Annotated in this window: 102 protein-coding genes, 3 tRNA genes and 6 pseudogenes (2 of these 111 cut by a window edge); 52 read left to right on the plus strand and 59 right to left on the minus strand. The window is 66.7% G+C overall.

Annotated features, from left to right (window positions below):
- Positions 1 to 764, plus strand: partial view of a 2-hydroxy-3-oxopropionate reductase gene (locus FPJ27_RS28730; protein ID WP_204423561.1) — the 3' portion only. The gene continues 130 nt to the left of window position 1, outside the view; only the last 764 of its 894 coding nucleotides appear in the window; the start codon falls outside the window, past its left edge; the stop codon is at positions 762 to 764.
- 459 nt (positions 765 to 1,223) lie between these two features.
- Positions 1,224 to 1,694: a peptidoglycan-binding protein LysM gene (gene lysM / locus FPJ27_RS28735; protein WP_047900890.1), complete on the plus strand. Its 471-nt coding sequence runs from the start codon at positions 1,224 to 1,226 to the stop codon at positions 1,692 to 1,694.
- A 96-nt stretch (positions 1,695 to 1,790) separates the two neighbouring features.
- Here the strand turns inward: lysM and FPJ27_RS28740 are convergent, their stop codons facing one another.
- Positions 1,791 to 2,813, minus strand: a complete 1,023-nt coding sequence (locus FPJ27_RS28740) for an asparaginase (protein WP_204423563.1) — start codon at positions 2,811 to 2,813, stop codon at positions 1,791 to 1,793.
- 272 nt (positions 2,814 to 3,085) lie between these two features.
- Between FPJ27_RS28740 and FPJ27_RS28745 the strand changes: the two genes are divergently transcribed.
- The 3 genes from FPJ27_RS28745 to FPJ27_RS28755 all read left to right on the plus strand — a co-directional run bounded on the left by FPJ27_RS28745 (position 3,086) and on the right by FPJ27_RS28755 (position 4,961).
- Positions 3,086 to 3,376, plus strand: coding sequence for a PsiF family protein (locus tag FPJ27_RS28745; RefSeq protein ID WP_034181226.1), 291 nt, complete (start codon positions 3,086 to 3,088; stop codon positions 3,374 to 3,376).
- Positions 3,377 to 3,676: 300 nt separating this feature from the next.
- Positions 3,677 to 4,126: a hypothetical protein gene (locus tag FPJ27_RS28750; protein ID WP_072437185.1), complete on the plus strand. Its 450-nt coding sequence runs from the start codon at positions 3,677 to 3,679 to the stop codon at positions 4,124 to 4,126.
- A gap of 247 nt (positions 4,127 to 4,373) precedes the next feature.
- Positions 4,374 to 4,961: a YSC84-related protein gene (locus tag FPJ27_RS28755; protein WP_072437184.1), complete on the plus strand. Its 588-nt coding sequence runs from the start codon at positions 4,374 to 4,376 to the stop codon at positions 4,959 to 4,961.
- Between the two features lie 96 nt (positions 4,962 to 5,057).
- On the opposite strand, the gene FPJ27_RS28760 is transcribed toward FPJ27_RS28755, so the two are convergent.
- The 9 genes from FPJ27_RS28760 to mltG all read right to left on the minus strand — a co-directional run bounded on the left by FPJ27_RS28760 (position 5,058) and on the right by mltG (position 13,729).
- Positions 5,058 to 6,122 (minus strand): glycosyltransferase family 4 protein, encoded by a 1,065-nt coding sequence (locus tag FPJ27_RS28760; RefSeq protein ID WP_072437182.1) that lies wholly within the window; start codon positions 6,120 to 6,122, stop codon positions 5,058 to 5,060.
- 269 nt (positions 6,123 to 6,391) lie between these two features.
- Positions 6,392 to 7,570, minus strand: coding sequence for an AAA family ATPase (locus tag FPJ27_RS28765; protein WP_204423564.1), 1,179 nt, complete (start codon positions 7,568 to 7,570; stop codon positions 6,392 to 6,394).
- Between the two features lie 33 nt (positions 7,571 to 7,603).
- A complete protein-coding gene (locus tag FPJ27_RS28770) occupies positions 7,604 to 8,776 on the minus strand; it encodes a mechanosensitive ion channel domain-containing protein (protein ID WP_204423565.1) in 1,173 nt (390 codons plus the stop codon).
- Between the two features lie 106 nt (positions 8,777 to 8,882).
- Entirely contained in the window at positions 8,883 to 9,239 is a 357-nt protein-coding gene (locus FPJ27_RS28775; protein WP_011885036.1) for a Rap1a/Tai family immunity protein, read from the minus strand.
- Positions 9,240 to 9,369: 130 nt separating this feature from the next.
- Positions 9,370 to 10,077 carry an ankyrin repeat domain-containing protein gene (locus FPJ27_RS28780; RefSeq protein WP_072437179.1) on the minus strand — a complete coding sequence of 236 codons (708 nt, stop codon included), beginning with the start codon at positions 10,075 to 10,077 and terminating at the stop codon, positions 9,370 to 9,372.
- A 43-nt stretch (positions 10,078 to 10,120) separates the two neighbouring features.
- The gene (locus tag FPJ27_RS28785) at positions 10,121 to 10,900 is read right to left on the minus strand and encodes a TatD family hydrolase (RefSeq protein ID WP_072437178.1); all 780 of its coding nucleotides are present in this window, start codon (positions 10,898 to 10,900) and stop codon (positions 10,121 to 10,123) included.
- Positions 10,901 to 11,041: 141 nt separating this feature from the next.
- A complete protein-coding gene (locus tag FPJ27_RS28790) occupies positions 11,042 to 12,070 on the minus strand; it encodes a DNA polymerase III subunit delta' (protein WP_204423566.1) in 1,029 nt (342 codons plus the stop codon).
- A 19-nt stretch (positions 12,071 to 12,089) separates the two neighbouring features.
- Positions 12,090 to 12,710 carry a dTMP kinase gene (tmk, locus tag FPJ27_RS28795; protein ID WP_072437176.1) on the minus strand — a complete coding sequence of 207 codons (621 nt, stop codon included), beginning with the start codon at positions 12,708 to 12,710 and terminating at the stop codon, positions 12,090 to 12,092.
- Positions 12,710 to 13,729 (minus strand): endolytic transglycosylase MltG, encoded by a 1,020-nt coding sequence (gene mltG / locus FPJ27_RS28800; protein WP_072437175.1) that lies wholly within the window; start codon positions 13,727 to 13,729, stop codon positions 12,710 to 12,712. Before mltG ends, tmk begins: the two co-directional genes overlap by 1 nt.
- Positions 13,730 to 13,806: 77 nt before the next feature.
- On the opposite strand from mltG, the gene FPJ27_RS28805 reads away from it, so the two are divergent.
- Together FPJ27_RS28805 and FPJ27_RS28810 are read left to right on the plus strand one after the other, a co-directional pair.
- A complete protein-coding gene (locus tag FPJ27_RS28805; RefSeq protein ID WP_204423567.1) occupies positions 13,807 to 14,841 on the plus strand; it encodes a folate-binding protein YgfZ in 1,035 nt (344 codons plus the stop codon).
- Positions 14,842 to 14,917: 76 nt separating this feature from the next.
- Positions 14,918 to 15,763, plus strand: coding sequence for an NRDE family protein (locus FPJ27_RS28810; RefSeq protein ID WP_072437173.1), 846 nt, complete (start codon positions 14,918 to 14,920; stop codon positions 15,761 to 15,763).
- Between the two features lie 16 nt (positions 15,764 to 15,779).
- On the opposite strand, the gene FPJ27_RS28815 is transcribed toward FPJ27_RS28810, so the two are convergent.
- From FPJ27_RS28815 to FPJ27_RS28830, 4 genes are all read right to left on the minus strand, one after another.
- Positions 15,780 to 16,220 carry a GNAT family N-acetyltransferase gene (locus FPJ27_RS28815; protein ID WP_072437172.1) on the minus strand — a complete coding sequence of 147 codons (441 nt, stop codon included), beginning with the start codon at positions 16,218 to 16,220 and terminating at the stop codon, positions 15,780 to 15,782.
- A gap of 43 nt (positions 16,221 to 16,263) precedes the next feature.
- A complete protein-coding gene (locus FPJ27_RS28820) occupies positions 16,264 to 17,223 on the minus strand; it encodes an alpha/beta hydrolase (protein WP_204423568.1) in 960 nt (319 codons plus the stop codon).
- A 199-nt stretch (positions 17,224 to 17,422) separates the two neighbouring features.
- A complete protein-coding gene (locus FPJ27_RS28825) occupies positions 17,423 to 17,902 on the minus strand; it encodes a PaaI family thioesterase (protein WP_072437170.1) in 480 nt (159 codons plus the stop codon).
- Positions 17,899 to 18,213: a Dabb family protein gene (locus FPJ27_RS28830; protein ID WP_072437169.1), complete on the minus strand. Its 315-nt coding sequence runs from the start codon at positions 18,211 to 18,213 to the stop codon at positions 17,899 to 17,901. Before FPJ27_RS28830 ends, FPJ27_RS28825 begins: the two co-directional genes overlap by 4 nt.
- A gap of 180 nt (positions 18,214 to 18,393) precedes the next feature.
- Between FPJ27_RS28830 and FPJ27_RS36650 the strand changes: the two genes are divergently transcribed.
- Both FPJ27_RS36650 and FPJ27_RS28840 read left to right on the plus strand, forming a co-directional pair.
- The gene (locus FPJ27_RS36650; RefSeq protein WP_239483329.1) at positions 18,394 to 18,738 is read left to right on the plus strand and encodes an Arm DNA-binding domain-containing protein; all 345 of its coding nucleotides are present in this window, start codon (positions 18,394 to 18,396) and stop codon (positions 18,736 to 18,738) included.
- 369 nt (positions 18,739 to 19,107) lie between these two features.
- Positions 19,108 to 19,563: an avidin/streptavidin family protein gene (locus FPJ27_RS28840; RefSeq protein ID WP_204423571.1), complete on the plus strand. Its 456-nt coding sequence runs from the start codon at positions 19,108 to 19,110 to the stop codon at positions 19,561 to 19,563.
- Between the two features lie 207 nt (positions 19,564 to 19,770).
- Here the strand turns inward: FPJ27_RS28840 and FPJ27_RS36655 are convergent.
- Positions 19,771 to 19,971: pseudogene (locus FPJ27_RS36655) on the minus strand (hypothetical protein); the annotation flags it as partial.
- A pseudogene (locus tag FPJ27_RS28845) lies at positions 19,935 to 20,177 on the minus strand (hypothetical protein); the annotation flags it as partial. The pseudogenes FPJ27_RS36655 and FPJ27_RS28845, both read right to left, overlap by 37 nt.
- A gap of 155 nt (positions 20,178 to 20,332) precedes the next feature.
- Here FPJ27_RS28845 and FPJ27_RS28850 point away from each other — a divergent pair.
- The 3 genes from FPJ27_RS28850 to FPJ27_RS28860 all read left to right on the plus strand — a co-directional run bounded on the left by FPJ27_RS28850 (position 20,333) and on the right by FPJ27_RS28860 (position 23,476).
- Entirely contained in the window at positions 20,333 to 20,863 is a 531-nt protein-coding gene (locus FPJ27_RS28850) for a hypothetical protein (RefSeq protein ID WP_204423575.1), read from the plus strand.
- A 310-nt stretch (positions 20,864 to 21,173) separates the two neighbouring features.
- On the plus strand, positions 21,174 to 23,318 hold the full coding sequence (locus FPJ27_RS28855; RefSeq protein ID WP_204423578.1) for a hypothetical protein: 2,145 nt from the start codon (positions 21,174 to 21,176) through the stop codon (positions 23,316 to 23,318).
- 20 nt (positions 23,319 to 23,338) lie between these two features.
- On the plus strand, positions 23,339 to 23,476 hold the full coding sequence (locus tag FPJ27_RS28860) for a hypothetical protein (RefSeq protein WP_239483330.1): 138 nt from the start codon (positions 23,339 to 23,341) through the stop codon (positions 23,474 to 23,476).
- A 49-nt stretch (positions 23,477 to 23,525) separates the two neighbouring features.
- On the opposite strand, the gene FPJ27_RS28865 is transcribed toward FPJ27_RS28860, so the two are convergent.
- The 5 genes from FPJ27_RS28865 to FPJ27_RS28885 all read right to left on the minus strand — a co-directional run bounded on the left by FPJ27_RS28865 (position 23,526) and on the right by FPJ27_RS28885 (position 31,041).
- Positions 23,526 to 24,926, minus strand: a complete 1,401-nt coding sequence (locus FPJ27_RS28865) for a sensor domain-containing diguanylate cyclase (RefSeq protein WP_204423580.1) — start codon at positions 24,924 to 24,926, stop codon at positions 23,526 to 23,528.
- 265 nt (positions 24,927 to 25,191) lie between these two features.
- On the minus strand, positions 25,192 to 26,370 hold the full coding sequence (locus FPJ27_RS28870) for an acetyl-CoA C-acyltransferase (protein WP_204423582.1): 1,179 nt from the start codon (positions 26,368 to 26,370) through the stop codon (positions 25,192 to 25,194).
- A gap of 51 nt (positions 26,371 to 26,421) precedes the next feature.
- Complete coding sequence (gene pncA, locus FPJ27_RS28875) at positions 26,422 to 27,054, minus strand: bifunctional nicotinamidase/pyrazinamidase (RefSeq protein ID WP_204423584.1); 633 nt, start codon at positions 27,052 to 27,054, stop codon at positions 26,422 to 26,424.
- 44 nt (positions 27,055 to 27,098) lie between these two features.
- Complete coding sequence (locus FPJ27_RS28880; protein WP_204423586.1) at positions 27,099 to 29,183, minus strand: 3-hydroxyacyl-CoA dehydrogenase NAD-binding domain-containing protein; 2,085 nt, start codon at positions 29,181 to 29,183, stop codon at positions 27,099 to 27,101.
- Between the two features lie 220 nt (positions 29,184 to 29,403).
- Entirely contained in the window at positions 29,404 to 31,041 is a 1,638-nt protein-coding gene (locus FPJ27_RS28885) for a 3-(methylthio)propionyl-CoA ligase (protein WP_204423589.1), read from the minus strand.
- A gap of 155 nt (positions 31,042 to 31,196) precedes the next feature.
- Between FPJ27_RS28885 and FPJ27_RS28890 the strand changes: the two genes are divergently transcribed.
- The 5 genes from FPJ27_RS28890 (at position 31,197) to FPJ27_RS28910 (ending at position 35,043) form a co-directional block, all read left to right on the plus strand.
- The gene (locus FPJ27_RS28890) at positions 31,197 to 32,765 is read left to right on the plus strand and encodes a YdiU family protein (RefSeq protein WP_204423591.1); all 1,569 of its coding nucleotides are present in this window, start codon (positions 31,197 to 31,199) and stop codon (positions 32,763 to 32,765) included.
- Positions 32,766 to 32,811: 46 nt separating this feature from the next.
- Positions 32,812 to 33,243 carry a peptide-methionine (R)-S-oxide reductase MsrB gene (gene msrB / locus FPJ27_RS28895; RefSeq protein WP_072437159.1) on the plus strand — a complete coding sequence of 144 codons (432 nt, stop codon included), beginning with the start codon at positions 32,812 to 32,814 and terminating at the stop codon, positions 33,241 to 33,243.
- A gap of 158 nt (positions 33,244 to 33,401) precedes the next feature.
- Positions 33,402 to 33,932, plus strand: coding sequence for a septation protein A (locus tag FPJ27_RS28900; RefSeq protein ID WP_034181202.1), 531 nt, complete (start codon positions 33,402 to 33,404; stop codon positions 33,930 to 33,932).
- A 1-nt stretch (position 33,933) separates the two neighbouring features.
- Positions 33,934 to 34,242: a BolA family protein gene (locus tag FPJ27_RS28905; RefSeq protein WP_047900921.1), complete on the plus strand. Its 309-nt coding sequence runs from the start codon at positions 33,934 to 33,936 to the stop codon at positions 34,240 to 34,242.
- Positions 34,243 to 34,260: 18 nt separating this feature from the next.
- Entirely contained in the window at positions 34,261 to 35,043 is a 783-nt protein-coding gene (locus FPJ27_RS28910; protein WP_175960995.1) for a peptidylprolyl isomerase, read from the plus strand.
- 171 nt (positions 35,044 to 35,214) lie between these two features.
- Here the strand turns inward: FPJ27_RS28910 and FPJ27_RS28915 are convergent, their stop codons facing one another.
- Complete coding sequence (locus FPJ27_RS28915; protein WP_204423593.1) at positions 35,215 to 35,760, minus strand: N-acetyltransferase; 546 nt, start codon at positions 35,758 to 35,760, stop codon at positions 35,215 to 35,217.
- A gap of 5 nt (positions 35,761 to 35,765) precedes the next feature.
- Positions 35,766 to 39,830: a phosphoribosylformylglycinamidine synthase gene (gene purL / locus FPJ27_RS28920; RefSeq protein WP_204423595.1), complete on the minus strand. Its 4,065-nt coding sequence runs from the start codon at positions 39,828 to 39,830 to the stop codon at positions 35,766 to 35,768.
- 327 nt (positions 39,831 to 40,157) lie between these two features.
- Between purL and FPJ27_RS28925 the strand changes: the two genes are divergently transcribed.
- The 3 genes from FPJ27_RS28925 (at position 40,158) to pgi (ending at position 44,791) form a co-directional block, all read left to right on the plus strand.
- Complete coding sequence (locus tag FPJ27_RS28925; protein ID WP_204423596.1) at positions 40,158 to 41,459, plus strand: FAD-dependent oxidoreductase; 1,302 nt, start codon at positions 40,158 to 40,160, stop codon at positions 41,457 to 41,459.
- Between the two features lie 53 nt (positions 41,460 to 41,512).
- Entirely contained in the window at positions 41,513 to 43,057 is a 1,545-nt protein-coding gene (locus tag FPJ27_RS28930; protein ID WP_204423597.1) for an NAD(P)H-hydrate dehydratase, read from the plus strand.
- 111 nt (positions 43,058 to 43,168) lie between these two features.
- Positions 43,169 to 44,791 carry a glucose-6-phosphate isomerase gene (gene pgi / locus FPJ27_RS28935; RefSeq protein ID WP_204423598.1) on the plus strand — a complete coding sequence of 541 codons (1,623 nt, stop codon included), beginning with the start codon at positions 43,169 to 43,171 and terminating at the stop codon, positions 44,789 to 44,791.
- Positions 44,792 to 44,851: 60 nt separating this feature from the next.
- Here the strand turns inward: pgi and FPJ27_RS28940 are convergent, their stop codons facing one another.
- The gene (locus FPJ27_RS28940) at positions 44,852 to 45,565 is read right to left on the minus strand and encodes an ABC transporter ATP-binding protein (protein ID WP_072437152.1); all 714 of its coding nucleotides are present in this window, start codon (positions 45,563 to 45,565) and stop codon (positions 44,852 to 44,854) included.
- On the opposite strand from FPJ27_RS28940, the gene FPJ27_RS28945 reads away from it, so the two are divergent.
- Positions 45,564 to 46,238, plus strand: coding sequence for an arylesterase (locus tag FPJ27_RS28945; RefSeq protein ID WP_204423599.1), 675 nt, complete (start codon positions 45,564 to 45,566; stop codon positions 46,236 to 46,238). The genes FPJ27_RS28940 and FPJ27_RS28945 overlap by 2 nt on opposite strands.
- 75 nt (positions 46,239 to 46,313) lie before the next feature.
- Here the strand turns inward: FPJ27_RS28945 and FPJ27_RS28950 are convergent, their stop codons facing one another.
- The 7 genes from FPJ27_RS28950 to tig form a co-directional block, all read right to left on the minus strand.
- A complete protein-coding gene (locus tag FPJ27_RS28950) occupies positions 46,314 to 48,248 on the minus strand; it encodes a SurA N-terminal domain-containing protein (protein WP_204423601.1) in 1,935 nt (644 codons plus the stop codon).
- 170 nt (positions 48,249 to 48,418) lie between these two features.
- Positions 48,419 to 48,495: transfer RNA gene (locus tag FPJ27_RS28955), tRNA-Asp, on the minus strand.
- Positions 48,496 to 48,518: 23 nt separating this feature from the next.
- Positions 48,519 to 48,594, minus strand: a tRNA-Val gene (locus FPJ27_RS28960).
- Positions 48,595 to 48,801: 207 nt separating this feature from the next.
- Positions 48,802 to 51,225 (minus strand): endopeptidase La, encoded by a 2,424-nt coding sequence (lon, locus tag FPJ27_RS28965; protein WP_072437149.1) that lies wholly within the window; start codon positions 51,223 to 51,225, stop codon positions 48,802 to 48,804.
- A gap of 197 nt (positions 51,226 to 51,422) precedes the next feature.
- Positions 51,423 to 52,694, minus strand: coding sequence for an ATP-dependent Clp protease ATP-binding subunit ClpX (clpX, locus tag FPJ27_RS28970; protein ID WP_006489345.1), 1,272 nt, complete (start codon positions 52,692 to 52,694; stop codon positions 51,423 to 51,425).
- Positions 52,695 to 52,860: 166 nt separating this feature from the next.
- Entirely contained in the window at positions 52,861 to 53,514 is a 654-nt protein-coding gene (clpP, locus tag FPJ27_RS28975) for an ATP-dependent Clp endopeptidase proteolytic subunit ClpP (RefSeq protein WP_010092137.1), read from the minus strand.
- Positions 53,515 to 53,654: 140 nt separating this feature from the next.
- Positions 53,655 to 55,001 (minus strand): trigger factor, encoded by a 1,347-nt coding sequence (gene tig, locus FPJ27_RS28980; protein ID WP_204423602.1) that lies wholly within the window; start codon positions 54,999 to 55,001, stop codon positions 53,655 to 53,657.
- Positions 55,002 to 55,392: 391 nt separating this feature from the next.
- On the opposite strand from tig, the gene FPJ27_RS28985 reads away from it, so the two are divergent.
- Complete coding sequence (locus tag FPJ27_RS28985) at positions 55,393 to 56,538, plus strand: glycerate kinase (RefSeq protein WP_204423603.1); 1,146 nt, start codon at positions 55,393 to 55,395, stop codon at positions 56,536 to 56,538.
- Positions 56,539 to 56,600: 62 nt separating this feature from the next.
- The gene (locus tag FPJ27_RS28990) at positions 56,601 to 57,050 is read left to right on the plus strand and encodes a MarR family transcriptional regulator (RefSeq protein ID WP_072437146.1); all 450 of its coding nucleotides are present in this window, start codon (positions 56,601 to 56,603) and stop codon (positions 57,048 to 57,050) included.
- Between the two features lie 193 nt (positions 57,051 to 57,243).
- Here FPJ27_RS28990 and FPJ27_RS28995 read toward each other — a convergent pair whose 3' ends face one another.
- A complete protein-coding gene (locus FPJ27_RS28995) occupies positions 57,244 to 58,242 on the minus strand; it encodes a 2-dehydropantoate 2-reductase (protein ID WP_204423605.1) in 999 nt (332 codons plus the stop codon).
- Positions 58,243 to 58,342: 100 nt separating this feature from the next.
- Positions 58,343 to 58,507: pseudogene (locus tag FPJ27_RS29000) on the minus strand (LuxR C-terminal-related transcriptional regulator); the annotation flags it as partial.
- Between the two features lies 1 nt (position 58,508).
- Between FPJ27_RS29000 and FPJ27_RS29005 the strand changes: the two are divergent.
- Both FPJ27_RS29005 and FPJ27_RS29010 read left to right on the plus strand, forming a co-directional pair.
- Positions 58,509 to 59,045 (plus strand): annotated as a pseudogene (locus tag FPJ27_RS29005) (class II histone deacetylase); the annotation flags it as partial.
- 118 nt (positions 59,046 to 59,163) lie between these two features.
- Positions 59,164 to 59,394, plus strand: a complete 231-nt coding sequence (locus tag FPJ27_RS29010; protein ID WP_072437144.1) for a hypothetical protein — start codon at positions 59,164 to 59,166, stop codon at positions 59,392 to 59,394.
- 87 nt (positions 59,395 to 59,481) lie between these two features.
- Here FPJ27_RS29010 and FPJ27_RS29015 read toward each other — a convergent pair.
- Positions 59,482 to 59,568: transfer RNA gene (locus FPJ27_RS29015), tRNA-Leu, on the minus strand.
- 248 nt (positions 59,569 to 59,816) lie between these two features.
- Here FPJ27_RS29015 and hpnD point away from each other — a divergent pair.
- Positions 59,817 to 60,650, plus strand: coding sequence for a presqualene diphosphate synthase HpnD (gene hpnD / locus FPJ27_RS29020; RefSeq protein ID WP_204423606.1), 834 nt, complete (start codon positions 59,817 to 59,819; stop codon positions 60,648 to 60,650).
- Between the two features lie 10 nt (positions 60,651 to 60,660).
- Here hpnD and FPJ27_RS29025 read toward each other — a convergent pair whose 3' ends face one another.
- From FPJ27_RS29025 to FPJ27_RS29035, 3 genes are all read right to left on the minus strand, one after another.
- On the minus strand, positions 60,661 to 61,881 hold the full coding sequence (locus FPJ27_RS29025; RefSeq protein ID WP_204423607.1) for a DUF1501 domain-containing protein: 1,221 nt from the start codon (positions 61,879 to 61,881) through the stop codon (positions 60,661 to 60,663).
- 67 nt (positions 61,882 to 61,948) lie between these two features.
- Complete coding sequence (locus FPJ27_RS29030) at positions 61,949 to 63,448, minus strand: DUF1800 domain-containing protein (protein ID WP_204423608.1); 1,500 nt, start codon at positions 63,446 to 63,448, stop codon at positions 61,949 to 61,951.
- A 133-nt stretch (positions 63,449 to 63,581) separates the two neighbouring features.
- Complete coding sequence (locus tag FPJ27_RS29035; protein WP_072437142.1) at positions 63,582 to 63,860, minus strand: hypothetical protein; 279 nt, start codon at positions 63,858 to 63,860, stop codon at positions 63,582 to 63,584.
- 267 nt (positions 63,861 to 64,127) lie between these two features.
- Between FPJ27_RS29035 and ompR the strand changes: the two genes are divergently transcribed.
- The 4 genes from ompR to FPJ27_RS29055 all read left to right on the plus strand — a co-directional run bounded on the left by ompR (position 64,128) and on the right by FPJ27_RS29055 (position 67,590).
- Entirely contained in the window at positions 64,128 to 64,853 is a 726-nt protein-coding gene (ompR, locus tag FPJ27_RS29040; RefSeq protein ID WP_004199523.1) for a two-component system response regulator OmpR, read from the plus strand.
- Positions 64,854 to 64,892: 39 nt separating this feature from the next.
- A complete protein-coding gene (locus FPJ27_RS29045) occupies positions 64,893 to 66,254 on the plus strand; it encodes an ATP-binding protein (protein ID WP_034181177.1) in 1,362 nt (453 codons plus the stop codon).
- 183 nt (positions 66,255 to 66,437) lie between these two features.
- Positions 66,438 to 66,986 (plus strand): peroxiredoxin, encoded by a 549-nt coding sequence (locus FPJ27_RS29050; protein WP_034181176.1) that lies wholly within the window; start codon positions 66,438 to 66,440, stop codon positions 66,984 to 66,986.
- A 76-nt stretch (positions 66,987 to 67,062) separates the two neighbouring features.
- Complete coding sequence (locus FPJ27_RS29055; protein WP_006478562.1) at positions 67,063 to 67,590, plus strand: carboxymuconolactone decarboxylase family protein; 528 nt, start codon at positions 67,063 to 67,065, stop codon at positions 67,588 to 67,590.
- Positions 67,591 to 67,740: 150 nt separating this feature from the next.
- On the opposite strand, the gene ispF is transcribed toward FPJ27_RS29055, so the two are convergent.
- Positions 67,741 to 68,226, minus strand: coding sequence for a 2-C-methyl-D-erythritol 2,4-cyclodiphosphate synthase (ispF, locus tag FPJ27_RS29060; protein WP_072437141.1), 486 nt, complete (start codon positions 68,224 to 68,226; stop codon positions 67,741 to 67,743).
- Between the two features lie 28 nt (positions 68,227 to 68,254).
- Positions 68,255 to 68,965 (minus strand): 2-C-methyl-D-erythritol 4-phosphate cytidylyltransferase, encoded by a 711-nt coding sequence (gene ispD / locus FPJ27_RS29065; RefSeq protein ID WP_111016793.1) that lies wholly within the window; start codon positions 68,963 to 68,965, stop codon positions 68,255 to 68,257.
- A gap of 107 nt (positions 68,966 to 69,072) precedes the next feature.
- Here ispD and mfd point away from each other — a divergent pair, with 107 nt between their 5' ends.
- The 4 genes from mfd to FPJ27_RS29085 all read left to right on the plus strand — a co-directional run bounded on the left by mfd (position 69,073) and on the right by FPJ27_RS29085 (position 75,548).
- Positions 69,073 to 72,543, plus strand: coding sequence for a transcription-repair coupling factor (mfd, locus tag FPJ27_RS29070; RefSeq protein WP_204423609.1), 3,471 nt, complete (start codon positions 69,073 to 69,075; stop codon positions 72,541 to 72,543).
- A 94-nt stretch (positions 72,544 to 72,637) separates the two neighbouring features.
- Positions 72,638 to 73,858, plus strand: coding sequence for an acetylornithine deacetylase (gene argE, locus FPJ27_RS29075; RefSeq protein ID WP_204423610.1), 1,221 nt, complete (start codon positions 72,638 to 72,640; stop codon positions 73,856 to 73,858).
- 60 nt (positions 73,859 to 73,918) lie between these two features.
- Entirely contained in the window at positions 73,919 to 74,938 is a 1,020-nt protein-coding gene (locus FPJ27_RS29080; protein WP_072437137.1) for a threonine/serine dehydratase, read from the plus strand.
- A 145-nt stretch (positions 74,939 to 75,083) separates the two neighbouring features.
- Positions 75,084 to 75,548, plus strand: a complete 465-nt coding sequence (locus FPJ27_RS29085) for a DUF3574 domain-containing protein (RefSeq protein WP_239483331.1) — start codon at positions 75,084 to 75,086, stop codon at positions 75,546 to 75,548.
- A gap of 87 nt (positions 75,549 to 75,635) precedes the next feature.
- Here the strand turns inward: FPJ27_RS29085 and FPJ27_RS29090 are convergent, their stop codons facing one another.
- Positions 75,636 to 78,158, minus strand: coding sequence for a penicillin-binding protein 1A (locus tag FPJ27_RS29090; protein ID WP_072437135.1), 2,523 nt, complete (start codon positions 78,156 to 78,158; stop codon positions 75,636 to 75,638).
- 442 nt (positions 78,159 to 78,600) lie between these two features.
- Between FPJ27_RS29090 and FPJ27_RS29095 the strand changes: the two genes are divergently transcribed.
- The 4 genes from FPJ27_RS29095 (at position 78,601) to FPJ27_RS29110 (ending at position 81,976) form a co-directional block, all read left to right on the plus strand.
- Positions 78,601 to 79,281, plus strand: coding sequence for a PspA/IM30 family protein (locus tag FPJ27_RS29095; RefSeq protein ID WP_059233905.1), 681 nt, complete (start codon positions 78,601 to 78,603; stop codon positions 79,279 to 79,281).
- Between the two features lie 89 nt (positions 79,282 to 79,370).
- Entirely contained in the window at positions 79,371 to 80,531 is a 1,161-nt protein-coding gene (locus tag FPJ27_RS29100; RefSeq protein ID WP_204423612.1) for a tetratricopeptide repeat protein, read from the plus strand.
- Positions 80,532 to 80,764: 233 nt separating this feature from the next.
- On the plus strand, positions 80,765 to 81,196 hold the full coding sequence (mscL, locus tag FPJ27_RS29105; protein WP_204423613.1) for a large conductance mechanosensitive channel protein MscL: 432 nt from the start codon (positions 80,765 to 80,767) through the stop codon (positions 81,194 to 81,196).
- Positions 81,197 to 81,529: 333 nt separating this feature from the next.
- On the plus strand, positions 81,530 to 81,976 hold the full coding sequence (locus tag FPJ27_RS29110; protein WP_027784713.1) for a hypothetical protein: 447 nt from the start codon (positions 81,530 to 81,532) through the stop codon (positions 81,974 to 81,976).
- A gap of 66 nt (positions 81,977 to 82,042) precedes the next feature.
- On the opposite strand, the gene FPJ27_RS29115 is transcribed toward FPJ27_RS29110, so the two are convergent.
- Entirely contained in the window at positions 82,043 to 82,936 is an 894-nt protein-coding gene (locus FPJ27_RS29115; RefSeq protein WP_204423616.1) for an NAD(P)-dependent oxidoreductase, read from the minus strand.
- Positions 82,937 to 83,071: 135 nt separating this feature from the next.
- Between FPJ27_RS29115 and FPJ27_RS29120 the strand changes: the two genes are divergently transcribed.
- Together FPJ27_RS29120 and FPJ27_RS29125 are read left to right on the plus strand one after the other, a co-directional pair.
- Positions 83,072 to 83,281 carry a dodecin gene (locus FPJ27_RS29120; protein WP_011549586.1) on the plus strand — a complete coding sequence of 70 codons (210 nt, stop codon included), beginning with the start codon at positions 83,072 to 83,074 and terminating at the stop codon, positions 83,279 to 83,281.
- 216 nt (positions 83,282 to 83,497) lie between these two features.
- On the plus strand, positions 83,498 to 84,427 hold the full coding sequence (locus tag FPJ27_RS29125) for a LysR substrate-binding domain-containing protein (RefSeq protein WP_006478550.1): 930 nt from the start codon (positions 83,498 to 83,500) through the stop codon (positions 84,425 to 84,427).
- 93 nt (positions 84,428 to 84,520) lie between these two features.
- Here the strand turns inward: FPJ27_RS29125 and FPJ27_RS29130 are convergent, their stop codons facing one another.
- Complete coding sequence (locus FPJ27_RS29130) at positions 84,521 to 85,933, minus strand: 8-oxoguanine deaminase (RefSeq protein WP_204423617.1); 1,413 nt, start codon at positions 85,931 to 85,933, stop codon at positions 84,521 to 84,523.
- Positions 85,934 to 86,453: 520 nt separating this feature from the next.
- Between FPJ27_RS29130 and uraH the strand changes: the two genes are divergently transcribed.
- Positions 86,454 to 86,807, plus strand: a complete 354-nt coding sequence (gene uraH / locus FPJ27_RS29135) for a hydroxyisourate hydrolase (protein ID WP_011352401.1) — start codon at positions 86,454 to 86,456, stop codon at positions 86,805 to 86,807.
- 53 nt (positions 86,808 to 86,860) lie between these two features.
- Positions 86,861 to 88,054, plus strand: coding sequence for a urate hydroxylase PuuD (locus FPJ27_RS29140; RefSeq protein WP_072437131.1), 1,194 nt, complete (start codon positions 86,861 to 86,863; stop codon positions 88,052 to 88,054).
- Between the two features lie 90 nt (positions 88,055 to 88,144).
- Here FPJ27_RS29140 and FPJ27_RS29145 read toward each other — a convergent pair whose 3' ends face one another.
- On the minus strand, positions 88,145 to 88,555 hold the full coding sequence (locus FPJ27_RS29145; RefSeq protein WP_204423620.1) for an ACT domain-containing protein: 411 nt from the start codon (positions 88,553 to 88,555) through the stop codon (positions 88,145 to 88,147).
- A gap of 138 nt (positions 88,556 to 88,693) precedes the next feature.
- Positions 88,694 to 89,098: a RidA family protein gene (locus tag FPJ27_RS29150; RefSeq protein ID WP_204423623.1), complete on the minus strand. Its 405-nt coding sequence runs from the start codon at positions 89,096 to 89,098 to the stop codon at positions 88,694 to 88,696.
- A gap of 152 nt (positions 89,099 to 89,250) precedes the next feature.
- On the opposite strand from FPJ27_RS29150, the gene FPJ27_RS29155 reads away from it, so the two are divergent.
- The gene (locus FPJ27_RS29155; RefSeq protein WP_204423625.1) at positions 89,251 to 90,216 is read left to right on the plus strand and encodes a LysR family transcriptional regulator; all 966 of its coding nucleotides are present in this window, start codon (positions 89,251 to 89,253) and stop codon (positions 90,214 to 90,216) included.
- An 81-nt stretch (positions 90,217 to 90,297) separates the two neighbouring features.
- Here the strand turns inward: FPJ27_RS29155 and FPJ27_RS29160 are convergent, their stop codons facing one another.
- From FPJ27_RS29160 to FPJ27_RS29210, 11 genes are all read right to left on the minus strand, one after another.
- Positions 90,298 to 90,810 carry an ureidoglycolate lyase gene (locus tag FPJ27_RS29160; RefSeq protein WP_204423627.1) on the minus strand — a complete coding sequence of 171 codons (513 nt, stop codon included), beginning with the start codon at positions 90,808 to 90,810 and terminating at the stop codon, positions 90,298 to 90,300.
- Complete coding sequence (alc, locus tag FPJ27_RS29165) at positions 90,807 to 91,820, minus strand: allantoicase (protein ID WP_072437126.1); 1,014 nt, start codon at positions 91,818 to 91,820, stop codon at positions 90,807 to 90,809. Before alc ends, FPJ27_RS29160 begins: the two co-directional genes overlap by 4 nt.
- A 62-nt stretch (positions 91,821 to 91,882) precedes the next feature.
- On the minus strand, positions 91,883 to 92,404 hold the full coding sequence (gene uraD, locus FPJ27_RS29170) for a 2-oxo-4-hydroxy-4-carboxy-5-ureidoimidazoline decarboxylase (protein WP_072437125.1): 522 nt from the start codon (positions 92,402 to 92,404) through the stop codon (positions 91,883 to 91,885).
- On the minus strand, positions 92,401 to 93,354 hold the full coding sequence (gene puuE / locus FPJ27_RS29175) for an allantoinase PuuE (RefSeq protein WP_072437124.1): 954 nt from the start codon (positions 93,352 to 93,354) through the stop codon (positions 92,401 to 92,403). Before puuE ends, uraD begins: the two co-directional genes overlap by 4 nt.
- A 148-nt stretch (positions 93,355 to 93,502) precedes the next feature.
- Entirely contained in the window at positions 93,503 to 94,294 is a 792-nt protein-coding gene (locus FPJ27_RS29180) for an aspartate/glutamate racemase family protein (RefSeq protein ID WP_072437123.1), read from the minus strand.
- A 10-nt stretch (positions 94,295 to 94,304) separates the two neighbouring features.
- Positions 94,305 to 95,789 (minus strand): NCS1 family nucleobase:cation symporter-1, encoded by a 1,485-nt coding sequence (locus tag FPJ27_RS29185; protein WP_204423630.1) that lies wholly within the window; start codon positions 95,787 to 95,789, stop codon positions 94,305 to 94,307.
- 149 nt (positions 95,790 to 95,938) lie between these two features.
- Positions 95,939 to 96,643 (minus strand): GntR family transcriptional regulator, encoded by a 705-nt coding sequence (locus tag FPJ27_RS29190; RefSeq protein WP_072437121.1) that lies wholly within the window; start codon positions 96,641 to 96,643, stop codon positions 95,939 to 95,941.
- A 306-nt stretch (positions 96,644 to 96,949) separates the two neighbouring features.
- Positions 96,950 to 97,888 carry a muramoyltetrapeptide carboxypeptidase gene (gene ldcA, locus FPJ27_RS29195; RefSeq protein WP_072437120.1) on the minus strand — a complete coding sequence of 313 codons (939 nt, stop codon included), beginning with the start codon at positions 97,886 to 97,888 and terminating at the stop codon, positions 96,950 to 96,952.
- Positions 97,889 to 97,988: 100 nt separating this feature from the next.
- Positions 97,989 to 98,585: a tRNA adenosine(34) deaminase TadA gene (gene tadA / locus FPJ27_RS29200; RefSeq protein ID WP_204423632.1), complete on the minus strand. Its 597-nt coding sequence runs from the start codon at positions 98,583 to 98,585 to the stop codon at positions 97,989 to 97,991.
- Positions 98,582 to 98,983, minus strand: a complete 402-nt coding sequence (locus FPJ27_RS29205) for a DnaJ family domain-containing protein (protein ID WP_072437118.1) — start codon at positions 98,981 to 98,983, stop codon at positions 98,582 to 98,584. The genes tadA and FPJ27_RS29205 overlap by 4 nt, the downstream gene beginning before the upstream one ends.
- A 279-nt stretch (positions 98,984 to 99,262) precedes the next feature.
- A complete protein-coding gene (locus FPJ27_RS29210) occupies positions 99,263 to 100,474 on the minus strand; it encodes an MFS transporter (protein WP_204423633.1) in 1,212 nt (403 codons plus the stop codon).
- Between the two features lie 354 nt (positions 100,475 to 100,828).
- Between FPJ27_RS29210 and FPJ27_RS29215 the strand changes: the two genes are divergently transcribed.
- From FPJ27_RS29215 to FPJ27_RS29245, 7 genes and pseudogenes are all read left to right on the plus strand, one after another.
- The gene (locus FPJ27_RS29215; protein WP_204423635.1) at positions 100,829 to 101,599 is read left to right on the plus strand and encodes a GntR family transcriptional regulator; all 771 of its coding nucleotides are present in this window, start codon (positions 100,829 to 100,831) and stop codon (positions 101,597 to 101,599) included.
- The gene (locus FPJ27_RS29220; protein ID WP_204423638.1) at positions 101,596 to 103,335 is read left to right on the plus strand and encodes a fumarate reductase/succinate dehydrogenase flavoprotein subunit; all 1,740 of its coding nucleotides are present in this window, start codon (positions 101,596 to 101,598) and stop codon (positions 103,333 to 103,335) included. The genes FPJ27_RS29215 and FPJ27_RS29220 overlap by 4 nt, the downstream gene beginning before the upstream one ends.
- Before the next feature lie 11 nt (positions 103,336 to 103,346).
- Complete coding sequence (locus FPJ27_RS29225) at positions 103,347 to 103,592, plus strand: ferredoxin family protein (protein ID WP_034181146.1); 246 nt, start codon at positions 103,347 to 103,349, stop codon at positions 103,590 to 103,592.
- 145 nt (positions 103,593 to 103,737) lie between these two features.
- Positions 103,738 to 104,730 (plus strand): HEAT repeat domain-containing protein, encoded by a 993-nt coding sequence (locus FPJ27_RS29230; RefSeq protein WP_204423641.1) that lies wholly within the window; start codon positions 103,738 to 103,740, stop codon positions 104,728 to 104,730.
- Complete coding sequence (locus FPJ27_RS29235) at positions 104,727 to 105,068, plus strand: gamma-butyrobetaine hydroxylase-like domain-containing protein (protein WP_204423644.1); 342 nt, start codon at positions 104,727 to 104,729, stop codon at positions 105,066 to 105,068. Before FPJ27_RS29230 ends, FPJ27_RS29235 begins: the two co-directional genes overlap by 4 nt.
- A gap of 185 nt (positions 105,069 to 105,253) precedes the next feature.
- Positions 105,254 to 105,376: pseudogene (locus tag FPJ27_RS29240) on the plus strand (NAD(P)-binding domain-containing protein); the annotation flags it as partial.
- A gap of 119 nt (positions 105,377 to 105,495) precedes the next feature.
- On the plus strand, positions 105,496 to 105,966 hold the full coding sequence (locus FPJ27_RS29245) for an acetyltransferase (RefSeq protein WP_204423646.1): 471 nt from the start codon (positions 105,496 to 105,498) through the stop codon (positions 105,964 to 105,966).
- Positions 105,967 to 106,190: 224 nt separating this feature from the next.
- Here the strand turns inward: FPJ27_RS29245 and FPJ27_RS29250 are convergent, their stop codons facing one another.
- Positions 106,191 to 106,787 (minus strand): 2'-5' RNA ligase family protein, encoded by a 597-nt coding sequence (locus FPJ27_RS29250; protein WP_204423649.1) that lies wholly within the window; start codon positions 106,785 to 106,787, stop codon positions 106,191 to 106,193.
- A 342-nt stretch (positions 106,788 to 107,129) separates the two neighbouring features.
- Here FPJ27_RS29250 and FPJ27_RS29255 point away from each other — a divergent pair, with 342 nt between their 5' ends.
- Both FPJ27_RS29255 and FPJ27_RS36665 read left to right on the plus strand, forming a co-directional pair.
- Positions 107,130 to 107,747: a 3'-5' exonuclease gene (locus FPJ27_RS29255; protein ID WP_204423651.1), complete on the plus strand. Its 618-nt coding sequence runs from the start codon at positions 107,130 to 107,132 to the stop codon at positions 107,745 to 107,747.
- 86 nt (positions 107,748 to 107,833) lie between these two features.
- A pseudogene (locus tag FPJ27_RS36665) lies at positions 107,834 to 108,040 on the plus strand (ADP-ribose pyrophosphatase); the annotation flags it as partial.
- Positions 108,041 to 108,147: 107 nt separating this feature from the next.
- On the opposite strand, the gene FPJ27_RS29265 reads toward FPJ27_RS36665, so the two are convergent.
- The 3 genes from FPJ27_RS29265 to guaA form a co-directional block, all read right to left on the minus strand.
- Positions 108,148 to 110,850, minus strand: a complete 2,703-nt coding sequence (locus FPJ27_RS29265) for an AAA domain-containing protein (protein WP_204423657.1) — start codon at positions 110,848 to 110,850, stop codon at positions 108,148 to 108,150.
- A gap of 314 nt (positions 110,851 to 111,164) precedes the next feature.
- Complete coding sequence (locus tag FPJ27_RS29270) at positions 111,165 to 111,782, minus strand: 2'-5' RNA ligase family protein (RefSeq protein ID WP_204423659.1); 618 nt, start codon at positions 111,780 to 111,782, stop codon at positions 111,165 to 111,167.
- A 136-nt stretch (positions 111,783 to 111,918) separates the two neighbouring features.
- On the minus strand, positions 111,919 to 113,280 hold the 3' portion of the coding sequence (gene guaA, locus FPJ27_RS29275) for a glutamine-hydrolyzing GMP synthase (RefSeq protein ID WP_072437108.1). 258 nt of this gene lie beyond the right edge of the window; only the last 1,362 of its 1,620 coding nucleotides appear in the window; its start codon lies beyond the right edge, outside the window; the stop codon is at positions 111,919 to 111,921.

Here is a 113,280-nt window from a genome sequence, read left to right on the forward strand (position 1 = left end):
AGGTCGTCGCGAACTCGACCGAAGTCGCACGAAACGCGGACATCATCATCTCGATGGTGCCGGACACGCCCGACGTGCGTAACGTGCTGTTCGCCGACGACGGCGTCGCAAAAGGCCTGACGGCCGGCAAGCTCGTGATCGACATGAGCTCGATCTCGCCGCTCGACACGCAGGAATTCGCGAAGCAGATCAACGCGCTCGGCTGCGACTACCTCGACGCACCGGTGTCCGGCGGCGAAGTCGGCGCACGCGAAGCAACGCTGACGATCATGGTCGGCGGCCCGGAACGGGCCTTCGAGCGCGCGAAGCCGCTGTTCGAGAAGATGGGCAAGAACATCACGCTCGTCGGCGACAACGGCGCGGGCCAGACCTGCAAGGTCGCGAACCAGATCATCGTCGCGCTGAACATCGAGGCCGTCGGCGAAGCATTGCTGTTCGCCGCACGCTCGGGCGCCGATCCGGAGCGCGTTCGCCAGGCACTGATGGGCGGCTTCGCCGCGTCGCGCATCCTCGAAGTGCACGGCGCGCGGATGACGAAGCGCACGTTCGATCCGGGCTTCCGCATCGAGCTGCACCAGAAGGACCTGAACCTCGCGCTCGACGGCGCACGCAAGCTCGGCCTCGCCCTGCCGCATACCGCGAGCGCGCAGCAGCTGTTCAGCGTGTGCGCATCGCACGGCGGCAAGGCGTGGGATCACTCGGCACTCGTGCGCGCGCTCGAGATCATGTCGAACTTCGAGATCGGCCAGACGCCGGCCGCGTAACGCGGACGCAAAAACGCGCGGTTCCGCTGCAATGGCGGACGCGCGCGAAGAACACGCGCGATCCGGCCGCGGCCGGTCGCATCGATGCGCGACGCACGCGCGCATCACGGTGGGGCGCCCCGCCGCGCATCGCCAACCGCATGCGCGACGGGGCGAAAAACGCCGCTCTGGGCTGAGAGCGGCGTGGTGGGGTCCGCAGCGGCACCCGGCGGCGCCGGGGAAGCCTTGGTCGGTCAGACGTCGTCGTCGGGTGTCCGCCTGTCGGATTTCGCGTATTACATTTCTTTACGTTCGAGCGTGCGATTTTTCATGCAATCGTCGCGCTGAACGCCTACACTTTCGCCACGCCTTTCGAGAAAACCGCCGCGCTTGCGTTCACTCCGGTGAATGCGCCCAGCGCGGTGTTTTTTTCGCCACTTCACGGCGCGTTTTCTTTTCAACCACCTAAGGAGTGCAGCGATGGGTCTTCTTTCGTTTATCAAAGAGGCGGGTGAAAAACTGCTGGGTCATGCCGACGCGCAAGCGGCGGAAGATCCGAATGCCGCGAACCAAACCGCGGCCGATGCGATCAAGAACTACATCAGTACGCAGGGTCTCGACACGTCGAACCTGACGGTCGCGTTCGACGGCGCATCGCGCACCGTCACGCTGTCGGGCAGCGTCGCCGATCTCGACACGAAGGCCAAGGTCAAGGTCGCGGCCGGCAACGTGCAGGGCGTCGCGGGCGTCAACGACGACGATCTGCAGCCGGACGATCCGGAAGTGCAGTACCACGACGTGAAGCCGGGCGACACGCTGTCGGCGATCGCCAAGGAAGTGTATGGCGACGCGAACAAGTACCCGGCGATCTTCGAAGCGAACAAGCCGATGCTGTCGAGCCCGGACAAGATCTATCCGGGCCAGAAGCTCGTGATTCCGCCGCAGTCCTGAGCATCCGCGCAGGATTGAAAAACGGAAAAGGCAGGCCATCGGGCCTGCCTTTTTCTTTGGCGATGCCGCGCCGCGCGAGCGGCGGGCGGACATCGGTCAGAACGTATCGAATACGCGCTGCAGTTCGTCGCGCGCCCGGATGCCGTTCGCCAGCGCGAGCATCAGCAGCACGCGCGCCTTGAACGGATTCAGCGAGCCCGCGCTGACGAAGCCGAGCGCATCGTCGTTGGCCGCGCCGTTGCGCATCACATGCCCCGAGCCGACGCGCGACGCGCGGACCACGGCAACGCCCGCGCTCACCGCATCGGCGAGCGCCGCCTGCAGTGTCGCATGGATCGACCCGTTGCCGGTGCCGGCCACGACGAGCCCGCGCACGCCGGCCGCCACAAGCGCATCGACGGCCGTGCGCGTCACGCCCGCGTAGCTCGCGACGACTTCGACGGGCGGCCACGTTGCGGCGATCGCCAGTTGCGCATCGCGCGAGCGCGTGACGCGGCGCGCGAATTCGACGCGGCCGTCCTGCACCCAGCCAAGCGCACCGAGTTCCGGCGACTGGAATGCGTCGACCGCATAGGTGCTCGTCTTCACGACGTCGCGCGCGCCGTGGATCCGGTTGTTGAACGCGATCAGCACGCCCTGCCCGCGCGCGGCCGGATGCGCGGCCACCGTCACCGCGTTCAGCAGGTTCAGCGGGCCGTCGGACGACAGCGCGGTCGCCGGCCGCATCGCGGCCGTCAGCACGACCGGCTTGTCGCCTTTCACGACCAGGTGAAGTGCATACGCGGTTTCCTCGAGCGTGTCGGTGCCGTGCGTGATCACGATGCCGTCGACCGCCGGATCGGCCATCAGCGCGTCGATCCGCGCGGCGAGCGTGTTCCACAGCGGCAGTGCGAGATCCTTGCTGTCGATGCTGGCGATCTGCTCGGCGTCGATGCGCGCGACCGACGCGAGCGCCGGCACCGCGTCGACCAGGAAACCGACGCCGAGCGCGCCGGCCTGGTAGCCGGCCGTGCTGGCCGCGTCGGGCGCGGCGCCGGCGATCGTGCCGCCGGTGGCGAGCACGGCGATGCGCGGCAGGGTCGCCGCGGGCGGGGGGGATGCGGGATTCGGAGTATTCATGGCCGCGATTGTAATGGCTCGCGGCCGGGATCCGGCAGGTTCCGGCGCCACGGCCGATGCCGGCCGCCGCGCATCATGGTTTGTCCCGATCGCCCGGTCGCGCGCGTCGTCAACGGCCGCGGCGCCCGCAACGTTATAGGAAGTGCCGTTTCGGTGTTTTTCACATTGATTTGCCATAATCGGAGCGCACGGTGCGATGTGGCCCTATCCTCATCGCAACGTGCTTCGTGACGGCGTCGACAACACGCAATTCACCCCATGGGAGTGTCGAAATGAAAATCCAATCGCTCGTAGCCGCAGTGCTCCTCGGCGGCATGCTGGCTTCCCCCGCGTTCGCGGCGAACAGCCAGCAGGACAAGATGAAGGCCTGTAACACCCAGGCAGCAGGCAAGACGGGCGACGAACGCAAGGCGTTCATGAAGGACTGCCTGTCGGCGAAGCCCGCGAAGGCGATGACGCAGCAGGAAAAGATGAAGGCCTGCAACACGCAGGCCACCGGCAAGAAGGGCGACGACCGCAAGGCGTTCATGAAGAGCTGCCTGAGCAGCCAGCCGGCCGCCTGAGTTCCGGCGCTCCCGTATCGAATGCCGCGCACCGCTTCGGCGGGCGCGGCATTTTTGTTTTCGTTGCATGCGCATCGACGCGTACGCGCGTGAAGCGCCTGCCGCACGTGTTCCGCCGCCGTTCGACCGCCCGCCTCCACGCGTCCCGCTTTCCGGGCCCGCCGTACCGGCGCCGCCACATGGTGCGGCAATTCGACGCGTTTTCTTCTATGATGGCTGCAACGCGGCCCACCCAAGTACAAGAAGCGCCATCGGGCCGCCCTCGAGACGGACGCGCACGCGCGTCAATTGGAGGCATGGATGGCATGGAGACAACACCGCTGGTTCCGCCGCTGGCTGATCGTGATCGTGTTCTGGGCCGTGCCCGTCGCGATCGTCGCAGTACGCGAGATCCGCGAGGAAATGGCCTACAACAAGGCGGACCTGCAGCTCGCGCTGACCACCTGGCAGCTCACCGACGCGCAGCAGGCAGCCGGCGCCGCCGCGAAGTGTCACGGGGATCCTGACGAGGCGCGCGCGGCCGGCTGCCCGGCCGACGTGCTCGCCGCCAACGCGCCGCGCCAGCAGGCGGCCCGCGACGAATACGTGGTGCGCCGCACTACGCTCGCGGGCTATCTGTGGCATGCGTTCGTCGGCTACTGGGTCGTACCGGCCGCATTCCTGTTCGCCTGCGGCGTCGTGATCGCACTGATCCGCCGCGCGCTGCGCCGCCCGCCGATCAAGCCGCCCGTCCCGCCGGTCACGCACTGACCCGCCCGCAAGCGCCGTCGCTGCCCGATCTGCCGCCCTGGTTTCCCGCATGCCGACCCGCGCGGGGCGCGTCGGTACGCGGGCGCCGATCCGATCGGTCCGTTGGCGCACAGCGACACCGCCACCCCGATTTGACGCTCTTTCACGCACGAATGAAAAGGGGTTGTAATCCGCTGTGATATAACTGCCGACGTGATCCGCTCCTTGAGCGAGACTCACTCCGAACGTCATCCGATGGAGAATAACGATGCAAAAACGGAATCTTGTGCTGAAAGCCGCCGCTGCGCTCATCGTCGGTAGCCTCGCGCTCACCGGTTGCACCACCACCCCGGACAAGCCGGACAACGCCGCGACCAGCGCGTCGAAGCGTCAGGCAATCGACTCGAGCGTCGACGCAACGCTGTCGCGCCTGTATTCCACGGTCAAGGGTTCGCGTGAACTCGTCGCGAAATCGCGCGGCGTGCTCGTGTTCCCGAACGTGCTGCAAGCCGGCCTCATCGTCGGCGGCCAGTCCGGCAACGGCGCGCTGCGCGTCGGCGGCAGCACGGTCGGCTACTACAACACGTCGTCGCTGTCGGTCGGCCTGCAGGCTGGTGCGCAGTCGAAGGCGATCGTGTTCCTGTTCATGACGCAGGAAGCGCTCGACGAATTCCGCGGCTCGGACGGCTGGGCAGCCGGCGCCGGCGCATCGGTCGCGCTCGTGAAGATGGGCGCGAACGGTGCGATCGACACGACCACGGCCACCGCACCGGTCCAGGTCGTCGTGCTGACGAACGCGGGCCTGATGGGCGATGTGTCGATCAACGGCACGAAGGTCACGAAGCTCAAGATCTGACGCTCACGCACCGCCCGTGCGCACCGCGCACGGGCCATGCGCAAACGGCGATGTCCTTGCGGGCATCGCCGTTTTTTTATCCGCCCGCGCTCCGCGTCAGGTCGTCGAGTCGATCACCTTGAAGCGCGAGCGCTTCTGCGCGCGGATCACCGACTGGTAGACGTCGACGTACTGCTGCGCCATCCGCCGCGACGTGAAGCGTTCCTCGAAGCGCTGCCGCACGCGCGCACGCGGCAGCAGGTGCAGCCGGTTCACGGCAGCCACCGCACTGATTTCATCCTCGACGATGAAACCCGACACGCCCTCGTCCAGCACCTCGGGCACCGCACCGCGATTGAACGCGACCACCGGCGTGCCGCACGACATCGCCTCGATCATCACGAGGCCGAACGGCTCCGGCCAGTCGATCGGGAACAGCAGCGCATGCGCGCCCGACAGGAATTCGGCCTTCTGGTGATCGGCGATCTCGCCGATGTATTCGACGTGCGGCAACGCGAAGAGCGGCTTGATCTCGCGGTCGAAGTATTCCTGGTCGGCCGCATCGATCTTCGCGGCGATCCGGATCGGCAGCCCGCACTGGCGCGCGATGCGAATCGCCGTGTCGACGCGCTTCTCCGGCGAGATGCGGCCGAGGAACGCGAGATAGCGCGGCTCGACGGGCTGCGGCATGTACAGCGTATCGGGCAACCCGTGGTAGACGGTCGTCAGCCATTTCGCCTGCGGCAGCGGCTGGCGTTGCGAGTTCGAAATCGAAATCACGGGCGCCGTGTTGAAGGTGTCGAACACCGGCTGCTGCTCGGGCAGGTCGAGCCGGCCGTGCAGCGTCGTCACGTAAGGCGTTTCCTGCCGGTTGAAGACCGAGAACGAGTAGTAGTCCATGTGGAAATGGAGCACGTCGAAGTCCTTCGCGCGGCGCGCGACCGTCTCCATCAGCAGCATGTGCGGCGCGACGCGGTCGCGAATCGACGTGTCGAGCCGCAGCGCGCGCGGCCAGACCGGCTCGAGCTTCGCCCGTGTCGTCGAGTCGCCGCTCGCGAACAGCGTCACATCATGGCCGAGATCGACGAGCGCCTCGGTGATGTAGGACACGACGCGCTCCGTGCCGCCGTACAGCTTCGGCGGCACCGATTCGGTCAGCGGGGCGATCTGGGCAATTCTCATGGTCCACGTCTCCTGTGTCCTGTCCCGTTCGGCAGGCGGGAGCATGCGCTTTTCGCGCGCCCCCGCCCCGTGCAGCGCCTGCCGGCACGGCGCCGGCCGGATATCCTGCCATTATTCGCAATCCCGGTCCCCGGAACCGCCTGTCTTGCATTTTATGGGCGTTGTTACAGACAGGATACATTCGTTCCGCCTCGCCCGATCGCACCGCATCGTGCACCGTCGGGCCATGCCCCCGCCCGGGCGCGGCCAAATGCACGCGGCCTGGCCCGTCAGCGCGACGGCCACTTCCACGGCGGCAGGTCGCGCGTGTCGGCATCGACGAGCGCGGTCGCGCCGAGCTGCTTGTCGAGCACCAGCGATTCGCAGCCGGCCTCGCGCTCGAGCGTCGCGATCAGCCGCGCCGCATGCGACACGACCAGCACCTGCGAGTGCCGCGCGGCCTGCGCGATCAGGCGGCCGAGCGCCGGCAGCAGATCGGGATGCAGGCTCGTCTCCGGTTCGTTCAGCACCATCAGCGCCGGCGGCCGCGGCGTCAGCAGCGCGGCCGCGAGCAGCAGGTAGCGCAGCGTGCCGTCGGACAGCTCGGCCGCCGCGAGCGGCCGCAGCAGCCCCGGCTGACGCATCAGCACGTCGAAGCGGCCGCGCGCGCCCGGATTGTCGATCTCGACCGATGCGCCCGGAAACGCGTCGTCAAGCGCCGCATCGAGCGCCGCGCCGTCGCCGATTTCGCGGATCGTCTGCAGCGCGGCGGCGAGGTCGGCGCCGTCGTCCGCCAGCACCGGCGTATGAGTGCCGATGTGCGACTGCCGTGCCGGCGCCTGCGCATCGGTCCGGAAATGGTCGTAGAAGCGCCACGAGCGAATCCGCTCGCGCACCGCGATCATCTCGGGCGCGCCGGTCGGATCGGCGAACTCGGTCATCATGCTGTCGAAGCTCGCGACCGGCTGCGGAATCGTCCGCCAGTCGCCCGACGCGGTGCGTGCGCGGATCTGCGCCCCCTGCCGATCGACCAGCAGCGTCGACGGGCGCGGCAGCGCGCCGCCCCAGATGCATTCGCGCTTGACCACCGGATCGAGCCGGAACATCGACGCGTCGTTCTTCACCGGTAGGCCAAGATCGATCGCGTAGCCGAAATCGTCGCACGCGAAGCCGAGCTTCAGGCTCACCGGCTCCTTGCGCACCGTGCCCGTCACCGGTTCGTCGCCGGTCAGCATCGCCCGCGAGAAGCGCTCGGGGCCGGCCCACAGCGTCGACGGCAACCCGCCCTCGCGGGCGAGCGACGGGATCACGCGGCCCTGCGCGGTGTCGGCGAGCAGCCGCAGCGCGCGGTATACGCTCGACTTGCCGCTGCCGTTCGGCCCCGTGACGACGTTGAGCGCCGCGAGCGGCACGATCAGCTCGCGCAGCGAGCGGTAATTGGCGATGGCGAGCGTGTTCAGCGCGGTCATGACGATGGATGGCGGGCAGGCACCGGGCCGCGTTCAGCGGCCTTCGACGGCCTGCGGATCGGCTGCGGTGTTGGCCGCCGTGCTGGCGGCGGGCGCCCGCGCGTGCGGCCGTTCGGGATTCGGTGCGTCCGGCGCGGAATCGTGCGGATACAGTTCCATCCGGCTGCGCGGCAGGCATTGCGGATAGCGGCCCTGCAGGTATGCGATCAATCCTTCGCGCACGCGGCAGCGCAGATCCCAGCACGACGACGAATCGGCCGCGCTGACGAGCGCGCGCAACTGCATCGTGCGCTCCGTTGCATCGGTCACCTGCAGCACCTGCACGCGGCCGTCCCACTCGGGCGCCGCATGGACGAGCCGCGCAAGCTCCTCGCGCAGCGGCGCGAGCGGCGTGCGGTAGTCGACCGACAGGTAGACCGTGCCGATGATTTCCGCACTGTTGCGCGTCCAGTTCGTGAACGGGTTCTCGATGATCCACTGCAGCGGCACGACGAGGCGCCGCTGGTCCCACAACCGCACCGACACGAACGAGCCGGTGATTTCCTCGATGCGCCCCCATTCGCCCTGGATCACGACCACGTCGTCGAGCCGGATAGGCTGCGTGAGCGCGATCTGCAGCCCGGCAATCAGGTTGCCGAGCACCGGCCGCGCAGCGATACCGGCGACCAGGCCCGCGACGCCGGCCGACGCCAGCAGGCTCGCGCCCACCTGGCGCACGTTCGGGAACGTCATCAGCGCGGCACCGGTGCCGATGATCACGATCAGCACCATCACGGTCCGCACGAGCACCTTGGCCTGCGTATGGATGCGCCGCGCCTGGAGGTTGTCGGCCGTATCGAGCGGATGCGCCTGGATGATCGCGTCGCCGACGCCCGCCGCGAGCCGCACCAGCAGCCATGTGAGCGACACGATGGAGCCGACCGCCGCCGCGGTGCGCATGCCGCCCACGAACGACATGCCGTCGTCGGCCTGGACCCACAGGAATTCGAGCGCCAGCAGCGCGAGCACGACGAGCGACGGCTTGTCGATGTAGCGCAGGATCGCGCTCATCAGCGGATACGGCTGCGCGATGCGCTTGACAATGCGTGCGCCGAGACGGTGCACGATCGCGACGACCAGCACGACGATGACCGACACGGCCAGCGTGCCGAGCCACGAATGCAGCGGCGCATCGGCGATGCGCTGCAGTTCCTCGATTGAAATCATCGGCGCCCGGGATGCTTCGGTTATGAGGCGCGCACGCCTCGTCCTGGATGCGTCGGCGACGTCCGGGTAGCGCATGCACCGGCACGCGCCCGGACACGGCGTCGGATCAGTTGCCGCCCCTGCAGGGAAACGCCTTGCCGAGACCGAGCGACACCGCGGTGCTCGCGTTGTAGTCGGCCAGCTTCGGATTTTCAGCGATGTACTTGCGCACCGCATCGGTCATCTGCTGCGCCCGGATGTCGGGCGGCAGGCAGAAATACTGGCCGACACGCGGCCCCGTGGTGCCGCCGATCGCGTCGATGGTGTTGTAGACGCCATCGGCAGCGCCTTCGATGTAGGCCGCGCACGACGCCCGCGACTTGACGTCCGTCTTCGCGCACAGCCGGTCGAGATCCGCGCCCGTGAAAGCCGCCGCCGACAACGGCACGGCAAACGCCGCGGCACAAAACATTGCGCGCAACATGGTGTTCCTTATGTCAATGCGGCCCGAGACCGCCTGCTGCGTTGGCCGGCGCGGCGCCGGACACCCTTCTCCGGCCGGAATCCGCCCGGCCGGGTGCGCACCGCCGCCCTGGCCGGTGCACCGAAAACCGTCATTTTGCACTCTTTTGCGCATCTGCCGGCGCCGACGCGCCGATACGCACCGTACGCTTGCTCAGGATGTCGATCGCGTCCGGCGCCTTGTAATGCTTCGCGAACTCGAGCGCGGTGATGCCGAGCTGGTTCTTCACCTGCGGATCGGCCCCCTGGTCGAGCAGCAGCGTGACCGTCGACGCATGGTTGCCGCGCGCGGCCATCATCAGCGGCGTGGTGCCGTTCGGCGAAGCCGTGTCGATATACGCGTCATGGTCGAGCAGCACCTTGACGACCGCGTCCTGGCCGTTGGTCGCCGCGTAGTGCAGCGGCGCCCAGCCCTTCTTGCTGACTTCCGCGCCCTTGTCGATCAGCAGCTTGACGAGGCCGACGTCGCCGTTCAGCGACGCGAGCATCAGCGCGTTCTCGCCGGCCTTGTCTTCCTTCTCGAGGTCGACGTTCGGCGTCGTGGCGATCGCCGCCGCGACCTTGTCGGATTTCTCGCGCGCGGCGATCACCAGCAGCGGGTCGCCGTTCGGCGCGAGCGTGTTCGGATCGAGGCCGTTCTTGAGCTGCTTGCCGATGTCGGCGATGTCGTCGAACTTGACGGCCTTGACGATCGCGTCGAGCGACTCGGCATGCGCGCCGGCTGCAGCGAACAGGCCGCTCGCGATCAGCGCGGCGGCAACGAGTGCGCGTTTGGTCGGATGGTTGGTCGGCTTCGTCATTGTTGTGGGCTCCTTCCCTGGGTTGTCGGCTGCGCGCGCGTCGTTAGCGGGCGATCTTGAACAGCCGGAAAAAGTTCTGTGTCGTCGCATCGGCCAGCGCCTCGACGGCGATCCCGCGCTCGGATGCGATAAAGCGTCCGACATGGCTGACGTACGCAGGTTCATTCGGCTTGCCGCGATACGGCACCGGCGCGAGGTACGGCGAGTCGGTCTCGATCAGCAGCCGGTCGAGCGGCACGCGCCGCGCGACGTCCTGCACGTCGGTCGCGTTCTTGAACGTGACGATGCCCGACAGCGAGATATGGAAGTTCTGCGCGAGCGCCTGCTCGGCGACGGGCCACGGCTCGGTGAAGCAGTGCATCACGCCGCCCGGCACGTCCGCGCGCTCCTCGGCCATGATCCGCAGCGTGTCGTCCGACGACGACCGCGTATGGACGATCAGCGGCTTCATCGTCGCGGTCGCCGCGCGGATGTGCGTGCGAAAGCGTTCGCGCTGCCATTCCATGTCGGCGATCGAGCGGCCCTCGAGACGGTAGTAGTCGAGGCCCGTTTCGCCGATCGCGACGACCTTCGGGTGCGCGGCCAGCTCGACGAGTTCCGCGAGCGTCGGCTCGCGCGCGTCCTCGTGATCGGGATGCACGCCGACCGACGCGTAGACGTTGTCGTACGCGTCCGCGATCGCGAGGACCTCGGGCAGCGTCTCGAAATCGACGGACACGCACAGCGCGTGCGTGACGTCGTGTTCGCGCATGTTCTCGAGAACGGCCGGCAGGCGATCGGCCAGGCCCTTGAAATTGATGTGGCAGTGAGAGTCGACGAACATCGTGTTTCCTGAATACGTAAGGCGGGCGCTCATGCGCTCGCCGGCGTGCGGCAGCGGGCGGCGTTCGCGGGCCGGCCGGCCGCGGTCGCGTCGCCGAGTAAGCCGAACATCGTTTCGCAACCCATCAGAAACAATGCCGGGTCACGCGAACATTTCCCGATATCCGAGAAACAATTCCTCGAATACGAGCCGCGCGTTCAGCGGATGGTTCTCGACCGTCCGCTGCCGCGTCACGGCCTTCATGAAGCGCGCGAACGCGTTCGCGTCGACCGATTCCGCGCAGCGCGCGAGCGCCGCCGCGTGCATCGGGAAGTAGCGCGGCGCGCCCGCCATCCGCTGCGCGAGCAGATCGTACAGCCAGCGCTGCAGCCAGCCGAGCACCAGCGGCACCGGCAGCTTCTGCAGCGTCTCGCCGCATGCGAACGGGTCGCATGCCGCACCGGCCGCGAGCTGCCCGAGCGTGTAGTCGCGCAGCGGGCGGTTCTCGTCGCTCGCGAGCGCCAGCGCGGCGAGCGGCGCGCCGCCGGCTTCGGCGAGCAGCGCGCTCGCATGGTCGACGCCCTGCGCCGCGAGCCAGTCCGCGGCCGCGTCGGGCGCCGGCACGGTCATCGGCCACTGCCGGCAGCGGCTGATGATCGTCGGCAACAGGCGGTCGATGCGCGCCGACACGAGCAGGAACACGACGCCGGACGGCGGCTCCTCCAGCGTTTTCAGCAGCGCATTCGATGCGGCGACGTTGAGCGCCTCGGCCGGATACAGCACGACGACGCGCGCGCCGCCGCGGTGCGAACCGACCCCGCAGAAGTCGAGCAGCGCGCGCACCTGCTCGATCTTGATTTCCTTGCTCGGCGCGCGCGTCTTCTTGCCGCCCTCGTCCGCGTCGGCCGGCTTCGCGTCGTCCGCGGCGCCCGGCGCTTCGCCGGCCAGCACCTCGGGCAGCACGATCCGGTAGTCCGGGTGATTGCCCTGCGAGAACCAGGTGCAGGCCGCGCAGGTGCCGCACGGCTCGCCGTTCGGCAGCGGCGATTCGCACAGGAAGCCCTGCGCGAGATGCTGCGCGAACTGCAGCTTGCCGATGCCGGCCTGGCCGTGCAGCAGCAGCGCATGCGGCCATTGCGCGCGCAGTTGCTGCAGGCGGTTCCAGTCGTCGGTCTGCCACGGATAGATCATGTGGTGCGTTCCTTGCGGGTTACAGCGCGGCGAGCACGCGTTCGAGCTGCCGGCGGATCTCGGGAATCGACTGCGTCGCGTCGACGATCGCGAAGCGGTGCGGCGCCTCTTCCGCGCGCCGCAGGTATTCGCCGCGCGTGCGCGTGAAGAACGCGTCGGACTCGCTTTCGAACTTGTCGGGCGTGCGCGCCGCGCCGCGGCGCTCGCTCGCGACCTGCGGCGCGACGTCGAACAGCACCGTGAGGTCGGGCTGGAAACCGCCCTGCACCCAGCGCTCGAGCGTCTCGAGCTTGTCGCGCGGCAGCCCGCGGCCGCCGCCCTGGTACGCGAACGTCGCGTCGGTGAAGCGATCGGACACGACCCAGTCGCCACGCGCGAGCGCCGGCTCGATCACGAGCGCAAGATGCTCGCGGCGCGCGGCGAACATCAGCAGCGCTTCCGTCTCGAGATCCATCGGCTGGTTCAGCAGGATCTCGCGCAGTTTCTCGCCGAGCTGCGTGCCGCCCGGCTCGCGGGTGACGACGACCTGCCGGCCGGCCGCGGCCAGCTTGCCCTGGAGGCGTTCGCAGAACCATTGCAGGTGGGTGGTCTTCCCCGCCCCGTCGATGCCTTCGAACGTAATGAATTTACCGCTCGCCATTATTGCCCTCGTATGTACTTGTCCACGGCCTTGTTGTGGTCGCCGAGCGTGTCCGAGAACACGCTGGTGCCGTCGCCCTTCGCGACGAAATAGAGCGCGCTCGTCTGCGCCGGATTGATCGCCGCCTGCAGTGCGGCGACGCCCGGCAACGCGATCGGCGTCGGCGGCAGGCCGCGTCGCGTGTAGGTATTGTAAGGAGTGTCGGCCTGCAGGTCGCGCTTGCGCAAGCGGCCGTCGTACGCGTCGCCGAGCCCGTAGATCACCGACGGATCGGTCTGCAGCGGCATGCCGATGCGCAGCCGGTTCGCGAACACGGCCGCGACGAACGCGCGGTCGGCCGCGTGGCCCGTTTCCTTCTCGACGATCGATGCGATCGTCAGCATTTCGTAAGGCGACTTGTACGGCAGCCCCGGCACGCGCGCGGCCCAGGCCTCGTCAAGGCGCGTCTGCATCAGGTGGTACGCGCGCCGGTAGATGTTCAGGTCGCTCGTGCCCTTGTCGAACAGGTAGGTATCCGGGAAGAACAGCCCTTCGCCGCTGCCGCGCTGCACGGTGCTGTCCGACGCGCCGATCGCGCGCAGCAGCTCGGCGTCGCTCATGCCGGCCGTGGTGTGCGCAAGATCGGGGTTCCCGTCGAGTTCCGCGCGCATCCGTTTGAAGGTCCAGCCTTCGATCACCGTCGCGACGTATTCGTTCACGTCGCCGCGCGCGATCTTCTGCAGGACTTCGTAAGGCGTGATGCCCGTCTTGAATTCGTAGTTGCCGGACTTGAGCCGGCTCGACAGCCCGAGCACGCGCGTCATCGCGACGAAACCGAACGGCTCGACCGGCACGCCGCCGCGCTTGAGCTGCAGCGCGACGCTCTTCACGCTGCTGCGCGGCTTGATCGTGACGTCGAGCGATGCCGAACCCAGCAGCAGCGGCCGGGTCGCCCAGTAATATCCGCCGCCCGCGCCGGCAGCGGCCACAACGACGGCCAGCGCCGCGATCGTCGCGGCGCATTTCTTCAGTAGGGACATGGAAACGTGACTCAGGTAAGACCCATATAATACTTGCTCGCCTCCGTCAAAGTCAGGGTTGACTGTTCCCTCATTCCATGAGCTCACCGTTCGCTTCACCGGCTGCCCAGGCCGCATCCGCCTCGCTCCCCGTATTCCCCCGCCCGTCCGCCGCCGATTTCGATGCGCCGGGCGCCTGCATGCCGCTGCCGCAGTTCGGCGTGATCGACGTGGCCGGCGACGACGCCGCGACGTTCCTGCACAGCCAGCTGACCAACGACATCGAGCATCTCGATGCCGCGAGCGCACGGCTGTCCGGCTATTGCTCGCCGAAGGGGCGCCTCCTCGGGTCGTTCCTCGCGTGGCGTGCCGGCCACGATGTGCGCCTGCTGGTGTCGAAGGACGTGCAGCCCGCCGTGCAGAAGCGGCTGTCGATGTTCGTGCTGCGCGCGAAGGCGAAGCTCACGGATGCGAGCGACGCGCTCGCGGTGGTCGGCTTCGCGGGCGACGTGCGCGAAGCGCTGGCGGGCATCTTCGATGCGCTGCCCGACGGCGTGCACGTGAAGGTCGACGGGCCGGCCGGCACGCTGATTCGTGTGCCCGATGCGGCCGGCCGCAAGCGCTATCTGTGGATCGGCCAGCGCGCGGAAGTCGACGCACGCATCGCCGCGCTCGCCGGCACGCTGCCGGTCGTGTCGCCGGCCGTGTGGGACTGGCTCGACATTCGCGCGGGCGAGCCGCGCATCACGCAGCCGGCCGTCGAACAGTTCGTGCCGCAGATGGTCAACTTCGACGTGATCGGCGCCGTCAACTTCCGCAAAGGGTGCTACCCGGGCCAGGAAATCGTCGCGCGCAGCCAGTACCGCGGCACCATCAAGCGCCGCACCGCGCTCGCGCATGTCGCCGGCGAGACCGATACCGTGCATGCCGGCGTCGAGCTGTTCCACAGCGACGATCCCGGCCAGCCGTGCGGGATGATCGTCAACGCGGCGGCCGCGCCCGCGGGCGGCGTCGACGCGCTCGTCGAGATCAAGCTCGCCGCGCTCGACAACGGCACCGTGCACGTCGGTTCGGCCGACGGCCCGGCGCTCGCGTTCGACGCGCTCCCGTACGCGTGGCCGACGGAAGCGTGACGCACTGACAACCCGTTCGCGCGCCGGCTCGCGAGTCGCAGCCGGCGCCCGATGTTTCCTGCGAGAGATTCGCCCGATGTGTCTGATTGCCTTCGACTGGCAGCCTGATGCCGCCGCCGGTCCCGTCTTTACCCTCACCGCCAACCGCGACGAGTTCTTTCGCCGCACGAGCGCGCCGCTCACCTGGTGGGAGGATGTACCGGGCGTGCTGGCCGGCCGCGATCTCGAAGCCGGCGGCACGTGGCTCGGCGTATCGCGCGACGGCCGCTTCGCGGCGCTGACGAACTACCGCGCGCCGTTCGACATCCGCGCGGGCGCGCCCACCCGCGGCAAGCTCGTGTCCGATTTCCTTCGCGGCTCGTCCGTCGCGCCGCTCGACTATCTCGGGCAGCTTGCCGAGCATGCGGCCGTATACAACGGCTTCAACCTGCTCGTCGGCGACTGGACGCGGCGCGAACTCGCGTGGTTCTGCAACCGAGCGCCCGACGGCGAAAGCAGTGTCGCCGCGCCCGTCGCGATCGCGCCCGGCGTGCATGCGCTGTCGAATGCGCGGCTCGATACGCCCTGGCCGAAAGTGGTGCGCAAGCGCGCGGAGCTCGGCACGCTGCTCACCGACAATCCGACCCCGTCGCTCGACGAGCTGATCGATCTGATGCGCGACCCGCATGTCGCGGACGACGACGCGCTGCCGCATACGGGCATTCCGATCGAGCGCGAGCGCGCGCTGTCGGCCGCGTTCATCGAGACGCCCGAATACGGCACGCGCGGCACGACCGCGCTGCGCGTCACGATGAAGGAAGGCGTGCGGCTGACGGTCGAGATCAAGGAGCGCTGCGACGACGACGGTTCGCACCGCACCGTCCGCCCGGGTGCGTTCGAGCGCACGTTCACGTTCGACGTCGACGCAACGCGGCCGCGCTGAACGCGCATTGCCCGCGCTACGGCGCGCGCGCCATCTCGACGTGCGGCACGCCGGCTTCGACGAACGGTTCGCCGACCGCCGCGAAGCCGTGCCGCACATAGAACGACACCGCCGAATCCTGCGCGTAGAGCCGCACGACGGTTTCGCCGCGGCGCCGCGCGGCAGCCAGCAGCGCGTGCAGCACGGCCGACCCGACGCCCTGCCCGCGCGCGTCGGCCAGCACGGCGACGCGGCCGATCGTGCCGGACGGCAGCAGCCTCCCCGTCGCGACCGCGCGGCGTATTCCCGTCGCCGTGTCGATCCGGTACGCGACCGCATGGAGCGATAGCGGATCGTCGTCGTCGAGCTCCCATTCCGGCGGAATCTGCTGCTCGCGCACGAATACCGCGTCGCGAATCCGCGCGGCGTCGCCACCCAGTAGCGTCCAGTCACCCGTTTCCACTACGCCGTCCGTCATCGCAGCTCTCCATGCGGCGCGCGCGCCGTCGAACGCCCGCCCGTCAAACGTCGTCGAACGCGGCCTTCAGCGCCGCGGCCGCATCGGCATGCGCGGCCCGCACCTCGGGCACGTAGCCGCCCATCTTGAAGAATTCGTGGATCATCCCCGGATAGCAGACCAGCGTAACCGCATTGCCGGCCGCGCGCAGCTTGTCCGCGTACGCGGCGCCCTCGTCGCTCAGCGGATCGTATTCGGCCGTCGCGATCCAGGCTGGCGCGACGCCCGCGAACGACGGCGCGTCGCGCGTGCCGTCGAGCGGCGCGAAGCGCCAGTCGTCGCGGTCGGCCGGATCGCGCACGTATTGCGTGAAGAACCACTGGATCGTGTCCTGCGACAGCAGGTAGCCGTTCGCGAGCCGTGCGTGCGATTCGGTGCCCTGGTAGCCCGTCACGCCCGGATAGATCAGCATTTGAAGCGCCAGGCGAATGCCTGCGTCGCGCGCGAGCACCGCGCAGACGGTCGCGAGCGTGCCGCCCGCGCTGTCGCCGCCGACCGCCAGCCGCGCGGCGTCGATGCCGAACGCGGCGGCCTCGCGATGCAGCCAGCGCAACGCGTCGTCGGCATCGTTCACCGCGGTCGGAAACCGGTGCTCGGGCGCGAGCCGGTAGCCGACCGACAGTACCGCACATTGCGCGCCGTGCGCGAACATCCGGCACAGCGCATCGTGCGTGTCGACGCTGCCGACCGTGAAGCCGCCGCCATGGTAGTAGACGAGCGCGGGCAGCGGCTCCGCGAGGCTCGGCTCGACCGGCAGGTACAGCCGCGCGCCGATCGTGCGGCCGTCGCGCGTCGGCACGACGCATTCCTCGACCGAATGCATCGGCGCCGGCGCGACGTCGAGGATCGGCGCGCTCTTCTCGTATGCGGCGCGCGCCTGTTGCGGCGTCTGATGGTGATAGGACGGACGTTTCGCGCGCTCGATCATGTCGAGCACCTGGGCGATCTTTGGATTCAGCGGCATCGGTGAGGACGGCGCCTGCGTGGCGCCGTGAACGGACAAGCGTCACATGATGCCATGCCCGCGTCGGGCCAGCGCTACGCGCGCCGCGTGTCGAAGTACCGGCCCTTCGGTGTCCTGTGACGCGCGTCCTTCACGCAATCTCGCACCGCAAAACAAAACGGCCCTGCCTGTGAAGAGGCAGGGCCGTGCGTTGGGGCGCTTACGCGTCGCTCGGGCCGGGCTGCGCGTCCGGCGCCGTGCGCGAGCGTTGCCGCTTGATGTCGCGGCCCACCGCGAGCCGCCGCATGTATTTGAACGTACCGAGCGCCTTTGCGACGAAGTTGCCGTCGCTGTCGCGCACTTCGCCTTCGCAGTAGGCCATCGTCGTCGAACGATGCATCACGCGCCCGTACGCGCGCAATTCGCCGCGCCCAGGCTGCATGAAGTTCACCTTCATCTCGACCGTGACGACGCCAACGCCGTCGTCGGTCAGGCTGCGCGCCGCCATCGCGAGCGCGATGTCCGCGAGCGTCATCGTCACGCCGCCGTGCGCGATGCCCCACGTGTTCATGTGCCGCTCTTCGAGCGGCAGCACGATCTCGCTCGCGCCATCCTTCGCGGACACGAGCTGCACGCCGAGCAGGTCGACGAACGGGCTTTCGATCGACGGGCCGTCCGCCGGGGATGCCGCGTCGCTCATTGCTCGCTGTCGACGACGTAGTCGACGCACTCGCGCGATTCGGCCACCGCGACGACGAATTTCTTCACTTCCAGGTGAACCGGGTGCACCTGGTAGGCGTCGAGCGCGGCTTTGTCCGCGAAATCGGACACGAGCACGATGTCGGAGGTCGCATCGAGGCCCGGCGTCGCCACGCCGACGTCGATCTGCAGGATGCCCGGCACGAGATCGCGGCAGCCTTCGAGCTTTTCCTTCAGCTTCAGCGCGTTCTGCGCGCGCGTCGCGCCTTCCGCGGATTCCTTCAACTTCCAAATGACGATATGTCTGATCACTTCGTTCGCTCCAGTTCGTGTTGGTTCAGTGATTCGCCTGTAACCCTTACCAGTCGGGCTTCCTATGCCCTTTCGCTGTTCGCTCGCGTTCGCCGGAAATCGCGCCCAGCCGAGAAAAAAAGCGGGTAAGAAAGGGGGTATCACTCCAACCTTCCAAAGACGATACCCTCTTTTTTTACCGTGCCACTTACCGACGTCAAGATCCGACAAGCGAAGGCAGGCGACAAGCCTACCAAACTTACCGACGCCAATGGACTGTATCTTGAGGTGCGTCCATCCGGCTCCAAGCTCTGGCGATACCGATACAGGATTGCCGGGAAGGAGAATCTATTCGCGATCGGCGAATACCCCGCCGTCAGCCCCCGCGTGCTGAGTGCCTGTAGGGCCCCATTCCTTAAAAAATGCGCACTTTGCCAACCCGCGCACCCGCACTCGTGGGCACCGACTTGGGCTTACAAAACGACGTTTATTGCATTTTCAGAAATTAAATCAAGCATACCGAAACGGACTGAAACTCATCCTTAATTCAATCCCGCCCTATAATTTCTGGAAGATTTCGACATACATCTTGACTATCCTTAATCGCAGGACAATCTCTTGCGAAAAATATGAAATCTTCTATAAGGACATTCAGTTTTATCTAATAATCCGCTCCGATTGGCCACCTCAAGAGTCATTTTACAAAAGACTCAAACCATCGCCAGTGTAGTTGCTTAATGAAAACGACCGGAAAAACACATCGCCCACTCGATCAAATCTCATCAAAGGATGATTGCTGCTAGCAGACATCATCAGTCGAGCTCGCACAAAATTCGTGCCGGATTGGGGTGAGGTTCGCCATTGAGTGGTTGAGCCGATACGCGGGATCCGCACAGTAGAACGGAAGGAACAGAAATGAAGAAAACTCTCGTATCACTCGCTATTTTGGGGACCGTCGCATCACCTTCATGGGCCGACACGGCAACTTGCCAAAATCCAGTCGGTACGTGGCGCAACGAGTTGGGCTCAACAATGAAGATCTCCTCCGTCGCGAGCAGTGGCGCCATTACCGGAACGTATATCTCGCCTTCCGGAACTAGCGGACAGACTTTTTCACTTTCCGGCTGGTATTACGCGGCACCGTCTTCAAGCCCCGGACTTGATCAAGTCACGTTGGTTACATTTTCCGTAAATTGGAACAATAACTCGGTTAGCTACAATAGCATTACAACATGGTCAGGACTTTGCCAAGTGAAGAACAGCGCACCGACGATCACGGCGCTTTACTATTACGCAAACGCTTTCGCTCAGTTTCCGTGGAAACACGTCAATGTAGGGCAAGATATTTTCACACCAGTTAACTCACAGTAAGAGGGCCGCTGCTGACGTTCCTACGCCCGAGTCGCGCGTCAGCGTCAGCGTCAGCGTCAGGACTCGAAATGAAAGCGCCTCGCTGCCAACGGATCGGCGCGAGGTGCAGTTCGAAGCACAACAAAAAGCCCTGAGGGCTTACGCACCCAGGGCTTCTATATCCATTTCGTAGGGACGAACACCCCCCACACGACCTAACGGGCTCCACTATGTGTTCTTATGTCCCGAGAGGTTTGCATGACTAACGCGCGGTGCCAGCGATTCTCGCAATTGTCGGCGCATTGTGTCGGATACCGATCCGTTCACGTGATCGGGCAGTGCGTGCATGTCATGAAAACGACGAGACCAGTGCCGACGATATTCATCGAGCGGGACGTCGATCGCTTGCGCACCCACCCGAGCGACTTCAGCGCCTTGCCGATGCGACGCCGTTCCGGCAGCGACCATTTCGACGTGTCGAGCTTCAGAATGTCGGCCAGAATCTCTTCCATCGTCGTGCGTGTCACGAATTCCAGGGCCTTGGCGATCTTGTTCTCGTACGCGTCGCCTTCGTAGCGCTCGGCCTGCTCGATCTCGAACAGCGGACGCTCCTGCTCCGTCACGTGCCACACGACAGCGATCTACTTGATACGAAGCCCGCCGGAAAATCGTGGCCTGTCACCGAGCCGGATGAAAACGGTGCCTGCGAGCCCCTGCGCGACCCCGAGCGAACCGGTCGGATCAAGAGGCCGCTCGCTCACACTCGGATCGCACAACCGTCTCCGGGAGCGTGGATTTACGCGATCGAATACAACACTGGCACCAGCTTCGCGAGCGATGGACGGAAGGTACGCACTTTTTCACCGCGTCGGCACTCGACGGCGCGATCCGCGCAAACGGCGGCAGGCACCACCTACCAAACTTGGCGGCACCGATGGAACGATCGCACGGTTCGCGGCACCGAACCGGTGCCGATCACGGAGTCTGTCATCCGGATCGCGCTTTGGAGCCGGGAACGGCGCACGCCTTCCGCCGCATCGCAGGAACGCGGATTGCTCATGCGTCGCACGCTCCGTTTTCCGCGCACTCCGGCATTGCCCGACAACAGTCGGCACAAACGCGGCGATTCAATTCCTGTCCGGCATCAATCGACGAATTGAAACGTCATTGTCAATTGTTTCGCCCACCGGATATCCGGATTCCACTATTCATTTTCATTAAATCGAATATTTTACCGACTCAATGGGTAATAATTGCAATCGCCTTTTCAATCGAATATTGTAAAACCGCGAAAACATTATTGACTTCAACTTTCCCGTAAATTTAGAATCCCCTACGACGGCTTACGTTTCATTTTCTTCCGCCGGATACGAGTCGCCATTCGCTCGCGCGAAGGCCACCCCTGAGCCTTTTCCCGTGCCGCGCCGGGGCGACACCCTCTGCCATTTCCGTTTTCGACACTGATCGATCATTTGCTCATTTTCCGCGCAATTCGCTTGTCGCAGAAGCATCACATCTCGATTAATTCCAGGCATTCGCCCGAATGCCCGCAGCACTGAACGAAACGGACGGAAGATCCGTTCATTCGGCCATTCCGATAAAAATCGCCAGTCACCAGGAGGGACATCAACATGCATCGCCTTGCGAAGTCGCTGTGTCTCGGGTTCGTCTGCGCCGGCCTGCTCGCCGCATGCAACGACGACGACATCCGGTCGAGCGACGCACCGTCGCACAACGCCGCGCTGTCGTTCCGCATGGACACCGGCGGCCAGATCAATGCGTTCTACCGGCAGGACAAGGTCGCCGCGCACCTGCTGGCGCGCTCGTCGACGAAACCGCGCCTGCTCGTGGTCTTCCCCGCCGGCAACAGCGGCACTGGGCTGTGGTTCGACGACACCGCGCAGCCGGTGAACTGGAGCCTCGACACGCAACCGTCTGCGCTATCGGCCCCCGACACGCACGGCCGCCCGCTGTACGGAATCGGCGCCGACGTGTCGGTGGACACCGACACGCTGACGATCCGCCAGGGCGTGCTCAGCAACGTGCGCTTCCTGCGCGACTTCAACGGCGGCGCAACGATTCCGCAGCAGATCGTCACGGCGCCGACGATCCAGGGCAGCGCAGCGCAATGGCAGCGCGACCGGATCGACGGCGCGCCCGGCTATGCGCTGCGCATCACGCTGCGCGACGGCGGCAGCATCGCGCCGGCGGCGGGCGGCAAGCTCGTGCTGCGCGCACCGGCAGGCTCGCACACGCTGAAGCTGCATGTCGACGCGCTGTCGGGCGAAACGCCGCTGTCGCCGATCACGCGCGCCGATTTGCTCGCGCCGTCCGTGAACCCCGATCCGGTCAGCCAGAACGTGCTCGAATTCCTGAGCTTCCACGACAAGCTGCTGGCCGGCTCGTGGCAGTACGACACGTACTTCGGCCGCGACACGCTGATCTCGGTCCGCATGCTGATGCCCGTGCTCGAACCGGCGGCGATCGAGGCCGGTTTGTCGTCGGTGCTGAGCCGCCTGTCGGTGGACGGCAAGGTCGCGCACGAGGAAGGCATCGGCGAATTCGCGCTGGTCGACAACCAGAAGAACGGGCGGCCGAACGATCCGACGCCGACCTACGACTACAAGATGATCGACAGCGACTACCTGCTCGCGCCGATCGCGGCCGCGTGGCTGATCGACGATACTCGCGGCCAGGCCCGCGCGGCCGCCTATCTGGCGCAGCGCGGCAGCGACGGGCAGACCAACGGCAGCCGCCTGGTCGTCAACCTGCTGCACGTCGCGACGACCGCGCAGCCGTTCGCGCAGCAGCCGTCGGTCGCGAACCTGATCCACCTGCGGCCCGGAGAGATCGTCGGCAACTGGCGCGACAGCACCGACGGGCTCGGCGGCGGCGCCTACCCGTACGACGTGAACGCGGTGCTCGTGCCGGCCGCGTTGCGCGCGGCGAATGCGTTCCTCGCGCGCGGCCTGCTCGATCCGTACCTGGATGCCGCGCAGCGCGCGACGCTCGCCAACACGGCGAACCAGGCCGCCGTGTGGGAAACGCAGGCGCCGCCGCTGTTCCAGGTCAGCGTGCCGGCCGCGCAGGCAGCCACCGACGTGTCCGCCTATGCGCCGTCCGCCGGCGTGCCGGCCGGTGCCGCGCCGAGCGCACCGCTGTCGTTCTACGCGCTGTCGCTCGATCAGCAGGGCAACCCGGTTCCGGTGATGAATTCCGACGGCGGCTTCGCACTGCTGTTCGGCACGCCGCCGGACGACGAGCTCCAGCGGATCGTCGCCGACGTCACGCGGCCGTTCCCGACCGGGCTCGTGACCGATGCCGGGATGCTGATCGCGAACCCGGCGTATGCGAACCAGTCGCTGTGGCCGAAGTTCACGAGCTCCGCATACCACGGCACGGTGATCTGGTCGTGGCAGCAGGCGATGTGGGTGGCCGGGCTCGATCGCCAGCTCGCGCGCCAGGACCTGTCGGCCGCAACCCGTGCGTTGCTCGCGCAGGCGCGGCAGACGATCTGGCAGGTGATCTCGAACGGGCGCGACATGCGCACGTCGGAGATGTGGACATGGTCCTATGTGAACGGCCAGTACCGGACCGATGCATTCGGCACGCGCAGCGCGGACGCGACCGAAGCCAACGCGGCGCAGCTCTGGAGTACGACGTATCTCGCGATCCGCGATCCGCAGCAGCGCGCGGGCAAGTACTGGTGGCAGGCGTCGCAGCGGATGCAGGACACGCAGCCGACCGGCAACGCGGCGGCCGTCGCGTCGCGATAGCGCATCGCACGGGGGCGCTGGTGCGCGTGCTGGAACACGTGCCGTCGGCCGGCACGCCGATGCATGTGGTGTGGCCCGCGACGCGGTTCCTGCCGCACAAGCTGAGGGTGGCGATCGATGCGGTGCTGGCGGCGATTCCGCCGCTGCTCGCGTCATAGGCGGCCGATTTCGACGAGCCGTGCGCGACTCGCCCCGCTCGCCCGGGCGTTACCGCGACACGACCCGGTTCCGCCCTTCCCGCTTCGCCTGGTACAGCCGCTCGTCGACCACGCGCAGCAGCGCATCGACCGTACTGCCGTCGACCCCGTATTGCGCGACGCCGACGCTGACCGTCACCTGCACGCGCTTGAAGTCCAGCCCGAACGGCGCACTCGCGATCGACGAGCGCACGCGCTCGGCCGTCATCCGCGCGCCCTCGAGCGGCATCTCCGGCAGCAGCGCCATGAACTCCTCGCCGCCGACTCGCGCGAGGCCGCCCGCCGGCCGGATCGCCTCGAGGCACTGGCGTACGACGCCGCGCAGCACCTCGTCGCCGATCTGGTGCCCGTACGCATCGTTGATGTTCTTGAAATTGTCGAGATCGAGCGCGAGCAGGCAAAACGGCGTGCCGTCGCGCTCGGCCCGCACCATCTCGCGCTCGACCTGCGCGATGAACTGCCGGCGATTCGATGCGCCCGTCATCGGATCGGTTGCGGCCATGTACTCGAGCTTCTGGTTCGTGCGCCGCAGTTCCTGCAGCGCGCTCTCGGCACGCGCCATCGACTCCGACAGCCGGCTCATCAGGTCTTCCTGGCTGTAGATCGCCGAGAACGAGCGCGTCGTCTGCAGCGCCTGCACGACGCCGTAGCTGAGCAGGAAGAAGCCGCCCGCGAAGATCGCGTGCGCGAGCCACCACATGTGGTTCCACGGCTTGCCGAGAATGAATGCGAGCGACGACAGCGCGAACGCCATGATCGACATGCCGTAGATCACCATCAGCGGCGAGCGGATTCGCCGCGCGAGCAGCACGCCGACGTTCAGCAGCGAGAACACGAGCGCGCCGCCCTCCATCGACAGCCGCGTGCCCAGCGCGCCCGCGACCGGCGAATACGCGATGTACGCAACGGCCACGTTGACGATCACGAAGAACATGATCCACGGCAGCCACGTCCGCACGCTCGTGCGCTTCTCGACGCGATCGGGCGGACGCGAATACGACATCAGGCCCGTGAGCAGCAGGATCGACATCACGAGCCGCGACGCGGGCCCATACAGCAGGAACAGCCAGATATTGTGGTGCGCCATCCCGGTGAATGCACCGTGCAGCGAATAGATCATCGCGAAGCCGAGAAAGCCGAGCGTCAGCCAGCGCAGCAGCGGCTCGCCGGACGACCGGTAGCACACCCACGTCACGTAGGTGACGAACGCGCCCTCGAGGGTCGCCGCCGCAATCGCGATTTCATGGAACGCGTGGTTCTCGAACACGACGCGCGGGTCGCCGAAGAACCACAGATAGGCGATCAGATAGGCAGGCAGCAACGCGAATCCGACCAGCAGGCATTTCGCGTAAAGCCTCGCGGCCGCGCTGACGACGCGCGGCGGTTCCCCGGCTGCATAGGTCGTACTCATTCGGTCCCCGGTCGGTCTGCTGCGTTGGTTCAACCTTCGCGGCACGTATCGCGCGACGTACGATCCGGCCCGTCGTGCCGAACGGCAAATGTCAGAGCAAGTATAGGTGGGGCAATTCGTTTGACAAGTAAGGGGAAACGGCATTGCCGGGAGCACGCTTTTTGCCTCCCAATCGTTTCGAATGGCAATCCTGCCGCGCCGATTCGCGTCGCATCACGGCCGCTGGCCTCGCCGAAGCGAAACCGCGGCCGCCGCCAGCCAAAGATCAGATAATTTCGAACAGGCCCGCCGCGCCTTGCCCGCCGCCGATGCACATCGTGACAACCACGTATTTCACGCCCCGGCGCTTGCCTTCGATCAGCGCATGGCCCGTCAGGCGGGCGCCCGACACGCCGTACGGATGGCCGACGGCAATCGCACCGCCGTTCACGTTCAGACGATCCTCGGGAATCCCGAGCGTGTCGCGGCAATACAGCACCTGCACCGCGAACGCCTCGTTCAGTTCCCACAGGCCGATGTCGCCAACCTTCAGCCCCGCCTGCTTCAACAGCTTGGGCACCGCGAACACGGGGCCGATGCCCATCTCGTCCGGTTCGCAGCCGGCCACCGCGAAGCCGCGGAACACGCCCAGCGGCTGCAGCCCTTCGCGCTGCGCGGCAGCGGCGCTCATCACGACGCACGCCGACGCGCCGTCCGAGAACTGGCTCGCGTTGCCGGCGGTGATCACGCCGCCCGGCACGGCCGAACGGATCTTCGACACGCCTTCGAGCGTCGTGTCGGGACGGATGCCTTCGTCGGCCGATACGGTCACTTCCTTCGTGAACAGGCGGCCCGTCGCCTTGTCGGCGATACCCGCGAGCACGGTGATCGGCACGATCTCGTCGCGAAAACGACCGGCTTCCTGGGCGGCCGCGGCCCGCAGTTGCGACTGCACGCCGTACTCGTCCTGCCGCTCCTTCGAGATTCCGTAGCGCTTCGCGACGTTCTCGGCCGTCTGCAGCATGTTCCAGTAGATCTCGGGCTTGTGCTCGACCAGCCAGCCCTCCTGGACCATGTGCCGGTTCATCTCGTTCTGCACGCACGAGATCGATTCGACACCGCCCGCAACATATACGTCGCCTTCGCCCGCGATGATCCGCTGCGCGGCCAGCGCGATGGTCTGCAGCCCCGACGAGCAGAAACGGTTCACCGTCATCCCCGGCACGGTCACCGGCAGCCCCGCGCGCAGCGCGATCTGCCGCGCGATGTTCGCGCCGGTCGCGCCTTCGGGGTTCGCGCAGCCCATGATCACGTCCTCGACGCGCGCGGGGTCGAGCTTCGCGCGTTCGAGCGCGGCCGCGACCACGTGGCCGCCGAGCGTCGCGCCGTGCGTCATGTTGAAGGCGCCGCGCCAGGATTTCGCGAGCGGCGTGCGTGCGGTCGATACGATTACGGCTTCGGTCATGCGAGTCTCCTTCGGTCCTGCTTCATGTCCTGAATCGGATGGGGGAATGCGCTACGCCGCCGGGCGCGCGCCCGCGGACGTCACATGTGCGACGCCCGCTGCCTGCATCTGCTGCCATGCGTGCGCGAGCGACCCGTTCAGGTCGATCGCGCGGCACGCGTCGTTGATCACCGCGGCTTCGAAACCGGCCGCGCGCGCATCGAGCGCCGACCACGCGACGCAATAGTCGGTCGCGAGCCCGCAGCACCACACGCGCTTCGCGCCGAGTTCGCGCAGATAACCCGCAAGTCCCGTGCGGGTCGTGCGGTCGGCCTCGACGAACGCGGAATAGCTGTCGATCTGCGCGTCGCCGCCCTTGCGGATCACGAGCCGCGCCTGCGGGATGTCGAGGTCGCGATGCAGCGCCGCGCCGTCGGTGCCCTGCACGCAGTGCACGGGCCACAGCACCTGCTCGCCGTACGGCAGCGCGAGCGTCGAGAACGGCTCGCGCCCCGGATGGTTCGCCGCGAACGACACGTGCTCGCGCGGGTGCCAGTCCTGCGTCAGCACGACCTGGTCGAAGCGTCGCGCGAGCGCGTTGATCACCGGCACGACCGCGTCGCCGTCCGGCACCGCGAGTGCGCCGCCCGGCATGAAGTCGTATTGCACGTCGATCACGAGCAGTACGTCGTCGGTGCGTTTCATTGCGTTTCTCCTGCGGAAATCGGTTGCGCCGCCGCGCGATATCGTCAGCCGTTGAACCCGCGGCCGGCCTTCGCGAGCTCCACGATCGACGGCGCGAGCTGCCATGCGTCGCCGTTCGGCGCGGCCGCATAGCGGCGAATCGCGCGCTCGACGTTGTAGAGGCCGACCATGTCCGCGTACAGCATCGGGCCGCCGCGCCACAGCGGGAAGCCATAGCCGGTCAGGTAAACCATGTCGATGTCGGACGCCTTCGATGCGATCTTCTCTTCGAGGATCTTCGCGCCTTCGTTGACGAGCGCGAACACCAGCCGCTCGACGATCTCGTCGTCGCCGATCTTGCGCCGCTCGACGCCGCGCTCCTTCGAATACGCGACGACCATCTCGTCGACCAGCGACGACGGCTTCGCGTTGCGATCGCCCGGCACGTAGTCGTACCAGCCGGCGCCCGTCTTCTGACCGAAGCGGCCCTGCTCGCACAGGCGGTCGGCGATCTTCGAGTACTGGAGATCCGGCTTCTCGACGTAACGACGCTTGCGGATCGCCCAGCCGATGTCGTTGCCGGCGAGATCGCTCATCCGGAACGGCCCCATCGCGAAACCGAACTTCTCGATCGCGCGATCCACCTGCGCGGGCAGCGCGCCTTCCTCGAGCATGAAGAGCGCCTGGCGGATGTACTGCTCGATCATCCGGTTGCCGATGAAGCCGTCGCACACGCCCGACACGACCGCCGTCTTGCGGATCTTCTTCGCGACGGCCATCACGGTCGCGAGCACGTCCTTCGCGGTCTGCGCGCCGCGCACGACCTCGAGCAGCTTCATCACGTTCGCCGGGCTGAAGAAGTGCATGCCGACGACGTCCTGCGGACGCTTCGTGAACGCCGCGATCCTGTCGACGTCGAGCGTCGACGTGTTCGACGCGAGGATCGCGCCCGGTTTCGCGACTTCGTCGAGCTTCCTGAACACCTGCTCCTTCACGCCGAGTTCCTCGAACACGGCCTCGACGATCAGGTCGGCATCCTTCAGGTCGTCGTAGGACAGCGTCGGCGCGATCAGCGCCATGCGCGCGTCGAGCTTCTCCTGCGTGAGCTTGCCCTTCTTCACCTGCGCGTCGTAGTTCTTGCGGATCGTCGCGACGCCGCGCTCGAGCGCTTCCTGTTTCGTCTCGAGCAGCATGACGGGCAGGCCCGCGTTGACGAAGTTCATCGCGATCCCGCCGCCCATCGTGCCCGCGCCGATCACGCCGACGCGACGGATCTCGCGCAGCGGCGTATCGGCCGGCACGTCGGGAATCTTGCTCGCCGCACGCTCGCCGAAGAACGCATGGCGCAGCGCGCGGCTTTCCGGCGTCATCATCAGCGCGACGAAACCCTCGCGCTCGGCGACGCTGCCCTTGTCGAAGCCGTTCAGCACGCCGGCCTCGATCGCGTCGATGCATTTGTGCGGCGCGGGGAAGTTCGGCGCCGCGGCCCGCGCGGAATTGCGCGCGAACTGGATGAAGCCCGCGGCGTTCTCGTGGACGATCTTGCGGTCGCGCACACGCGGATGCGGCCCCTTCTGCGCACCGACCTTGCGCGCGAACGCGACGGCCGCGTCGAGCAGGTCGCCGTCGGCCATCTCGTCGAACAGCCCGCTCTTCGCGAGCTGCTCGGACGGCACGGGCGCGCCCGACACGATCATGTTCAGCGCGGTTTCGAGCCCGACCGCGCGCGGCAGGCGCTGCGTGCCGCCCGCGCCCGGCAGCAGGCCGAGCTTCACTTCGGGCAGCGCGACCTGCGCGCCGGGCGCCGCGACGCGGTAGTGCGCGCCGAGCGCGAGCTCGAGGCCGCCGCCCATCACGACGCTGTGCAGCGCCGCGACGACGGGCTTCGCGCTCGCCTCCACCGCGCGGATCACGGTGTGCAGCGTCGGCTCCTGCAGCGCCTTCGGCGTATTGAATTCGGTGATGTCGGCGCCGCCCGAGAACGCGCGGCCCGCGCCGGTCAGCACGATGGCCGTGACCGACGGGTCCTGCGCGGCGCGATCGAGCGCGTCCATGACGCCCTGCCGGGTCGACAGGCCGAGCCCGTTGACGGGCGGATTGTTGAGCGTGAGGACGGCCACGCCGTCGCGAGTCGAGTAATCCACTGCCATCTGCCTGCCTCCATGCATCGCGCGCCGGGGTGGCTGCGCTTCATTGTGCGCGGTCGAACGGCCGCATGTCCGGATCGAACGGAGGCAGCATACAACGAAAAAGCACGGTCGTTCAATTTGAATTTGTATCGCGGCCGGGGGACGGATCGGGCGACCGGATCGCGGGCCGTCGCCGGCCCGGGGCCTGCCTGGCCTTATGGCGCCTTGCGGGTCCTTATGGCTAGCACACCGCCGTCGGCAACACGTAATCGCGGAACGTCTCGCGCAGCTTCAGCTTCTGCAGCTTGCCGGTCGCGGTGTGCGGCAGCGATTCGACGAACACGACGTCGTCGGGAATCCACCATTTCGCGACCTTGCCCTCATAGAACGCGAGCAGCGCGTCGCGGCTCAGGTTCGCGCCTTCGCGGGGCACCACGACCAGCAGCGGGCGCTCGGTCCACTTCGGGTGCGCGCATGCGATGCACGCGGCTTCGGCCACGCCCGGGTGCGCGATCGCGACGTTCTCGATGTCGATCGAGCTGATCCACTCGCCGCCCGACTTGATCACGTCCTTGCTGCGGTCGGTGATCTGCAGGAAGCCGTCGGGGTCGATCGTCGCGACGTCGCCGGTCGGAAACCAGCCGTCCGACAGCGGCGACGTGTCGCCGCGGAAGTAGTGATCGATCACCCACGGCCCGCGCACCTGCAGTTCGCCGAACGCGACGCCGTCCCACGGCAATTCATGGCCGTCCTCGCCGACGATGCGCATGTCGACGCCGCAGATCACGCGCCCCTGTTTCTCGAGCAGCCTGCGCTGCGCGTCGAGCGGACGCTGCGACTGCGCCCAGTTGAGCTTCGCGAGCGTGCCGAGCGGCGACAGTTCGGTCATCCCCCATGCATGGATCACGCGCACGCCGTATTCGTCCTCGAACGTGCGCAGCATCGCGGGCGGGCACGCGGAGCCGCCGATCACCGTGCGGTTCAGCGTCGAGAAGCGCACGCCGGCTTCGCGCATGTAGTTCAGCAGACCGAGCCACACGGTCGGCACGCCCGCGGAGAACGTCACGCGCTCGGCCTCCATCAGCTCGTACAGCGATTTCCCGTCGAGATCCTTGCCGGGCAGCACCAGCTTGCCGCCGGTGAGCGGCACCGCGTACGGCAGCCCCCACGCATTGACGTGGAACATCGGCACGACGGGCAGCACGGCGTCCATCGCGGACAGGTTCATCGCGTCGGGCAGCGCGGCGCCGTACGCGTGCAGCACCGTCGAGCGGTGCGAATACAGCACGCCTTTCGGATTGCCGGTCGTGCCCGACGTGTAGCAGAGCCCCGACGCCTGCTGCTCGTCGAGGCGCGGCCAGTCGAAGCGGCCGTCCTCCGCTTCGACGAGCGTTTCGTAGCAGAGCAACGGCGTCGCGCAGGACGGCAGGTGCGCGGCGTCCGTCATCGCGACCCAGCCCTTCACGTGCGGACAGTGCGGCGCGATCGCGTCGACGAGCGGCGCGAAATTGATGTCGAACAGGACGTAGCGGTCTTCCGCGTGATTGACGATGTACGCGATCTGCTCGGGGAAGAGGCGCGGGTTGATCGTGTGGCATACGGCACCCATCCCGCCGATCCCGTAATACGCCTCCAGATGCCGGTAGCCGTTCCACGCCAGCGTGCCGACGCGGTCGCCGGTTTCGACGCCGAGCCGTGCGAGCGCCTGCGCGAGCTGCTTCGCGCGGCGTTCGCAATCGCGATACGTGTAGCGATGCACATCGCCCTCGATGCGCTTCGACACGATCTCGGTGTCGCCCGCGTGACGCGCGGCATGCGCGATCAGCGAGGACACCAGCAACGGCATGTCCATCATCTGGCCCAGCAACGGCTTACCCATCGTCTTGTTCTCCCGGAAGGACGCGAATCGGTGACCAGCCTCGAGCCGGCGCGCGCCCGTCAGCGGCCCGGACGGGCGCGGCGCACGGTGCGCGGGCCGCCATGCGGGCGGCGCGGCGCCGCCTTACAATATCGGCTTACCCAGAGGCGCTCAACATGTCGTTTTCCCGAAGCGCAGCCGATCCGGCTGACACCTTGCCCGACCTCGCCGCCACGCTCGGCGCACCCGCCGAAGGCGCGTTCGTCCAGCTCGGCGACGCGTTTCATACGCGGCTGCCGGCCGCGCCGCTTGCCGCGCCGTACGTCGTCGGCTTTTCCGACGAAGTCGCGCAACTGCTCGACCTGCCTGCGTCGCTCGCCGCGCAGCCCGGCTTCGCAGAACTGTTCGCCGGCAACCCGACACGCGACTGGCCCGCAACCGCGATGCCGTACGCATCGGTGTATTCCGGCCACCAGTTCGGCGTGTGGGCCGGCCAGCTCGGCGACGGCCGCGCGCTGACGATCGGCGAGCGCACCGGCACCGATGGCCGCCGCTACGAACTGCAACTGAAAGGCAGCGGGCGCACACCGTACTCGCGGATGGGCGACGGCCGCGCGGTGCTGCGCTCGTCGATCCGCGAATTCCTGTGCTCGGAAGCGATGCATCACCTCGGCATCCCGACCACGCGCGCGCTGACGGTGATCGGCTCCGACCAGCCGGTGGTCCGCGAGGAGATCGAGACGTCGGCCGTCGTCACGCGCGTGTCGGAAAGCTTCGTGCGCTTCGGCCACTTCGAGCACTTCTTCTCGAACGATCGCCCCGACCTGCTGCGCCAGCTCGCCGATCACGTGATCGACCGCTTCTATCCGGATTGCCGAAACGCGGACGATCCGTACCTCGCGCTGCTCGAAGCCGCGACACTGCGCACGGCCGACCTCGTCGCGCAGTGGCAGGCCGTCGGCTTCTGCCACGGCGTGATGAACACCGACAACATGTCGATCCTCGGCGTGACGATCGACTACGGCCCGTTCGGCTTCGTCGACGCGTTCGACGCGAACCATATCTGCAACCACTCCGACAACAGCGGCCGCTACGCATACCGGATGCAGCCGCGCATCGCGCACTGGAACTGCTATTGCCTCGCGCAGGCGCTGCTGCCGCTGATCGGGCTGCAGCACGGCATCGCCGATGACGATGCGCGCGCCGAGCGCGCGGTGGACGACGCGCAGGCCGTGCTCGCGAAATTTCCGGAACGCTTCGGCCCGGCGCTCGAACGCGCGATGCGCGCGAAGCTCGGCCTCGAGGTCGAGCGCGAGAACGATGCCGAACTCGCGAACAAGCTGCTCGAGACGATGCATGCGAGCCATGCTGATTTCACGCTGACGTTCCGCCGCCTCGCGCAACTGTCGAAGCACGACGCGAGCCGCGACGCGCCCGTGCGCGACCTGTTCATCGACCGCGACGCATTCGACGCCTGGGCGAACCTCTATCGCGCGCGGCTGTCCGAGGAAACGCGCGACGATGCGGCACGTGCGGCCGCGATGAACCGCGTGAACCCGAAATACGTATTGCGCAACCATCTGGCCGAAGTCGCGATCCGGCGCGCGAAGGAAAAGGATTTTTCGGAGATCGAGCGGCTCGCGCAGATCCTGCGCCGGCCGTTCGACGAACAACCGGAGCATGACGCGTACGCGGCGTTGCCGCCCGACTGGGCCGGGTCGCTCGAAGTGAGCTGCTCGTCCTGAAGCCCCCAACCCGCGCGTATCGAACGACCGATCAGGAGAACCCCACATGTCCCACGATTCCGACGACAAGACCTTCCCGTACGAGAAGGACGACGCCGAGCTGCGCCGCCGGCTCACGCCGATGCAGTACGAGGTCACGCAGCATGCGGCGACCGAGCGCGCCTTCACCGGCGAATACACCGACACCGAAGACGCCGGCATCTACAAATGCGTCGTCTGCAGCACGCCGCTGTTCGAATCCGGTTCCAAGTTCCATTCGGGCTGCGGCTGGCCCAGCTACTTCAAGCCGCTCAACGGCGAGGTGATCGACGAGAAGGTCGACTACTCGCACGGCATGGTGCGCGTCGAGGTCCGCTGCAACCATTGCGGCGCGCATCTCGGTCACGTCTTCGAGGACGGCCCGCGCGACAAGACCGGTTTGCGGTACTGCATCAATTCGGCTGCGTTAAACTTCGAGTCCCGACCCGAAAACGAATGAGCGGCGCCGGGCGGATCGGCGAGACGGCCCTTTGGGGGCGACCTTCGCCGGGCGGCCTGCTCTCGGGCTGGCCGCCCCGATCCGCGACGGCGGTGCCTGGCGGGTCCCTACAACGGTGAAAGGCCGCGCACGCGGCGTTTCACGCAGCTGCGAGCGCCATGAAATTCCTGTTCGATCTGTTTCCGATCATCCTGTTTTTTGTCGCCTTCAAGGTCTGGGGCATCTTCACCGCCACCGCCGTCGCGATCGTCGCGACGCTGGCCCAGGTCGCATGGGTCGCCTTCCGGCACCGGAAGGTCGACACGATGCTGTGGGTCAGCCTCGGCGTGATCGTCGTCTTCGGCGGCGCCACCCTCGTCCTGCATGACGAGAAATTCATTCAATGGAAACCGACTGTGCTGTACTGGCTGTTTGCGGTCGGGCTGCTTGCCGCGCGCTATGCGTTCGGCAACAACCTGATCGAGAAGATGATGGGCAAGCAGCTCACGCTGCCGCACCCCGTGTGGGACAAGCTGAACGTCGCGTGGGCGCTGTTCTTCGCGGTGCTCGGCGTCGCGAACCTGTACGTGGTGCACAATTTCACCGAATCGCAATGGGTGAACTTCAAGCTGTTCGGCACGACGGGCGCGATGGTCGTGTTCATCATCCTGCAGAGCCTGTGGCTCACGAAATACCTGAAGGACGAATGACATGACGGACGCCTTTCTCCACGCGTCGCCCGACGAACGCATCGCGCTGATCGAGGCACGCCTCACCGCGTCGCTCGCCCCCGTGTCGCTCGCCGTGCGTGACGACAGCGCGCAGCACGCGGGCCACGCCGGCGCGGCCTCGGGCGGCCACTACACGGTCACGATCGTGTCGGCCGCATTCGCGGGCAAGCCGCGCGTCGCGCGGCACCGGCTGGTGTATGATGCGCTCGCTGATGCGATGCAGCGCGGCATTCACGCGCTCGCGATCGTGGCTTACACGCCCGAAGAATTCAACGAATCTTCAATCTAGTCTCATTAGGAATTCCCGATGATCCTGAAATCCCCTCGCCTGTGGGTCGCGGCGGCTGCTTTCGCAGCGGCACCGGCATTTGCCCAGAACATCGCCGTCGTCAACGGCACGCCGATTCCGAAGTCGCGCGCGGACGCGATGGTTGCCCAGCTCGTCCAGCAAGGCCAGACCGACAGCCCGCAACTGCAGCAGGCCGTGCGCCAGGAACTCGTGAACCGCGAAATCCTGATGCAGGAAGCGATCCGCGAAGGCATCCCGAACCGTCCGGACGTGAAGGCGCAGGTCGCCGTCGCGCAGCAGACCGTCGTGCTGCGTTCGATGATCGAGAGCTTCCTGAAGAAGAACCAGCCGACCGATGCAGAAGTGAAGGCGCGCTACGACGAACTCGTCAAGGGCGCCGGCGGCAACCGCGAATATCACCTGCACCACATCCTCGTCGACAGCGAGCAGCAGGCCAAGGACCTGATCGCGAAGATCAAGGCCGGCGCGAAGTTCGAGGATCTCGCGAAGCAATACTCGAAGGATCCGGGTTCGGGCAAGAACGGCGGCGATCTCGACTGGTCCGACCCGAAGGCGTACGTGCCGGAATTCTCGGCGGCCGCGCAGAAGCTGCAGAAAGGCCAGATGACCGACGCGCCGGTGAAGACGCAGTTCGGCTGGCACATCATCCGCGTCGACGACGTCCGCGACATCGCGCCGCCGCCGTTCGACCAGGTAAAGGCGCAGATCGCGCAACAGCTCGTGCAGCAGAAGCTGCAGGCGTTCGAGGAAGGTCTGCGCCAGCAGGCAAAGATCCAGTAACGCAGGCGCCCGTCGCCCGTGCATCGACAAGCCGCTCTTCGGAGCGGCTTTTTCATTTGGCGCGCCGGAGCGCATGCATCGTGAGGCTCCGGCAGTCAGTCGACGCGCGATAAAAAGGCCGCTCCGAAGAGCGGCCTCTCGTGCCGGACATCACCCGCGCCGCAGCGTTCGCTACGCGGAATGGAACGCGTCGTGATAGCGCACTTCGCCCGGCGGCAGCGTTGCCGCTGCGTCGAACGGCAACGCGAGGAAATACTCGGGCGGCACGTCGGGAAACACGATGTCGCCGGACGGCTCGAACCCGAAGCGCGCGTAGTACGCGGGATCGCCGAGCACGACGCAGCCGCGCGCGCCGAGCCGGCGCAACGCGTCGAGCCCCGCGCGCACGAGCCCGGCGCCGATGCTCTGCCGCTGGCAGTCGGGCAGCACCGCGAGCGGCGCAAGCCCGTACCATTGCTGTCGACCCGCCGGCTCGCCGCCGATCGCGACTGGCGAGAACGCGACGTGGCCGATGATGCGGCCGTCGCGCTCCGCGACGAGCGACACGCTCAGCGCACCGTCCGCGCGCAGCGCGTCGACGATTCGCCGCTCGAACTGCCCGCCCTGCGGTTCGCCCGCGAACGCCGCGACGATCACACGACCGATCGCGTCGGCCTCGCTCGCGCGCTCGTCGCGCAGCGTGACGACCTCGACCGGCGCGTTCGGGTCGAACCTCATCCGGATCAGCCGATCCAGCGGCGCGCGTTGCGGAACACGCGCATCCACGGGCTCGCTTCACCCCAGCCTTCAGGGTGCCAGCTCATCGCGACCGTGCGGTGCACGCGCTCCATGTGCGGCATCAGCACCGAGAAGCGGCCGTCGGCCGTCGTCACCGACGTGATGCCGGCCGGCGAGCCGTTCGGGTTGAACGGATAGCGCTCGGTCGCTTCGCCGCGGTGGTCGACGTAACGCATCGCGACTGCAACGCGGTCGATGTCGCCCTGCTGCGAGAAGTCCGCATAACCTTCGCCGTGCGCGACCGCGACCGGAATCCGCGAGCCTTCCATCCCCGTGAAGAAGATCGACGGCGACTTCTCCACTTCGACGAACGAGAAGCGCGCCTCGAACTGCTCGGACTTGTTGCGCGTGAACTTCGGCCACGCTTCCGCACCCGGAATCATCGACGCGAGGCTCGACAGCATCTGGCAGCCGTTGCAGATGCCGAGCGCGAACGTGTCGGGACGCGCGAAGAACGCCGAGAACATGTCGGCCAGGTTCGCGTTGAAACGGATCGTCTTCGCCCAGCCTTCGCCCGCACCGAGCACGTCGCCGTACGAGAAGCCGCCGCACGCGACCGCACCCGCGAAATCGGCGAGCGTCGCGCGGCCCGCGAGCAGGTCGCTCATGTGCACGTCGTGCGCGTCGAAGCCCGCGCGGTCGAACGCGTAGGCCGTTTCCAGATGCGAGTTCACGCCCTGCTCGCGCAGGATCGCGACGCGCGGCCGCGCGCCGGTCGCGATGAACGGCGCGGCGATGTCGTCGGCCGGATCGAAGCTCAGCACCGGCGAGATGCCCGGATCGGCCGCGTCGAGCAGCGCGTCGTATTCGGCATCCGCGCATGCGGGGTTGTCGCGCAGGCGCGCGATGCGCCAGCTCACTTCGCCCCATGCACGGTGGAGTTCGGTGCGCGGCGCATCGAAGATCTTCTTCGCGTCGCGGTACACCTCGATCACGTCGCGATCGTTGACCGAGCCGATCACGTGCGAGCACGTCGACAGGCCGAATTCACGCAGCGCGCCGAGCACCGCGTCGCGGTCGGCCGTGCGCACCTGCACGACGGCGCCGAGCTCCTCGGAGAACAGCGCGCGCAGCGTGCGATCGTCGCGGCGGCCGCTCGTCTGCTTCGCCCAGTCCTTCGCGTCGCCGTAGTCGGATTCGTGATGCGGGTCGAGCGTCAGCATGTCGACGTTCAGCGACACGCCCGCGTGGCCCGCGAACGCCATTTCGCACACCGTCGCCCACAAGCCGCCGTCCGAGCGGTCGTGGTACGCGAGCAGCTTGCCCTGCGCATTGAGCGACTGGATCGCGTTGAAGAAGCGCTTCAGGTCTTCCGCATCGTCGACGTCCGGCGTCGTGTCGCCGACCTGCTGCGTGACCTGCGCGAAGATGCTGCCGCCCATCCGGTTCTTGCCGCGGCCGAGATCGATCGCGATCAGCACGCTGTCGCCCGCGTCGGCGACGCGGCGCAGTTGCGGCGTCAGGTGGAGCCGCACGTCCTCGACCGGCGCGAACGCGGAGATGATCAGCGACACCGGCGCGACCACTTCCTTCGCGACGCCCTGCTCGTCCCACTTCGTCTTCATCGACAGCGAGTCCTTGCCGACCGGGATGCCGATTCCGAGCGCCGGACACAGCTCCATGCCGATCGCCTTGACCGTGTCGAACAGCGCGGCGTCCTCGCCGGCCGTGCCGCACGCGGCCATCCAGTTCGCCGACAGCTTCAGCTTGTCGAGCGACGCGATCGGCGCGCTCGCGATGTTCGTGATCGCTTCGCCGACGGCCATGCGGCCCGATGCCGGCGCGTCGATCACCGCGAGCGGCGTGCGCTCGGCCATCGTCATCGCCTCGCCCTTGAAGCCCGCATAGTCGAGCGCGGTGACCGCGCAGTCGGCCACCGGCACCTGCCACGGGCCGACCATCTGGTCGCGCACCGACGTGCCGCCGACCGACCGGTCGCCGATCGTGATCAGGAACGACTTGCTGCCGACCGTCGGGTGCTTCAGCACGTCGACCGCGACTTCCGACAGCGCGATGCCCGTCACGTCGACCGGCGCGCGCTCGGTCGCCACGCGCGTGACGTCGCGGTGCATGCGCGGCGGCTTGCCGAGCAGCACTTCCATCGGCATGTCGACCGGATATTCGTCGGCACCCGTCGCTTCGGCATCGACGAGCTGCAGCTGGCGCTCGTCGGTTGCAACACCGACCACCGCGAACGGGCAGCGCTCACGCGCGCAGATCGCCTCGAAGCGCGGCAGGTCGGCCGGCGCGATCGCGAGCACGTAGCGCTCCTGCGCCTCGTTCGACCAGATCTCGCGCGGCGACAGGCCCGATTCCTCGAGCGCGACCTTGCGCAGTTCGAAGCGCGCGCCCTTGCCCGCGCCGTCGACGATTTCGGGGAACGCATTCGACAGGCCGCCCGCGCCGACGTCGTGGATGCTCAGGATCGGGTTTTCCGCGCCGAGCTGCCAGCAGCCGTTGATCACTTCCTGCGCGCGACGCTCGATTTCGGGGTTGCCGCGCTGCACCGAGTCGAAATCGAGCTCGGCCGTGTTCGCGCCGGTCGCCATCGAGCTCGCGGCGCCGCCGCCCATGCCGATCCGCATGCCGGGGCCGCCGATCTGGATCAGCAGCGAGCCGGCCGGCACGTCGTGCTTGTGCGTGTGTTGATCCGCGATGTTGCCGAGGCCGCCCGCGATCATGATCGGCTTGTGATAGCCGCGCACCTGGCCGCCGACGTTCTGCTCGTACACGCGGAAGTAGCCGCCGAGGTTCGGGCGGCCGAATTCATTGTTGAACGCGGCGCCGCCGAGCGGGCCGTCGATCATGATCTGCAGCGGCGACGCGATGCGGTCCGGGCGGCCGTACGGGCCATGCTGCTCGTTCGGGTTGCGCTCGCCGACCGGCTGCGCCGCGTCGCGCGCGTTTTCCCACGGCTGGCGTGCATCGGGCAGGTCGAGGTTCGACACGGTGAAGCCCGTGAGTCCGGCCTTCGGACGCGCGCCGCGGCCCGTCGCGCCTTCGTCGCGGATCTCGCCGCCCGCGCCGGTCGCCGCACCCGGGAACGGCGAGATCGCCGTCGGGTGGTTGTGCGTCTCGACCTTCATCAGCGTGTGCGTGAGCTCGGTGTGGCGGCCATATCGCTCGCCGGGCTCGCCGGCCGCGCCCGCGTTGCGCGGGAACCAGCGCTCGGCCTCGGCACCCATCATGATCGACGAGTTGTCGGAATACGCGACGATCGTGCCCTGCGGATTCAGCTTCTCGGTGTTGCGGATCATCGCGAACAGCGACATGTCCTGCGCTTGCCCGTCGATCGTCCACTGCGCGTTGAAAATCTTGTGGCGGCAGTGCTCGCTGTTCGCCTGCGCGAACATCATCAGTTCGACGTCGGTCGGATTGCGTTCGAGCTTGCGGAATGCGTCGACCAGGTAATCGATCTCGTCGTCGGCGAGCGCGAGGCCCAGCTCGACGTTCGCGCGCTCGAGCGCGCCGCGGCCGACGCCCAGCACGTCGACGCTCGCGAGCGGCTTTGCCGGCAGTTCGTCGAACAGGTGCTTCGCGTCGTCGCGCGCGGCGACCACGCTTTCGGTCATCCGGTCATGCAGCGCGGCCGCGACGGCCGCACGCGCGTCGTCGGACAGCGCCTTCTTGCCGCCGAGCAGGCCCGACTTCAGCGTGACCGTGAATTCGACGCCGCGCTCGATGCGGCGCACCTGCGTGAGGCCGCAGTGCTGCGCGATGTCGGTCGCCTTGCTCGCCCACGGCGAGACCGTGCCGAAGCGCGGCAGCACGACGAAGGTCTCGGCCGCGCCCTTCTCGGCCGCCGGCTCGAACGGCGCGCCGTAGTGCATCAGCGCGTCGATGCGCGCGCTGTCGTCGGCCGACAGCGGCTCGGCCGCATTGACGAAGTGCAGGAACTGGCCGCGCACCGCGACGATGTTGGCGTCGATTTGCCTGAGCGTGTCGAGCAGACGGGTTTGACGGAAATCGGAAAGGGCCGAAGCGCCGGGAAAACACGAGAAGTGAGCCATGGGCTGGACTGACGTCGATGAGTCGCGCGAGGTGGCGACGTGGGGCGAAAGGAAGGCCGTAATTATACCCGGAAGTCGGTCGCCCCAAACCGGCCGATCGGCAGCCCGCGTGCACCGCGACGGTGCCGCGGCGCGCGCCGTGCACGGCCGCCCGTCGGGCCGGCCCGCCCGGGTACGGCAGCCGGCGCCGCCGCGCGGCCGCATGGCACCTGCTCGCGCGACGCCGGTTACCGCGATTTTGGCGCTATCATTCCGGGTTCACCGGGCCCGGGCCCTCAGCGAATCCTCACCGGGCGGCGTGCGCGCCGCCCGTCATCGAAGCAATCCATGGATGTCATCGTCATCGGCGGCGGAATCAGCGGCGTCGCCACCGCCTACCAGTTGCGCGCGGCCGGCCATCGCGTATGCGTGGTCGAACGCCACGCAACCGTCGCGCAGGGAGCGACCTACGGCGACGGCGGCGCGCTGCTGCCGAGCCCGCTCGACGTCTGGTTCGGTCCGACCTTCATGCGCCAGCGCCAGTCGCGCGACAGCGGCATCGTCTACAAACCGGGCTTCAACGGCGGCGTGCGCCGCTTCGTCAAGCAGCTCAGCGCGCTGCGCGAGCCCGATGCGTTCGCCGCGCAGTACGCGCGGCTGCGCCCGCTGATCGACGCGTCGCGCGACACGCTCGCCGACATCGAGGCACGCCTCGAACTCGAATTCGAACAGAAACCCGGCATCCTGCACGTCGTGCGCGATCCGCGCGACTGGGAAGCGATGCAGCCCGCGCTCGACCTGCTGCGCACGCTCGACCAGCCGTACCGCATGCTGAGCGCCGAAGAATGCGCGGCGCTCGAACCGTCGGTGCCGGCCGAGCCCGGCTTCGCCGGCGGCGTGCTGCTCGAGACCGAGCGCACCGGAAACTGCCCGCTGTTCACGAAACTGGTCAAGCAGACGCTCGACGAGCACGGCGTGCAGTTCCGCTTCGGCGCGGACGTCGCCGCGATCCGCGTCGACACCGGCCGCGCCGCGGTCGAACTCGTACCGTCCGGCCAGCGGAACGCGGCAAAGGCGCACGAGGTCGACGTGATTTCCGCCGACGCGATCGTGGTGGCCGCCGGCGCCGGCAGCCTGCCGCTGCTCGAACAGCTCGGCTGGCGCCTGCCGCTGCACCCGGTGCGGGTCCACACGCTCACCGCGCCGGTCGCGTACGAAGAGCACGCGCCGCACCTGAGCGTCGTCGATTCGATCAAGCGCATCTCGATCACGCGCACCCACCAGCGGCTGCGCATCGGCGGCGGCGCCGTGCTGCAGAGCCTGCCCGACACCGCGAAGCCGCTTGCCCAGCCGCTGTCCGAGGCCGCGCTCGCGCTGCTCGGCCAGGCCGTCCACGACTGGGTGCCCGGTGCCGCCAGGATCTCGGCCGCGCTGTCGTGGCAAGGCACGCAACTGCTGTCGCCGGACGGCCTGCCCGTCGTGGGTCCGACCCCGCATCCGCGCGTGTTCGTCAATTTCGGGCACGGCCCGACCGGCTGGGGGCTCGCGTGCGGGTCTGCTAAAGTGGTGGCCGACTACCTCGGCGGCGACGTGCAGCACTGGCCCGCCGACACGCTCGCCGCACTGCGCGCCGGGCGCTTCACGACCTGACCGCCGCGGGCCCGTCCCGTGGCGGCATCCTTGCCAGCCGCCACGATCCCGCGATGACCGCTACCCGCCCGCTTCCCGATTCCGATCCGATCGCACTGCTGCGCGTCGCCGACTTGCGCGCAGCCGAAGCCGACGCGGCCGCGGCCCTGCCGCCGCACACACTGATGGGCCGTGCGGGTGCCGCCGCCGCGCGCTGGCTGTCCGAGCGCGTCGCCGACGACGACCGCCCCGTATGGTTCGCGGTCGGCCCCGGCAACAACGGCGGCGACGCGCTGGTCGCCGCCGCGCAGCTCCAGCAACTCGGCGTCGCGACGCAGGCGTGGATGCCGGTGCCGGTCAAGCCGGACGACGCGCAATGGGCACTCGGCCTCGCGCGCGCGGCCGGCGTCCCGCTGTCGGCCACGCCGCCCGCGTCGCTGGACGGTTACGCATGGGTCGTCGACGGGCTGTTCGGCATCGGTCTCGGCCGCGCGCTCGACGGCGCGTTCGCCGAACAGGCCGCGCGCATTGCCGCGCATGCACGGCGCGGCGGCCGCGTGCTCGCGCTCGACGTGCCGAGCGGGCTCGACAGCGATACGGGCCTGATCGTCGGCGCAGGCGTCGCCGTCACGGCCACGCATACGCTCACCTTCATCGGCGCGAAGCCGGGCCTCTACACGGGCGACGGCCGCGACCTCGCCGGCGAGATCGACGTCGCGTCGCTCGACGTCGCACCGCCCGTCGCGCCGGCCATCGTGCTGAACACGCCCGAGCGATTCGCCGCGGCGCTGCCCGCGCGCGCGTTCGCGTCCCACAAGGGCACCTTCGGCAGCCTCGCGGTGCTCGGCGGCGACACCGGCATGTGCGGCGCACCGATCCTGGCCGCGCGCGCCGCGCTGTTCGCGGGCGCCGGCAAGGTGCACGTCGGCTTCCTCGGCGCCGGCGCGCCGCCGTACGACCCGCCGTTCCCCGAACTGATGCTGCATCCGGCCGACGGCCTCGACCTCGGCGCGATGACCGCGATCGCGGCCGGCTGCGGCCTCGGCATGCGCGAAGCCGCGGCAACGCTCGTGCGCGACGTGCTCGCCCACGATGCCGCGACGCTGCTCGATGCCGACGCGCTGAACCTCGTCGCGACGCACGCGGACCTCGCGGCCGCCGTTGCCGCGCGCGGCGCCCGCGGCAATCCCTGCGTGCTGACCCCGCACCCGCTCGAGGCCGCGCGGCTGCTCGGCAGCGACACGGCGACGGTGCAGCGCGACCGCGTCGCGGCGGCACAGGCGCTCGCCGCTCGCCATGCAGCCATCGTCGTGCTGAAAGGCTCCGGCACGGTGATTGCAGCACCCGACGGCCGAGTGACGATCAACCCGACCGGCAACGCGGCGCTCGCCACCGGCGGCACCGGCGACGTGCTCGGCGGCCTGATCGGCGCGCTGCTCGCACAGCGAGTCACACCGTACGAAGCAGCGCTCGCGGGCGTCTACCTGCACGGCCTCGCGGCCGACACGCTGACCGCGCACGGCACCGGCCCGGCCGGGCTCACGGCCGGCGAACTCGCACCGACGGTGCGCACGCTGATCAATCGCCTTTTTTATCCATCGCCGCGCGCCGACACATAACGCCGCTATACTGACTGCCCCGCCGCACGGCGGGCCCTCTCGTCCGCCGGCCTGCCGATCCCGATGAGCCGGCGCGGCATTCCTCCCGATTCACGCTTCACTCGAACCGCCATGACGCTGAATTCGCTCCCCGCCTGGACTGCCCTTCAATCCCACTTCGAACAGATCCGCCACGCCCGGCTGCGCGATTGGTTCGCACCGGAAAACGACCGCGCGCCGACCCGCGCCGAACGCTTCACGATCCCGGGCGCCGGTCTCGCGGCCGATTTCTCGAAGAACCGCATCAATGACGAAACGCTGCGCCTGCTCGTGCAGCTCGCGCGCGACGCAGGCGTCGAAACGCGCCGCGACGCGATGTTCGCGGGCGAGATCGTCAACGCGACCGAAGGCCGCGCCGCGCTGCATACCGCGTTGCGCGCGACCGACCCGCAAGCGCCGTTCCACGCGCAGGTGAGCGCCGAGCGCGCGAAGATGGCGACGTTCGCGCGCGCCGTGCGCAGCGGCACGTGGACGGGCTACACGGGCAAGCGCATCCGCCACGTGATCAACATCGGCATCGGCGGCTCCGATCTCGGGCCGAAGATGGTCGTGCATGCGCTGCACCACGTCGCGACGCCCGACATCTCGACCCACTTCGTGTCGAACGTCGACGGCGCCGATCTCGCGCGCGTGCTCGAACAGGTCGATCCCGAGGAAACGCTCGCGATCATCGTGTCGAAGACCTTCACGACGCTCGAGACGATGACGAACGCACGCTCGCTGCGCGACTGGTTCGTCGCACGCGGCTGCCCCGAGGACGCGCTCGCGAAGCACTTCGTCGGCGTGTCGGCGAACCCGGCCGAAGTCGTGAAGTTCGGCATCGCTGCGGACAACGTGTTCGAAATGTGGGACTGGGTCGGCGGCCGCTATTCGCTGTGGTCGGCGGTCGGCCTGTCGATCATGATCGCGATCGGCCCCGAGCAGTTCGACGAGCTGCTGGCCGGCGCGGACGACATGGACCGCCATTTCCGCGAAGCGCCGCTCGAACGCAACCTGCCGGTACTGCTCGGCCTGATCGGCATCTGGTACCGGAATTTCTTCGGCTCGCAGAGCTATCTCGTCGCGCCGTATTCGGAAGCGCTGCACTACCTGCCGTCGTACCTGCAGCAGCTCGAAATGGAGAGCAACGGCAAATCCGCGCGCCTGGACGGCACCTTCGTCGATTACCCGACGTCGGCCGTCACGTGGGGCGAGCCGGGCACCAACGGCCAGCATGCGTTCTTCCAGATGCTGCACCAGGGGCCGACGATCGTGCCGATCGACTTCATCGCGGTGCTGACGCCCGAGCATCCGCTCGCGAGCCATCATCCGAAACTGCTCGCGAACTGCTTCGCGCAGAGCGAGGCGCTGATGCTCGGCCGCACGCTCGAGGAAGCGCGCAAGGTCGCGGGGCCGGGCAAAGAGGCGCTCGCGCCGCACCTGACGTTCCCCGGCAACCGCCCGACGACGACGCTGCTCGTCGATGCGCTAACGCCGCGCACGCTCGGCGCGCTGATCGCGCTTTACGAGCACAAGGTGCTCGTGCAGGCGACGGTGTGGGACATCAATCCGTTCGACCAGTGGGGCGTCGAGCTCGGCAAGATTCTCGGCAAGGTCGTCGAAGCCGACCTGTCGGCCGAGTCGGTCGATCCCGCGAAGCACGACTCGTCGACCACGGCGCTGATCGAACGCGCCCGCGCGGCGCTCAAGCGCTGACGGGCCGGCGTCACGCGCACGCCGGCCGCGCATCGCAACCCGCGCGGCTGGCAGGAAAATTCAGGCGCCGCGCTGCGCCGCGTGCGGCTCGACGATGTGCCCGGCGTCGAGCGTCACCGTGGTCGCGCAGCGGCGCGCAAGTTCAGCATCGTGCGTGACGAGCACGAGCGTTGCGCCGTGCGTGCGGTTCAGTTCGAACATCAGGTCGATGACCGCATGCCCCGTCGCCGCATCGAGGCTGCCGGTCGGCTCGTCGGCAAACAGGATCGCCGGGCGCGTGACGAACGCGCGCGCGAGCGCGACGCGCTGCTGCTCGCCGCCCGACAGCAGCTTCGGATAATGCGCGGTGCGTTCGCCGAGACCGACCTGCACGAGCAGCGCCCGCGCGCGATCGGCCGCCTCGCGCGCGCTGATGCCGCCCCGCAGTTCGAGCGGCAGCATCACGTTTTCGAGCGCCGTCAGGTGCGGCATCAACTGGAACGACTGGAACACGAACCCGACGGCACCGTTGCGCAGCGCGGCGCGCTCGTCCTCGTCGAGCTGGTCGAGCGCGCGGCCGAGCAGGCGAACCGTGCCGCTCGTCGCACTGTCCAACCCTGCAAGCAGGCCGAGCAGCGTCGACTTGCCCGACCCCGACGCACCGACGATCGCGAGGCTGCTGCCCGGCCGCACGGCGAGCGTGATGCCGTCGAGGATCGTCAGCTCGCCCGTTGCGTCGGCGACCCGCTTGCACACGTCATGGACTTCGATGATCGGATCGGTAATCTTGAACATGGACACGACATTTCGCTGGAAAAGACGCGCGGCGCTCGCCGCGCTGCTGGGCACCCTGCTGACCGCAACCGCGCCCGCACGCGCCGTGACGGCGCCGGCCCCGACATCGGGCCAGCCGGTGATCGTCGTGCTCGGCGACAGCCTGTCGGCCGAATACGGGCTGCCGCGCGACACGGGCTGGGTTGCATTGCTGCGACAGCGGCTCACGAACGAGCGAATCGATTATAGCGTCGCGAACGCCAGCGTCAGCGGCGACACCACGAGCGGCGGCCGCGCGCGGCTGCCTGCGGTGCTGCAGCGGCTCAAGCCTTCGATCGTCGTCGTCGAACTCGGCTCGAACGATGCGCTGCGCGGCGTGCCGCTCGCGACGACCGAGCAGAACCTGCGCGACATCATCGCCGGCGCACGGCGTGCACAGGCGAAGGTCGTGCTGGTCGGCATGTACGTGCCGCCCAATTACGGCCCCGACTACACGCAGAAGTTCCACGCCGTCTATACGCGGCTGTCGAAGGATCTCGGCGTACCGCTCGTGCCGTTCCTGCTGGCCGGCATCGAGAACAGGCCCGAGATGTTCCAGGCCGACCAGATGCATCCCGCGCAGCAGGCGCAGGGCATTCTGCTCGACAACGTGTGGCCGGCACTGAAGCCGCTGCTCGGCAAGCCGCGCGGTTGACCTGACGACTCGCCGCCACCGGAAAACAAAAAGCCCCGCTCGAAGCGGGGCTTTTTGTTGCATGCGAAACGATGCTCAGTTGTCGCCGTCCTGCGACTGGCTGGTCGTCGTCCCGTACAGCTTCACCTTCGATCGATCGCGCAGCGCGGCGAGATACGCTTCGCCTTCGCTTTGCGCGTCGACCTGCGCCATCTGCTGCTGCGCGGCCGCCAGTTGCTGCGGATCGACGGCCGTACCCGGGATCACCGCGTTCACGCGGTAGATCGCGTAGCCGTCCGCGCCGAGATCGACGCCGACGTAAGCCGGCAGCGTCTTCGCATCGACCTTGTAGACGGCGCTCAGCGCGGCCGGCGTCAGGCCCTGAGATTGCGTGCGCGACACCTTCTGCGCTGCCGCGAACCCGTCGGTCGACTTCGACTTCTGCAGCTCGGCGAGCTTCGCCGCACCGTCCTTCTGCGCGAGTGCCGCGGCCTGCTCGGCGACGACCTTCTGGCGCACGACGTCCTTGATCGCATCGAGCGCGGGCACGGCAGCCGGCTTGTAGTCGGTCACGCGCGCCGAGATCAGCGTGTTGTTGCCGACGTCGATCGCCTGCGTGTTGTTCTGGTTCTTCACCGAGTCGTTCGCGAACACGGCGGCCAGGAACTTCGGATTGTTCAGCGGGCTCGTCGGCGGCAGCTGCGGATTCGGCGTCGGCGTGACGGTGGCCGTCTGGATCGTCAGCTTGTACTTGTCCGCGGCCGGCTGCAGCGTCTTCGCCTTTTCGTAGACGGTCGACGTGAAGCCTTCCGCGTTGTCCGTGAACGCCTTCGATGCGTACTGCTGCTTCAGGTCGATCGCGATCCGGTCCTTCACTTCCGCGAACGGCTTGACGGCCGCCGGCTTCACTTCGGTCGCCTTCAGGATGTGGAAGCCGAGATCCGACTGCACGACACCGCTCACGTCGCCCTGCTTGAGCGCGAACGCGGCATCGTCGAACGCCTTGCCGCCCGCCGTCGAGCCGCGCGTGATGAAGCCGAGGTCGCCGCCCTTCGCCGCCGACGGCGCGTCCTGCGAGCTCTTCTGCGCGATCTGCGCGAACTGGTCCGGATGCGCCTTCACGTCGGCGAGCAGTTGCTCGGCCTTCGCCTTCGCTGCGGCCTTGTCGGCCGCGCTTGCGCTGCTCGCCGCGGCGATGAAGATGTGGCTCACGCGAACCTGCGCTTCGGTGCGGAAGTGCGTCGGGTTGTCGTCGTAGAACTTCTTGATGTCCGCATCGGTCGGCTGGGCGCTTGCAGCGGCCGCGGCCGGCGAATAGACGAGGTACTGGATCGTCGCGGTCTCGGGCGTCGCGAAGCCCTGCTTGTGCGCGTCGTAGTACGCGGCGAGCTGCGCGTCAGTCGGCTGGACCTTCGATGCGTAGTCGCTCGTCTTCAGCACGAGCGCCTGCACGTCGCGTTGCTGCGCGGCGAGTTCGGACAGGCGTTGCGCGAGGCTCTTCGGCGTGAACGCGCTCGACACGATGCTGGCCGGAATCTGCTGCAGTGCGAGGCTGTAGCGCACGCGCTCCTGATACTGCTCGGGCGTCATCCCCTGGAACGACAGCAGTTGCGCGTAACGCTCGACGTCGATCGAACCGTCGGGCTTCTTCAGCGACGCGATCATCGGGTCGCTCATCAGCGCATCGCGCACCGCATTGTCGGACGCGGTCAGGTGCAAACGCTGCGTTTCATCGGCCAGCACACGTTGCTGGATCAGGCCGTCGAGCACCTGCTTGCGATGCTCGGGCGTATCGAACATCTTGATGTCGAACTGCCCGCCGAGCGCCTGACGCGCCTGGTCGATCTGCTGGCGAAACGCGCCGTCGAATTCGACCCGCGTGATCTTGTGCCCGTTGACCGCTGCGGCGTTCGCACTGTCGTCGAAGAAGCCGCGGAAGCCTTGGATCCCGACGAAACCCAGCCCCGGCAATACGATCAGGAGCAGGAGCGCCATCATCAGGCGCTGGTGATTACGGAAGAAATCGAGCATGCGTGACGGGAAAATTGGACAAAACGACCGATATTACAACATACGGGGTGGGACGGGAGAAAAGCAGCGGCGCAGGCGCGCTTGCCCCGCTCCGCAGTCACGCGCCCGCCAGTGTGCGCAATCGGAAACGCAAATGAAAAAGCCCGCACAAGGCGGGCTTTTTCATTTTCTGGCGGAGCGGACGGGACTCGAACCCGCGACCCCCGGCGTGACAGGCCGGTATTCTAACCGACTGAACTACCGCTCCTTGGTCTGGCTGAATCAGGAAACTGGTGGGTGCTGAGGGGTTCGAACCCCCGACCTACGCCTTGTAAGGGCGCCGCTCTACCAGCTGAGCTAAGCACCCGTTCCCGATTCGTTCTGGCTGCGATCTGCGTTTCCGCATCAACAACCAGCGAGCCCGCAAGTTTAATTCATCCCCGATCATTTTGCCAAGCCCGGACGCGAATTTTTTTCTGCCGCACCCGTTCGCGATTCCGTGTGCACATAAAAAAACCCGCGGACACGCCGCGGGTTTCGTGAACAACCGTCAGGAAGGACGGCGTTCAGGGTCTCAGTGCTTGACGACTTCCGTCGAGCCGGCATCCTTCGCCGCCTCGCCGACCGGCGCTGCTGCCTTCGCTTCTTCTTCCGGCGGCAGCGGAGTCGGCGAACGCTCGAGCGCGAGTTCCAGCACCTTGTCGATCCAGCGGACCGGCACGATCTCGATCGCATTCTTCACGTTGTCCGGAATGTCCGCGAGATCCTTCACGTTCTCTTCCGGAATCAGCACGAGCTTGATGCCGCCGCGATGCGCTGCCAGCAGCTTTTCCTTCAGCCCGCCGATCGGCAGCACTTCGCCACGCAACGTGATTTCGCCCGTCATCGCGACATCGGCACGCACGGGGATACCCGTCAGCACCGACACCAGCGCGGTCGTCATCGCACCACCGGCGGACGGACCGTCCTTCGGCGTCGCGCCTTCCGGCACGTGAATGTGGATGTCCTGCTTCTCGAACGCTTCGTCCTTGATGCCCAGACGGCGCGAACGCGAGCGCACGACCGAACGCGCAGCCTCGACCGACTCCTTCATCACGTCGCCGAGCGAACCCGTGCGGATCACGTTGCCCTTGCCCGGCATCACCGCGGCTTCGATCGTCAGCAGGTCGCCGCCGACTTCCGTCCACGCGAGGCCCGTCACCTGGCCGACCTGGTTTTCCTTCGCCGCGAGGCCGAAGTCGTACTTGCGCACGCCGAGGAACGTATCGAGATTCTCGCCATCGACCTTGATCGCGCCCGATGCCTTCTTCAGCAGCAGCATCTTCACGACCTTGCGGCAGATCTTCGACACTTCCCGCTCGAGCGAACGCACACCGGCTTCGCGCGTGTAGTAGCGGATGATGTCGCGGATCGCCTGCTCGGTGACGTCGACCTCGCCTTCCTTCAGCCCGTTGTTCTTCTTCTGCTTCGGCAGCAGGTAACGCTGCGCGATGCTGACCTTCTCGTCTTCCGTGTAGCCCGACAGACGGATCACTTCCATCCGGTCGAGCAGCGGCGGCGGGATGTTCAGCGAGTTCGACGTCGCGACGAACATCACGTCCGACAGGTCGAAGTCGACCTCGATGTAGTGGTCGGCGAACGTATGGTTTTGTTCGGGATCGAGCACTTCGAGCAGCGCCGACGACGGATCGCCGCGGAAATCCATGCCCATCTTGTCGACTTCGTCGAGCAGGAAGAGCGGATTGCGCACGCCGACCTTCGTGAGGCTCTGCAGGATCTTGCCCGGCATCGAACCGATATACGTACGGCGATGGCCGCGGATCTCGGCTTCGTCACGCACGCCGCCGAGCGCCATCCGGACGAACTTGCGGTTCGTCGCACGGGCGATCGACTGGCCGAGCGAGGTCTTGCCGACGCCCGGGGGCCCGACGAGGCACAGGATCGGCGCCTTGACCTTGTCGACGCGCTGTTGCACCGCGAGATACTCGAGAATGCGTTCCTTGACCTTCTCGAGGCCGAAGTGATCCTCGTCGAGCACCTGCTCGGCGTTCGACAGGTCGTTGTTGACCTTGCTCTTCTTGCGCCACGGCAGGCCGATCAGCGTGTCGATGTAGTTGCGCACGACGGTCGCTTCCGCGGACATCGGCGACATCAGCTTCAGCTTCTTCAGCTCGGCATCGGCCTTCTTCTTGGCTTCCTTCGGCATGCGCGCGGCGTTGATGCGCTTCTCGAGTTCCTCGAGATCGGCACCCTCTTCGCCTTCGCCCAGTTCCTTCTGGATCGCCTTGACCTGCTCGTTCAGGTAGTACTCGCGCTGGCTCTTTTCCATCTGGCGCTTCACGCGCCCGCGGATGCGCTTTTCGACCTGCAGGATGTCGATCTCGGCTTCGAGCTGCGCGAGCAGGTGCTCGAGGCGCTCGATGACCGGGAACATCTCGAGGATGTGCTGCTTCTGGTCGAGCTTCAGCGGCAGGCGCTCGGCGATCATGTCGGCGAGGCGACCTGCTTCGTCGATGCCCGACAGCGACGTAAGGATCTCCGGCGGGATCTTCTTGTTCAGCTTCACGTACTGGTCGAACTGCGACACGATCGCGCGGCGCAGCGCTTCCGTTTCGGCGCTGTCGGCATGATCCGGCTCGAGCGGCATCACGTCGCAGGAGAACTGCGTCTCCTGTTCTTCGATCGACAGCGCCTTCGCACGCTGCAGGCCTTCGACGAGCACCTTCACGGTGCCGTCCGGCAGCTTCAGCATCTGCAGGATGTTGGCGATACAACCGACCTCGTACATGTCCTTTTCGGTCGGTTCGTCCTTGGCCGCGGTTTTCTGGGCGACGAGCATGATGTGCTTGCCGCCTTCCATCGCTGCTTCGAGGGCCTTGATCGATTTCGGCCGGCCCACGAAGAGCGGAATCACCATGTGCGGGAAAACGACGACATCCCGCAGCGGCAGCAGCGGGAGCGTGATGCGTTCCGGCGGGAGAAGTTGGGTGCCTGACATTTCATTTCCCCATGAGTGGAATCAATTGTTCGGTAATTGAGGCCGCCACAACGAATTGCAAGCCTTCAAGTGCGGGAAATATTCGGTAAGAAAGTAACCACCGCGTGTCGAGTCAGAGTTACCCACAAGATAAACGAAAAAAAGCCGCCCACGGTCTCATGAACGGCCTTTTTCGCAGAACATCGTCGGCAAGCCGGTCAGTTCGAACCCGCCACCTTCGGCGTGTCCTCGTAGATCAGCAAAGGCTTGCCGTCCCCATCGATGACGTTCTCGTCGATGATGACCTTGCTGACCCCTTTCATCGTCGGCAGCTCGTACATCACGTCGAGCAACGCCTGTTCGATGATCGAACGCAAGCCGCGCGCGCCGGTCTTGCGGCGGATCGCCTTGCGGGCGACTGCCTGCAGTGCGCCCGGCCGGATCTCCAGCTCGACGCGCTCCATCGCGAACAGCTTGTGATACTGCTTGACGAGCGCGTTCTTCGGCTCGACCAGGATCTTCATCAGCGCGGCTTCATCGAGCTTGCCGAGCGTCGCGACCACCGGCAGACGGCCGATCAATTCGGGGATCAGACCGAATTTGATCAGGTCTTCCGGTTCCGTTTCGCGCAGCACTTCGCCCGCGTCGCGCTCCTGCTTGCTCTTGACCGTCGCGCCGAAGCCGATGCCGGTTTTCTCGGTGCGATCGGTGATCACCTTTTCGAGACCGTCGAACGCGCCGCCGCAGATGAACAGGATGTTGGTCGTGTCGACCTGGATGAAATCCTGGTTCGGGTGCTTGCGGCCGCCCTGCGGCGGCACCGACGCCATCGTGCCCTCGACGAGCTTCAGCAGCGCCTGCTGGACGCCCTCGCCCGACACGTCGCGCGTGATCGACGGGTTGTCCGACTTGCGGCTGATCTTGTCGATTTCGTCGATGTAGACGATCCCGCGCTGGGCCTTGTCGACCTCGTAGTTGCAGTTCTGCAACAGCTTCTGGATGATGTTCTCGACGTCCTCGCCGACGTAGCCGGCTTCGGTCAGCGTCGTCGCATCGGCGATCACGAACGGCACGTTGAGCAACCGCGCGAGCGTCTGCGCGAGCAGCGTCTTGCCGGAGCCCGTCGGGCCGATCAGCAGGATGTTGCTCTTCGACAATTCGACGTCGTCCTTCTTGTCGAGATGCTTCAGGCGCTTGTAGTGGTTGTACACGGCCACCGCGAGGATCTTCTTCGCGCGCTCCTGGCCGATCACGTACTGATCGAGGATGTCGCGAATTTCCTGCGGGCTCGGCAGATCCGACCGGGACAGGCTGGCCTCGACGCCGGCGGCAGCCGCCTCGTCGCGAATGATCTCGTTGCAGAGGTCGATACATTCATCGCAGATGAACACCGACGGGCCCGCGATGAGTTTTTTCACCTCATGCTGGCTTTTCCCGCAAAACGAGCAATACAACAGCTTCTCGCTGTTCGAACCTTTTTTGTCCGCCATGAATGTAGAGCCTCCGGACAGGTAAATGACATGATACGCCGAATGCTCCGAACGCCGCGCCTAGGGCGCGACCGGAGCCGGCCGGATGCGCTTGCCGCAGAGGCTCGGGGCGTGCGGAACATCGCAGGGGCGCCGCGCGAATCGGGGCGGCACCCCACTTAAAAGTTTACGGGCGCTTCAGCAGCACCTGGTCGATCAACCCGTACGCCTTCGCGTCTTCGCTCGACATGAAGTTATCACGGTCGGTGTCGCGCGCGATGCGCTCGACGTCCTGGCCCGTGTGCTGCGCGAGCAACTGGTTCAGCCGCTCCTTCAGGTAGAGGATTTCGCGCGCCTGGATCTCGATGTCGGATGCCTGGCCGCGTGCGCCGCCGAGCGGCTGGTGGATCATCACGCGCGAGTTCGGCAGCGCGAAGCGCTTGCCCTTCGCGCCCGACGCGAGCAGGAACGCGCCCATGCTGGCCGCGAGGCCCATGCACAGCGTCGATACGTCCGGCTTGATGAACTGCATCGTGTCGTAGATCGCCATGCCGGCCGACACCGACCCGCCCGGGCTGTTGATGTACAGGCTGATGTCCTTGTCGGGATTCTCGCTTTCGAGGAACAGCAGCTGCGCGACCACGAGGTTGGCGGTCTGGTCGTTCACTTCGCCGACCATGAACACCAGGCGCTCCTTCAGGAGACGCGAGTAGATATCGTACGAACGCTCGCCGCGGCCGCTCGTTTCAACGACGATCGGCACCAGCCCCAGTGCTTGCGCCTCGAAACCCTGCGGCGCGTTCGAAGCAAGCATGTCCAGCAATTCAGCGCGAGTGATCATTCAATGAACCTTGTTCGAATGGAAAATTGAACGGAGGGAAGCCGCCCGCTCAATCGCCATATTAATGGCAACCGTGCGCTTGACGTAAAAACGGCGTGCGGGCCGTCGCTCCGACAGCCGGCACGCCGCTAGAGCGACACTTACGCTTGCGCCGATGCGCTCGCGAGTGCCTCGAAGCTCACTTCCTTGTCCGTCACCTTTGCCTTGCCCAGCACGAAATCGACGACGTTGCTTTCAACGACGAACGCTTCCATCTCGGCGAGGCGCTGCTGGTTGGAATAATACCAGCGGACCACTTCCTTCGGGTCTTCGTAGCTCTTCGCGAACTCGTCGACTTCCGCGCGGATCTGTTCCGGCTTCGCTTCGAGGCTGTTCGACTTCACGAGCTCGGCCAGAACCAGGCCCAGCTTCACGCGACGCTCGGCCTGCTCGGCGAACATCTCGGCCGGGATCGGTGCGTCCTTCGCGTTCGGCACGCCGCGCTGCGCCAGATCCTGGCGAGCCATTTCGACGAGACGTTGCTGGTCCTGCTCGATCAGCGACTTCGGCACGTCGAGTTCGGAAATCTTCAGCAGCGCGTCCATCACCTGGTTCTTGACGATAGACTGCGTGCGGCGCTTCGCTTCACGCTCGAGGTTTTCCTTGATCTCGGCGCGCATCTTCGTGAGATCGCCGTCTTCGATACCGAGCGACTTCGCGAATTCGGCATCGATTTCCGGCAGGTGCGGCCATTCGATCTTCTTCATCGTGACCGTGAATTGCGCGGTCTTGCCCGCGACGTCGGCACCGTGGTAGTCGTCCGGGAACTTCAGGTCGAACGTGCGCGATTCGCCGGCCTTCAGGCCCAGCGCCGCGGTTTCGAATTCCGGCAGCATGCGGCCTTCGCCGAGCACGAACGGGAAATCTTCGGCCGTGCCGCCCTGGAACGCGACGTCGTCGATCTTGCCGACGAAGTCGACCGTCACGCGGTCGCCGTTCTTCGCTGCGGTGTCCGCACCGCCGTCGCCGTGCTCGCCGGCTTCGCCGCGTGCGTGGTAGTGCACGCGCTGCTTGCGCAGGATGTCCAGCGTGCGGTCGATTTCGGCGTCGCCGATCGACGTCGTCGAGCGCTCGACTTCAGCCGTCGCCAGATCGCCGATCTTCACTTCCGGGTAGACCTCGAACGTCGCGTCGAACGCGTATGCATCTTCGGCTTGCTCCTGCTTCGGCTCGAAGCTCGGCTGGCCGGCGACGCGCAGGTTTTCCGCGCGGCTGATCGTGAAGAACTCCTGGCCGATCTTGTCGCTCAGCACTTCCGCCTCGACCTGGCCCGCGTACTGCTGCGCGACCATCTTCAGCGGCACCTTGCCCGGGCGGAAACCCGGCATGCGCACGTTCTTCGCGAGTTTCTGGATACGGGCGTCGATTTCCTTCTGCACGGTGTCTTTCGGCAGGGAAATCGTCACGCGGCGTTCAAGCTTGCCGAGGTTCTCAACAACGTTAGCCATGGCTTCAATCGTCCTAAAATTATTCGAGCGAATCGGGTTTTCCTTGCCGTGCCTGCCTGCGGCGTGAAGTGAGGGTCACGTTCACACGCCGCGCCGGAGCGCCACGCCATCCCTGCACGCGCCGGATGGCTAGCGCAAGCGGCTCGGAGCACGGCTTTGGCCGGAAGAATCGACTATTCTAGCAAACAATTTTCCTCGCACCGCCAGTTCGGCGCGACGCGCATGCGTCTGCGCCATGTCGGCAGCCCCTTGCACGGCAATGCACGCGGATCGCCGCTATGCCGTACGCCGTATCCAACGCGGGCCCGCCATCCTGTAAGCTCCAATTGAGGGTGCGCCGCCGTCGCGGCCCCTGCCATTCTTCACACCAATCACGCCTTCCGGAGACACCATGCCGCAACACCCGTCCGCGCCTGTCGTCGTCATCGCGCCCGATTCGTTCAAAGGCTCGCTTTCCGCCGAGCAGGTCGCGGACGCGATCGCCACCGGCATCCGCCGCGCCCGCCCCGACGCGGTCGTGCGCTGCTGCCCGATGGCCGACGGCGGCGAAGGCACGCTCGACGCGATGCTGGCAGGCGGCGGCACGCGGCGCTCGCTGCGGGTGGCCGGCGCGTCGCTCGCGGCACGCGACGCGGCGGTCGGCGTGATCGATGCGCGCACCGCGATCATCGAGACGGCCGAGATCGTCGGCATTACCGACCCGGTCGGCATGAGCGTGCCGGTCGACGCGCGCAGCACGCGCGGGATGGGCGACGCGATCCGCACGCTGCTCGACGACGGCGTGCGCCGCTTCTTCGTCGCGCTCGGCGGCAGCAGCACCAACGATGCGGGTGCCGGGCTGCTCGCGGGCCTCGGCCTGCAATGCTTCGACGCGGCAGGCCAGCCGGTCGAGCCCGTGCCGTCGCGGCTCGCCGACATCGCGCGCCTCGACGCGTCGGGACTCGACCCGCGCCTGAAGGAAACGGAATTCGTCGGCATGTCCGACGTCGACAACCCGCTGACGGGCGCGCACGGCGCGACCGCCGTATTCGGCCCGCAAAAAGGCGTGACGTCCGCGCAGGTTGCAACCCTCGACGCGGCGCTCGGCCATTTCGCCGACCTGCTCGAAGCCGCGCTCGACCGACGCGCTCGCGACCTGCCCGGCGCCGGCGCCGCGGGCGGCCTCGGTTTCGCGCTGCACATGCTCGGCGCGCAGTTCGAAGCCGGCGCCGAAGTGGTCGCGCGGCAAGTCGGGCTCGATGCGGCGCTCGCCGGCGCCGACTGGCTGATCACCGGCGAAGGCCGCTCCGACGTGCAGACGCTGCACGGCAAGGCGCCGTTCATCGCGTGCCGGCACGCACAGGCCGCAGGCGTGCCCGCGTCGCTGCTGTCGGGCGCGGTCGACCCGGCCGCGCTGCCGCGCCTGTCCGAACATTTTTCCGGCTGCTTCTCGCCGGCTCCCGGGCCGATCACGCTCGACGTCGCGATCCGCGACGCGGCGAACCTGCTCGCGAACGAAGCGGAGCAATTGACACGCCTGAAGTATGGCGCACACTGACCGTTGACCCGAGCGCGCGATACAGGAACAATCGGGCCCGCCCTTTTTCTTCAGGATTCGACATGAAAGGCCGTCAAACCGGGCTCGATCAGTTTCTGACCTATCGCCTCCATGCACTCACGAAGCGATCCGACCGCGGGATCGGCGAGGTGTACCGGCACAAGCTCGACATCTCGCTGCCCGAGGCACGCGTGATCGCCGCCGTCGGCGCGTTCGGTCCGTTCTCGATCATGGATCTTGCGCGCCACACCAATCTCGACAAGAGCCAGGCGAGTCGCGCGGCCGAAGCGCTGCTGCGCCAGGGGCTGCTCGAGCGCAGCGCGAGCGACGAGGATGGCCGGATCGTGCTGATCGCGCTGACCGCCGACGGCCGCGCGCTGCATCGCAAGATCATGCCGATCGTGCGCAAGTGGAACGACGGGTTGCTCGCGTGCCTGTCCGACAGCGAACGCCAGACGTTCGAGCGGCTGCTCGACAAGGTCGTTGCGCACGCAATCGAGCGGGACGACTGAGCCTGGCGGGCTCGGCATCGGCAGACGATCGAGCCCTGCCGGCGGCATCGATCCGACGAATTCGACGGGCCGCCCGGGCCGCGTAACCAGCGACCGGGCGGCCCGTTTTGCATCATGCGGCGACACCCGCCAAGGAGCGCGCTTCGCCGCGTTGCCCGCGACCGCGACCGCGAATCCATCAGCCTCGCAGACGCTACAGCCCGCTGTTGGCCGCGCGCTGGCGCAGCAGCCCGAGCACCGCGTCGCAATACGGGGTCGGCACATCGAGCTTGCGCCCGAGCTCAGGAAACACGCCGAGGATCGGCCCGATCTCGAGCGGACGCCCCGCTTCGAAATCCTGCAGCATCGACGTCCTGAACGCGCCGAGCTTGCGCGTGACCGCGATCCGTTCGGGCCCGCTCATCCCCGTCGACAAGCCGAGCTTCGCGCCGATCGCGGTCGCCTCCTCCATCATCCGCAGCGCGAGATCCTGCGTGAACGGGTCGTCGAGCAACTGCTCGGCCGTCGACCCCGTCAGCGCGCTCAGCGGATTCATGTTCATGTTGCCCCACAGCTTCGTCCAGATCTCGGTCCGGATCGCGGGCGTCGACTCGACGTCGAACCCGCCCGCCGCGAGCGCCGCGGCGAATCGTGCGGCGGCCGAATCGAGCCGCGGATCGGGTGCGCCGACAATCAGCCGGTTGCCGCGCCCGCGCCGCACGACGCCCGGCGCGTCGGTGCTCGACGACAGGTGCACGACGCAGCCGATCGCCTGCGCGGGCGGCAGCGCCGCCGACACCGCGCCGGCCGGATCGACCGCGTCGAGCGGCACGTTGTCGATCGGCCCTTCGAGCCCATGCGTGAACCACCACGGCAGCCCGTTCATCGCCGCGACGATCACGGTGTCCGGCCCGACCAGCGGCGCAAGGTGCGCGGCCAGCGCCGGCAGCGCCTGCGCCTTCAGCGCAATCACCACGTAGTCCTGCACGCCGAGCGCGGCCGCATCGTCGCTCGCGCGCACCGGCACCGACGATGTGACGCCCGCCTCGTCGATCACGCGCACGCCGTGCGCGTTCAGCGCGTCGAGCGTCGCGCCGCGTGCATATGCGCTCACGGTCATGCCGGCCCGCGACAGTGCGGCCGCAAGCAATCCGCCGATCGCGCCGACACCGACCACCGCCGCGCGCACCGACCCTGAATTCGTGTCGTTCATGATGGAATTCCGTCTCCCGGGAGCTGACGAGCATAACGCTCAATGGTTGCGGACACAACCATTAGGGCGGGAGCGTGCCACGTGCGCGCGTTCGAGCGATTCAGCGCGGCTCGCCGCCCGCTTCCACCGGTTCGTCGTCGGTCGCGCCGCCCGTCGCGCCGAGCACGTCCGCGATCTGGCTCTTGTCGTGCATGCCGAGCCTGCGGTACGCACAGCACAGGTAGCGGCGCACGGTCGTCGGCGAAATCGCCATCTGTTGCGCGATCCATGACGATCCGGACACACTGACGATCTCGCTGCACCAGGACCGCTGCTTCCCGCCCGGCTACAGCGGCGCGGACGATCGCGGCGAAGGCGCGGGTATCGGTGCGAGCCTGAACGTGCCGCTGCTCGCGGGCAGCGGCGACGACGCATATCGCTACGCATTCGAGCGGATCGTACTGCCGGCGCTGGAGCGTTTCCGGCCCGAGCTGATCGTCGTTGCGAGCGGCCTCGACGCGAGCGCGGTCGATCCGCTCGCGCGCATGCAGCTGCATACCGACAGCTACCGGTTCATGACGCGCGCGGTGAAAGATGCCGCGCAGCGCCATTGCGGCGGGCGGCTCGTGATCGTTCACGAAGGCGGCTATTCGGAGGCGTACGTGCCGTTCTGCGGGCTCGCGATCGTCGAGGAGCTCGCCGGCATTCGCACCGACGTCGCCGATCCGATGCTCGACCTCGCGATCGCGCAGCAGCCGGGCGAGCGGTTCGTCGCGTTCCAGCGCGAGTTGCTCGACGAACTGGCTGCGTCGTTCGGGTTGTAACTTGTAACGCTCGGGAATGAACATAACGGGGCCGGCATGCGCCGGCCCTTGCGCGATCCGTGCGGATGGGGTTTCCTGTGCTTTTACCCCTGTTTCGGCCCGAGGCCGCACTCTTCCGATGAAATCGTCCCCGCGCGATAACGACGACAACGCCAAAACGCGCCGCCAGCCTTCGAAGCTGGTGCTGAACATCGCCGCCGTGGCGGTCGGCCTCATCACGTTCGCGATCGGCGCGGCGTGGGTGATCTATAGCTGGATCGTCGATCGCGAAGCGCAGTATTTCGCGATCCCGCTGGTGTTCTCGGTGCCGGTGATCGTGGCGGTCGCAATCCGGAGCTTCTGGGAGTAGATCCGCCAGAAACGACAAAGCGCTGCGGTCAGCCGACCGGCAGCGCTTTTTCGGGAACGGCACCCTGACGGGTGCTGGTCCGACTTCTGGTGCGTGAGGCCGGACTCGAACCGGCACACCCTTGCGGGCGTCAGGACCTAAACCTGGTGCGTCTACCAATTTCGCCACTCACGCGCATTTTCTGTCGCCTGACCGCGCGGCACGCAAGATGCGTACTCCACGCGCCCGGGACCGCTCGGGACACTTCATGCCGGCCTGAAAACCGGCGCGCCCGATCAGGCGAGCGCGAGATTCTACCCGATCCGTGCGGCCTTGTCTCGCCCTGCCGGCACCCGTCGTGCAGCGGTGCTAGAATGCCGCGCTCGACGTTTCGGCACCGCGCCGCCGCGCGTCCCCCGAACCCGCCCCACCCGATTCCGCCCGTGAACTTCGACGACTACTGTCAGCAAAAGGCCGCCCCCGCGGGCTCCAGCGTCTATTACGCGTTGCGTCAGGCGCCGCTCGCCACGCAGCCGCGCCTGATGGCGCTGTTCGCGTTGCGCCGCGAGCTCGAGGAAACCGTCAAGGAAACCAGCGACCCGACCGTCGGCCACACGAAGCTCGCGTGGTGGCACAAGGAACTCGCGGCACTGGCCGACGCTCAGCCGTCGCACCCCGTCACGAAAGCGCTCGCGCAGCATCATCCGGCGATCGCCGCCGAGGCCGACGCATTGCGTACGCTCGTCAACGGTTACGGGATGGACCTCGAACAGGCGCGCTACCTCGATTTCGCGAACCTGCAGCGCTACATCGCGCAGGTCGGCGGTACCTTCGCGTCGCTGGTCGCGCGCGCCAGCGCCGCGAACCCGGCCGACCCGCAGCCGTGGGCCGCGGACGCCGGCCGCGCGCTGATGCTCGCGCAATTCGTGCAGGAACTCGGCAACGACGCGCGCCACGGCCGCATCTACCTGCCGATCGACGAACTGCAGCGCTACAACGTGACCGCAGCCGATCTGCTGAACCGTCGCTACAGTCCGGCCTTCACCGAGTTGCTGCAATTCCAGACGGCGCGTGCGCGCGAAGCGCTCGCGGCCACCGATGCAGCGATCCCCGCCCCCGAACGCCGCGCGCAGCGCACGCTGCGCGCGCAGATCGCATTGGCCGGCGCGCTGCTCGACGAAATCGAGCGCGACGGCTACCAGGTTCTGCACCAGCGCATCGCGCTGACGCCGATCCGCAAGCTGTGGATCGCGTGGCGCGCCGCACGCCGGCGCTGAACCTGACGCATCACGCCTTCAACAACGGCAGCGTGTCGAAGCGCTGCTGCAGCACGCGCGTCGCGTCGAGCCCCCACCACGGCCCGAGCACGGTAGCGTAGAGTTGGCGAAAATCGACCGCGACCGGCAGGTTGCCGTTGCCGTCGAGCCGCCCGAGCGCCGGCGGCGCGCCGTACAGGCCGCCGGCCACGCGGCCGCCCATCACGAAATGCGGCGCGGCCGTGCCGTGATCGGTGCCGTTGCTCTGGTTCTCGCGCACGCGCCGCCCGAATTCCGCATACGTCATCACGAGCGTCTGGTTCCAGCGCCCGAGTTCGATCAGCGCGCCGCGCATCGCGCTCATTCCTTCCGCAAACTGCTTGAGCAGCGCGGCCTGCTGCCCCGGCTGGTTCTGGTGCGTGTCGAAGCCGTTGAGCGTCAGGCGCAGCACCGCGACGCCATCCTGCGCACCGGGCCCGGACGCTTCGCATGCGGCCAGCACCTGCATCGCGGTCTTGACCGACGTGCCGAACGCGCCGGCCGGAAACGCCGTCCTGAATTCACGCATCCCGCCGCGCGGGCGCAGCCGGTCGGCTGCCTTCACGATGTCGTTCTCGACGTCGATGATGTGCGCAAGCGCCGGGTTCTGCTCGCGCAGCGACGACGGTTCGGCCAGCCGAGCCGCGCGGATGAACTGCGCGGGATTGACGAGCGCGATCGCGCGCGCGCCGTTCGCGAGCGGCCCCATCTCCGCGCTGCCGAGCACGACGCCGTCCGCCGCGAAACCGGGAGGCACCGGCGCCTGCGCGAACGTGCGCGTGAGCCAGCCTTCGTGCAGGTACTGGTCCGAACGCGACGCGGTATCCCAGATCTCGATCGAGCGGAAATGCGACAGATTCGGCTGCGGATAACCTACGCCCTGCACGACCGCGACCTGCCCGTCATGCCACAGCGGCATCAGCGGCGCGAGCGACGGGTGCAGCCCGGTGTGCGCGTCAAGTTGCAGCACCTGCTCGCGCTTGATGCCGATGCTGCGCCGGAACTGGTAGTACAGCGGGTCCGCATACGGCACCACCGTGTTGAGGCCGTCGTTGCCGCCCTTCAGCTCGACGAGGATCAGCACGTTCGCATACCCGGCCGCCGGTTGCCTGCCGGCCGGCGCCACCGAGGCCGCCAGCGCGGGCGACTGCCACATCGACACGCCCGCCGCGGCAGCAGCGCCCGTCAGCGTCAGAAAATCACGTCGGTTCATCGCGCATCCTTTGGTTTGCCGCCCGGCACCTTTGCCGCACCGGCGCTCCGATTCGTCTTCGTTTGCATCATTTCAGTTGATAGGCCGGATCCATCAGCAGCGCTTCGAGATACGCGCTGCCGGTCGAATCCGTGTCGATCGCCGCGACCGGCGACACCGGCAGCACCGCGTGCTGGAACTGAAGCTCGGTCGACAATCCCGCGATCGCCTGCGGCCGCGCACGATATTGCGCAAGCCAGCGTTCGAGATCGAAACGCAGGCCGCCGCGCGCGGGCTTGGCCGGCGCGCCGCGCATGCCGGCAGCGGACGCCGTGTCGGCCACCGGCATCGCTTGCGCACGCGCGTTCGGCGGCGCCATCGGATGCGCCGGCGGCCGCATGCCGGCCGTCTCCGTCGCGCGGAACAGTTGCTCGACGAACTGCTTGCGCGCGAGCAGCGTCGTGCTGTTGATCCACAGCGCGCCGCCCGGCCAGCCCTTCACGTTCGGCGGATAGAACAGGTTCTGCCCGAGCGTGCGCACGGTGTTCGCGAGCATCTGCGGATCGCCGTACGCAACGTCGAACAGCCGCACCGACCCGACGACGAACTCGGCCGGCGACTTGACGAGCACGCCGCGGTTGCGCGGATCCCAGAACGCGTCGGTCGACCACAGCGCGGCGAGCGCAGTGCGAATGTCGTAGCCGCTCGCGCGAAACCGCTCGGCCAGGCCATCGAGCACGCCCGCGTCGGGCGTATCGGACACGAACTCGCGCCACAGCTTGCCGGCGACGAAGCGCGCGGTGCCGGGCCGCTTCAGCAGGATGTCGACGAAGCCGTCGCCGTCGAACGGCCCCGTCTCGCCGAGAATCGTCTTGTCGCCCGCGTCGTGCCATTCGGGCCGCACCTCGAAGCGCAGCGTATCGGGATTGATCGTCCAGCCCGTCATCGCACGCGCGGCTTCGGTCACGTCGTACTGCGTGTAATGCCCTTCGCCGAGCGTGAACAGCTCCATCACCTCGCGCGCGAAATTCTCGTTCGGGCGCCCCTTGCGATTGCTCGCGCCGTCGAGATACTGCAGCATCGCCGGGTCCTTCGCGACCGCGTGCAGCAGCGTGCCGAAGTTGCCGAGCGCCTCGCGGCGAAAGAGCGCGTTCTGCGCGGCCATGGTTTGCGGATAAGGCACCTTGTCCTGCCCCGACGTGAAGTGCCCGTGCCAGAACAGCGTCATGCGCTCGGTCAGCGGCGACGGCGTCACGACCATCTCGTTGACCCACGCCGCGCGCAACGCCTCGTAGCGGCGATCGCGCTCGCGCTGCTCGTCGCGCCGCATGTCGGGGGTCAGCGCCTGGCGCTGCGCGCGCGTCGGCGGCAGCTCGGCGATCCAGTCGGGCCACGCCGTGACGGGTTCGCGGCGAACGTTGCCGAGCGTGTCGGCCACGACCTGCGCGCGCGTCATGCCGACGATGCGCGCGACCTCGGCAGGCGCGGGAGAGAAACCGGTGCGGCTCAGGAAAAACAGCGCATCGTCGGCGTCGAGCACCGACTGCATGGCAGGCGACGGCGCCGGTGCGGCAGCGTTCGCTTTCATCGTCATGGACTCCCGGAACGCACCGGCGGTGCGGATGCCGGTACAACGGCAATCGGCAGGCGAAAGTTGACGGAAAAAGTGCTACGAATTTTTTCGGCGCGGCGTGTTCCGCGCAGGTCGAGGACGGCACGCGTCAGCGCTTGTACAGCTCGCGAACGGCGTCTTCGATGTGCTGGCGCAAAAGGTGGCGCTCCTCGGGCGTCATGTGCCCGTCGCGGCGGCGCTGTTCGAGATCGGGAGGCACGGCGGAACGGACCGTCGTCTCGGCGGCACGATCGGGCTGCTGCGTTTTGCCGCGCGGCAGCTTGCGCGACGGCGCCCCCTGCTCGGGGCGCTGCGCATACGCGAAGTTCGACGCATACGGACCGGCAAGCGCGATCGTCAGCATCAGTGCAATCCGGGCAGATCGCATGACCGTCCTCGCTTCTTTGGTCGATTTGTTCCCTTCGTCACGCGGCAACCGGCTACCTCTGGTACTTGAAAAACCCTGCGGAATTCGGGTGTGCAAAGATGAAAGATGGAATGCAGGGGAGTATCTACCGAACTTCGGCTTCGAGTAAAGGAATCTATATAGCCTGCCTTTACTCGGCGCGACACTACGGGTAAATTTTGTAACCGACTGTAACGCGCGAAAATTCGCGGCCGTGCGCCAATTCCCATTCGCGATAAGATGCCGATCATGGAAACGAAAAACCCCTCCAAGATTCTCGTCGTCGACGACGACCCACGCCTGCGCGATCTGCTGCGCCGCTATCTCGGCGAGCAGGGTTTCAACGTATATGTCGCGGAAAACGCGACCGCGATGAACAAGCTCTGGGTACGCGAGCGCTTCGACCTGCTCGTGCTCGACCTGATGCTGCCGGGCGAAGACGGCCTGTCGATCTGCCGCCGCCTGCGCGGCAGCAACGACCGCACGCCGATCATCATGCTCACCGCGAAGGGCGAGGACGTCGATCGCATCGTCGGCCTCGAGATGGGCGCCGACGATTACCTGCCGAAGCCGTTCAACCCGCGCGAACTCGTCGCGCGCATTCACGCGGTGCTGCGCCGCCAGGCGCCGGCCGAACTGCCGGGCGCACCGTCCGAAACGACCGAGGTGTTCGAGTTCGGCGAGTTCTCGCTGAACCTCGCGACGCGCACGCTGACGAAGTCCGGCCAGGAAATTCCGCTGACGACCGGCGAGTTCTCGGTGCTGAAGGTGTTCGCGCGTCATCCGCGCCAGCCGCTGTCGCGCGAGAAGCTGATGGAGCTCGCGCGCGGCCGTGAATACGAAGTGTTCGACCGCAGCCTCGACGTGCAGATCTCGCGCCTGCGCAAGCTGATCGAACCGGATCCGGGCAGCCCGCGTTTCATCCAGACGGTCTGGGGCCTTGGTTACGTGTTCATTCCGGACGGCGCCGCCTGATTTTTTCTTTTCCGGTTTCGCCCGCCCACGGCCCGTCCCATGCGTATTGACCGGCGCCTCCTGCAGCTCGCGTTCGGCGGGCTGTTCTGGCGCACCTTCCTGCTGATCGCGCTGCTGATCTCGGTCAGTCTCGCCGCGTGGTTCCAGAGCTTTCGCGTGATCGAGCGCGAGCCGCGTGCGCAGCGCGTCGCGCTGCAGCTCGTCGCGGTCGTGAAGCTCACGCGCACCGCCCTGCTCTATTCCGATCCCGATCTGCGGCGCGCGCTGCTGCAGGATCTCGAGAGCAACGAGGGCGTGCGCGTTTACCCGCGCGAGAAAACCGACAAGTTCAAGCTGCAGCCCGACGAATCGCTGAATCGCCTGATCGAGCACGACATCCGCAGCCGCCTCGGCGACGATACCGTGATCGCGCAGTCGGTCAACGACATTCCCGGCGTGTGGATCAGCTTCAAGATCGACGACGACGATTACTGGGTCGCGCTCGATCGCGACCAGCTCGACAACGTCACGGGCCTGCAGTGGGCCGGCTGGGGGCTGTTCGCGCTCGCGCTGTCGTTGTTCGGCTCCGCGTTCATCACGAGCCTCGTGAACCGGCCGTTCTCGCGGCTCGCGCTCGCCGCGCGCCAGGTCGGCTCGGGCCAGGCACCCGAGCCGCTGCCCGAGCGCGGGATGGGCGTCGCGGCCGACACCAATCGCAGCTTCAACCAGATGGTTCGCGACCTCGAACAGCTCGAGGCGGACCGCGCGCTGATGCTCGCGGGTATCTCGCACGATCTGCGCACGCCGCTCGCGCGGCTGCGCCTCGAAACCGAGATGAGTCCGTCCGACCAGGCAACCAAGGATGCGATGGTCGACGACATCGAGCAGATGGACCGCATCATCGCCGCCTTCATCGACTACGCGCGCCCGTCGCAGCGCAAGCCCGAGCCCGTCGACCTGTCGTCGATCGCGCAGGAAGTTGCCGCGCGCATAGCGAGCGAGGACGGCGTCGAGATCCGCACGCGGCTCGCGCCGAGCGCGGTCATCGAAGCCGACGAGACCGACATGCGCCGCGTGATCGGCAATCTCGTCGAGAACGCGCGCAAGTACGGCCAGAGCAAGCAGGACGGCATCTCGCGCATCACGCTCGAGACGCGCATATCGCACGCGCGCGTCGAGCTGTCGGTGAGCGACGAAGGCCCCGGCATCCCCGAAGATCAGCTGCCGCTCGTGATGCGGCCGTTCTATCGCGTCGACACCGCGCGCACCAAGGCGGACGGCACGGGCCTCGGGATGGCGATCGTGCTGCGGCTCGTCGGCCGCTATCGCGGCGCGCTGCGACTGCGCAACCGCAACCCCGAAGCGGGCCTCGAAGTCACGCTCGAATTCCCTGGCGCCGGCAAGGCGCGTGCGACCGCGTGACGCGCACGCTTCTTGCGCCCCACACTATCGATCCGGTTGAAAAAAACTATGAAGATCGTTAGTTAAAATCTATTGAATCGTTTTATTAATAGTGTTATAGTTTGCCGCATGCTGTCACACCATCGTTGCAGCACCGAGGTAGCTTGACTCAGCCTTCTTCCCAACTCATACAGGAGTATCCGCATGAAAACCGTGGGCGATAAACTCGAAGCTTTCACCGTCGTAGCCGCGAAGCCGGGCTTCAACAATCACGAGGAAAACGGCCAGTCGGCGTTCGAGACCGTCACCGAAGCGTCGTTCCCGGGCAAGTGGAAGATCATCTACTTCTATCCGAAGGATTTCACGTTCGTGTGCCCGACGGAAATCGTCGAGTTCGCGAAGCTGACGAAGCAGTTCGAAGAGCGCGACGCCATCCTGCTCGGCGGCAGCTCGGACAACGAATTCGTCAAGCTCGCATGGCGCCGTGAGCACAAGGACCTCGACAAGCTGAACCACTACTCGTTCGGCGACGTCAAGGGCGAGCTGATCGACCAGCTCGGCGTGCGCGACAAGGAAGCCGGCGTGGCCCTGCGTGCAACGTTCATCGTCGATCCGGACAACACGATCCAGCACGTTTCGGTGAACAACCTGAACGTCGGCCGCAGCCCGGAAGAAGTCCTGCGCATTCTGGACGGCCTGCAAACGGACGAACTGTGCCCGTGCAACCGTGCAGTCGGCGGCGCAACGCTGTAAGCGCATCGATGCACGAAGCCCGCGGCGCACGTCCTGCCTGCGGGCTTTTTTAACGGCCAACCCATAGGAGATATCAATGGAATTCATCGACTCGATTAAGGCGCGTATTCCCGACTACGCGAAGGACATTCGCCTGAACCTCGACGGCACGATCTCGCGCTCGTCGCTCGAAGGCACCGATGCGGTCGGCGTCGCGCTGGCGGCGGCGATCGCGGCGAAGAGCACGGTGCTCGTGAAGACGATCCGCGAAGCCGGCGTGCTGTCGCCCGAAGAGACGAACGCCGTGCTGACGGCAGCCGCGCTGATGGGGATGAACAACACCTGGTATCCGTATGTCGAGATGGCCGACGACGCCGACCTGAAGACGCAACGCGCCGAGCTGCGGATGGGCGCGTACGCGACGCACGGCGGCGTCGACAAGCGCAAGTTCGAGATGTATGCGCTCGCCGCGTCGATCGTCGGCAAGTGCCACTTCTGCGTGAAGTCGCACTATGCGCTGCTGAAGAACGAGCAAGGGATGACCGTCACGCAGCTGCGCGACGTCGGCCGCATCGCGTCGGTGATCAACGCCGCCGCGCAGGTGATCGCCGCCGAAGGCGAGTAAACGGCTGCATGAGCGGTTTCGCCGCGCGACCGGCAGCCGTGCCGGAGTGGCGGCCGCCCCAAAACGAAAATGCCACGCATCAGCGTGGCATTTTTCATTTCCGCAGCACCACCGCGCGCGGAACGGGCCGCGCGCCGCCGCAACCGGGCGTCAACCGCCCTGCCTGACCAGCAGCGCGGCGGCCTGCGCCTCGATGCCCTCGCCGCGGCCGAGATAACCGAGCTTCTCGTTGGTCTTCGCCTTCACGTTCACGCGGTCGAGCGGCAGCCCGAGATCGGCCGCGATGTTCGCGCGCATCCCGTCGATATGCGGCGCGAGCTTCGGCGCCTGCGCGATCACGGTGCTGTCGACGTTCTGGATCGCGAAGCCGGCCGCCTGCACGCGGGCGGCGCATTCGCGCAGCAGCACGCGGCTGTCCGCGCCCTTGAACGCCGCGTCGGTGTCGGAGAAATGGCGGCCGATGTCGCCGAGCGCCGCCGCGCCGAACAGCGCGTCGGTGATCGCGTGCAGCAGCACGTCCGCGTCCGAGTGGCCGAGCAGGCCGCGCTCGTACGGAATCGTCACGCCGCCGATGATGAGGGGGCGCCCCGGGACGAGCTGGTGCACGTCGTAGCCTTGTCCGATTCTGAAATCCATGCGTGTTCCGATTGAGATGGGGTGAAAGTCAGGAAGCGTTCGCGGAGCGCGCGAGAATCGCTTCCGCGAGCGCGAAATCTTCCGGATACGTGACCTTGAAGTTGCGCAGGCTGCCCTGCACGACGCGCGGCGTGTGGCCCGCCCATTCGATCGCGCTCGCTTCGTCGGTCAGGTCGTGCCCTTCGCGCTGGGCGCGCAGGATCGCGTCGCGCAGCATGCCGATGCGGAACATCTGCGGCGTCTGCGCCTGCCACAGCGCGTCGCGCGACTCGGTACGCGCGATCGCGTCGCCGCCGGCCGGCACGCGCTTGAGCGTATCGGCCACCGGTAGCGCGACGATGCCGCCGACCGGGTCGTCCTTCAGCGTCGCGACGAGCGTGCGGATCAGCTCCGGCGTGATGCCCGGGCGCGCGGCGTCGTGCACGAGCACCCAGTCGTGATCGGTCGCGCCGAATTCGGCCAGCCCGAGCAGCCCGTTCAGCACCGACGCCTGCCGCGAGCCGCCGCCGCAGCGGCGCACCGCGAAGCGCAGGCCCGCGAAGCGGCGCGCGTCGAAATGGGAATCGTCGGGCGCGAGGACGACGAGCGTCTGCGCGAATTCGCTGCACGCGTCGAACGCGGCGAGCGTGTAATGCAGGAGCGCGCGGCCGGCCAGCGTGCGATATTGCTTCGGCACGGCCGAGCCGGAACGGCTGCCCGTGCCGGCACAGGGAATCAGGGCGAAAAGTCGGGGAGTCACGAAAGGAAACGCCGGAAAGATGAAATCGAGAAGCGGATTTTATAATAGGTCTTTCGTCTCGACCGGCGCACCGCGATGCGCCCGTGCACGCCACCCCTGCCGTCCCTATGCCAGATAACGCTTCCACCCTGTCCGCCTCGCCCGTTGCCCGCGTCAAACCCGGCCAGCGCTTTGCCTTCGACGGCGCGCACGGTTCCGCCGACGCGCTCGCCATCGCCCGTTATCTCGCCGACAACCGCCGGGACGTGCCGCTCCTCGCGGTGATCTGCGCGAACGCGGTCGACGCGCAGCGGCTCTCGCAGGAAATCCGCTACTTCTCGCCCGATGCGCGCGTGCGCCTGCTGCCGGACTGGGAAACGCTGCCGTACGACACGTTCTCGCCGCACCAGGACCTCGTGTCCGAGCGGCTCGCGACGCTGCACGATCTCGGCGAAGGCCGCTGCGACATCCTGCTCGTGCCCGCGACCACCGCGCTGTACCGGATGCCGCCCGCGTCGTTCATGGCCGCGTACACGTTCGCGTTCGCGCAGGGCGAACGGCTCGACGAGGCGAAGCTGAAGGCGCAGCTCACGCTGGCCGGCTACGAGCACGTGAGCCAGGTCGTGCGGCCCGGCGAATACTGCGTGCGCGGCTCGCTGATCGACCTGTACCCGATGGGCTCGCCGCTGCCGTACCGGATCGACCTGTTCGACGACCAGGTCGACTCGATCCGCGCGTTCGACCCCGACACGCAGCGCAGCCTCTACCCGGTGCGCGACGTGCGGCTCTTGCCCGGCCGCGAGTTCCCGTTCGACGAAGCCGCGCGCACGGCCTTTCGCAGCCGCTGGCGCGAGACCTTCGAAGGCGACCCGAGCCGCGCGCCGATCTACAAGGACATCGGCAACGGCGTGCCGTCGGCGGGCATCGAGTATTACCTGCCGCTGTTCTTCGACGAAACGGCCACGCTGTTCCACTACCTGCCGCAGGACGCGCACCTCGTGTTCACCGGCGATCTCGAAGCCTCGATCCGCCGCTTCACGGCCGATACGAAGCAGCGCCACGCGTTCCTGTCGCACGATCGCGAGCGGCCGATCCTGGAGCCGCAGCGCCTGTTCCTGTCCGACGAGGATTTCTTCGCGTTCGCGAAGCCGTTCGCACGCGTCGTGCTGCCCGCGCAACCGGCCGGCGGCTGGGCGACCGCGCTGCCCGAGCTCACCGTCGACCGGCATGCCGACGATCCGCTCGCGTCGCTGCGTACGTTCGTCGAATCGTCGGGCAGGCGCGTGCTGCTGACCGTCGAATCGGCCGGCCGCCGCGAGACGATCCTGCAACTGCTCGCCGAGCACCATCTGCGGCCGGTGTCGAACGACCACTTCGCCGGCTGGCTCGCGAGCGAAGAACGCTTCGCGCTCGGCGTCGCTCCGCTCGCGAACGGCTTCGCTGTGCCGGGCGAAGGCTATGCGATCGTTACCGAGACCGAGCTGTACGGCGCGCTCGGCCGCCGCGCGGGCCGCCGCCGGCAGGAACAGGCCAGCAACGTCGACGCGATGGTGCGCGACCTGTCGGAGCTGAAGGTCGGCGACCCGGTCGTCCACGCGCAGCACGGCATCGGCCGCTACATGGGCCTCGTGTCGATGGATCTCGGCGAAGGCGAGACCGAATTCCTGCATCTCGAATACTCGGGCGACAGCAAGCTCTACGTGCCCGTCGCGCAATTGCACGTGATCTCGCGCTACAGCGGCGCCGATCCCGACAGCGCGCCGCTGCACGCGCTCGGCTCCGGCCAGTGGGAGCGCGCGAAGCGCAAGGCCGCGCAGCAGATCCGCGATACCGCCGCCGAGCTGCTGAACCTGTACGCGCGCCGTGCGGCCCGCGAAGGCCACGCGTTCGCGCTCGACCCGCGCGACTACGTGAAATTCGCGGAAAGCTTCGGCTTCGAGGAAACGCCCGACCAGGCCGCCGCGATCGCGGCCGTGATCGGCGACATGACGAGCGGCAAGCCGATGGACCGCCTCGTGTGCGGCGACGTCGGCTTCGGCAAGACCGAGGTCGCGCTGCGCGCCGCGTTCATCGCGGTGATGGGCGGCAAGCAGGTCGCGCTGCTGTCGCCGACCACGCTGCTCGCCGAGCAGCACACGCAGACCTTCGTCGACCGCTTCGCGGACTGGCCGGTGCGGATCGTCGAGCTGTCGCGCTTCAAGACCGCGAAGGAAGTCAACGCGGCGATCGCGCAGATCAACGAAGGCAGCGTCGACATCGTGATCGGCACGCACAAGCTGCTGTCGTCGGACGTGCAGTTCAAGCGCCTCGGCCTGGTGATCATCGACGAGGAACACCGCTTCGGCGTGCGCCAGAAGGAAGCGCTGAAGGCGCTGCGCGCGGAAGTCGACGTGCTGACGCTCACCGCGACGCCGATCCCGCGCACGCTCGGGATGGCGCTCGAAGGGCTGCGCGATTTCTCGGTGATCGCGACCGCGCCGCAGAAGCGGCTCGCGATCAAGACCTTCGTGCGCCGCGAGGAGGAAAGCGTGATCCGCGAGGCGATGCTGCGCGAGCTGAAGCGCGGCGGCCAGGTGTACTTCCTGCACAACGAGGTCGAGACGATCGAGAACCGCAGGGCAATGCTCGAGGAGCTCGTGCCCGAGGCGCGCATCGTGATCGCGCACGGCCAGATGCACGAGCGCGAGCTCGAGCGCGTGATGCGCGATTTCGTCGCGCAGCGCGCGAACGTGCTGCTGTGCACGACCATCATCGAGACCGGCATCGACGTGCCGAGCGCGAACACGATCATCATGCACCGCTCGGACAAGTTCGGCCTCGCGCAGCTCCACCAGTTGCGCGGCCGCGTCGGCCGCTCGCATCACCAGGCCTATGCGTACCTGCTGGTCCACGATCCGCAGGCGCTGACCAAGCAGGCGCAGCGCCGGCTGGAAGCGATCCAGCAGATGGAGGAGCTCGGCTCGGGCTTCTATCTCGCGATGCACGACCTCGAGATCCGCGGCACCGGCGAAGTGCTCGGCGACAAGCAGTCGGGCGAGATACACGAGATCGGCTTCCAGCTTTATACGGACATGCTGAACGACGCGGTGAAGGCGCTGAAGAACGGCAAGGAGCCCGACCTCACCGCGCCGCTCGCCGCGACGACGGAAATCAACCTGCATGCGCCCGCGATCCTGCCGGCCGACTACTGCGCGGACGTGCAGGAGCGGCTGTCGCTGTACAAGCGTCTCGCGAACTGCGAGCACGGCGACGCGATCGACGGCATCCAGGAGGAACTGATCGACCGCTTCGGCAAGCTGCCGCCGCAGGCGCACGCGCTCGTCGAGACGCACCGGCTGCGCATCGCCGCGAAGCCGCTCGGCATCGTGAAGATCGACGCGAGCGAAGCAGCGATCGGGCTGCAGTTCGAGCCGAATCCGCCGATCGATCCGATGCGGATCATCGACATGGTGCAGAAGCACCGGCACATCAAGCTCGCGGGCCAGGACAAGCTGCGCATCGAGACGCGCTCGCCCGATCTCGCGATCCGCGTGTCGACGATCAAGGAAACGCTGCGCGCGCTCGCGCCGAAGCAGGGAGCGGCCGCCGCGGTGCGCTGAAGGCCGCGGCGATGCTGCACCGCACCGCGCCCGGCGCAGGCGGGCCGACGTGTTTTTGAGTATGATTTTCCCATTCATCAGACGGAGTTTTGCCATGTCCACTCTCGACGCGACGGCGCCGTCCGCCGCAACCCAAGGCGACGCATCGCTGGTCGGCCTGCCCTGGGTCAAGCAACTGGTGTCGATGGACACGACGAGCCGCGTGCCGAATCTCGGCCTGATCGAAACGGTGCGCGACGCGCTCGCCGCGAAAGGCATCGTTTCGACGATCACGCACGATCCGCGCGAAGGCTGGGCAAACCTGTTCGCGACGGTGCCCGCGCACGACGGCTCGACGAACGGCGGCATCGTGCTGTCCGGGCATACCGACGTCGTGCCGGTCGACGGCCAGCAATGGGACAGCAACCCGTTTGCGCCGGAAATCCGCGACGGCCGCCTGTACGGCCGCGGCACCTGCGACATGAAGGGTTTCATCGGCACGGCGCTCGCGCTGTTGCCCGAAATGCAGGCGACGAAGCTCGCGAAGCCGATCCATTTCGCGCTGTCCTACGACGAGGAAATCGGCTGCGCGGGCGCGCCGCTGATGATCGCCGACCTCGTCAAGCGCGGCGTGCAACCGTCCGGCTGCATCGTCGGCGAGCCGACCAGCATGCGGCCGATCATCGCGCACAAGGGCATCAACGCGTACCGCTGCTGCGTGCGCGGCCACGCGGCGCATTCGTCGCTGACGCCGAAGGGGCTCAACGCGATCGAATACGCGGCGCGCCTCATCTGCCACATCCGCGACATCGCCGAGCGCTTCCGCGCCGAAGGCCCGTTCGACGAGCTGTACGACGTGCCGTTCACGACCGCGCAGACGAGCACGATCCAGGGCGGCAACGCGATCAACACGGTGCCGGCCGAATGCCGGTTCGACTTCGAGTTCCGCAACCTGCCGACGCTCGATCCCGAGCAGATCTTCACGCGCATCGAAGCATATGCGCAGCAAACGCTGCTGCCGCAGATGCTTCGCGAGCATCCGAATGCCGCGATCGAGTTCTCGAAGATCGCCGCGGCGCCCGGCCTCGACGCGACCGAACAGGCCGCGATCACGCAGCTCGTGCGCGCGCTGACGGCCGACCAGGACAAGCGCAAGGTCGCGTACGGAACCGAAGCCGGCCTGTTCGAACGCGCGGGCATCCCGAGCGTCGTGTGCGGGCCCGGCAACATCGAGCAGGCGCACAAGCCGAACGAATATGTCGAGCTCGCGCAGCTCGCCGGCTGCGAGCAGTTCCTGCGCAAGTTCATCCGCAGCATGTCGGTCGACGCGCACTGACTGCCTCCCGCCACGCCGGCCCGCGTGTGCGGGCCGGCCCACTCCGCCACCCGCCACGTCATGTCGACTGAACAGCAGGGCACTGCCCATACGACGATCGACGGCGAGCCGATTCCGACGCTCGACGAAATCGCCGCGCAGCATTTCGCGTTGTCGCCCTGGGTCGCGCGCACGCCCGTGTTCGAACGCGCCGACCTGCCGTCCCTCGAGGGCACGCACGTCAACTTCAAGTTCGAACTGCTGCAGGCGAGCGGCAGCTTCAAGGCGCGCGGCGCATTCACGCACCTGCTCGCGCTCGACGAGGCACGCAAGGATGCCGGCGTCACCTGCGTATCGGCCGGCAATCATGCGGCAGCCGTCGCGTATGCGGCGATGCGGCTCGGCAGCAGCGCGAAGGTCGTGATGTTCCATACCGCGAGCCCGTCGCGCATCGCGCAGTGCAAGCAGTACCGCGCGGAGGTCGTGCTCGCGGGCAGCGCATCGCAGGCGTTCGATCTCGTGCGGCGGATCGAGGCCGAGGAAGGCCGCTTCTTCATCCATCCGTTCAACGGCTATCACACGATCCTCGGCACCGCGACGCTCGGCTACGAATGGGCGACGCAGACGCCCGACCTCGACGCGGTGATCGTGCCGATCGGCGGCGGCGGGCTCGCGGCCGGCATGGCGACCGCGCTAAGGCTCGCGAATCCGCGCGTGCACGTGTACGGCGTCGAGCCGGAAGGCGCCGACGCGATGAGCCGCAGCTTCGCGGCGAATCACACGATCAAGATGAGCGCAATGCAGACGATCGCCGATTCGCTGATGGCGCCGCATACCGAGGAATACAGCTACCAGCTGTGCCGGCGCCACGTCGACCGCATCGTCACCGTGTCCGATGACGCGCTGCGCGCCGCGATGCTGTTCCTGTTCTCGCACCTGAAGCTGTCGGTCGAACCGGCTTGCGCAGCCGCGCTCGCCGCGCTGCTCGGCCCGCTGCGCGAAACGCTGCAGGGCAAGCGCGTCGGCGTGCTGCTGTCGGGCACGAACACCGACCCCGGCACGCTCGGCATGCATCTCGCGCACGCGAAACGGCAGCACTGACCGCGCGCCAGGCGCCGGCGAACCGACCTAGGGTTATCCCCAGATTATGTTGACAGCCCTGTTGATAACCCGCCGAACAAGCACGCAAGTGGTTGAGCGCGCAGCGTTTTGCGCGCACGAAGGTCGTCGGACGCGAAATGAGCAAATGCGGCCGCTATGGGCTGCAATGTGGCGGCGCCGCGCGCGGCCGCTGATCGCCGCCGCGGCGATCGCACTGCTCGCCGGTTGCGCGGCACCACCCTCGCCCGTCGCCGGCGCGCAGCCGGCCTGCACGCAGCCTGGCGCGAGCCGCATGTTGCAGGCCGACCTGCTGTTCGGACGCGACATCGCCGGACGCGGCCCCGTCACCGATGCCGAACGCGCGGCGTTCCTCGCCGACACCGTCACGCCGCGCTTCCCCGACGGCTTCACGTACTGGGACACGCACGGCCAATGGCGCGATCGCGCGACCGGCAACATCACACGGGAACAGAGTTTCGTGATCCGTATCATCGCCGACGATACGCCCGACACGCACGCGCGGCTCGCCGCGATCCGGCACGCGTACGCGGAGCGGTTCCGTCAGGAGTCGGTCGGTATCACGTTCATGCCGGCCTGCGCGTCGTTCTGATTCGGCGTCTCCCGCTACCTGCCGGCAGCGCGCAAAAAAACGGGCGCCCGAAGGCGCCCGTCGCATGCCGAAACAGCGGCGTACCGCTTACTTGCTCTCGAACATGTCCATGATCTGCTGCTTCTCCTGCGGCGTGACGGGCGGCGGCGTGAGCCCTGCCGCGCCGGCCGAGCCGAGTGCGTCGTTCGCGCTGATCGCATTCTCGGCCGGATTGATGTCGACGTTCCCGACGAAGCCGTTGCCCGGCGTGCGATCAGCGTAGTACAGCTCGCCGTCGAGCGAGGTCAGGCCGTCCGGCATCGGCATCTGCTGCTCCGGCACGCCGTTCAGCGCGGTGCGCATGTAATTCACCCAGATCGGCAGCGCAAGCTGCGCGCCGAATTCGCGGCTGCCCAGGCTCTTCGGCTGGTCGAAGCCCATCCACGCGACCGCGACGAGCGACTGCTGGTAACCGGCGAACCAGCCGTCCTTCGCGTCGTTCGTCGTACCCGTCTTGCCCTGCAGGTCGCTGCGGCCCAGTGCGTTGGTGCCCGCACCCGTGCCGGCCGTCGCGACCGTGTGCAGCAGGCTGTTCATCACGTACGCGTTGCGGCCTTCGATCGTGCGCGGCGCCGTGCTGCCCGCGATCACCGGCTGCGACTTCTGCAGTGCCTGGCCGCGCGCGTCGTCGACTTCGGCGATCAGGTACGGATCGACCTTGTAGCCGCCGTTCGCGAACACCGCGTAGCCGGTCGCGAGCTGCAGCGGCGTCACGAGGCCCGCGCCGAGCGCCATCGGCAGGTACGGCGGCGTCTTCGCGGGATCGAAGCCGAAGCGCTGCGTCACGTACTGCTGCGCATACTGCGTGCCGATCGATGCGAGGATCCGGATCGACACGAGGTTCTTCGAGCGCTGCAGGCCGGTGCGCATCGTCATCGGGCCGTCCGGCTGGTCGTCGTCCTTCGGCTCCCACGCGGTGCCGCCCGGCACGCTCGGCGGGAAGTACAGCGGCGCGTCGTTAATGATCGTCGCCGGCCCGAGGCCCTTGTCGAGCGATGCCGAATAGATGAACGGCTTGAACGACGAGCCCGGCTGCCGCCATGCCTGCGTCACGTGGTTGAACTTGCTCTTGTTGAAATCGAAGCCGCCGACGAGCGAACGGATCGCGCCGTCCTGCGGCGCGATCGCGACGAGCGCGCCTTCGACCTGCGGCAGCTGCACGACCTGCCAGCCCGTCTTGCCGTCCTTCAGCACGCGCACGATCGAACCCGGCTTGATGCGCAGCGCGTTGTTCGCGCGGGGCCCGAGCGCGGCCGACACGAAGCGCAGCCCGGCCGGGCCGATCGTCGTCGTCGCGCCGCCGACGAACTGCACCTCGACCGCGTTCGGCGAGGCCGACAGCACGACCGCCGACTGCAGGTCGCCGTTGTCCGGGTGATCGGCGAGCGCATCGTCGATCGCCTCGTCGCGGTCGTCGCCGGCCGCGGGCAGGTTGATCGACGCTTCCGGCCCGCGATAGCCGTGGCGGCGCTCGTAGTCGAGAATGCCGCGACGCACGGCCTGGTACGCGGCTTCCTGGTCGGCCGAGTTGATCGTCGTCGTGACGGTCAGCCCGCGCGTGTAGGTTTCGTCCTTGTACTGCTGGTACATCATCTGCCGCACCATCTCGGCGACGTATTCGCCGTGCACCGCGTACTGGTTGCCCGGCGTGCGCACGTGGATCTCTTCCTTCACGGCCGCGTCGTACTGCGGCTGCGTGATGTAGCCGACCTCGAGCATGCGCTTCAGGATGTATTCCTGGCGCACCTTCGCGCGCTTCGGATTCACGACCGGGTTATACGCGGACGGCGCCTTCGGCAGCCCCGCGAGCATCGCCGCTTCCGCGAGCGTGATGTCCTTCAGGTCCTTGCCGAAATAGACCCGCGCGGCGGCCGCGAAGCCGTACGAGCGCTGGCCGAGATAGATCTGGTTCATGTACAGCTCGAGGATCTGGTCCTTCGTCAGGGCCTTCTCGATCTTGTACGCGAGCAGCATCTCGTAGATCTTGCGCGTGTAGGTCTTCTCGCTCGACAGGAAGAAGTTGCGCGCGACCTGCATCGTGATGGTGCTCGCGCCCTGGCGCGCGCCGCCGTGCATCAGGTCGGCGACGCCCGCCCGCAGGATGCCGACGAAATCGACGCCGCCGTGCTCGTAGAAGCGGTAGTCCTCGATCGCGAGCACGGCCTTCTTCATCACGTCGGGAATGTCCTGGAAACGCACGAGGCTGCGGCGCTCCTCGCCGAACTCGCCGATCAGCACGTGATCGGCCGTGAACACGCGCAGCGGCACCTTCGGCTGGTAGTTGGTCAGCGCATCGAGCGACGGCAGTTGCGGCGCCATCACGACCAGCGCGTAGCCGACGATCAGCGCGCCGACGATCGCCAGCGTGACGAACAGGCCGACGAACCACAGCGCGACGCGCGAGCCGAACGAGCGACGGCCTCCGCCGCCGCTGCGCTGTGCACGGCGGTCGTCGTTGCGATGGTCGCGATCGTCATCATCGGGGTAATAGGCCCCGGACGGCGAACGGCGCAGCGTGTAGTGGGGTTCGTTCCTGTCGGAAGAAGAAGGCGGTCGTTTGATAATTGGCATGTCGGAATGGCGGGCGTCGTGGCGCCCTCGGACGCATGCGGAAATGCAGGCGGATGGATCAGAGCGGGTGCATCGAGATGCGACTGTCACGTCGACAGACCCCGCCGCGCGGCGATCCGTTCCCGCGACGTGACAGCGCATTTTAATGAAATCGACCGGGTGCCTTCGCGATTTTTTGTAAAAATTCCCGCAACGCCGTGATTTGCGGAACGTATTGTCGGCATCCTCGGCCTATCATGGACACGCAATATGGCGCGCGCGGCCGATTTTCTTTCAATCGCGAAAGGTTTGTCATCCCGATACGCAAGCCGCTTGAACTCACGCGTTTAAGCCGTATTTAAGTGAACCGGTGGTGTAATATCCGCCGGCTCACGCGGGTCGCAACCGGCCCGCGGCGGGCATTGCCGCGGTCACGCGGCGCCTTTCAACCACGGAGGATTTCATGTCGCTTTTCGACTCTGTTTCGCGCACGATCAAAGGCCTGCTGAACGATGCGGCCGATTCGGTACAGGATCCGTCGCGCGACGCACGGCAGATCGTGCGGGAGCTCGACGACAGCATCGGTCGTGCCGAGAATTCGCTGATCGAGATCGAGGCACAGGTCGCGACCCAGCGCAGCAAGCGCGATGCGGCCGACGACAAGGTGAAGAAGTACGAAGACGGCGCGAAGCGCGCGCTGCAGTCCGGCGACGAAGCGCTCGCACGCGAGGCACTGGCCGCGCAGTCGAACGCGGAAGCCGAGCGCGACGCGCTCGCGGCCGAGTTGACGACGCTCGAGCCGTCGGTCGACAAGCTGAAGGGGCAGATCGCCGACATGCGCCAGCGCCGCAACGACCTGAACGCACGCTCGAACATCCTGCAGGCCAAGCAGGAAATCGCGCAGGCGAAGGATGTCGCGGCAAGCGCGTTGGGCGGCATCGGCGGCAAGAACCTGTCCGAGGATTTCCAGAAGCTCGAGGACAAGGTCGCACTGCAGAACGCACGCTCGGACGCGCGCCTCAATTCGGCCGACACGTCGAGCGGCAAGGCGCTCGACGACAAGCTCGCCGCGCTGAACAAGGGCCCGTCGGTCGAGGATCGCCTCGCCGCGCTGAAGAAGCAGCTCGACACGCCCGCGCAGTAACGGCAAACGCGGGCAACCGCGCCGCGGCCCGCCCGGGCGCGCGGCGCGAACCGATCGTCAGGAGACGGGCGCGTGCGTCCGGTTCGACCATGAAGAAATCCCTCGCCGCACTCGGCCTCTCGCTGATGCTGCTGTCGTCCGCCGCGTTTGCGGTACCGTCGCTGCAGCAGGTCGAGCAGTCGATCGCCCAGCGCGACTGGCAACGTGCCGACACGCAGCTGTCGCAAGTCATCGATGCCCATCCGAACAACGCGCACGCGCGCTACCTGTATGCGCAAGTGCTGGACCGCGAAGGCCGCGCGTCCGACGCGCTCGCGCAGCTGCAGCGAGCGAAGTCGCTCGATCCGCAACTGCGCTTCACCGACGCGTCGCGCTTCGCGCAGACCGAGTCGCGCATTCGTGCCGACGCCGCGCGCGTGAGCGGCAACGCACCATCGGCCGCGCAGGCCGGCACGCTGCAGCCGTCGCTCGCGCCCGCCGTCGCGCCGGCCGAAAAACACGGCCCGTCGACCGGCATGTGGATCGGCCTCGGGCTGATCGTCGCGGTGATCGCGCTGGTGCTGCGCTGGACGCTGCGGCGCGCGCGCACGGCCGACAACAGCCGCGCCGACGACGAACGCCGCACGCAGCTCAAGCGTGCGACCGACGTACTGAACGACATCCGTCCGCTGAAACTCGACGCGAAGCTGTCGACGGCGCCCGGCGCCGCGGCGCTGACAGGCGAACTCGAAGCGATCGAAACCGACGCGCGCACGCTCGTCGAGGCGCTGGCGAACGGCAAGAATCCGGTACCGCCGTACCAGGTCGACGAACTCGAACAGCGTCATGCGAGCGTGAAGGCACGCGTCGAAGGCCGACCCGATCCGGCCGCGCAACCCGCGCCGCCGGCGAACGGCAGCGGCTCCGTATACGCGCAGGAAGCCGATCGCATGACGGGTGCGCAGGGCCAGCCGTATCCGCAGCAGCCCTACCCGCAACAGCAGCCGCCTGTCGTGATCCAGCAAAGCGGCGGCGGTTTCGGCGGCGGGATGGGCGGGCTGCTGACCGGCGTGCTGCTCGGCGAGGCGATGTCCGGCGGCCGCGAGCGCGTGGTCGAACGCGACGTGATCGTCGACGGCGAGCGCCGCCGGCAGGAAACCGACCCGGGCTTCGACCTCGGCCACGGCGATGCGTCGAACTGGAGCGACGGCGGCAGCGGCAACGTCGATCTCGGCAGCAACGACGACGGCTGGACGGACGACAACACCTGACCCTGCGCAGCGCGCCGACGTTCACGTCGACGCGCCGCAACACACGCCACGCTCCCCTGCATGACCGGCCGCGCCGACGCGCGGATTTGTCAATCATTTCAAGATGGACTACCGGCAATGGGGAGCGTTCGCTATCATGCGGCCATCGGCGTGCCACCGACCCTCATTCGACGCAATACAAGCCTGCGCGTCGCGGCACGCCTCCTCTAGCACCAACAAGGAGAAAGCCGCTCATGAGCATCATCAAGGAATTCAAGGAGTTCGCCGTCAAGGGCAACGTGATGGATCTCGCCGTCGGCGTGATCATCGGCGGCGCCTTCTCGAAGATCGTCGACTCGATCGTGAAAGACCTCATCATGCCGGTCATCGGCTTGCTGACGGGCGGCCTGGATTTCTCGAACAAGTTCGTTCTGCTCGGCACCATCCCTCCGACGTTCAAGGGTAATCCCGATTCGTTCAAGGACCTGCAGACCGCGGGTGTTGCCGCGTTCGGCTACGGCTCGTTCATCACCGTGGCGATCAATTTCGTCATCCTCGCGTTCATCATTTTCCTGATGGTGAAATTCATCAACAAGCTGCGCAAGCCGGAAGACGCCGCGCCGGCCGCGACGCCGGAAGACACCGTACTGCTGCGCGAGATCCGCGATTCGCTCAAGCAGCGCTGATCGCCGAGCGCCCCGCCCGCCAGGCCCGCCCCGTGCGGGCCTTTTTATTGCGCGCGCCGTGCACCGCCGCATGCGGCCTGTCTCACTTTTTTGTGACGCACGAATGCACGCGCGGGGAAAGCGGGTCTATGATGGAGACTAAACGACAGTACGGGCGCCAAGACGCTGGCTGTGTCGATCAGGGCGAGCAGGTCGACGGGAGACATTGATCGTCGTACTGCACGAATGCAGCATTTTCGTGTGCTATAAAGGATCGACATGCGGCGTACATAGCCGGGAGTGGGTCGCATGAAAGTGCCGCATTTCTTGCAATTGTTTTTGAGGCGAGTGTTTATGTCCTTCCCGAAAAAACGTCGGCGTGCCCAACAGGATGGCCAGGAGTCATTCCTTGCGGTGTTGCGCCACTCGAAACCTTTCGCCCAGCTCGACACCAAGATTGCCCGCGCCCGTGCGCAGGACGAACCCGTCCTCTACGCGCATGTGCTGCCCGGTCTCGACGTGCTCCTGTGCAGCGTGCGCGGCGCACAGCCGCCCTATCCGGCCATCGCCGAGCTGCGCAAGCGCTGCATCGAATCGATCGCCAACGCGCTCGAGCAGCCGCTGGACGGCCTCGAGAACGGCGGGTACTGGTACGAAGCGAACGGCTTCGGCTTCCTGGTATTCGCGAGCCGGGCACGCGCGCGCATCCTGCCCGAGTTTGGTGCAGGCACGAAAGCGAGCCTGCGCGGCGGGCTCGGTCGCCAGAACGCCGGCGACACGACACCTCGCTCCCTCGGCTGAACCGCCAGTCATTCGATGGGCCGCCTCCGGGCGGCCCATCTGCCATTCATGCGCGCCGCTTGCCCGTCACGCGGGCTGCCGACGCCCGTTGCCGGGCCGCACGATGTCGATGAACGCGGCGAAATCGGCGCCGGCGAGCCCCTGCGCAGCGCCGAGCCGCAGCACCTGCTGCACGGTCGCCGACACGGGCATCACCGCGCCTGTGTCGCGCGCCGCGTCGGCGATCGCGTCGACGTCCTTCTGGAACGTGCTGAGCGCGCCGATCGACGCGTGACCACCCGACGTCATGCGCGGCACGAACGTCTGCAGCAGCACCGAATCGGCCCAGCCGCCGGCCAGCGCCTCGGCCAGCCGCGCGGCATCGATGCCGCTCGCCTGCGCCAGGCCGACGGCCTCGGCGATCGCGGTCACCGTCGCGGTGACGATCGCCTGGTTGCACAGCTTCGCCGTCTGGCCCGCGCCCGCGTCGCCCATGTGCGTGATGCGCGACGCGTACGTGCCGATCAGCGGCCGCACCGCGTCGAGATCGGCCGCGCGGCCGCCGGCCATCACCGCGAGCGTGCCGGCCTGCGCGCCCGGTACGCCGCCCGACACGGGCGCATCGACCCAGCCTGCGCCGAGCGCGGCCGCGCGCGCCGCGTAGTCGCGCGTCGCGGCGGGCGGAATGCTCGAATGATCGACGATGCGCCGCAGGCGGCGCGCAGCCGCGTCGCCGGAGAACAGCCCGTGCTCGCCGAACACGACGTCGCCGACCGCACGCCCGTCGAGCACGCAGACGAATACCGTATCGACGCGTTCCGCCAGTTCGCGCGGCGTGCCGACCACCTGCGCGCCGTCCTTCACGAGCGCCTCGGCCTTGTCGCGCGAGCGATTCCACACGCTGACCCGATACCCGGCCGCCAGCAAATGCCGAATCATCGGCGCGCCCATCAATCCCGGTCCGCAAAATCCGACTTCCACGATGTTCCTCGTCTCCGATATGGGTTGCACTTGCCGCCCATCATACCTATCACTCAAGAAGCCGGGCACGCGCGGCGGCGCCTCGGGACCGCAGCTTGCACCGGCGATATAGACCGATATCCCAGGGAGCGCATCATGAGCGACCACGTGTACAAGCTGATCGAACTGACCGGTTCGTCGCAGCAATCGAGCGACGACGCCATCCGCAACGCGATCTCGAAGGCCGGCAAGACGCTGCACAACCTGCACTGGTTCCAGGTGACCGAAACACGCGGCCACATCGAAGGCGACCAGGTCGTTCACTGGCAGGTCACGCTGAAGGTCGGCATGCGCATCGACGACTGACGCAGCCGCCGCATCACACGCCGCGCCGCGATCCGAATACGCGCAACGCGTATCCGCGCGGCGCCGCGGCCCAGCCTCCCCGTTCAGGCCCCTTGTCGCGGCCCGGCCGGCGGGTGCCTGCGGGTATCCATCTCTTGACGCTGATTTTCGTTCATATTAAAAACGATATACCCACAGTACCCCTCGATCAGCCTGGACATATAACCCGGAGAAATCATGAGTCAGCAACGCGAGGCGATCGACACGTACCTCTTGCGCGTCTTGCACACCTTGTTGATGGAGCGCAGCGTCACGCGCGCGGCCGTCAAACTGAACCAGTCGCAACCGGCGATCAGCGCCGCGCTGCGGCGCCTGCGCGACATCACCGGCGATCCGCTGCTGGTGCGCGGCAAATCCGGCATGGTGCCGACCGAATACGGGCTGCGTCTGCTCGAGCCCGTGCAGAATGCGCTGCGTGAAATCGAGCGCATCAAGTTCCAGCAGCACAACTTCGACCCGGCCACGTCGATCCGCTGCTACCGGATCGGCTGCCCCGACTACCTGAACGTGCTGTTCGTGCCGACCGTCGTCGAGCGCTTCCGCCTGGCCGCGCCGAACGCAACGCTCGAGTTTCACTCGCTCGGCCCCGCGTTCGACTACGAACTCGCGCTGGAAGACGGCAAGCTCGACATCGTCGTCGGCAACTGGCCCGAACCGCCCGAGCAGCTGCACCTGTCGAACCTGTTCGTCGACGAGATCGTCTGCCTGATGAGCAACACGCACCCGTTCGCGAAGCGCGGCGGGCTCACGCTCGACCAGTACCTGAACGCGCCGCATCTCGCGCCGACGCCGTACTCGGTCGGCCAGCGCGGCGCGATCGACGTGCATCTTGCGCGCGAACGGCTCAAGCGCCACGTGGTCGTCACGCTGCCGTACTTCAACCTCGCGCCGTACGTGCTCGTGAAGTCCGACCTGATCTTCACGACCACGCGCCTGTTCGCCGATCACTACGCGAAGTTCCTGCCGCTGTCGGTCGTGCCGGCGCCGCTCGACTTCCCGCCGATGCAGTACTACCAGCTGTGGCACGAGCGCTGCCACTACTCCGACGAAGTACGCTGGCTGCGCAGCCTCGTCGCCGAAGCCACCCGCACGCTGATCGAGGCGTAACGGCACACGCCGCCCGCGCCGTCGCGGCGCGGTGGCGGCTGGCGGCTGGCGGCACGCCCGGCAAGGCGGCCGCCGTATCGCTTCAGGCTTCGTTCAGCGCGATGCGTCGACCAATGCATGCGCGAGCGCGTTATGGCGCTCGATGACGGGCGGCAGATCGAGCGTCGCCAACCGCCCTTCCCGCACCACCACCTTCCCGTTCACCACCGTGTACGCCGTCTGCGACGGCGCGCAGAACACGAGCGCCGCGACCGGATCGTGCAGCGCGCCCGCGAACAGCGGCTGGCGCAGGTCGAACGCGGCGAAGTCCGCGGCCATGCCGGGCTTCAACGCGCCGATATCGTCACGGTTCAGCACCTTCGCTCCGCCGAGCGTCGCGATCTCGAGCGCTTCGCGCGCGGTCATCGCATCGGGCCCGAAACCGACCCGCTGCAGCAGCAGCGCCTGCCGCACTTCCGCGACCATCTGCGCGCCGTCGTTCGACGCGGAGCCGTCGACGCCGAGGCCGACCGGCACGCCCGCGAGACGCATCTTCTTTACCGGCGCGATACCCGACGCGAGCCGCATGTTCGAGCACGGACAGTGCGCGACGCCCGTGCCGGTGCGCGCGAACAGGCCGATGCCCGCATCGTCGAGCTGCACGCAGTGCGCATGCCATACGTCGCGGCCAACCCAGCCGAGATCTTCCGCATATTCGGCGGGTGTCATCCCGAACTTCTCGCGGCTGTACGCGATATCGTTGACGTTCTCCGCCAGGTGCGTGTGCAGCGACACGCCGTACTCGCGCGCGAGCACGGCCGCGTCGCGCATCAGGTCGCGGCTCACCGAAAACGGCGAGCATGGCGCGACCACCACGCGCAGCATCGCGTAGCGGCCTTCGTCGTGATAGGTCTCGATCAGGCGCTGTGTGTCGCGCAGGATATCGGGTTCGCGCTCGACGACCGAATCGGGCGGCAGCCCGCCGTCGCGCTGGCCGACGCTCATCGCGCCACGGCTCGCGTGAAAGCGCATGCCGATTCGCTGCGCGGCGTCGATGCTGTCGTCGAGCCGGCTGCCGTTCGGGTAGATGTACAGGTGGTCGCTCGACGTCGTGCAGCCCGACTGCAGCAGCTCGGCCATCGCGGTGAGCGTCGACACCTCGATCATCTCGGGCGTCAGGTGCGCCCAGATCCGGTACAGGTTCGTAAGCCAGCCGAACAGCTCGGCGTTCTGCGCAGCCGGCACCGCGCGCGTGAGGCTCTGGTACATGTGGTGGTGCGTGTTCACGAGCCCCGGGATCACGAGGTGGCCGCGCAGGTCCAGCACTTCGTCGGCCGCGTCGGGCAGCTCGGCGGTCGGGCCGACCGCGACGATCCGGTTGTCTTCGATGTAGAGCCCCGCGTCGCGCAATTCGCGGCGCGTGTCGTCCATGGTCACGAGCACGTCGGCGTGCTTGACCAGCAGGGTTTTCGGGCGGGATGGGGATGCGTTCGGCGCGCGTGCGCCGGCGTGCTGCTCGAGGTTCATGCGTTCTCCGCGTCGGTCTGCCCCCAGGGGCTGATTCCCGGGGACGGTCACAAAGCCGTTCGAACGCCGATTCGCGGCACGCCCCGGTGCCTGCGTCCGTTCGAACGCCCTGGCCCGGTTACCCGGCGTGCTCGCCGTCTTCGGGGTACGCGCGGGCCACAGGCCGACGCGCACGGCGGGAGGATCGCCCAAGCGCGCGCGGCGCACAATGCGCGGTCCCGAATACCGCACTTCACGGTTCCGATATGGTACGCCGCGCGCGCTTGGTCCGTCCTGCCGCCGGATGCCCGAAACGCCCGCCGGAAGCCCTGGCGGCGTGCCGTCGACAGCCGCTTATGCGCGGCGCATTATCTTTGATATCGCGCCCGTATTTGCGCAGGGAACCTTTTTACAATGCCTGCACGGCGCTCGCTTCACCTCGCCGACGGGTATGTAGCCACGTGACGTGGAGCCTCGATCCGCCGCACAGTCAATGGATCGAGTCGCCGCCGAACCTCGCATTCACACAAGGACACAACGAATGGGAAAGCTCACTACCCACGTACTCGATACGGCACACGGTCGTCCCGGCGCCGCAATCAAGGTCGACCTCTACGCGCTGGACGGCGAATCGCGCCGCGCGATCAAGACCGTGCTGACCAATAGCGACGGCCGCTGCGACGAACCCCTGCTCGAAGGCGCTGCGCTCGCCGCCGGCGAATACGAACTCGTGTTCCATGCCGGCGACTACTTCGCGTCGCTCGGCGTGAAGGTGCCCGAACCCCGTTTCGTCGACCGCGTCGTGCTGCGCTTCGGCATCGCCGACACCGGTTCGCACTACCACGTGCCACTGCTCGTGTCGCCGTGGTCGTACAGCACCTATCGCGGCAGCTGACATCGCATCGGCGCCTGCATCAAAGACAAACGATCTGAGTCTGGAGGAGTTTCATGGAAGGCTTCATCACCGACTGGCTGAACCTCGCGCTGCGATGGCTGCACGTCATCGTCGCCATCGCGTGGATCGGCGAGTCGTTCTATTTCGTCGCGCTCGACAACAGCCTGAAACCGCCGACCGACCCGAACCAGCGCAAGCGCGGGGTATTCGGCGAACTGTGGCACGTCCACGGCGGCGGCTTCTACAACATGCAGAAGTACACGGTCGCGCCGCCGGAAATGCCGGATGACCTGCACTGGTCGAAGTGGCCGTCGTACACGACCTGGCTGTCGGGCTTCTCGCTGTTCTTCGTGCTGTACCTGCTCGCGCCGAACACGTACCTGATCGACAAGAGCGTGCTCGACATGGGCCCGGTCGTCGCCGTCGCATCCGCGCTCGGCTTCCTCGCAGCCGGCTGGATCGTCTACGACTCGCTGTGCCGCATCCTCGGCACCAACGACCGCGTGCTCGGCATTTGCGTCGGCCTTTATGTCGTCGTCGCAGCGTACCTCGCGTGCCACATCTTCTCGGGCCGGGCCGCGTACCTGATCGTCGGCGCGATGCTCGCGACGATCATGTCGGCGAACGTGTTTTTCGTGATCATCCCCGGCCAGCGCAAGATGGTCGACAAGATGCTCAAGGGCGAAGAGCCGAACCCGATCTACGGCAAGCGCGGCAAGCAGCGCTCGGTGCACAACACGTACTTCACGCTGCCCGTCGTGTTCGCGATGCTGTCGAACCACTATGCGATGACGTACACGAACAAGTTCAACTGGATCGTGCTCGTGCTGATCATGCTGGCCGGCGCGCTGATCCGCCAGTTCTTCGTGATGCGTCACCGCGGCAAGCAGCTGTGGTACCTGCCGATCGGCGGCGTCGCGCTGCTGTCGGGCGCGCTGGTGTGGACGATGCCGAAGCCGGTCGCACCGGAAGCGCAGGCCGCCAACGCGCCGAAGATCGTGATCAACGACATCATGCCGATCCTGCAGCAGCGCTGCGTCGAGTGCCACTCGTCGAAGCCGACGCTGATGGGCAGCGCGCCCGCGGGCGTGCTGTTCGACACGCCGGACGAAGTGTCGAAGAACGCGCAGCGCATCTACGAACAAGCCGTGCGCCTGAAGGCGATGCCGATCGGCAACGTCACGCACATGACCGACGACGAGCGAACGAAGCTCGCCGCCTGGTTCGAGGGCGGCGCGGTCAAGTAAGCCGCCGTGCGCCGGTTGCCGGCGCAATCCTCTCCGTTCGCGGGCCCGGTGACGGGCCCGTTTTTTTGCGTGTTCCGAATGCGCCGCGCGCTAGCCGTGCATCGCGTCGCGTTGCAGTGCGGCGAGCGCCTCGAGGGCGCGCGGGCCGTCGTCGAACGGCACGAAGATGTGATCGTGGTACGCGGCCGCCATCACGTTGCAACTGATCCCGGCCGCGCCGAGCGCCCGCGCGAATGCCGCGGTGAGGCCGACTGCCGCGAGATCGGAATGCACGGTCAGCGTGATCCACGCGGCGCGGAACAGCACGGGCCAGCCGCGACGCACGGCCACCTCCTCGCCGACGACGACCGTCAGCCCTTCCGCTTCGCGGAACGTCGCGATTGTTTCGGATAACGATACGTCCGCATCGGTCGGCAGCGAGACAAACGCGAACGCGCCCGGATGCAGTTCGGGTTGCATCGTGCGCAGCAGGATCGCGAGGTCGTTTTCAGGTTGGCTCATCGGAGGAACACGTCCGGTTCCGGACGTCGTGCGGTGGCGATGCGGGCACGATAGCACGCGCGATGACGGCGCCATGCACGCACCGCCGCGACTTCGTCCGCAAGCCAGCCTCGGAACGCGGGTGCGCTGCCGGTCACCTCATCCGTCGACGGACTCCGGCAGCCGCGCGATCGCCTTGATCTCGAACTGGAAGCCGTACAGCCAGGTCACGCCGACGGCGGTCAGCGTCGGATGCGGCGCATCGCCCCAGTACTCGGGGACGATCTCCCAGATCCGCTCGAACGTCGCTTCGGGGTCGACGAGGAACACCGTCACGTCGACGACATCGTCGAACGTGCAGCCGGCCGCACGCAGCACCGCGTTCAGGTTGTCGAACGCGCGGCGAACCTGCGCGCCCAGCTCCGGCTCGGGCGAACCGTCGTCGCGGCTGCCGACCTGCCCGGACACGAACAGGAAACCGTTCGAGCGCAGCGCCGGCGAATAGCGGTTGCGCTCGTACAGCGCCTGGCGACCGGGCGGGAAAACTACGCTACGCTTTGCCATCCAACACCTCCATCAGTCAGTGGGGCGAAGCCGCCCCTGCATCAACGATGAAGGCACTTTAAGGACCGTCGCCCGGCGGATAAACCGGCAACCCTGTTCAACACTGTTTGCGCGCCCCAAACAATTTCCGACCGACGCGGAGCCCTGACCCGATGGATCGATTCGACGCAATGCAGGCGTTCGCCCGCGTAGTGGAAGCCGGCAGCTTCACAAGGGCGGCCGAGACGCTGCACATGAGCCGCACCACCGTCACGCAACTGGTGCAGCAGCTCGAAGCGCGGCTGCGCGTGAAGCTGTTCAACCGCACGACGCGCAAGGTCGTCGTCACCGCCGACGGCGCCGCATACTACGAGCGCGTCGTGCGGCTGCTGGCCGACATGGACGATGCCGAAACGAGCCTGTCCGCGGCGTCCGCGTCGCCCAGGGGGCGGCTGCGCGTGGACGTGCCGAGCCCGTTCGCGCGCCTGATCCTGATCCCCGCGCTGCCGGCGTTCCATGCGCGCTACCCGGACATCCAGCTCGACATGGGCGTCAGCGACCGCGTAGTGGACGTGATCGGCGAGAACGTCGACTGCGTCGTGCGCGGCGGTGAACCGACCGACGGGTCGCTGATCGCGCGCCACGTCGGCGACCTGCGGCTCGGCGTGTACGCGTCGCCGGCCTATCTCGCGCGTGCCGGCACGCCGTCGCATCCGAACGAACTGGAAGACACGCATCACCGGATCGTCGGCTTCCTGTGGGCGCGTACCGGCAAGGCTCTGCCGTTTGCGATGGAATGCGACGGCGAGCGCGTCGACGTGCGCGGGCGCTACGTGCTCGCCGTCGACGACGGCAATGCGTACCTCGAGGCCGGCCTCGCCGGGCTGGGCATTCTGTGGCTACCCGACTACATGGCTGCCGCGCATCGCGCGCGTGGCGAACTGGTGCCGCTGTTCGACGCGTGGCAACTCGAACCGATGCCGATGTACGTCGCGTTCCCGCCGAACCGGCACGTCAGCGCGAAACTGCGCGTCTTCGTCGACTGGATCGCCGACCTGATGGCGCAGCATGCGCCGGTCGCGAACCGGCGTCGCGGCGGCAGCGGCTCGCGCGACACGGGCAAGGCTGTGGCGACCTGAATCGCACATAAACGGCCGCACATAAAAAAACCCGCGCAAGTTGCGCGGGGTTCGACAAGCTGGCGCGGAAGCGCCGGCGACTCAGGCCGTCAGCGCATGCAGCGCCTCGTCGGTGAGCCACAGCGATTCCTGCAGATCCTGCTCGTTGAGGTTCAGGCCGTCGCCGCCACGGTCGACGACGATGAAATCGCTGACGCCGCCGAGTGCGATCAGCGGGTGATGCCACACGCCCTTCGCATAGTTGACGCCCTGCCAGCCGCTCGTCACGAACGCGCGGATCTTCGCCGGGTCGAGATCGCCTGCTGGCGCCACGACGACGAGATACGGCTGGTCGTTCAGCGGCACGAATGCCTGGCTGCCGAGCGGGTGCCGCTCGAGCATCTTCACTTCGAACGGCAGCGTGCGCGGCTGGCCTCGAAACAGGTTGACGAGCGTGCGGCCCTCTTCGTCGCTCACATCGACTTTCGCGAGATCGTGAAAGCGGATCGTCGTGCCGAGGTTGATCGGGATCTGCTTCGCGCCTTCCGTCTCGATCACGTCGCCGAACGGCGCGAACGCTTCCTTGGTCAGCGGTTCGATAACAAGCGTCTTCATTTGTCGAGCGTCCCCCACAGACGCAGACGCGACACGCCGCCGTCCGGAATGATGTTCAGTCGCACGTGCGTGACGGGGCCGAGCGACGCGATGTCGGCTTCGAAGTAGTGCTGCTTGTCCATCTGCAGCTTCTGTTCGCCGAGCAGCACCGGCCAGAACATCGACTGCGTGATCAGCGAGCTGTCGGTGCCGCCCGACACATAGGCAGCCTGGATCGAGCAGCGGTCCGGGTAGTTGCCCTTGAAGAACGCGGTATCGACTTCGATCTTGCGGATCACGCCCGGCTGCGCGAGCGCGATGATCGCCCAGTCGTTGCCCGGCTCGCGGCGGCGGCGGGTTTCCCAGCCGTCGCCCATGTTCACGCCGCGGCCCGGCAGCAGCAGGTTCGACGCGACGCCGAAATGCTGGTTGTTCGCGGCCACGACATAACCGCCGTTCTCCATCGCCGCGAGATCGAATTGCTCGGTCGCACTCGCACCGGCCCAGTCGAGCTGCGGCTGGCCGTACACGCGCAGGCGCGCAATGCCGCCGTCCGGGTAGATGTTCACGCGCAGGTGCGTGAATGCCCGTGCGTCGCTCGCCTCGACATAGTGATGGCTGTTGCCCTGCAGCGTCGTCGACGGCACGATCTCGACCCACTCGGTCGCATGCGTCGGCGCGCCGTCGGCCACGAAGGCGGCCTCGATCGACGCGGCCGGCGGGAAGTTGCCGGTGAAATGGCTCGTGTCGATGTCGAAGCCCTTGATCACGCCCGGGCGCGCGAGCTTGACGATGCACCAGTCGTAGCCCGTCGTGCGCTTGCGGCGCGTTTCCCAGCCGTCCATCCACTTGCCGTGGTCGTCGTACTTGCCGGGAATGAAGACGGCCGGCTCGGGGTTCAGCATCCGGTCCTTCGGCGCGAAGAAATCGTCGCTGGCTTCGAGCGCCTGCGCACCGAGACGCGGGTCGGCAAGATTCACGTAGCGCCGCGTGAATTCGGGTGCGTTGGGATCGAGAAGCGGAACAGCCATGATGTTTCCTTGTTTCAGTGATGCGATCCGGCCGCCGCGACGCAGCAGGCCGTATTGCGGTGTCAGGCGTCGATCAGGTCGTCGAGGCGGAAGCGCGCGATCCGGTAGATCTGGTCGAGGCTCGCGCGCAGTTCCTCGGCGCGCGAATGATTCACGCGCGACTCGAAGTTCGCGATGATGCCGTGCCGGTCATAGCCGCGCACCGCGAGGATGAACGGGAAGCCGAACTTCTCGCGATACGTGCGGTTCAGCGTCAGCAGCTTGTCGAATTCTTCCTGCGTGCACTGGTCGAGGCCCGCGCCGCTCTGCTCGCGCGTCGACTCGGCCGTCAGCTCGCCGCGCACGGCGGCCTTGCCGGCCAGCTCCGGGTGAGCGTTGATCAGCGCAAGCTGGCGCACTTCGCCGCCCGTTTCCACCGCGCCCGACATCGTCTTGTGCAGCGCGTCGATGCTCGCGAACGGCCGTTCGCCCGCGGCAACCTCGGCCACCCACGGCGAATGTTCGAAAATCCCCGACAGCGCCGCGACGAATGCGCTCGGCACCATCGTGTTCAGTTGACTCAACGTGTAACGCATCGCCTTCATGCTTTCCCTTCGTTTCGATGACCGGGCTGATACGGATGATGTTCACGCCAGTGGCGCGCGATATCGACACGGCGCGTCACCCATACGCGATCGTGCTTCTCGATGTGATCGAGGAACCGCTGCAGCCCGCGGAACCGGCCCGGCCGGCCGAGCAGCCGGCAGTGCATGCCGATCGACAGCATCTTCGGCGCCTCGTCGCCCTCCGCATACAGCACGTCGAACGCGTCGCGCAGATAGTCGAAGAAGTGATCGCCGGTGTTGAAGCCCTGCGGCGTCGCGAAGCGCATGTCGTTCGTGTCGAGCGTGTACGGGACGATCAGTTGCGGCGACGTGCCGCCGCCCGACACGGCGACGTCCATCCAGAACGGCAGGTCGTCGCCGTAGTTGTCGGAGTCGTACAGGAAGCCGCCGTATTCCGCGACCAGGCGGTGCGTATTGGGGCTGTCGCGGCCGGTATACCAGCCGAGCGGGCGCTCGCCCGTCACGCGCTCGATCGCCTCCATCCCGAGACGCATGTGTTCGGCCTCGAGTTCGGGCGTCATGCTCTGGTAATGGATCCAGCGCCAGCCGTGGCACGCGATCTCATGGCCGAGCTCGACGAACGCGCGCGCGAGCTCCGGGTGACGCTCGATCGCCATGCCGACGCCGAATACCGTCAGCGGCAACCCGCGCTTCTCGAATTCGCGCAGGATGCGCCACACGCCGGCCCGCGAACCGTATTCGTAGATCGACTCCATGCTCATGTGGCGGTCCGGATACGCGGCCGCGCCGACGATTTCGGACAGGAACTGCTCGGAGCCCGGATCGCCGTGCAGCACGCAGTTCTCGCCGCCTTCTTCGTAGTTCAGCACGAATTGCACGGCGACGCGGGCGCGCCCCGGCCAGTTCGCCTGCACGGGATGGCGGCCATAGCCGATCAGGTCGCGAGGATAGTTGGGATCGAGTGACATGGTTCGAAGTGCGGCGAAAGTTCGCTGGAGTAATGGGTTCGCATCGACCGCGCGGGTGCCGCAGGGCGGCCGCGTGAGCCGATGCGATGACGGCCCAGTGTAGCGAAAACGTCCATACGCGCCCATACAGCGGCGCAGATAGTGCATGTCAGACGGTGTGTATGTGCGGTTGCGGCAAATTCGGGACGGGTTCCGCCGCATCCCCGTCCGGCGGGCTGAAGCGGGCGAATGCGCCGTCGTAGCGCTTCGGCAGCGGCCGCGCGTAGTCGCCGCGCTTCGCGGTCGCGAGGCGCAGCGCAACGAGCGCCTCGGCCCACTTGACGGCCGCCGTGACACCCTCGACCACCGGTGCGCCGATCTGCTGCTCGATCTCGTGCGCGAATTCGGCCATCCCCGCACAGCCGAGCACGATCGCGTCGGCGCCGTCCTCGTCGAGCGCCCGCCGGCATTCGTCGACGATGATCCGGCGCGCGGCCGAGCCCGGCCGGTCGAGTTCGAGCACCGCGACGTCGGTCGCGCGCACGTTGCGGCAGAATCGCTTCATTCCGTAGCGTTCGGCCAGGTGCCACGCCATCCCGCAGGTGCGCGCGAGGGTCGTGACGACCGAGAAGCCGGGCGCGAGCACGCTCGCCGCATGCATCGCGGCCTCGGCGATGCCGATCACCGGCCCGCGCGCGAGCTCGCGAGCCGCGTAGAGGCCGGGATCGCCGAAGCATGCGATCACGTACGCGTCGCAGCCGTCGCGCTCGCCCTGCGCGATCTCGGCGAGCAGCCCGGGCGTCGCGAGCGCCTCGTCGTAATACCCTTCGATCGACGGCGGCCCCATCGGCGGGCTCACCGCGACGATCTCCGTGCCGGCGGCCGCGACGTCGCGTGCGCAGCGGCCCATCGCTTCGGTCATCCGCTGCGTCGTATTCGGATTGATCAGTCGGATCTTCATCGCATGCTCCTCACGCCTTCGTGCTCACGAGCAGCCGGTAGAACACGAAGCCGAGCCCCGCGCCGATGAACCACGAGAAGTTCGCGACGCCCTGCCAGCCCGGCACCATCACGCAGACGACCGCGATCACCGCTGCCGGCAGCAGCGCGGCGAGCGCACGACGGTTCACGCCGCCCGTGTACCAGTACGTGCCGCTTTCCGACATCGTGTACAGGTCGTCGCGAACGAGCCGGCCGCGCTTGACGAGATAGAAGTCGGCGATCAGCACGCCGTACAGCGGGCCGATGAACGCGCCGAGCACGTCGAGCGTGTAGTGGATCACGGCCGGGTTGTTGAACAGGTTCCACGGTGTGATGAAGATCGACGCGACGGCCGCGAGCATCCCGCCCGCGCGCCAGCTGATCAGGCGCGGCGCGACGTTCGAGAAGTCGAACGCGGGCGACACGAAGTTCGCGACGATGTTGATGCCGATCGTCGCGATCGTGAACGTCAGCGCGCCGAGGATCACCGCGGTCGGATGATCGATGCGGCCGACCGTCTCCACGGGATCGGTGATGAGTTCGCCGAACACCGGCAGGGTCGCGGCCATCGTGATCACCGTGACGAGCGAGAACGCGAGGAAGTTGACGGGCAGCCCCCAGAAATTGCCGCGCTTCACTTCGCCGAACGAACGGCAGTAGCGCGAGAAATCGCCGAAGTTCAGCATCGGCCCGGAGAAGTACGACACGACCAGCGACACGGCCGTGATCATCACCGGGATCACTTGCGCGCCGTGATACTTGACGCCGCCGAGGTTGATGCCGATGTTGCGCCAGCCCGCGCGCCATACCATGTAGCCGGCGAGGATGAACATCACGACATAGACGGCCGGGCCCGCGAAGTCGATGAACTTCTTGATCGTCTCCATCCCGTTCCAGAACACGAACGCCTGCAGCACCCACAGCAGCATGAACCCGGCCCAGCCGACCACGGACAGCCCGAGGAAGCCGTAGCGATGGACGTCCGCATACGGCAGCCATTGCGGGAAGAACTTCAGCACGACGATCACCAGCGCGCTCGATGCGAGATAGGTCTGGATGCCGTACCACGCGATCGCGATCAGCCCGCGGATCACGGCCGGCACGTTCGCGCCGAGCACGCCGAACGTCGCGCGGCACGCGACCGGATACGGCACGCCGATCTGCTGGCTCGGCCGCGCGATCAGGTTGCACAGCAGGTTCACGATGCCGATCCCGACGATCAGCGCGATCAGCACCTGCCAGCTCGTCAGCCCGAGCGCGAACAGGCTGCCCGCGAACACGTAGCCGCCGACGCTGTGCACGTCCGACATCCAGAACGCGAAGATGTTGTACGAGCCCCATGTCTGATTCTTCAGGGGTGCCAAATCTTCGTTATACAGACGTTCGCTGTAACCGCCCGGCAGCGTCGGATCGCCGCCCTCGCCGCCTTCTTCCGCCGGATAGGCGCTGTCGTGCGCCACACTGAACTGAGCCATGACTTCTCCTTGACGCGGCCGGGTGGCCGCTCCACCGTCATCGTTACCGCTCCGGATCGTCGCCCGGAGTCGGACCAGCGGCCCGCGGCGAACACCGCAGGCCTGCATTGCTCTCGTTCTGTGGCGCGCGGCCGGGTTCGCGTCGCCGCTCAGGCGCCGCCGAACACTTCGCGCAAATCGACCTGCCCTTGCGCGGGCCGGTCCAGCATCTTCAGTTCGACATGCTGCAGGTGGCGCGCCATCAGCGTCACCGCCCGCTTCGGATCGCCCGCCTCCAGCGCGGCGAGGATCTCGTCGTGGTCGTCGCACGAACACGGGCTGCGCCCGTGCGATTCGTACAGCGCCGACATCAGCGTCGAACGTGCGACGAGCCCTTCGAGGCACTCGCTGAGCGTCGCATTGCCCATCAGCGTGGCGAGCGCCGTATGGAATTCGCCCGACAGCCGGATCCATGCCGCGAAGTCGTGCCGCTCGAACGCCTTGCGTTCCTTGTCGATCAGCGCGGCGACGCCCTTCAGCCGCTTCGCGCCGGGCCCGGTCGCGAGCCGCTCGACCACGGCGAGCTCGATGATCCGGCGCATCTCGAACACCTCGTGCACGTCCTGCAGCGTCGGGCTCGCGACGAACGCACCGCGGTTCGGTTCGAGTTCGACCAGCTTGTCGGTCGCGAGCTGCGCGAGCGCCTGGCGAATCGTCCCGCGCTTCACGCCGAACACGTCGCAGAGCTGCGCCTCCGTCAGCTTCGCGCCGGGCGCGAGCCGATGCTCGAGGATCGCCGTGCGGATCCGCTCGGCGATCGCTTCGGGACTGGCTGCACCGGACGCGTGGGAATCGGGCTCGTTCATGATCTGCATCGTGTGATGGTCCTCATCCTAGGATGGACATAAAGATTGTCAACAATTCTTTTCCTGAATTTCGCACAATCGACGTGCACGGACGCGACCCCAATCGGTGCAGGATGCGCGAAATCCATGCATATCAAGCCTGAATGCCATGACAGAGGCCGTTCTTGTCGTATACCCTCCCGGCCATTTTGTTGACAAAAATGGTGCAAAATCCGGTGACGATCCTGTCGGCGGCAGTCGAAATTTTTGACCGTTAGTTGCACATTTGCATAAAGAAAAAGGCGGAAACCCGCCTTTCGATCGACCGCGCCCGCATCAGCCGAGGTGCGGATAGTCCGACAGCGTGAGCCGGAAACCGTGTGCGTTCGCGACCAGCTGCGCCTGCGCGCCGAACGGCAGCGTCAGCAGGTCGGGCACGTGGCCGAACTGCAGGCCCGTGACGACCGGGATGCCGACCACCTCGCGCACCTGGTCGATCATCGCCTGCATGTCGTAGCCGTTGTCGTACTCGAACGGCCGCGCGCCCGTGAACTGGCCGAGCACGAGCGCCTGCTGGCGCGCGAGCAGGCCCGACAGGTGCAGTTGATAGATCATCCGCTCGATCCGGAACGGTTGCTCGTTGACATCCTCGATGAACAGGATGCCGCCCTCGATGTCGGGCATGTAAGGCGTGCCGATGAGCGACGTGAGGATCGCGAGGTTGCCGCCCCACAGCGTGCCCGTCACGTTCACGGTCTGCACCTGCGGTGCTTCGGCGATGATCGTCGTGCTCGGCTGCGTCAGCGTCTGCCAGAAGTGCTGCATCGTGAAGTCGCTCGGCGTTTCCGCGCCGAAATCGGCGGACAGCATCGGGCCGCCGAACGTCTTGATGCGCGCCTTCGCGTACAGCGCGAGCTGGATCGCCGTGAAATCGCTGTGGCCGACGAGCGCGACGGGCCGGTCGCGCAGCCTGCGCTCGAGCCCGCGATAGTCGAGCCCGTGCAGGATCCGCGCGGCACCGTAGCCGCCGCGCACCGCGAGCGCGATGTCCGGCAGCGGCCGCTCGGGATCGGCGAGACGATTCAGGTCGCCTGCCCGCTCGCCGTCGGTGCCGCCGAAACGCTGGAAGCGCCGCTGCGTCGCCTCGATGTTCTCGATGCGCTGCTGCGCGATGCTGAGGCGTTCGAGCGCGCGATTGATCGCGTCGGGATCGTGCGGATAACCGGATGGCGCCAGCAGGCGGATGGTGTAGGACGCGGCGGGCTGGAAGGACATGGCGAAAGGTGTCGGGTCGTCAAACCTGCTTAGAGGGTCCGAACCGTCTTCGGTTCAGCGGAACCGTGCGCGCCCAGGGCGGCAGGCGCGGCCGGCGCGACTATGACGCGCCGGATTCGCCGTCGCGCGCCAGCCGTGCTTCGCGCAACGCGCGACGGCGCTCGGCGAAGAACGACTTCAGCGCGGCGCCGCACTCGTCGGCGAGCACGCCGCCGGTCACTTCGGTATGGTGGTTGAGCTGCGGATTCGCGAACGCGTCGATCACGCTGCCGCATGCACCCGTCTTCGGATCGGCGGCGCCGTAGACGACCCGCGCGATGCGCGCATGCATGATCGCACCCGCGCACATCAGGCATGGCTCGAGCGTCACGTACAGCTCGCAGCCGGGCATCCGGTAATTCTGCAGATTTTGCGCGGCCATGCGCAGCGCCGCCATTTCCGCATGGGCCGACGGGTCGTGCCCGCCGATCGGATGGTTGAAGCCGCGTGCAATCACTTCGTCGCCGCGCACGAGCACCGCGCCGACCGGCACTTCGCCGGCCGCGCGCGCCTCTTCCGCGGCGGCCTGCGCGAGCCGCATGAAATGCAGGTCGCGCGCCGATACGGGTGCGGTTTCGGGAGCAGGAGACTGGGCGGCGGGTTCAGCGGCCGTGTCGGCCACCGATCGGGCTGCGTCGTGCAGCGCGTCGGACGTCACATCGGCCCCGCTTCGGCGGGCGCATCGTCGAGCCCGCGCTCGCACAGGCGTTCCGCGATGCGACGGCAGTAGTCGCGCGGCATCACCATCGGGCCGCCGCGCAGCGATTCGAGCGCCATGTCGAGCGCCAGGATCTTCGCCTGCAGCCGGCAGCGCGCGGCGCGGTCGCTGACCGCCTGCACTTCGTCATGCAAGTTGCGCAGCGCGCGCAATTGCTCGACGGCCGGCGGCACGAAGCCCGCGTTCTTCAGGATACGGTTGGCCACCCGCACCTCCTCGGGCACGAGCAGGTCGTCATCCAGCGCCTGCGGCGCGCCGGTACCCGGCAAATCGTCGAACTCTCCCCGCGCGGCGGCGGCGGCAATACGTTGTTCGACCAGGGCGTCAAGCAATCTCATCAGTCAATGGGAACAATGCGGCAGGCCGAATTCTAGCAGGGTGACGCGGGTATGACAGGCCCTTCGAATACATGCTCGATATTGTGCTTTTAGGGGCCGAATCGTGACGCATGCGCGCCGATCGGCGCCAGTTGCCGGTCTGCTGCGCCGCAGCGGGCGAAGCGCCGTCCGGACACCTGCAAATGCAGGCGGTGTCCGGCCCTGTTTTTTATCTGCGTCGATGCGTTCCGGGCGTCGCCAATCCGGCGAAACGGAAGGCGCCCGTCTTCCGTTATCGGGTCACGCGGCCATCGTTTCCGGCCGCGCTTTCGCAAACGGGCGGAACATCGTCGCGATCAGGAACGCGCCGAGACCGATCGCGAACGAACCGAGGTACAGCCAGCCGTAACTGCCGAACGTATCGACGATCAGACCGCCGGCAACGGGCCCCGCAGCCATGCCAAGGCTGCCGGCCATCGCGCAGCCGCCGATCACGGTGCCCATCATCCGCAGCGGGAAGTTCTCGCGCGCGAGCACCGAATACAGCGGCATCACGCCCGCATAGATGAAGCCGAACAGCGTCGCGACCGCGTAGAACCCGTCGAGCGTGCGCACGAAGTAGTAGCCGAGCGCGCCCAGCGCCTGCGCGAGCAGCCCGGCCACCAGCATGCGCTTCGCGCCGACACGGTCGCCGAGGAGCCCGAACACGATCCGGCCGCCCATGCCCGCGAGCCCTTCGACGCTGTAGATCGACACCGCGACGATCAGCGGGATCCCGCACGTCACCGCGTAGCTGACCGTATGGAAAATCGGGCCCGAGTGCGTCGCACAGCAGAAGAAGTTGGTCAGCAGCAGCACCATGAACTGCGGCGAGCGCAGCGCGTCCGCGACCGACATCGCCGCGGGCGCGCCGGCAGGCGCGGGCACAGCCTGTGCGCGGTCGAGCGCGGGCGCGCGGCGCACCAGCAGCGACGCCGGAATCATCACGACGGCCGCCAGCGCGGCGACCAGCAGCATCGACGTGCGCCAGTCGTGCGTCGATACGAGCCATGCGGCCAGCGGCGACATCGTCATCGGCGCCATCCCCATGCCGGCCGACACGAGCGACACCGCCAGGCTGCGGTGCGTGTCGAACCAGCCCGTCACGCACGCCATCATCGGCGCGAACACCGCGGCCGCCGCGCTGCCGACGGCAAGACCGAAGGTCAGCTGGAACGCGAGCAGCGACGGCGCTCGGCTCGCCAGCGCGAGGCTCGCCGACAGCAGCACGGCGCCCGTCATGACGACCGCGCGCGTGCCGATGCGGTCCGACAGGCTGCCCCACCCCATGCTCGCGAAGGCCATCGCGATGAAGCCGAGCGTCATCGCGCCGGAAATGCCGGTCATCGACCAGCCCGTATCGCGCGCAATCGCGCGCAGAAACACCGGCAGCGAAAACATCGCGCCGATCGCGATGCAGCCCATCAGGCCGCCCGCGGCGACGATCACCCAGCGGTATCGGGAATCCGGCATCTGGCGTCTCCTTTCTCGTTTCCGCAACCCTCGGAACCGGGCTCCCGCCGCGCTGCGCTGCGGCCGGTCCGGCTGCCGCATCGACGCTGTCGCGAGCCCGGTCGACATCGATACGACGGGCGACGCATCGGGAAATCGACATGCGCGGCGCACACGCCGGCGAATTTTTTTGATTGTCGGCCGATCCGCGCGGCTGGCGAGGGCGGATCGTTCGAACACCGAATGCCGCCGGAGCGCCCGTCCGGCCTGCCGCCCTGCTTTTCCGGATTCGGAAAGTCGAAATCAGAAATGGTTGGTTTGGACGCACGATCGCGCTGGCTACACTCGAACCATCTTGTCATAACAAGTTGACCGATGCCTCCAACCAACGTCGTGCCGCTGTCGGCGCCGCCGCTCTATGTGCAGATCAAGGACACGATGCGCGCGCGCATTCTCGACGGCACCTATGCGCCGCACAGCCGGATGCCGTCCGAGCACGAGCTCTGCGCAATGTTCGACGTCAGCCGCATCACGGTGCGCCAGGCGCTCGGCGACCTGCAGAAGGAAGGCCTGTTGTTCAAGCTGCATGGCAAGGGCACGTTCGTGTCGAAGCCGAAGGCGTTCCAGAACGTGACGTCGCTGCAGGGGTTCGCCGAGGCGATGTCGTCGATGGGCTACGAGATCGTCAACCAGTTGCGCAGCGTTCGCACCGTGAAGGCCGATCGCCATCTCGCGACGAAGCTGCACGTGCCGGAAGGCGCGCCGGTCGTCGAGATCCATCGCGTGCGGCTGCTGAACCGCGAGCCCGTGTCGCTCGAACAGACCTGGGTGCCCGAAGCGCTCGGCAAGCGCCTCGCGGGTGCCGATCTCGCGACCCGCGACATCTTCCTGATCCTCGAGAACGACTGCGGCATTCCGCTCGGTCATGCCGACGTGTCGATCGACGCAATCCTCGCCGACGACGAGATCGTCGACGCGCTGCGCGTCGAGGAAAGCAGCCCCGTGCTGCGCATCGAACGCCTCACGCACGACGCATCGGGCGCGCCGATCGACTACGAATACCTCTACTTCCGCGGCGACGCCTTCCAGTACCGGTTGCGCATCGACCGGCAGAAGGCCCGCAAACCTGCAAGGAACCCGCGATGAATACCCATGTGCACGAATACGACGTCGTCGTGGTCGGCGGCGGCACGGCCGGCCCGATGGCGGCGATCAAGGCGAAGGAACGCGACCCGTCCCTGCGCGTGCTGCTGCTCGAAAAGGCCAACGTGAAGCGCAGCGGCGCGATCTCGATGGGGATGGACGGGCTGAACAACGCGGTGATCCCCGGGCATGCGACGCCCGATCAGTACACGCGCGAGATCACGATCGCCAACGATGGCATCGTCGACCAGGAAGCCGTGTACGCGTATGCGACGCACAGCTTCGCGACGATCGAACAGCTCGACCGCTGGGGCGTGAAGTTCGAGAAGGACGGCACCGGCGACTATGCGGTGAAGAAGGTCCATCACATGGGCTCGTACGTGCTGCCGATGCCGGAAGGACACGACATCAAGAAGGTGCTGTACCGGCAACTGAAGCGCGCACGCATCGCGATCACGAACCGGATCGTCGCGACGCGCGTGCTGACCGACGCGCACGGCCATGCGAGCGGCGTGCTCGGCTTCGACTGCCGCACCGCGGAGTTCCACGTGATCCGCGCGAAGGCCGTGATTCTCTGCTGCGGCGCGGCCGGCCGGCTCGGGCTGCCGGCGTCGGGCTACCTGATGGGCACGTACGAGAATCCGACCAACGCGGGCGACGGCTACGCGATGGCCTATCACGCGGGCGCCGCACTCGCGAATCTCGAATGCTTCCAGATCAATCCGCTGATCAAGGACTACAACGGCCCCGCGTGCGCATACGTGACGGGCCCGCTCGGCGGCTTCACCGCGAACGGCCGGGGCGAGCGCTTCATCGAATGCGATTACTGGAGCGGCCAGATGATGTGGGAGTTCCATCAGGAACTGCAAAGCGGCAACGGCCCCGTGTTCCTGAAGCTCGACCATCTCGCGGAAGAAACGATCCGGACCATCGAGCAGATCCTGCATACGAACGAGCGGCCGAGCCGCGGCCGCTTCCATGCGGGGCGCGGGACCGACTACCGCAGCCAGATGGTCGAGATGCACATCTCCGAGATCGGCTTCTGCAGCGGCCACAGCGCGTCCGGCGTCTACGTGAACGCGCGCGCGGAGACGACCGTGCCCGGGCTCTACGCCGCCGGCGACATGGCCGCCGTCCCGCACAACTACATGCTCGGCGCTTTCACGTACGGCTGGTTTGCCGGGCAGAACGCGGCCGACTACGTGATCGGCCGCGACCATGCGCCGGTGGACGACGAACAGGTCGACGCGGAACGTACACGCGTGTTCGCCCCGCTGCTGCGCGAGCGCGGCCTGGCGCCGGCGCAGGTGGAATACAAGCTGCGCCGCATGGTGAACGACTATCTGCAACCGCCGAAGGTGACGCGCAAGATGGAAATCGGACTGCAACGTTTTGACGCGATTACTGAGGATATCGAATTTATCAAGGCAAGCCATCCTCACGAACTGATGCGCGCCGCCGAAGTGCGCGCGATTCGCGACTGCGCGGAAATGGCCGCGCGCGCGTCGCTGTTCCGCACCGAAAGCCGCTGGGGGCTGTACCACCATCGCGTCGACTTTCCGCATCGCGACGACGCCGAATGGTTCTGCCACACATGGCTGCGAAAGGATGCCGACGGCGCGATGCGCAGCGAGAAGCGGCCGGTCGAGCCGTACATCGTGCCGCTGGCCGACGACGAACGCGGTGCCTACGCGCATCTGCGCATCCGCGAACCGGCCGCGCTCGCGGCCGCCCTTTGAGGAGCCACACCATGCCCCATACCCCGCACGACATCTTCCAGCGCAGCAGCGCGCCCGTCACGATCGACGAGGCACTGTGCATCGCCGACAAGGGCTGCACCGTCTGCGTCGACGTGTGCCCGCTCGACCTGCTCGCGATCGACGTGACCAAGGGCAAGGCCTATATGCAGTTCGACGAATGCTGGTACTGCATGCCGTGCGAGCGCGATTGCCCGACCGGCGCGGTCAAGGTCGAGATCCCTTATCTGCTGCGCTGACCGGGCGCGTGCCAATCGTCGTCGTGCTGCCCGCGCGGGCCGTGCATCGACGACGTGACGGCCGGGCCGGCGTTCGTCAGGTTCGCGTCGCCCATGCACCGCGCTCCGTGAGCAGCCGCCCTTTCATCGAACCGACCTTTTTCCCATGACCGATTTCTCTTCCACCTCCTCGCTGCCCGGCATGCACGATCCGGATCGTGCCGTGCTCGTCGCCCGCCTCGCTGCGCCCGACGCATCCGTGCGCCGCATCGCGCTGCTCGAACTCGCCGATCTCGAGGAATCCGGGTTCATCCCCGCGTTCGTCGCGGCGCTGCGCGACGACCCGTCGGCCGACGTGCGCAGCGAGGCGGCCCGCGTGCTCGGCGCGTGGGAACAGCCCGACGTCGTCGATGCGCTGTGCCGCGCGCTGCTCGATCCGGACGACGGCGTGCGCGCGACCGCTGCGCAGAGCCTGTCGGAACTTAAGGACACGGCATCGGGCGCCGTGCTGTGCGGCTGGGCCGACCGGCCCGAGCCGTTCGTGCGCAGCGCCGTGCTGCGTGGGCTGCGCGAGTTGCGCGATCCGGATGCGTTCGCGCCTGCGTTGCGCTCGCTCGACGCCGACGCCACCACCGTGCGTGCCGAAGCCGTCGCCGTGCTCGGCTGGCTCAGGGATATACGCGCGTTGTCGCCGCTCGCGCGCGTCGCGACGATCGATGCCGATGCGGACGTGCGGCGCGTCGCGGTCGGTGCGCTCGGATTCGCGGCATCGGACGACACGACCGTCATCGCCGCACTGCTCGCAGCATTGCGCGACGCCGCATGGCAGGTACGCGAAGAATCGGCCGCAACGCTCGGCAAGCTGCGTGTCGCGGTCGCGCGTGACCAACTCGTCGCCGCGCTCGACGACGACTACTGGCAAGTGCGATTGCGCGCCGTTCGCGCGCTCGGACAGTTGCGCGATGCGGCTGCGGCGCCGGCCGTCGCCGCGCTGCTCCCGCATACGATCAGCAATCTGCGCAAGGAAGCCGCGCTCGCGCTCGGCGAACTGCGCGACCCCGGCACGCTTCCGGTACTGCACGACGCACTCGACGATCGCGATCCCGAAGTGCGCAAGGCCGTGCGGATCGCGATCCGGCAGATCGGAGAGGCGCGATGACGCCGCCGACCGAAATCGTGCTCGACCACGCTGCTCGTGTGTTGACGCTGCGCTGGCCGGGCGGCGACATGCAACGCATCGATTACGTGCTGTTGCGCAGCAGTTGCCCGTGCGCGGCTTGCCGCAAGATCCGGTTCGGCGCAGGCGTGGTCGACGCGCGACCGGACGTGACGCTGGACGATGTGGAAGCGGCCGGTTACGGCATTCGCCTGCTGTTCGGCGACGGTCATGCTCGCGGCATCTATCCGTGGCCGTATCTGGCGGAACTCGGAAAACGCGCGACGGATCCGGACCTCGGCACGCATTGCGTGCGCAAGTTCGGCGATCTCGCGAACTGACCACCGGCGGGCCAGCCTCGCATCGGTACGCCGTTCCGGCTCGCAGCATGCCTCGATATGCACCGCGCCTGCCCGGCGCACTCGACGTTGCCGCCGAAACCTTCGCGCGCCGCCGTCATGCCTCCTGAAACGCTGCGATACTGACGCCTGCGCGCTGCGCGCCCCTTTTCCACAGGAGCCAGGACATGCAAACGGCAGTCGGATTCATCGGCCTCGGCGTGACAGGCACGCCGATGGCGCTCAACCTTGCGCGGGCCGGCTCGCCGCTCGTCGTGCAGAGCCGTTCGAACAGCAGCGATGGTGCGCTCGAGGCAGGCTGGTTCGATCTCGCGGAACTCGATCGGGACGATCTGCTGATGAGCCCGGGGGTCCAGGACGTCGCGCGACGAGCCGTCGAACGGACATCCGAACCACGACAAATCAAGCCATGATCAGAATCCGCAAATCCACCCAGGCCGACGGCTCACGCGTGCTGGATATCTGGCGCAGCGCGGTCGACGCGACGCATCACTTCCTGAGCGACGCCGACCGACGCGCGATCGATGCCGAAGTCGAGCCGTTTCTGCCCGGCGCGCCGCTCGATGTGGCCGTCGACGAGGCCGATCGGCCGATCGGCTTCATGCTGCTCGACGGCAGTCACATGGCAGCGCTGTTCATCGATCCCGCTCACCATGGCGCGGGCATCGGGCGCCTGCTCGTGGAAGAAGCGCTCAGGCACCATCCCGACCTGTCGACCGACGTCAACGAGCAGAACGAATCGGCGGCGGGATTCTATGAAAGGCTCGGATTCGAGCGCTGCGGGCGATCGGCGCTCGACGGACAGGGGCGGCCTTATCCGCTGGTCCACCTTCGCTATCGCGGCGCGATCGCGTCTGGCCGGTCGCAGGAAAACGCGTGACTTGGACTTGCGCGGCATCTCCTGCCGCGCCGCTTGCCAACCACGCACCGAACGCCCCGAAGCACTCGCTCGCCTTCGATTGCGCGATACCCATGCAATCCATGCATCGCAGCTAAACGGGAGATTTACAGCGATCCGATCGGATTCAGCATCAGGCAGCGCGCACGGCAAACCATGGGCTCGATCCGGATGGTCGACGACCGGAGCGGGCTTCCAACATACGATCACGCCGACGAACTGCGGTTCGTCAGCGGCCAGCGCCCTATTACATCGTAGTGCGTCCTGCGGAGCCAACTGTGAATCAGGACGAATTCGCGGACGGTCCACGTAATCGGATCGATCCTGTACTGATCGGGCCTGCGTTCGCCGTACAGCAACGTCACGTGGGGCGTGAAACGCGCACCTGAAACACGCAGACCTGCCTTTCCAAGGGCATCTCGAAGTTGCTGCTGAAAATCGATCAATATTTCCAGCCCTGCGCTCCCAGTCAGTACCAGAGGCCGATGGCCCGGCCGCCCATTGAAGCTGACGAGCCGATCGAAGGTGACGCCGAAAGACGGCACATCGATGCGATCCGCCGCGGCACATGCACGCGCGATGATGGCGCCCGGCACATAAGCAAAGTCGCCCAGGGAGTACAGCGTGACATGCAGACGCTCGGTGTGCAGCACCCCGCGCTCCCCAGGCTTCCCTGACTGCAAGCCTTCAGTCATTCCGGCAATACATGCAGCCGCCGCTGGATCGGGCATCGCAGCGAAGAAAAAGCGATGCTCGGGAACCGGTGGCGGCACATCGAATCCGGGTAGCGTCAGCTGAGTCATGGCCATATTGCAGATATGCCGATGGCAACGTCTCCATTATCGTCGATCGGAAGACAACCCTTCCGTCGCGCAAACAACAACGCCCGGCAGGTATCCCTGTCGGGCGCCTGCATCATCCGATACGGCAAGCTGCCAACGATGCACCGAGCGCCGGACTTGGTATCAAGACATCAAGGACCCGTTTTGGAATTGGACGTCGACAGCAACCGCATGGCACCGGATCGCAAGCGGGGAAATGGCAAGGACGATCGTTTCTCGAACTGAACGAGTCTTTCACAGGCCCGATGATGCTAACCTCTTGGCCAAACTAAACGCCACCGCATGAAGCAACAGGATTCAACCATGCAAACCGTTGCGGTACTGGACTTCGAAACAACCGGGCTGTCGCCGAATCTGGGCGACCGTGCCACCGAAATTGCCGTGATCCTTCTACGCGACGGACAAGTCGTCGACCGTTTCCAGAGCTTGATGAATGCGGGCAAACGCATACCGTCCGATGTCGTCGCGCTGACCGGTATCACGAACGACATGATTGCATCGGCTCCCCCGGCGTCAAAAGTCATGAAGGAAGCGGCGGCGTTCGTTGGCAAGCATGCGGTCGTCGCCCACAACGCCGGTTTCGACAAGCGGTTCTGGCAGGCAGAACTCGGGCTTCTCGGCATGTCGGCCGAGCATTCCTTTGCTTGCACGATGCTCGTGGCGAGACGTATCTATCCGGACGCTCGGAGCCACCGCCTGTCGAGCCTGGCCGAAACACTGCAGTTGCCGAAATCGGGACGTGCTCACCGGGCGATGGTCGACGCCGAGATGGCCAGTCATCTGTGGTGCCGGTTGCAGCACGACATTGCTCGGACTTACGGCCTGGATCGCATCGATCATGCGCTCATGACGCGCGTCCAGACGACGAGCAAGGCGAACGTGCCTATGTACTTGCGTTCGCTCGCACGCTCGCACGCGTGACAAATCCGCGCAATGCGTTAACGTAGAACGGCTTGGCAACCGCCAAGCCATTTCTTGTCCTGCGCCCGCCATCATGCCGACAGAGCGGCCTGCACCAGCACTACGTGCTGGTCGCAGTGCCGTGCGAATAGCTGCGCGGCACGCCCGTCGTATGTGACGATGCGCTCGAGGCGAGCTGGTTCGATCTCGCCGAACTCGATCGCGACGATCTGCCAATGAGCGCGAACGTGCGGGATATTGCGCGGCGGGTACACGACCTGGCATCTATTCGTCCCGGATCGCCCCGCTCCTGAACCTGAAATACCGCTGTCTTTCCTGCACCGTCTCGAGGGTGACTCGCATGAAGAAATGACGGCACCGGACGCCCGCGGGCGTCGGCATCAAGACAACTCGAACCATGTCAAGCAGTTTCAGTGCTGCTTACCCACCGAGCCAAAAACGCCACGACCTTTTCTTCGATGTGACTCTCAACAGTCTGCAATCGGAGCAAGGGGATCCCGCTTTTCCTCAAAATGCTGTCTTTTAGCGCATCCCGCTCGACTTGTTGCGCCATGCTGTGCGATCCGCCATCGACTTCGATCACACCCAACGGCGTTTTCCCTACCTTGAAATACAGCACGAAATCGCAACTGGCGCGATTCCTCATGAAATCCCGCTCCCGTGACGTCAGTGTGCCGTTGCTCAAGGAGATCAACTGATTCAAGGCAATCTGCGAGTGAAATGTCATCGCTCGATAAGCGTCGCCGGACAGTACCTCACGCAGTATCTGCGCCACAATCTGCTCGGACTTGTATCGAGAATCACTTGGACGCAGCCTGGCGTTGAGCCGCTCAAGCGACGCATCATATTCCTTGTAAAGCAGGTCGAAAGCTGACACGACCGGAGCTCGATGGATCTGCTTCTCGCCGGCGTAGTACTCGATATAACGGATCAGTGCAGCAATATGTCCGTTGTTTGCAGAAAAGACATCATCCCCCGTCACCAACGTGAACTTGTGCTTCGCTCTCGATACCGCCACATTGACCAAGTGCGGATCATCTACGAAACCCAGGCTTCGCTGGCTCCGGTACTTCTTGTCGAGCACCGTGGAAAAGACAATCTCGTCGCACTCCCTGCCCTGAAACTTGTGTACCGTATCCTTGACGAAATCGGCCGGCAAATGCGCGCGAGACAGCGTGACCTGGGCGTTGTACGGGGCGATGAATCCCCTGCGGTGCGCACTGTCCCAGTCGCTCTCGCCATCCCATTTGAGCGTCTCAAGCAGAGAATCCAGTTCGCGTCGATTCGCATTGTTTCGCGTGTGATTTCCCTTGGCCGTAACGAGCAGTTTCAGTGAATTTTCGCCTGCGTCTTGCGTCATCGGGACGAGTTGGTTGTCATAAAACTGCTGATTGCAGAACTGGATGATTCTGGGGTGGCATCGATAATGCTCCTTCAGGAGGGTCATCGGTATCGCATCCTTGAACACGCCGACACACGAATCGAGCAGACTGTATTTATCGCAGTCGTAGAACTCGCCAGGCGAGGCGATGCCAAGATTCCCCGGGATATGTGGGAGCTGCTTTCTGTCGCCGACGATGATCAGGTTCCTGGTGCAGCCCAGCGCCAGTATCCCGGGGACGATGTCTTGCTGCGACGCCTCGTCGATGATCACATAATCGAGAATCGCACCTCCGACGGAGTTGACAATGGAATGCGTGCTGCTACCGATAATCGGAAAACGCCGCACAAACGCATCGAAATTCCTACTGTAATTTTTTGCATCGAACGCTTCTTGCCGCGAGATATTCTGGTGAAGATGATGCTTGAGATGGGCCATCGATCCTGCGACCAGCTCATCCAGCAATGCGTCGAAGTTGCCACGCACCAGCGCTTCGCGATGGGCTGTCAATGCAGATTTTTTCTCCTGCAATGCTCTTTCGTAATAGTGCTTCTGCAAGGCATAAATCACCGATTTGCGCTTTTCCCAATCCTCAAATGGTTTCGCCCGCAGGATTTTAAAATTAAGTAGCAGCTCGAGTCTGTCCTTGAGCCGGATACGGTTCTCGGCAAGATAGGCCAGATAAGCCATCAGGTCTGACGATTTTCGTGGAGACAGTTTGTATCTATCCAGAGAAACCGGCATCGTCACCGAGTTCTCGCGCTGCCATTCCAGCAGGTAGTTCAGCTCTACGGTCAGTTCATCGATCTCGGCCTGTAGTCGAGCTACTGTATTCTGAGCATACAGGTGTTGCTTCAGCTTCTGCAGGACAGCTTGAATCTGTTCCATGGCAGGAGCAGGCACAGGGGGCTCCGACGGCAGGGCGGGAACATCGACGAAGAAGCCCTCGCGATTAGCCGCACGGCCCAGCTTGGCAACTACATAATCCAGTCCGACCTTATCTAGTTTTTCATAAACGTTTTCGACGGCAGCGTTGTTATTGGACAGGACCGCGACCGTTTTTCCCTGCAACAGGATGTTGGCCAGGATGTTCAAGATCGTTTGCGTCTTTCCCGTTCCGGGCGGCCCTTCTATCAGGCTGATTTGCGAGGCGAAAGCTTTCTCCACTGCCTTGAGCTGACTCTCGTTGACGCCAAAAGGGTAAATAAAGCTCCCCCCTTGCTCCCGCGGCTGATGCTGTGCCGCGCAATATGCGTGCAACGCCGTGTCTCCATGAGGAGTCACCTTCTCCAACTGACGCAGCACGTTGTCGGCAATAGGTTTGTCCTGCGGGCCCGCCTGCTCTGCCCTGGCCTTTGCCACGGCAACGAAATAACGGAATATCGGTCCATCCTTGATTTTCGTCGCGAGGGTGAACGCAATATCATGCGCGTTCATGACGTAAATCTTTCGGCTCCCTGGATAGTGGACGGCCGCATATTTCCCGCCATAGATCACCACCTTGTCGACGACGCTGAACACCGCTCCCCCTTTCTTTGAAAGAAGCTTGCCTTGCGCTACCTCGGTGGGTTCAATTCTGCAATTGCGGAGCGGACTATGGAAAGATTTGCCGGATGGGAAATGGCAAGTCAACATCAACTCATCCCCGTCGGTACTCCACCATATCGCCCAGTCTCTGATCTGCCTGGTTCTGTCTTCATCGTTTACCCAGATGGAAACCATATGATCCTTATGCAATTTTTATTCGAATCATAAAAATTCGGATTCCCCATTCTAAACGACACTCAGCCTCAACGATCCAGCAACAGGCGAGACTCCCGTCAATTCAGCTTGATCGTGAAGATCAAATGAACTCTGTATTGATAGTCCGTCATTAGAGAATAGCGGGGTACACAAGCGACCAGATGCGTACTGCCTCGAAGAGAAAGGTGGACTGCACCGACGTCACCCCACGACGGAATCATCACCTTTTTTCTGTCGTTCCAGGCACAACTCCCGCTCATCGCAGGATTGCAAATTGTGAACGATTCAGTTTCTCAAATCGTCGGGATGCTGTCCGTCAGCGGCCAGCGCCCGACAATGTCGTAGTGCGTCTTGCCGAGCCAGCTGTGGATCAGGACGAATTCGCGTACGGTCCACGTGATCGGTTCCGTTGGACATCGAGTGACCCTGCCGTCGCCGTACAGCAAGGTGAGATGAGGTGTGAAACGCGCGCCCGAAACACGCAGGCGGGCCCCTCTGAGCGCATCCACCAGTAGGCGCTGAAACCTGAGCAGCTCGTCCAGCCCGCCGCTCCCCGTCAACACCAGAGGCCGATGCCCCGGCCGCCCGTTGAAGCTGAGGATCTGATCGAATGTCACGCCGAATGACGGCACGTCGATACTTGCCGCCGCAACGCATGCACGCGCGAGGATGACCTCCGGCACATACGCGAAATCGCCCACAAGTTGCAACGTGACATGCAGACGCCCGGCATGCAGCGGCCGGCCGTCGACTCGCATCCCGGCGCCCAGGCGAGCGCCCCTTTCGGCCATGCACGCAGCGGTGTCCGGATCGGGCATCACGGCGAAGAAAAAGCGATGCTCAGGTGCCAATTGCGTTGCCTCGAAGCCTGGCAGCGTAAGTTGGGGCACAGCAGCGTTAGACGTTCGCATCTGTAGACCTCCGTTACCGTCAATCGATTGACGACCCGCCAACAGCGCAAAAAAACAACGCCCGGCAGGATTTCCTGCCGGGCGTTCGCATCAACCGGTGCCGCAATCCGCTATCGAGGCATGCCCCGACACCAGATCACTCCCACTCGATCGTCGCCGGCGGCTTCCCCGAGATGTCGTACACCACACGGTTGATCCCGCGCACCTCGTTGATGATCCGGTTCGACGCGCGGCCGAGCAGCGCGTACGGCAGGTGCGCCCAGTGTGCGGTCATGAAGTCGGTCGTCTGCACTGCGCGCAGCGACGTCACGTAGTCGTACGTGCGGCCGTCGCCCATCACGCCGACCGACTTCACCGGCAGGAACACCGCGAACGCCTGGCTCGTCAGGTCGTACCAGCTCTTGCCGACATCGGCCTCGCCGCACAGGCCGGCAGCCGCATCCTGCGCGGTCGCGGTCGTGTTGCGCAGTTCCTCGATGAAGATCGCGTCCGCGCGGCGCAGCAGGTCGGCGTATTCGCGCTTCACTTCGCCGAGGATCCGCACGCCGAGGCCCGGGCCCGGGAACGGATGGCGATACACCATCTCCGGCGGCAGGCCGAGCGCGACGCCCAACTCACGCACTTCGTCCTTGAACAGGTCGCGCAGCGGCTCGAGCAGCTTCAGGCCGAGCGTTTCCGGCAGGCCACCGACGTTGTGGTGGCTCTTGATCGTCGTCGCCTTCTTCGTCTTCGTGCCGCCGGATTCGACCACGTCCGGATAGATCGTGCCCTGCGCGAGCCACTTCGCCTTCGACAGCTTCTTCGCCTCGGCCTGGAACACCTCGACGAACTCGCGGCCGATGATCTTGCGCTTCGCTTCCGGATCGGTCACGCCGGCCAGGTGGCCGAGGAACTGATCGGACGCGTCGACGTGCACGACCTTCGCATGCAGGCGGCCCTCGAACATGTCGAGCACCATCTTGCCTTCGTTCAGGCGCAGCAGGCCGTGGTCGACGAACACGCAGGTGAGCTGGTCGCCGATCGCGCGGTGGATCAGCGCAGCCGCGACGCTCGAATCGACGCCACCCGACAGGCCGAGAATCACTTCCTCGTCACCGACCTGCTCGCGGATCTTCGCGACGGCTTCCTCGATGTGGTTGCGCATGATCCAGTCGGGCTTCGCGCCGGCGATCTGCAGCACGAAGCGCTCGATGATCTGGCGGCCCTTCACCGTATGCGTGACTTCCGGGTGGAACTGCACCGCGTAGTAGCCGCGCGCCTCGTCGGCCATGCCGGCGATCGGGCAGCTCGGCGTCGATGCCATCAGCGCGAAGCCCGGCGGCAGCTCGGCGACCTTGTCGCCATGGCTCATCCAGACCTTCAGCATCCCGTGGCCTTCGGCCGTCGTGAAATCCTCGATGCCGTCGAGCAGGCGCGTATGGCCGTGCGCGCGCATTTCCGCATAGCCGAATTCGCGATGGTCGCTCCACTCGACCTTGCCGCCGAGTTGCACGGCCAT

The organism is Burkholderia sp. MS455, assembly GCF_016899445.1.
Classification (GTDB): domain Bacteria; phylum Pseudomonadota; class Gammaproteobacteria; order Burkholderiales; family Burkholderiaceae; genus Burkholderia; species Burkholderia pyrrocinia_C.

Coding starts and splice junctions, on each gene's coding strand:
- mltG (WP_072437175.1), bottom strand. CDS start 13,729: ATGTCCCTACTGAAGAAATGCGCCGCGACGATCGCGGCGCTGGCCGTC.
- FPJ27_RS28815 (WP_072437172.1), bottom strand. CDS start 16,220: ATGACGGACGGCGTAGTGGAAACGGGTGACTGGACGCTACTGGGTGGC.
- ispF (WP_072437141.1), bottom strand. CDS start 68,226: ATGGATTTCAGAATCGGACAAGGCTACGACGTGCACCAGCTCGTCCCG.
- lysM (WP_047900890.1), top strand. CDS start 1,224: ATGGGTCTTCTTTCGTTTATCAAAGAGGCGGGTGAAAAACTGCTGGGT.
- uraD (WP_072437125.1), bottom strand. CDS start 92,404: ATGAAGGCGATGCGTTACACGTTGAGTCAACTGAACACGATGGTGCCG.
- FPJ27_RS28900 (WP_034181202.1), top strand. CDS start 33,402: ATGAAATTCCTGTTCGATCTGTTTCCGATCATCCTGTTTTTTGTCGCC.
- FPJ27_RS28995 (WP_204423605.1), bottom strand. CDS start 58,242: ATGAACGACACGAATTCAGGGTCGGTGCGCGCGGCGGTGGTCGGTGTC.
- FPJ27_RS28785 (WP_072437178.1), bottom strand. CDS start 10,900: ATGTTCGTCGACTCTCACTGCCACATCAATTTCAAGGGCCTGGCCGAT.
- FPJ27_RS29160 (WP_204423627.1), bottom strand. CDS start 90,810: ATGAAGACGCTTGTTATCGAACCGCTGACCAAGGAAGCGTTCGCGCCG.
- FPJ27_RS28905 (WP_047900921.1), top strand. CDS start 33,934: ATGACGGACGCCTTTCTCCACGCGTCGCCCGACGAACGCATCGCGCTG.
- FPJ27_RS28770 (WP_204423565.1), bottom strand. CDS start 8,776: ATGATTTCAATCGAGGAACTGCAGCGCATCGCCGATGCGCCGCTGCAT.
- FPJ27_RS28790 (WP_204423566.1), bottom strand. CDS start 12,070: ATGATCTATCCGTGGCAGACCGACGACTGGAACCGCCTGCAGCAACTG.
- FPJ27_RS28840 (WP_204423571.1), top strand. CDS start 19,108: ATGAAGAAAACTCTCGTATCACTCGCTATTTTGGGGACCGTCGCATCA.
- FPJ27_RS29265 (WP_204423657.1), bottom strand. CDS start 110,850: ATGGTTTCCATCTGGGTAAACGATGAAGACAGAACCAGGCAGATCAGA.
- tig (WP_204423602.1), bottom strand. CDS start 55,001: ATGGCTAACGTTGTTGAGAACCTCGGCAAGCTTGAACGCCGCGTGACG.
- FPJ27_RS29155 (WP_204423625.1), top strand. CDS start 89,251: ATGGATCGATTCGACGCAATGCAGGCGTTCGCCCGCGTAGTGGAAGCC.
- FPJ27_RS28780 (WP_072437179.1), bottom strand. CDS start 10,077: ATGACGAAGCCGACCAACCATCCGACCAAACGCGCACTCGTTGCCGCC.
- FPJ27_RS29100 (WP_204423612.1), top strand. CDS start 79,371: ATGAAGAAATCCCTCGCCGCACTCGGCCTCTCGCTGATGCTGCTGTCG.
- FPJ27_RS28865 (WP_204423580.1), bottom strand. CDS start 24,926: ATGAGTACGACCTATGCAGCCGGGGAACCGCCGCGCGTCGTCAGCGCG.
- FPJ27_RS29150 (WP_204423623.1), bottom strand. CDS start 89,098: ATGGCAAAGCGTAGCGTAGTTTTCCCGCCCGGTCGCCAGGCGCTGTAC.
- argE (WP_204423610.1), top strand. CDS start 72,638: ATGTCCACTCTCGACGCGACGGCGCCGTCCGCCGCAACCCAAGGCGAC.
- FPJ27_RS28950 (WP_204423601.1), bottom strand. CDS start 48,248: ATGCTCGATTTCTTCCGTAATCACCAGCGCCTGATGATGGCGCTCCTG.
- FPJ27_RS29035 (WP_072437142.1), bottom strand. CDS start 63,860: ATGCGATCTGCCCGGATTGCACTGATGCTGACGATCGCGCTTGCCGGT.
- FPJ27_RS29025 (WP_204423607.1), bottom strand. CDS start 61,881: ATGAACCGACGTGATTTTCTGACGCTGACGGGCGCTGCTGCCGCGGCG.
- FPJ27_RS28760 (WP_072437182.1), bottom strand. CDS start 6,122: ATGAGAATTGCCCAGATCGCCCCGCTGACCGAATCGGTGCCGCCGAAG.
- FPJ27_RS29080 (WP_072437137.1), top strand. CDS start 73,919: ATGTCGACTGAACAGCAGGGCACTGCCCATACGACGATCGACGGCGAG.
- FPJ27_RS28810 (WP_072437173.1), top strand. CDS start 14,918: ATGTGTCTGATTGCCTTCGACTGGCAGCCTGATGCCGCCGCCGGTCCC.
- FPJ27_RS28940 (WP_072437152.1), bottom strand. CDS start 45,565: ATGTTCAAGATTACCGATCCGATCATCGAAGTCCATGACGTGTGCAAG.
- FPJ27_RS29250 (WP_204423649.1), bottom strand. CDS start 106,787: ATGACTCAGCTGACGCTACCCGGATTCGATGTGCCGCCACCGGTTCCC.
- FPJ27_RS28820 (WP_204423568.1), bottom strand. CDS start 17,223: ATGCCGCTGAATCCAAAGATCGCCCAGGTGCTCGACATGATCGAGCGC.
- uraH (WP_011352401.1), top strand. CDS start 86,454: ATGGGAAAGCTCACTACCCACGTACTCGATACGGCACACGGTCGTCCC.
- FPJ27_RS28880 (WP_204423586.1), bottom strand. CDS start 29,183: ATGGCAGTGGATTACTCGACTCGCGACGGCGTGGCCGTCCTCACGCTC.
- FPJ27_RS29205 (WP_072437118.1), bottom strand. CDS start 98,983: ATGAGATTGCTTGACGCCCTGGTCGAACAACGTATTGCCGCCGCCGCC.
- mfd (WP_204423609.1), top strand. CDS start 69,073: ATGCCAGATAACGCTTCCACCCTGTCCGCCTCGCCCGTTGCCCGCGTC.
- pgi (WP_204423598.1), top strand. CDS start 43,169: ATGACGCTGAATTCGCTCCCCGCCTGGACTGCCCTTCAATCCCACTTC.
- FPJ27_RS29220 (WP_204423638.1), top strand. CDS start 101,596: ATGAATACCCATGTGCACGAATACGACGTCGTCGTGGTCGGCGGCGGC.
- mscL (WP_204423613.1), top strand. CDS start 80,765: ATGAGCATCATCAAGGAATTCAAGGAGTTCGCCGTCAAGGGCAACGTG.
- FPJ27_RS29245 (WP_204423646.1), top strand. CDS start 105,496: ATGATCAGAATCCGCAAATCCACCCAGGCCGACGGCTCACGCGTGCTG.
- FPJ27_RS28945 (WP_204423599.1), top strand. CDS start 45,564: ATGGACACGACATTTCGCTGGAAAAGACGCGCGGCGCTCGCCGCGCTG.
- FPJ27_RS29235 (WP_204423644.1), top strand. CDS start 104,727: ATGACGCCGCCGACCGAAATCGTGCTCGACCACGCTGCTCGTGTGTTG.
- FPJ27_RS29130 (WP_204423617.1), bottom strand. CDS start 85,933: ATGAACCTCGAGCAGCACGCCGGCGCACGCGCGCCGAACGCATCCCCA.
- FPJ27_RS29085 (WP_239483331.1), top strand. CDS start 75,084: ATGCGGCCGCTATGGGCTGCAATGTGGCGGCGCCGCGCGCGGCCGCTG.
- FPJ27_RS28925 (WP_204423596.1), top strand. CDS start 40,158: ATGGATGTCATCGTCATCGGCGGCGGAATCAGCGGCGTCGCCACCGCC.
- FPJ27_RS28750 (WP_072437185.1), top strand. CDS start 3,677: ATGGCATGGAGACAACACCGCTGGTTCCGCCGCTGGCTGATCGTGATC.
- ldcA (WP_072437120.1), bottom strand. CDS start 97,888: ATGTCCTTCCAGCCCGCCGCGTCCTACACCATCCGCCTGCTGGCGCCA.
- alc (WP_072437126.1), bottom strand. CDS start 91,820: ATGGCTGTTCCGCTTCTCGATCCCAACGCACCCGAATTCACGCGGCGC.
- FPJ27_RS28825 (WP_072437170.1), bottom strand. CDS start 17,902: ATGAGCGACGCGGCATCCCCGGCGGACGGCCCGTCGATCGAAAGCCCG.
- purL (WP_204423595.1), bottom strand. CDS start 39,830: ATGGCTCACTTCTCGTGTTTTCCCGGCGCTTCGGCCCTTTCCGATTTC.
- FPJ27_RS28985 (WP_204423603.1), top strand. CDS start 55,393: ATGCCGCAACACCCGTCCGCGCCTGTCGTCGTCATCGCGCCCGATTCG.
- FPJ27_RS28755 (WP_072437184.1), top strand. CDS start 4,374: ATGCAAAAACGGAATCTTGTGCTGAAAGCCGCCGCTGCGCTCATCGTC.
- FPJ27_RS29010 (WP_072437144.1), top strand. CDS start 59,164: ATGAAATCGTCCCCGCGCGATAACGACGACAACGCCAAAACGCGCCGC.
- clpP (WP_010092137.1), bottom strand. CDS start 53,514: ATGATCACTCGCGCTGAATTGCTGGACATGCTTGCTTCGAACGCGCCG.
- clpX (WP_006489345.1), bottom strand. CDS start 52,694: ATGGCGGACAAAAAAGGTTCGAACAGCGAGAAGCTGTTGTATTGCTCG.
- lon (WP_072437149.1), bottom strand. CDS start 51,225: ATGTCAGGCACCCAACTTCTCCCGCCGGAACGCATCACGCTCCCGCTG.
- pncA (WP_204423584.1), bottom strand. CDS start 27,054: ATGAAACGCACCGACGACGTACTGCTCGTGATCGACGTGCAATACGAC.
- FPJ27_RS28885 (WP_204423589.1), bottom strand. CDS start 31,041: ATGGGTAAGCCGTTGCTGGGCCAGATGATGGACATGCCGTTGCTGGTG.
- FPJ27_RS29255 (WP_204423651.1), top strand. CDS start 107,130: ATGCAAACCGTTGCGGTACTGGACTTCGAAACAACCGGGCTGTCGCCG.
- FPJ27_RS28765 (WP_204423564.1), bottom strand. CDS start 7,570: ATGACCGCGCTGAACACGCTCGCCATCGCCAATTACCGCTCGCTGCGC.
- FPJ27_RS29145 (WP_204423620.1), bottom strand. CDS start 88,555: ATGAGCCAACCTGAAAACGACCTCGCGATCCTGCTGCGCACGATGCAA.
- FPJ27_RS29045 (WP_034181177.1), top strand. CDS start 64,893: ATGCGTATTGACCGGCGCCTCCTGCAGCTCGCGTTCGGCGGGCTGTTC.
- FPJ27_RS29030 (WP_204423608.1), bottom strand. CDS start 63,448: ATGAAAGCGAACGCTGCCGCACCGGCGCCGTCGCCTGCCATGCAGTCG.
- FPJ27_RS28740 (WP_204423563.1), bottom strand. CDS start 2,813: ATGAATACTCCGAATCCCGCATCCCCCCCGCCCGCGGCGACCCTGCCG.
- FPJ27_RS29210 (WP_204423633.1), bottom strand. CDS start 100,474: ATGCCGGATTCCCGATACCGCTGGGTGATCGTCGCCGCGGGCGGCCTG.
- FPJ27_RS28910 (WP_175960995.1), top strand. CDS start 34,261: ATGATCCTGAAATCCCCTCGCCTGTGGGTCGCGGCGGCTGCTTTCGCA.
- FPJ27_RS29215 (WP_204423635.1), top strand. CDS start 100,829: ATGCCTCCAACCAACGTCGTGCCGCTGTCGGCGCCGCCGCTCTATGTG.
- FPJ27_RS28890 (WP_204423591.1), top strand. CDS start 31,197: ATGTCGTTTTCCCGAAGCGCAGCCGATCCGGCTGACACCTTGCCCGAC.
- FPJ27_RS29190 (WP_072437121.1), bottom strand. CDS start 96,643: ATGCAGATCATGAACGAGCCCGATTCCCACGCGTCCGGTGCAGCCAGT.
- FPJ27_RS29230 (WP_204423641.1), top strand. CDS start 103,738: ATGACCGATTTCTCTTCCACCTCCTCGCTGCCCGGCATGCACGATCCG.
- msrB (WP_072437159.1), top strand. CDS start 32,812: ATGTCCCACGATTCCGACGACAAGACCTTCCCGTACGAGAAGGACGAC.
- FPJ27_RS29225 (WP_034181146.1), top strand. CDS start 103,347: ATGCCCCATACCCCGCACGACATCTTCCAGCGCAGCAGCGCGCCCGTC.
- FPJ27_RS29090 (WP_072437135.1), bottom strand. CDS start 78,158: ATGCCAATTATCAAACGACCGCCTTCTTCTTCCGACAGGAACGAACCC.
- FPJ27_RS29180 (WP_072437123.1), bottom strand. CDS start 94,294: ATGAAGATCCGACTGATCAATCCGAATACGACGCAGCGGATGACCGAA.
- FPJ27_RS28805 (WP_204423567.1), top strand. CDS start 13,807: ATGAGCTCACCGTTCGCTTCACCGGCTGCCCAGGCCGCATCCGCCTCG.
- FPJ27_RS28915 (WP_204423593.1), bottom strand. CDS start 35,760: ATGAGGTTCGACCCGAACGCGCCGGTCGAGGTCGTCACGCTGCGCGAC.
- FPJ27_RS29055 (WP_006478562.1), top strand. CDS start 67,063: ATGGAATTCATCGACTCGATTAAGGCGCGTATTCCCGACTACGCGAAG.
- FPJ27_RS29110 (WP_027784713.1), top strand. CDS start 81,530: ATGTCCTTCCCGAAAAAACGTCGGCGTGCCCAACAGGATGGCCAGGAG.
- FPJ27_RS28870 (WP_204423582.1), bottom strand. CDS start 26,370: ATGACCGAAGCCGTAATCGTATCGACCGCACGCACGCCGCTCGCGAAA.
- FPJ27_RS29125 (WP_006478550.1), top strand. CDS start 83,498: ATGAGTCAGCAACGCGAGGCGATCGACACGTACCTCTTGCGCGTCTTG.
- FPJ27_RS29120 (WP_011549586.1), top strand. CDS start 83,072: ATGAGCGACCACGTGTACAAGCTGATCGAACTGACCGGTTCGTCGCAG.
- FPJ27_RS28930 (WP_204423597.1), top strand. CDS start 41,513: ATGACCGCTACCCGCCCGCTTCCCGATTCCGATCCGATCGCACTGCTG.
- FPJ27_RS28775 (WP_011885036.1), bottom strand. CDS start 9,239: ATGTTGCGCGCAATGTTTTGTGCCGCGGCGTTTGCCGTGCCGTTGTCG.
- FPJ27_RS29095 (WP_059233905.1), top strand. CDS start 78,601: ATGTCGCTTTTCGACTCTGTTTCGCGCACGATCAAAGGCCTGCTGAAC.
- FPJ27_RS29050 (WP_034181176.1), top strand. CDS start 66,438: ATGAAAACCGTGGGCGATAAACTCGAAGCTTTCACCGTCGTAGCCGCG.
- FPJ27_RS29140 (WP_072437131.1), top strand. CDS start 86,861: ATGGAAGGCTTCATCACCGACTGGCTGAACCTCGCGCTGCGATGGCTG.
- ompR (WP_004199523.1), top strand. CDS start 64,128: ATGGAAACGAAAAACCCCTCCAAGATTCTCGTCGTCGACGACGACCCA.
- FPJ27_RS29185 (WP_204423630.1), bottom strand. CDS start 95,789: ATGGCTCAGTTCAGTGTGGCGCACGACAGCGCCTATCCGGCGGAAGAA.
- FPJ27_RS29270 (WP_204423659.1), bottom strand. CDS start 111,782: ATGCGAACGTCTAACGCTGCTGTGCCCCAACTTACGCTGCCAGGCTTC.
- FPJ27_RS28745 (WP_034181226.1), top strand. CDS start 3,086: ATGAAAATCCAATCGCTCGTAGCCGCAGTGCTCCTCGGCGGCATGCTG.
- FPJ27_RS28855 (WP_204423578.1), top strand. CDS start 21,174: ATGCATCGCCTTGCGAAGTCGCTGTGTCTCGGGTTCGTCTGCGCCGGC.
- puuE (WP_072437124.1), bottom strand. CDS start 93,354: ATGTCACTCGATCCCAACTATCCTCGCGACCTGATCGGCTATGGCCGC.
- tmk (WP_072437176.1), bottom strand. CDS start 12,710: ATGGCGAGCGGTAAATTCATTACGTTCGAAGGCATCGACGGGGCGGGG.
- FPJ27_RS28990 (WP_072437146.1), top strand. CDS start 56,601: ATGAAAGGCCGTCAAACCGGGCTCGATCAGTTTCTGACCTATCGCCTC.